Origin of the sequence: Nostoc sp. PCC 7524, from assembly GCF_000316645.1 — a bacterium.
GTDB lineage: Bacteria > Cyanobacteriota > Cyanobacteriia > Cyanobacteriales > Nostocaceae > Trichormus.
The window spans coordinates 6,007,723-6,123,065 of record NC_019684.1; the positions used below are offsets into that span (position 1 = coordinate 6,007,723).

General features: G+C 41.6%; 98 protein-coding genes and 1 pseudogene (2 of these 99 only partly in view). 50 read left to right on the plus strand and 49 right to left on the minus strand.

Annotated elements, in window-relative coordinates; all coding sequences use genetic code 11:
* Positions 1 to 698: the 3' portion of a DNA cytosine methyltransferase gene (locus NOS7524_RS24630; protein ID WP_015141193.1), read on the plus strand. Its footprint begins 496 nt before the window's first position; 698 of the gene's 1,194 nt are visible here — the last part of the coding sequence; its start codon lies off the left edge, out of view; its stop codon occupies positions 696 to 698.
* Here the strand turns inward: NOS7524_RS24630 and NOS7524_RS24635 are convergent.
* Positions 661 to 1,395 carry a hypothetical protein gene (locus NOS7524_RS24635; RefSeq protein ID WP_015141194.1) on the minus strand — a complete coding sequence of 245 codons (735 nt, stop codon included), beginning with the start codon at positions 1,393 to 1,395 and terminating at the stop codon, positions 661 to 663. The genes NOS7524_RS24630 and NOS7524_RS24635 overlap by 38 nt on opposite strands.
* The gene (locus NOS7524_RS24640; protein WP_015141195.1) at positions 1,392 to 1,640 is read right to left on the minus strand and encodes a helix-turn-helix domain-containing protein; all 249 of its coding nucleotides are present in this window, start codon (positions 1,638 to 1,640) and stop codon (positions 1,392 to 1,394) included. Before NOS7524_RS24640 ends, NOS7524_RS24635 begins: the two co-directional genes overlap by 4 nt.
* A gap of 116 nt (positions 1,641 to 1,756) precedes the next feature.
* Between NOS7524_RS24640 and NOS7524_RS24645 the strand changes: the two genes are divergently transcribed.
* Positions 1,757 to 2,494 carry a DUF429 domain-containing protein gene (locus tag NOS7524_RS24645; protein ID WP_015141196.1) on the plus strand — a complete coding sequence of 246 codons (738 nt, stop codon included), beginning with the start codon at positions 1,757 to 1,759 and terminating at the stop codon, positions 2,492 to 2,494.
* A 54-nt stretch (positions 2,495 to 2,548) separates the two neighbouring features.
* Here the strand turns inward: NOS7524_RS24645 and glgP are convergent, their stop codons facing one another.
* Together glgP and NOS7524_RS24655 are read right to left on the minus strand one after the other, a co-directional pair.
* Positions 2,549 to 5,113, minus strand: a complete 2,565-nt coding sequence (gene glgP / locus NOS7524_RS24650) for an alpha-glucan family phosphorylase (RefSeq protein WP_015141197.1) — start codon at positions 5,111 to 5,113, stop codon at positions 2,549 to 2,551.
* Between the two features lie 356 nt (positions 5,114 to 5,469).
* Positions 5,470 to 5,793 (minus strand): hypothetical protein, encoded by a 324-nt coding sequence (locus tag NOS7524_RS24655; RefSeq protein ID WP_015141198.1) that lies wholly within the window; start codon positions 5,791 to 5,793, stop codon positions 5,470 to 5,472.
* Between the two features lie 764 nt (positions 5,794 to 6,557).
* On the opposite strand from NOS7524_RS24655, the gene NOS7524_RS31045 reads away from it, so the two are divergent.
* From NOS7524_RS31045 to NOS7524_RS24680, 6 genes are all read left to right on the plus strand, one after another.
* Positions 6,558 to 6,686, plus strand: a complete 129-nt coding sequence (locus tag NOS7524_RS31045) for a hypothetical protein (protein ID WP_268741970.1) — start codon at positions 6,558 to 6,560, stop codon at positions 6,684 to 6,686.
* Between the two features lie 642 nt (positions 6,687 to 7,328).
* Positions 7,329 to 8,033, plus strand: coding sequence for an acyltransferase (locus NOS7524_RS24660; protein WP_015141199.1), 705 nt, complete (start codon positions 7,329 to 7,331; stop codon positions 8,031 to 8,033).
* Positions 8,034 to 8,743: 710 nt separating this feature from the next.
* The gene (locus NOS7524_RS24665; RefSeq protein WP_015141200.1) at positions 8,744 to 8,860 is read left to right on the plus strand and encodes a photosystem II reaction center protein I; all 117 of its coding nucleotides are present in this window, start codon (positions 8,744 to 8,746) and stop codon (positions 8,858 to 8,860) included.
* 206 nt (positions 8,861 to 9,066) lie between these two features.
* A complete protein-coding gene (locus tag NOS7524_RS24670) occupies positions 9,067 to 11,550 on the plus strand; it encodes a DUF3769 domain-containing protein (RefSeq protein ID WP_015141201.1) in 2,484 nt (827 codons plus the stop codon).
* Positions 11,551 to 11,729: 179 nt separating this feature from the next.
* Positions 11,730 to 13,361: a mucoidy inhibitor MuiA family protein gene (locus tag NOS7524_RS24675; RefSeq protein WP_015141202.1), complete on the plus strand. Its 1,632-nt coding sequence runs from the start codon at positions 11,730 to 11,732 to the stop codon at positions 13,359 to 13,361.
* 163 nt (positions 13,362 to 13,524) lie between these two features.
* The gene (locus NOS7524_RS24680) at positions 13,525 to 14,115 is read left to right on the plus strand and encodes a GIY-YIG nuclease family protein (RefSeq protein WP_015141203.1); all 591 of its coding nucleotides are present in this window, start codon (positions 13,525 to 13,527) and stop codon (positions 14,113 to 14,115) included.
* Between the two features lie 211 nt (positions 14,116 to 14,326).
* On the opposite strand, the gene NOS7524_RS24685 is transcribed toward NOS7524_RS24680, so the two are convergent.
* The 3 genes from NOS7524_RS24685 to recN form a co-directional block, all read right to left on the minus strand.
* Complete coding sequence (locus tag NOS7524_RS24685) at positions 14,327 to 14,707, minus strand: type II toxin-antitoxin system VapC family toxin (protein ID WP_015141204.1); 381 nt, start codon at positions 14,705 to 14,707, stop codon at positions 14,327 to 14,329.
* Complete coding sequence (locus NOS7524_RS24690; protein ID WP_144050905.1) at positions 14,707 to 15,060, minus strand: hypothetical protein; 354 nt, start codon at positions 15,058 to 15,060, stop codon at positions 14,707 to 14,709. The genes NOS7524_RS24685 and NOS7524_RS24690 overlap by 1 nt, the downstream gene beginning before the upstream one ends.
* Before the next feature lie 244 nt (positions 15,061 to 15,304).
* Positions 15,305 to 17,053, minus strand: coding sequence for a DNA repair protein RecN (gene recN / locus NOS7524_RS24695; RefSeq protein ID WP_015141206.1), 1,749 nt, complete (start codon positions 17,051 to 17,053; stop codon positions 15,305 to 15,307).
* 276 nt (positions 17,054 to 17,329) lie between these two features.
* On the opposite strand from recN, the gene NOS7524_RS24700 reads away from it, so the two are divergent.
* Together NOS7524_RS24700 and NOS7524_RS24705 are read left to right on the plus strand one after the other, a co-directional pair.
* Complete coding sequence (locus NOS7524_RS24700) at positions 17,330 to 19,378, plus strand: ABC1 kinase family protein (protein WP_015141207.1); 2,049 nt, start codon at positions 17,330 to 17,332, stop codon at positions 19,376 to 19,378.
* A gap of 508 nt (positions 19,379 to 19,886) precedes the next feature.
* A complete protein-coding gene (locus NOS7524_RS24705) occupies positions 19,887 to 21,524 on the plus strand; it encodes a glycosyltransferase family 39 protein (protein ID WP_235622378.1) in 1,638 nt (545 codons plus the stop codon).
* Positions 21,525 to 21,669: 145 nt separating this feature from the next.
* Here NOS7524_RS24705 and NOS7524_RS24710 read toward each other — a convergent pair whose 3' ends face one another.
* The 3 genes from NOS7524_RS24710 to NOS7524_RS24720 form a co-directional block, all read right to left on the minus strand.
* The gene (locus tag NOS7524_RS24710) at positions 21,670 to 22,113 is read right to left on the minus strand and encodes a hypothetical protein (protein WP_015141209.1); all 444 of its coding nucleotides are present in this window, start codon (positions 22,111 to 22,113) and stop codon (positions 21,670 to 21,672) included.
* A gap of 69 nt (positions 22,114 to 22,182) precedes the next feature.
* Positions 22,183 to 25,227 carry a valine--tRNA ligase gene (locus NOS7524_RS24715; protein WP_015141210.1) on the minus strand — a complete coding sequence of 1,015 codons (3,045 nt, stop codon included), beginning with the start codon at positions 25,225 to 25,227 and terminating at the stop codon, positions 22,183 to 22,185.
* A 169-nt stretch (positions 25,228 to 25,396) separates the two neighbouring features.
* Positions 25,397 to 26,365, minus strand: a complete 969-nt coding sequence (locus tag NOS7524_RS24720; RefSeq protein ID WP_015141211.1) for a putative 2-dehydropantoate 2-reductase — start codon at positions 26,363 to 26,365, stop codon at positions 25,397 to 25,399.
* Positions 26,366 to 26,600: 235 nt separating this feature from the next.
* On the opposite strand from NOS7524_RS24720, the gene NOS7524_RS24725 reads away from it, so the two are divergent.
* Both NOS7524_RS24725 and NOS7524_RS24730 read left to right on the plus strand, forming a co-directional pair.
* Positions 26,601 to 27,002 (plus strand): fasciclin domain-containing protein, encoded by a 402-nt coding sequence (locus tag NOS7524_RS24725; protein WP_015141212.1) that lies wholly within the window; start codon positions 26,601 to 26,603, stop codon positions 27,000 to 27,002.
* A gap of 198 nt (positions 27,003 to 27,200) precedes the next feature.
* Entirely contained in the window at positions 27,201 to 27,533 is a 333-nt protein-coding gene (locus NOS7524_RS24730) for a hypothetical protein (RefSeq protein WP_015141213.1), read from the plus strand.
* 261 nt (positions 27,534 to 27,794) lie between these two features.
* Here NOS7524_RS24730 and NOS7524_RS24735 read toward each other — a convergent pair whose 3' ends face one another.
* Both NOS7524_RS24735 and NOS7524_RS24740 read right to left on the minus strand, forming a co-directional pair.
* Positions 27,795 to 31,616, minus strand: coding sequence for a CHAT domain-containing protein (locus NOS7524_RS24735; protein ID WP_015141214.1), 3,822 nt, complete (start codon positions 31,614 to 31,616; stop codon positions 27,795 to 27,797).
* A gap of 237 nt (positions 31,617 to 31,853) precedes the next feature.
* The gene (locus NOS7524_RS24740; RefSeq protein ID WP_015141216.1) at positions 31,854 to 32,528 is read right to left on the minus strand and encodes a hypothetical protein; all 675 of its coding nucleotides are present in this window, start codon (positions 32,526 to 32,528) and stop codon (positions 31,854 to 31,856) included.
* A 318-nt stretch (positions 32,529 to 32,846) separates the two neighbouring features.
* On the opposite strand from NOS7524_RS24740, the gene NOS7524_RS24745 reads away from it, so the two are divergent.
* Positions 32,847 to 34,790: a DNA polymerase III subunit gamma/tau gene (locus tag NOS7524_RS24745; RefSeq protein WP_015141217.1), complete on the plus strand. Its 1,944-nt coding sequence runs from the start codon at positions 32,847 to 32,849 to the stop codon at positions 34,788 to 34,790.
* Between the two features lie 103 nt (positions 34,791 to 34,893).
* Here the strand turns inward: NOS7524_RS24745 and NOS7524_RS24750 are convergent, their stop codons facing one another.
* Positions 34,894 to 36,300: a glycosyltransferase gene (locus NOS7524_RS24750; protein WP_015141218.1), complete on the minus strand. Its 1,407-nt coding sequence runs from the start codon at positions 36,298 to 36,300 to the stop codon at positions 34,894 to 34,896.
* A gap of 579 nt (positions 36,301 to 36,879) precedes the next feature.
* Here NOS7524_RS24750 and ebsA point away from each other — a divergent pair.
* Both ebsA and NOS7524_RS24760 read left to right on the plus strand, forming a co-directional pair.
* Complete coding sequence (ebsA, locus tag NOS7524_RS24755) at positions 36,880 to 37,254, plus strand: type IV pilus biogenesis protein EbsA (protein WP_015141219.1); 375 nt, start codon at positions 36,880 to 36,882, stop codon at positions 37,252 to 37,254.
* 330 nt (positions 37,255 to 37,584) lie between these two features.
* A complete protein-coding gene (locus NOS7524_RS24760; protein ID WP_015141220.1) occupies positions 37,585 to 38,682 on the plus strand; it encodes a phosphotransacetylase family protein in 1,098 nt (365 codons plus the stop codon).
* A 64-nt stretch (positions 38,683 to 38,746) separates the two neighbouring features.
* Here the strand turns inward: NOS7524_RS24760 and NOS7524_RS30270 are convergent, their stop codons facing one another.
* Complete coding sequence (locus NOS7524_RS30270) at positions 38,747 to 38,887, minus strand: hypothetical protein (protein ID WP_171815393.1); 141 nt, start codon at positions 38,885 to 38,887, stop codon at positions 38,747 to 38,749.
* A gap of 53 nt (positions 38,888 to 38,940) precedes the next feature.
* Here NOS7524_RS30270 and NOS7524_RS24765 point away from each other — a divergent pair, with 53 nt between their 5' ends.
* From NOS7524_RS24765 to NOS7524_RS24775, 3 genes are all read left to right on the plus strand, one after another.
* The gene (locus NOS7524_RS24765; RefSeq protein WP_015141221.1) at positions 38,941 to 39,444 is read left to right on the plus strand and encodes a hypothetical protein; all 504 of its coding nucleotides are present in this window, start codon (positions 38,941 to 38,943) and stop codon (positions 39,442 to 39,444) included.
* Positions 39,445 to 39,514: 70 nt separating this feature from the next.
* Entirely contained in the window at positions 39,515 to 39,910 is a 396-nt protein-coding gene (locus NOS7524_RS24770; RefSeq protein ID WP_051039212.1) for an MAPEG family protein, read from the plus strand.
* 153 nt (positions 39,911 to 40,063) lie between these two features.
* Positions 40,064 to 40,555, plus strand: a complete 492-nt coding sequence (locus NOS7524_RS24775) for a YajQ family cyclic di-GMP-binding protein (RefSeq protein WP_015141223.1) — start codon at positions 40,064 to 40,066, stop codon at positions 40,553 to 40,555.
* A 140-nt stretch (positions 40,556 to 40,695) separates the two neighbouring features.
* Here the strand turns inward: NOS7524_RS24775 and NOS7524_RS24780 are convergent, their stop codons facing one another.
* Together NOS7524_RS24780 and NOS7524_RS24785 are read right to left on the minus strand one after the other, a co-directional pair.
* Entirely contained in the window at positions 40,696 to 41,253 is a 558-nt protein-coding gene (locus NOS7524_RS24780) for a glutathione S-transferase family protein (protein WP_015141224.1), read from the minus strand.
* 12 nt (positions 41,254 to 41,265) lie between these two features.
* Positions 41,266 to 41,730 carry a hypothetical protein gene (locus NOS7524_RS24785; RefSeq protein ID WP_015141225.1) on the minus strand — a complete coding sequence of 155 codons (465 nt, stop codon included), beginning with the start codon at positions 41,728 to 41,730 and terminating at the stop codon, positions 41,266 to 41,268.
* Between the two features lie 398 nt (positions 41,731 to 42,128).
* Between NOS7524_RS24785 and NOS7524_RS24790 the strand changes: the two genes are divergently transcribed.
* Positions 42,129 to 42,830 (plus strand): tetratricopeptide repeat protein, encoded by a 702-nt coding sequence (locus NOS7524_RS24790; protein ID WP_015141226.1) that lies wholly within the window; start codon positions 42,129 to 42,131, stop codon positions 42,828 to 42,830.
* 392 nt (positions 42,831 to 43,222) lie between these two features.
* Here NOS7524_RS24790 and NOS7524_RS24795 read toward each other — a convergent pair whose 3' ends face one another.
* Together NOS7524_RS24795 and psaM are read right to left on the minus strand one after the other, a co-directional pair.
* Complete coding sequence (locus NOS7524_RS24795; protein WP_015141227.1) at positions 43,223 to 43,636, minus strand: hypothetical protein; 414 nt, start codon at positions 43,634 to 43,636, stop codon at positions 43,223 to 43,225.
* A gap of 654 nt (positions 43,637 to 44,290) precedes the next feature.
* Positions 44,291 to 44,386, minus strand: coding sequence for a photosystem I reaction center subunit XII (psaM, locus tag NOS7524_RS24800; protein ID WP_015141228.1), 96 nt, complete (start codon positions 44,384 to 44,386; stop codon positions 44,291 to 44,293).
* Between the two features lie 158 nt (positions 44,387 to 44,544).
* On the opposite strand from psaM, the gene NOS7524_RS24805 reads away from it, so the two are divergent.
* Positions 44,545 to 45,792, plus strand: a complete 1,248-nt coding sequence (locus tag NOS7524_RS24805; RefSeq protein ID WP_015141229.1) for an FGGY-family carbohydrate kinase — start codon at positions 44,545 to 44,547, stop codon at positions 45,790 to 45,792.
* A gap of 261 nt (positions 45,793 to 46,053) precedes the next feature.
* Here the strand turns inward: NOS7524_RS24805 and NOS7524_RS24810 are convergent, their stop codons facing one another.
* Positions 46,054 to 47,013 (minus strand): N-acetylglucosamine kinase, encoded by a 960-nt coding sequence (locus NOS7524_RS24810; protein WP_015141230.1) that lies wholly within the window; start codon positions 47,011 to 47,013, stop codon positions 46,054 to 46,056.
* Positions 47,014 to 47,089: 76 nt separating this feature from the next.
* Entirely contained in the window at positions 47,090 to 48,370 is a 1,281-nt protein-coding gene (locus tag NOS7524_RS24815) for an AmpG family muropeptide MFS transporter (RefSeq protein WP_015141231.1), read from the minus strand.
* Between the two features lie 340 nt (positions 48,371 to 48,710).
* Between NOS7524_RS24815 and NOS7524_RS24820 the strand changes: the two genes are divergently transcribed.
* Entirely contained in the window at positions 48,711 to 48,983 is a 273-nt protein-coding gene (locus tag NOS7524_RS24820; RefSeq protein WP_015141232.1) for a GlsB/YeaQ/YmgE family stress response membrane protein, read from the plus strand.
* A 393-nt stretch (positions 48,984 to 49,376) separates the two neighbouring features.
* Here NOS7524_RS24820 and NOS7524_RS24825 read toward each other — a convergent pair whose 3' ends face one another.
* The 4 genes from NOS7524_RS24825 to NOS7524_RS24840 all read right to left on the minus strand — a co-directional run bounded on the left by NOS7524_RS24825 (position 49,377) and on the right by NOS7524_RS24840 (position 51,802).
* The gene (locus tag NOS7524_RS24825; RefSeq protein WP_015141233.1) at positions 49,377 to 49,559 is read right to left on the minus strand and encodes a CsbD family protein; all 183 of its coding nucleotides are present in this window, start codon (positions 49,557 to 49,559) and stop codon (positions 49,377 to 49,379) included.
* Between the two features lie 215 nt (positions 49,560 to 49,774).
* Complete coding sequence (locus tag NOS7524_RS24830; protein WP_015141234.1) at positions 49,775 to 50,542, minus strand: ChaB family protein; 768 nt, start codon at positions 50,540 to 50,542, stop codon at positions 49,775 to 49,777.
* Positions 50,543 to 50,667: 125 nt separating this feature from the next.
* Positions 50,668 to 51,207 (minus strand): Dps family protein, encoded by a 540-nt coding sequence (locus tag NOS7524_RS24835; RefSeq protein WP_015141235.1) that lies wholly within the window; start codon positions 51,205 to 51,207, stop codon positions 50,668 to 50,670.
* A gap of 235 nt (positions 51,208 to 51,442) precedes the next feature.
* The gene (locus NOS7524_RS24840; protein ID WP_015141236.1) at positions 51,443 to 51,802 is read right to left on the minus strand and encodes a hypothetical protein; all 360 of its coding nucleotides are present in this window, start codon (positions 51,800 to 51,802) and stop codon (positions 51,443 to 51,445) included.
* Between the two features lie 619 nt (positions 51,803 to 52,421).
* Between NOS7524_RS24840 and NOS7524_RS24845 the strand changes: the two genes are divergently transcribed.
* Together NOS7524_RS24845 and NOS7524_RS24850 are read left to right on the plus strand one after the other, a co-directional pair.
* The gene (locus NOS7524_RS24845) at positions 52,422 to 52,667 is read left to right on the plus strand and encodes a hypothetical protein (RefSeq protein ID WP_015141237.1); all 246 of its coding nucleotides are present in this window, start codon (positions 52,422 to 52,424) and stop codon (positions 52,665 to 52,667) included.
* A complete protein-coding gene (locus tag NOS7524_RS24850; RefSeq protein WP_015141238.1) occupies positions 52,648 to 52,926 on the plus strand; it encodes a hypothetical protein in 279 nt (92 codons plus the stop codon). The genes NOS7524_RS24845 and NOS7524_RS24850 overlap by 20 nt, the downstream gene beginning before the upstream one ends.
* Positions 52,927 to 53,031: 105 nt before the next feature.
* Here NOS7524_RS24850 and pdxH read toward each other — a convergent pair whose 3' ends face one another.
* Positions 53,032 to 53,676 (minus strand): pyridoxamine 5'-phosphate oxidase, encoded by a 645-nt coding sequence (gene pdxH / locus NOS7524_RS24855; protein WP_015141239.1) that lies wholly within the window; start codon positions 53,674 to 53,676, stop codon positions 53,032 to 53,034.
* Positions 53,677 to 53,920: 244 nt separating this feature from the next.
* On the opposite strand from pdxH, the gene NOS7524_RS24860 reads away from it, so the two are divergent.
* Complete coding sequence (locus NOS7524_RS24860; RefSeq protein ID WP_015141240.1) at positions 53,921 to 55,006, plus strand: AI-2E family transporter; 1,086 nt, start codon at positions 53,921 to 53,923, stop codon at positions 55,004 to 55,006.
* A gap of 156 nt (positions 55,007 to 55,162) precedes the next feature.
* Here the strand turns inward: NOS7524_RS24860 and NOS7524_RS24865 are convergent, their stop codons facing one another.
* From NOS7524_RS24865 to NOS7524_RS24875, 3 genes are all read right to left on the minus strand, one after another.
* Positions 55,163 to 55,822, minus strand: coding sequence for a DUF1361 domain-containing protein (locus NOS7524_RS24865; RefSeq protein WP_015141241.1), 660 nt, complete (start codon positions 55,820 to 55,822; stop codon positions 55,163 to 55,165).
* Between the two features lie 341 nt (positions 55,823 to 56,163).
* Positions 56,164 to 57,633 (minus strand): hypothetical protein, encoded by a 1,470-nt coding sequence (locus tag NOS7524_RS30835; RefSeq protein ID WP_015141242.1) that lies wholly within the window; start codon positions 57,631 to 57,633, stop codon positions 56,164 to 56,166.
* Positions 57,634 to 57,874: 241 nt separating this feature from the next.
* Positions 57,875 to 59,770 carry an iron uptake porin gene (locus NOS7524_RS24875; protein ID WP_041555444.1) on the minus strand — a complete coding sequence of 632 codons (1,896 nt, stop codon included), beginning with the start codon at positions 59,768 to 59,770 and terminating at the stop codon, positions 57,875 to 57,877.
* An 830-nt stretch (positions 59,771 to 60,600) separates the two neighbouring features.
* Here NOS7524_RS24875 and NOS7524_RS24880 point away from each other — a divergent pair.
* The 3 genes from NOS7524_RS24880 to NOS7524_RS24890 all read left to right on the plus strand — a co-directional run bounded on the left by NOS7524_RS24880 (position 60,601) and on the right by NOS7524_RS24890 (position 63,017).
* Positions 60,601 to 61,263: a phosphoribosyltransferase gene (locus NOS7524_RS24880; RefSeq protein WP_015141244.1), complete on the plus strand. Its 663-nt coding sequence runs from the start codon at positions 60,601 to 60,603 to the stop codon at positions 61,261 to 61,263.
* 182 nt (positions 61,264 to 61,445) lie between these two features.
* Positions 61,446 to 62,300 carry a DUF72 domain-containing protein gene (locus NOS7524_RS24885; protein ID WP_015141245.1) on the plus strand — a complete coding sequence of 285 codons (855 nt, stop codon included), beginning with the start codon at positions 61,446 to 61,448 and terminating at the stop codon, positions 62,298 to 62,300.
* Positions 62,301 to 62,576: 276 nt separating this feature from the next.
* Positions 62,577 to 63,017 (plus strand): hypothetical protein, encoded by a 441-nt coding sequence (locus NOS7524_RS24890; RefSeq protein WP_015141246.1) that lies wholly within the window; start codon positions 62,577 to 62,579, stop codon positions 63,015 to 63,017.
* Positions 63,018 to 63,059: 42 nt separating this feature from the next.
* On the opposite strand, the gene mltA is transcribed toward NOS7524_RS24890, so the two are convergent.
* The gene (mltA, locus tag NOS7524_RS24895) at positions 63,060 to 64,289 is read right to left on the minus strand and encodes a murein transglycosylase A (protein ID WP_015141247.1); all 1,230 of its coding nucleotides are present in this window, start codon (positions 64,287 to 64,289) and stop codon (positions 63,060 to 63,062) included.
* Between the two features lie 315 nt (positions 64,290 to 64,604).
* On the opposite strand from mltA, the gene rsgA reads away from it, so the two are divergent.
* Positions 64,605 to 65,666 carry a ribosome small subunit-dependent GTPase A gene (rsgA, locus tag NOS7524_RS24900; protein ID WP_015141248.1) on the plus strand — a complete coding sequence of 354 codons (1,062 nt, stop codon included), beginning with the start codon at positions 64,605 to 64,607 and terminating at the stop codon, positions 65,664 to 65,666.
* A gap of 114 nt (positions 65,667 to 65,780) precedes the next feature.
* On the opposite strand, the gene NOS7524_RS24905 is transcribed toward rsgA, so the two are convergent.
* Entirely contained in the window at positions 65,781 to 67,292 is a 1,512-nt protein-coding gene (locus NOS7524_RS24905; RefSeq protein ID WP_015141249.1) for a hydroxysqualene dehydroxylase, read from the minus strand.
* Positions 67,293 to 67,639: 347 nt separating this feature from the next.
* Between NOS7524_RS24905 and NOS7524_RS24910 the strand changes: the two genes are divergently transcribed.
* The 5 genes and pseudogenes from NOS7524_RS24910 to NOS7524_RS24930 all read left to right on the plus strand — a co-directional run bounded on the left by NOS7524_RS24910 (position 67,640) and on the right by NOS7524_RS24930 (position 71,279).
* Positions 67,640 to 67,840 carry a hypothetical protein gene (locus tag NOS7524_RS24910; protein WP_015141250.1) on the plus strand — a complete coding sequence of 67 codons (201 nt, stop codon included), beginning with the start codon at positions 67,640 to 67,642 and terminating at the stop codon, positions 67,838 to 67,840.
* Between the two features lie 240 nt (positions 67,841 to 68,080).
* Positions 68,081 to 68,803: a hypothetical protein gene (locus NOS7524_RS24915; RefSeq protein ID WP_015141251.1), complete on the plus strand. Its 723-nt coding sequence runs from the start codon at positions 68,081 to 68,083 to the stop codon at positions 68,801 to 68,803.
* Between the two features lie 175 nt (positions 68,804 to 68,978).
* Positions 68,979 to 69,230 (plus strand): annotated as a pseudogene (locus NOS7524_RS24920) (hypothetical protein); the annotation flags it as partial.
* Positions 69,231 to 69,639: 409 nt separating this feature from the next.
* The gene (gene era, locus NOS7524_RS24925) at positions 69,640 to 70,596 is read left to right on the plus strand and encodes a GTPase Era (RefSeq protein ID WP_015141252.1); all 957 of its coding nucleotides are present in this window, start codon (positions 69,640 to 69,642) and stop codon (positions 70,594 to 70,596) included.
* 5 nt (positions 70,597 to 70,601) lie between these two features.
* Positions 70,602 to 71,279 carry a response regulator gene (locus NOS7524_RS24930; protein WP_015141253.1) on the plus strand — a complete coding sequence of 226 codons (678 nt, stop codon included), beginning with the start codon at positions 70,602 to 70,604 and terminating at the stop codon, positions 71,277 to 71,279.
* Here NOS7524_RS24930 and NOS7524_RS24935 read toward each other — a convergent pair whose 3' ends face one another.
* Together NOS7524_RS24935 and NOS7524_RS24940 are read right to left on the minus strand one after the other, a co-directional pair.
* Complete coding sequence (locus NOS7524_RS24935) at positions 71,280 to 71,492, minus strand: hypothetical protein (RefSeq protein WP_015141254.1); 213 nt, start codon at positions 71,490 to 71,492, stop codon at positions 71,280 to 71,282. It lies immediately after the preceding gene.
* A gap of 102 nt (positions 71,493 to 71,594) precedes the next feature.
* Entirely contained in the window at positions 71,595 to 72,374 is a 780-nt protein-coding gene (locus NOS7524_RS24940) for a class I SAM-dependent methyltransferase (protein WP_015141255.1), read from the minus strand.
* 119 nt (positions 72,375 to 72,493) lie between these two features.
* Here NOS7524_RS24940 and NOS7524_RS30275 point away from each other — a divergent pair, with 119 nt between their 5' ends.
* The 5 genes from NOS7524_RS30275 (at position 72,494) to NOS7524_RS24960 (ending at position 76,361) form a co-directional block, all read left to right on the plus strand.
* Positions 72,494 to 72,640 carry a hypothetical protein gene (locus tag NOS7524_RS30275; protein WP_171815394.1) on the plus strand — a complete coding sequence of 49 codons (147 nt, stop codon included), beginning with the start codon at positions 72,494 to 72,496 and terminating at the stop codon, positions 72,638 to 72,640.
* A gap of 414 nt (positions 72,641 to 73,054) precedes the next feature.
* The gene (locus tag NOS7524_RS24945) at positions 73,055 to 73,339 is read left to right on the plus strand and encodes an HU family DNA-binding protein (protein ID WP_010998076.1); all 285 of its coding nucleotides are present in this window, start codon (positions 73,055 to 73,057) and stop codon (positions 73,337 to 73,339) included.
* A gap of 26 nt (positions 73,340 to 73,365) precedes the next feature.
* Positions 73,366 to 74,493, plus strand: coding sequence for a threonine-phosphate decarboxylase CobD (gene cobD, locus NOS7524_RS24950; protein ID WP_015141256.1), 1,128 nt, complete (start codon positions 73,366 to 73,368; stop codon positions 74,491 to 74,493).
* 83 nt (positions 74,494 to 74,576) lie between these two features.
* On the plus strand, positions 74,577 to 76,031 hold the full coding sequence (locus NOS7524_RS24955) for a dihydrolipoyl dehydrogenase family protein (protein WP_015141257.1): 1,455 nt from the start codon (positions 74,577 to 74,579) through the stop codon (positions 76,029 to 76,031).
* Between the two features lie 105 nt (positions 76,032 to 76,136).
* Positions 76,137 to 76,361 (plus strand): type II toxin-antitoxin system HicB family antitoxin, encoded by a 225-nt coding sequence (locus tag NOS7524_RS24960; protein ID WP_015141258.1) that lies wholly within the window; start codon positions 76,137 to 76,139, stop codon positions 76,359 to 76,361.
* A 150-nt stretch (positions 76,362 to 76,511) separates the two neighbouring features.
* Here the strand turns inward: NOS7524_RS24960 and NOS7524_RS24965 are convergent, their stop codons facing one another.
* The 5 genes from NOS7524_RS24965 to ntcA all read right to left on the minus strand — a co-directional run bounded on the left by NOS7524_RS24965 (position 76,512) and on the right by ntcA (position 81,810).
* A complete protein-coding gene (locus NOS7524_RS24965; RefSeq protein ID WP_015141259.1) occupies positions 76,512 to 76,871 on the minus strand; it encodes a hypothetical protein in 360 nt (119 codons plus the stop codon).
* A gap of 57 nt (positions 76,872 to 76,928) precedes the next feature.
* The gene (locus tag NOS7524_RS24970; RefSeq protein ID WP_015141260.1) at positions 76,929 to 78,707 is read right to left on the minus strand and encodes a DUF3685 domain-containing protein; all 1,779 of its coding nucleotides are present in this window, start codon (positions 78,705 to 78,707) and stop codon (positions 76,929 to 76,931) included.
* A 210-nt stretch (positions 78,708 to 78,917) separates the two neighbouring features.
* Positions 78,918 to 79,364 carry a pre-16S rRNA-processing nuclease YqgF gene (locus tag NOS7524_RS24975; protein ID WP_041555447.1) on the minus strand — a complete coding sequence of 149 codons (447 nt, stop codon included), beginning with the start codon at positions 79,362 to 79,364 and terminating at the stop codon, positions 78,918 to 78,920.
* A gap of 137 nt (positions 79,365 to 79,501) precedes the next feature.
* Positions 79,502 to 80,971, minus strand: a complete 1,470-nt coding sequence (locus NOS7524_RS24980) for a DUF3084 domain-containing protein (RefSeq protein ID WP_015141262.1) — start codon at positions 80,969 to 80,971, stop codon at positions 79,502 to 79,504.
* A 167-nt stretch (positions 80,972 to 81,138) separates the two neighbouring features.
* Complete coding sequence (gene ntcA / locus NOS7524_RS24985; protein ID WP_015141263.1) at positions 81,139 to 81,810, minus strand: global nitrogen regulator NtcA; 672 nt, start codon at positions 81,808 to 81,810, stop codon at positions 81,139 to 81,141.
* A gap of 396 nt (positions 81,811 to 82,206) precedes the next feature.
* On the opposite strand from ntcA, the gene fabI reads away from it, so the two are divergent.
* The 6 genes from fabI to NOS7524_RS25015 all read left to right on the plus strand — a co-directional run bounded on the left by fabI (position 82,207) and on the right by NOS7524_RS25015 (position 93,668).
* On the plus strand, positions 82,207 to 82,983 hold the full coding sequence (gene fabI, locus NOS7524_RS24990; protein WP_015141264.1) for an enoyl-ACP reductase FabI: 777 nt from the start codon (positions 82,207 to 82,209) through the stop codon (positions 82,981 to 82,983).
* 96 nt (positions 82,984 to 83,079) lie between these two features.
* Positions 83,080 to 83,709, plus strand: coding sequence for an imidazoleglycerol-phosphate dehydratase HisB (gene hisB / locus NOS7524_RS24995; RefSeq protein WP_015141265.1), 630 nt, complete (start codon positions 83,080 to 83,082; stop codon positions 83,707 to 83,709).
* A gap of 249 nt (positions 83,710 to 83,958) precedes the next feature.
* Entirely contained in the window at positions 83,959 to 89,409 is a 5,451-nt protein-coding gene (locus NOS7524_RS25000; RefSeq protein WP_015141266.1) for a trifunctional serine/threonine-protein kinase/ATP-binding protein/sensor histidine kinase, read from the plus strand.
* Positions 89,410 to 89,467: 58 nt separating this feature from the next.
* Positions 89,468 to 90,442, plus strand: a complete 975-nt coding sequence (locus NOS7524_RS25005; protein ID WP_015141267.1) for an ABC transporter ATP-binding protein — start codon at positions 89,468 to 89,470, stop codon at positions 90,440 to 90,442.
* Positions 90,443 to 90,909: 467 nt separating this feature from the next.
* On the plus strand, positions 90,910 to 92,430 hold the full coding sequence (locus NOS7524_RS25010; protein WP_015141268.1) for a polysaccharide biosynthesis/export family protein: 1,521 nt from the start codon (positions 90,910 to 90,912) through the stop codon (positions 92,428 to 92,430).
* Between the two features lie 401 nt (positions 92,431 to 92,831).
* Positions 92,832 to 93,668 carry an SPFH domain-containing protein gene (locus NOS7524_RS25015; protein WP_015141269.1) on the plus strand — a complete coding sequence of 279 codons (837 nt, stop codon included), beginning with the start codon at positions 92,832 to 92,834 and terminating at the stop codon, positions 93,666 to 93,668.
* A gap of 134 nt (positions 93,669 to 93,802) precedes the next feature.
* Here the strand turns inward: NOS7524_RS25015 and folP are convergent, their stop codons facing one another.
* Both folP and tpiA read right to left on the minus strand, forming a co-directional pair.
* Positions 93,803 to 94,675, minus strand: coding sequence for a dihydropteroate synthase (gene folP / locus NOS7524_RS25020; RefSeq protein WP_015141270.1), 873 nt, complete (start codon positions 94,673 to 94,675; stop codon positions 93,803 to 93,805).
* Between the two features lie 71 nt (positions 94,676 to 94,746).
* Entirely contained in the window at positions 94,747 to 95,472 is a 726-nt protein-coding gene (tpiA, locus tag NOS7524_RS25025; protein ID WP_041555947.1) for a triose-phosphate isomerase, read from the minus strand.
* Between the two features lie 190 nt (positions 95,473 to 95,662).
* Between tpiA and NOS7524_RS25030 the strand changes: the two genes are divergently transcribed.
* The 5 genes from NOS7524_RS25030 to radC all read left to right on the plus strand — a co-directional run bounded on the left by NOS7524_RS25030 (position 95,663) and on the right by radC (position 100,612).
* A complete protein-coding gene (locus NOS7524_RS25030; RefSeq protein WP_041555948.1) occupies positions 95,663 to 97,117 on the plus strand; it encodes a GTP-binding protein in 1,455 nt (484 codons plus the stop codon).
* Between the two features lie 117 nt (positions 97,118 to 97,234).
* Positions 97,235 to 98,203 carry an N-acetyl-gamma-glutamyl-phosphate reductase gene (argC, locus tag NOS7524_RS25035; protein ID WP_015141273.1) on the plus strand — a complete coding sequence of 323 codons (969 nt, stop codon included), beginning with the start codon at positions 97,235 to 97,237 and terminating at the stop codon, positions 98,201 to 98,203.
* Positions 98,204 to 98,258: 55 nt separating this feature from the next.
* Positions 98,259 to 98,711 carry an SRPBCC family protein gene (locus NOS7524_RS25040; protein ID WP_015141274.1) on the plus strand — a complete coding sequence of 151 codons (453 nt, stop codon included), beginning with the start codon at positions 98,259 to 98,261 and terminating at the stop codon, positions 98,709 to 98,711.
* 194 nt (positions 98,712 to 98,905) lie between these two features.
* The gene (locus NOS7524_RS25045; RefSeq protein ID WP_015141275.1) at positions 98,906 to 99,775 is read left to right on the plus strand and encodes a GNAT family N-acetyltransferase; all 870 of its coding nucleotides are present in this window, start codon (positions 98,906 to 98,908) and stop codon (positions 99,773 to 99,775) included.
* Positions 99,776 to 99,880: 105 nt separating this feature from the next.
* Positions 99,881 to 100,612 carry a RadC family protein gene (radC, locus tag NOS7524_RS25050; RefSeq protein ID WP_015141276.1) on the plus strand — a complete coding sequence of 244 codons (732 nt, stop codon included), beginning with the start codon at positions 99,881 to 99,883 and terminating at the stop codon, positions 100,610 to 100,612.
* 62 nt (positions 100,613 to 100,674) lie between these two features.
* On the opposite strand, the gene NOS7524_RS25055 is transcribed toward radC, so the two are convergent.
* Positions 100,675 to 101,979, minus strand: a complete 1,305-nt coding sequence (locus NOS7524_RS25055; RefSeq protein ID WP_051039244.1) for an RNA-guided endonuclease TnpB family protein — start codon at positions 101,977 to 101,979, stop codon at positions 100,675 to 100,677.
* Between the two features lie 331 nt (positions 101,980 to 102,310).
* Between NOS7524_RS25055 and NOS7524_RS25060 the strand changes: the two genes are divergently transcribed.
* A complete protein-coding gene (locus NOS7524_RS25060) occupies positions 102,311 to 103,564 on the plus strand; it encodes a GTPase family protein (RefSeq protein WP_015141278.1) in 1,254 nt (417 codons plus the stop codon).
* Between the two features lie 5 nt (positions 103,565 to 103,569).
* Here the strand turns inward: NOS7524_RS25060 and NOS7524_RS25065 are convergent, their stop codons facing one another.
* From NOS7524_RS25065 to NOS7524_RS25105, 9 genes are all read right to left on the minus strand, one after another.
* Entirely contained in the window at positions 103,570 to 104,802 is a 1,233-nt protein-coding gene (locus NOS7524_RS25065; protein WP_041555950.1) for a DUF4336 domain-containing protein, read from the minus strand.
* A gap of 288 nt (positions 104,803 to 105,090) precedes the next feature.
* On the minus strand, positions 105,091 to 106,803 hold the full coding sequence (locus NOS7524_RS25070; protein ID WP_015141280.1) for a putative bifunctional diguanylate cyclase/phosphodiesterase: 1,713 nt from the start codon (positions 106,801 to 106,803) through the stop codon (positions 105,091 to 105,093).
* A gap of 570 nt (positions 106,804 to 107,373) precedes the next feature.
* Positions 107,374 to 108,174 carry a TIGR01548 family HAD-type hydrolase gene (locus NOS7524_RS25075; protein WP_015141281.1) on the minus strand — a complete coding sequence of 267 codons (801 nt, stop codon included), beginning with the start codon at positions 108,172 to 108,174 and terminating at the stop codon, positions 107,374 to 107,376.
* 53 nt (positions 108,175 to 108,227) lie between these two features.
* Positions 108,228 to 109,655: an efflux RND transporter periplasmic adaptor subunit gene (locus NOS7524_RS25080; protein WP_015141282.1), complete on the minus strand. Its 1,428-nt coding sequence runs from the start codon at positions 109,653 to 109,655 to the stop codon at positions 108,228 to 108,230.
* Positions 109,656 to 109,837: 182 nt separating this feature from the next.
* On the minus strand, positions 109,838 to 111,055 hold the full coding sequence (locus NOS7524_RS25085; RefSeq protein WP_015141283.1) for an ABC transporter permease: 1,218 nt from the start codon (positions 111,053 to 111,055) through the stop codon (positions 109,838 to 109,840).
* Positions 111,056 to 111,060: 5 nt separating this feature from the next.
* Positions 111,061 to 112,260 carry a M50 family metallopeptidase gene (locus NOS7524_RS25090; protein WP_015141284.1) on the minus strand — a complete coding sequence of 400 codons (1,200 nt, stop codon included), beginning with the start codon at positions 112,258 to 112,260 and terminating at the stop codon, positions 111,061 to 111,063.
* Between the two features lie 53 nt (positions 112,261 to 112,313).
* Entirely contained in the window at positions 112,314 to 113,549 is a 1,236-nt protein-coding gene (locus NOS7524_RS25095; protein WP_015141285.1) for a glycosyltransferase, read from the minus strand.
* Positions 113,546 to 114,304 (minus strand): CPBP family intramembrane glutamic endopeptidase, encoded by a 759-nt coding sequence (locus NOS7524_RS25100; protein ID WP_015141286.1) that lies wholly within the window; start codon positions 114,302 to 114,304, stop codon positions 113,546 to 113,548. Before NOS7524_RS25100 ends, NOS7524_RS25095 begins: the two co-directional genes overlap by 4 nt.
* Before the next feature lie 39 nt (positions 114,305 to 114,343).
* Positions 114,344 to 115,343: the 3' portion of a prenyltransferase/squalene oxidase repeat-containing protein gene (locus NOS7524_RS25105; RefSeq protein WP_015141287.1), read on the minus strand. 1,049 nt of this gene lie beyond the right edge of the window; the window shows 1,000 of its 2,049 coding nt (coding positions 1,050-2,049); its start codon lies off the right edge, out of view; it ends in the stop codon at positions 114,344 to 114,346.

Genomic DNA, 115,343 nt, shown 5'->3' on the forward strand with positions numbered 1-115,343 from the left:
TACGTCCGTGGTATGTAGTTATGGAAAATGTACCAGGAATTCTAACCATTCAAAATGGAAATGTGAAGCAAGCTATTATTGAAGCTTTTGAATCTATTGGTTATCCTCATGTTTCTGTAGCAATTCTAGAATCTGCTGACTATGGAGTACCACAGATTAGACCAAGAGCTATCTTTATTGCTAATAGATTCGGAATGCCAAATCCATATCCTAAAGCTCAGTTATTACCAGAAGAATATAAACCCATCGAATCAGCTATTTCTGATTTACCAGAATATACTCCAATTCCAGAAATTAATCACCAATGGACTAGACATTCACCAGAGTATATGGAGCGTATTGCAAAAGTACCCCCTGGTGGTTCTTTATATCAAAAATATGTTGATGCCTTTAAGCGTCAATATCCAGGTAAACCAAGTATGACTGTTAAAGAAAATCATGGCGGTACTCATATCCACCCATATTTAAATCGGGTAATTTCATCTCGTGAGATGGCAAGATTACAAAGCTTTCCTGATTCATTCATTTTTGAAGGGACTATGAAAAAAGCCATGTGGCAAATTGGGAATGCAGTCCCACCTCGTTTAGCAGAGTGTATTGGTTATGCGCTCATACCTTATTTAAACAAGATTGCACTTAACACTGATCATCAAGTTGATATTACTTATGTTGATCAGACTGAGATAGTTTTTGATTGAGCGCATTACGCCACGCTTCAAAATTATACCAACCACATCCGACACAACCTTCTTCAGCTTCATCACCACGCTGATGTACAGAAGGCCAGTTTTCATCTCCTTGATACCAAAAATGAATCCCGAAAGGCGCACCTCGTTTACCAGTTTTGATACATCGCTCACAGCTTCTTGATTTTAAAAGATTGTGATTGCCAGAGGTATCTTTCTTCAACAATTGAAACTTTCGCTTGATTTCATTATCACTCATAGATGTTAAGTGTGGAGGCTCACTAGCTCCCCATCTTTCCATCGGAAATCTATGATCAATTACTAATTCATGTTTCTCTCTTTGCCTTTGTTCTATTACATCTGTATAAGAATAAACTTGTAAAATTTTTTCGACTAAAGAAGCGGGTATATTTGATGCAGAATTAGCTGATTTTATCTCACCTGTCCACCTATCTCCTAAGCGTGTCTGCTGACAAGTTTGACAGTAGTTTTTGGTTGTTTCAATTACAAGACCAGGACGACTCCTTGTTCCACGTTGTAATCCCTGAATACCTCCACCACCAGCGTACTGATTTGATCCTATTTTCTTTCCTTCACACTCTCTACAGTGCCATTGTTGATCTGACAACAGCTTAAAGACTTGTAGTTGAGTTGAATCTTGTCTGAACTGGCTCTGAATTGTCTGTACTAAATTTTGTTCCTTGCTCACTGTATTCTATTGGCTTCTATTTCCAGATGTTCAAGAAGAACAGAAACACTTATACCTAGGCCATTAGCAAGGCTGACAAGAGCAGTTAGTGATGGATTTCTGACTCCACGTTCTACACCAGATATGTATGTACGGTCTAAATTGGCGCGTAGTCCTAGTTCCTCTTGGGATATTCCCTGCTCTATTCTGCGTTGTCTGACAAGATAGCCTAAAGCACTAAGAATCTTTTGTTTCGGTTCATTCATGTGCCGATTTTCAGCTTCTATGGACTATCAGTCTACGGACGATGTGTCACATTGCAACTTACTACCTAGCAATTTCGAGACAATGTGAGAATGAATAAACTCTTAGATTTAAAACCATGAAATTTATTGGTGTTGATTTGGGTTGGAAATCACAACCTAGTGGGTTATGTTGCTTACAATTGGCAGAAGGAAAATTAAAATTAGTTGATTTAGAACGGCAAGATGCGATCGCACACATCCTAACTTGGATAGATAACTGGGTAAAATCAGCCGAATCAGCAATCATCGCCGTAGATGCGCCTACTCTCATCCCGAACCCTACAGGTAGTCGTCTACCTGATAAGCTGACTCACAAATACTTTGGGAAATATCATGCTGGCTGTTACCCCGCTAACCAAAATCTCCCCTTTGCAGAACGGACGATCAATTTTGGCTTAGAATTAGAATCCCGTGGTTTTGCCCATGCACCAAGTATTGAACCACAAACACCGGGTAGATATCAGATAGAAGTCTTTCCCCACCCCGCCATAGTGCATTTATTTGGCTTAGAACGGATTTTAAAATACAAAAAAGGGCGCATCAGTGAGCGCCGCTTAGAATTAATCAAACTTTATCAATATATTGTGGAGATGTTACCTACCTTGGAACCTGCTTTACATCTGGGTAGTAAGTTCTCTATGGAGATTCCCCATACAGGTGCAGCACTCAAAGCCACGGAAGATAAACTAGATAGTCTTATCTGTGCTTATGTCGCTGCTTACTGGTGGTATTGGGGAGAACAACGGAACTTGGTATTAGGCGATCGCACTACCGGTTACATTGTCATCCCGCAAGCAATGGGGACTGGGGATTAGGGACTGGGGACTGGGTAAAAGTTTTTCTCCCCTGCACCCCGCACCCCTGCACCCTTACTCTGCCCAAGCAATCAATCTTGGTTCATAAAGGCTAGAAAGATATGGGTGTTTGGGCAGTACCCGCAAAGACAAGCCTTGTAAACCAGAATTGGTGTATATGATATCAGCAGTATAAACACTCAACCCTTGTGTATCCTGTCCTTGGTAATCCATAACTACAGGTACAGCGTTAACAATCTCGCCGTTGGCATCAATTGAGCCTTGATATAGTTCTACTTGCACATCTTCATTTGTTAAAGTTGCCAAGTCAACCTTAGCTTTTACGCCCACGGTTTGATTAACTTCTATATCTGCACCTACAGATACGTCAATATCTTTGATTCTGATATTAAACCAGTGAATACTTAGTTTTGCTTTCCAATCTGCTAATTCTTTAGCTGGAGCATAGTTGTCAGAATTTAAGGTATGGTAGCGATCGCTAGCCGGGAAATAAGCTCGTTGAGCATATTCTCTCACCATCCGCGCTGTATTGAAAAAGGGACAATTCAACCGGATAGCGTCTTTCATTTTGGCAACCCAAGGGCGGGGTAAACCATCGACATCACGGTGATCATAAAACAATGGTACGACTTCTTTTTCTAGTAAGTCGTAGAGAGCATTAGCTTCGACTTCATCCTGGTAATTAGGATCATCGTAATTCTCGCCGTGGCCAATTGCCCAACCTGTGCGGACATAATCAGCTTCATCCCACCAACCATCTAAGACGCTCAAATTAGGCAATCCATTCATGGCTGCTTTCATCCCGCTAGTACCAGAGGCTTCACGGGGACGACGGGGTGTATTTAACCAGACATCACAACCAGCTACCATCAACCGGGAAATATGAATGTCGTAATTGGGAACAAACACTATGTGTTTTTCTAAGTGTTGTTCAGTGATAAAGTGGTTGATTTCGCGGATGAGTTCTTTACCGGGAAGATCTTTCGGGTGTGCCTTACCAGCAATTACAAATTGCACCTTGCGGCCTTTGTTACCTAGTAAAATCCGCTTGATGCGTTCAATGTCACGCATCCACAGGGTAGCACGTTTGTAGGTGGCAAAACGACGGGCAAAGCCAATAGTCAAAACATTAGGATCAAGGACTTCCTGGGCTTGAGCAATGTCGGAAGGGGAAGCACCGCGATCGTGTAAATGCTTGACTAGATGTTCGCGCACATACAAAATCATGTCTAAGCGGCAACGTTCATGATTGCGCCACAATTCTTCATCAGGAATGGCTTCCATCCGTTCCCATAATGGGCTATCTGGTGATGCTGATGACCAATTCGGCCCCAAGTAGCGATCGTATAACTCCTGAGTTGATTTAGCTACACAACTTCGGGCATGAACACCGTTGGTAATCGCTGTAATTGGTACTTCCTCTACGGGGACTTTTTTCCACAACCCTTGGAACATTTGGCGGGACACTACACCGTGCAGTTGGGCAACACCATTGGAAGCAGTTGCCATCTTCAAGGCTAGCACTGCCATACTAAAGGGTGCGGACAAATCGCCTGTATTCTCTCTTCCCAGTCCCAAAAATTGCTCTTTGGGTAAGTCAAAAATATCTGCGTAGTAACCCAGGTAGTGAAGAATTTTATCGGGAGGGAACAAGTCAATCCCAGCCGGCACAGGTGTGTGAGTGGTAAAGATATTACTGGACATCACCACCTGTTTCGCTTCCGAGTAGCTTAATCCCTGTTCTTGAATCAAGATGCGGATGCGTTCTAGGGCGGAAAAGGCAGCATGACCTTCATTCATGTGGTAGGCTGTGACTTCATACCCCAAAGCTTTTAATAGTTGTACACCACCGATACCCAGCATAATTTCCTGGTGAATACGCATATCGATATCACCACCATACAACTGATCGGTGATGTCGTGGTCGTAGGGGTTGTTTGGTTCAATGTTAGTGTCCAGCATATACAGGGGTACTGTTCCCACCTGTACCCGCCAAACTCTGGCGTACACCTTACGCCCTGGATAATCTACGGCAATCCGCAGTTCTGAACCGTCAGGATTACGCTCCAGATGCAAGGGCATATTGTAAAAATCATTAATCGGGTAGCGTTCTTGCTGCCAGCCATCCACATTGAGATACTGAGCAAAGTAGCCTTGCTGGTACAACAAACCGATACCGACTAGAGGTAAACCCAAGTCGCTGGCAGATTTGAGGTGATCCCCCGCCAGCACACCCAAGCCACCAGAATAAATAGGCAAACAATCTACCAGTCCAAATTCAGCCGAAAAATAGGCGTAACATTCTTTTGGCTTTTGACTGCGTTGTTTGTGATACCAAGTGCGCTCTTGTAAATAATCTTCTAACTGACGAGCCGCACGATCCATCTGCGCTAGAAAGCCTTCATCTTCGACTACTTCCGAAAGTCGCGCTTGAGAGATCGTACCCAGCATCAATACTGGGTTGTGATGACTAGATTCCCATAAATCTGGGTCTAAGCGCCGAAATAAATCTTTAGTCTCAACATTCCAGTCCCAATGTAAGTTATACGCCAACCGCCGCAATGGTTCTAGTCGTGGCGGCAGGGAAGGAGAAACGTTGAATGTACGAATTGGCTGCATAGGTTAGTAAAGTTCCTAGTTTAGCTAAGGTTATTGTTGACTGTCTTTACCCAATGTTGCCAATTCTTTATACTATGTTTGTAAAATTATCATGACTTTGTTAAGTCTGGAAAAACACAGCTGTTCTGTTGCTAAAGTTTATGCTCAGGGTATTTTTCATTATCTGTTTACCCCTGAAGCTTAAAATTTAATGTATTAAATTTTAATTATTCTCCGAGAATATTCTCGCTTTAATCTTACTTGCTATCTTTTTATATCAGCGATCCCAAAATTATCATGAGATTTCTTTAGATTATTGATGAAATCTGCTAACGGTTATTTTATTTAGCGATCGCTTCCCTAGTAGTTGTTAAATTTCATGTACCCAAAGAGGGCTGATCTTGACTATTCTTGTGCATAGTCAAAGCTACTGCTATGGCAAAAGTCATCTCTGCTGCTACTTGATAAGCCTGTTTAATGTTGTCTTTAGATTCTTTGCTATGAGCAGGGAAGTAAGCTTTGTGACGACGTGACTCTCGTTGTACCTTACCAGAGGCGATCGCTCGTTGCAAAATAATCAAAGCATCCACATCTTCTGAATCATAATTAGTTTGCAGTAACATTTGAATTTGTTTTTGGGTATCAATACTTAAATAACCAATATTTAAAGCTTGTTGAGCAATTTCTTTAATTAAAGCCATAACTTCCGCCAAGGGTGACAGTGAACAGTGATATCTCAAACAACATCTTCCTTGTTGTCCTTGAGAATATCATGGATGCAAGTTATATCTGGATTGTTTTCAAAATTTATAATGTATAGTATCAGGCTCACATCACCCAATTGGATCACCTGATAGGGTGATTTACTAATTGTCTGTTATCAGTAATGATGTTAGTTTTAGCTAATTCTTAAATTAAACTTAATAGTGTAATCACAATATCATTTTGAGTGTAGCGCAATTATTCACCTGATCAATACCTGCTCATACCAAGTTGCTGAGTATCAGGAATTGTCTACTGATGCAGCCAGGTAGTTTCAAAGTTTAGAAATTCATCAGGACTTACGGAGGTGTCACACTCAACCTATCTTGTAGGGTGCGTCAGATGCCAAACATCTGTCGAGAATCACGAAAAACTCAAATCTGACGCACTCTACGAATGTGCCAGTTGCGTAAGTCCTAATTCATATGGTTTTAGTTCTTTAGATTTTAGTCTAGAAAATTTGTATTTTCCAAAATGTAATTTTGTTTACAAATAAAAATCATTATTTGTTGTTTATTTAGCTAGTACAATATTGTCTTGGTGGCAAATTTATCAGATGTCAGAAAAATTAAATTAAACTGATTTATAAGAAAGACTCGACATCAAAAAAAAGTGTGTTATGCTGGTGAGCAATTATTGTCAAAAGCCATTCATGTAAAAATGAAGCGTGATTGGGTTGGTTTGTAAATCATCAATGTGCAACATGATTAGAGCAGCATACTCTAGAAATCCGTTGCAAGAAAGTCGCCATAACAATCGGGGAAGTGCTTACTTGTTTGCACCAATGGTGAATTTTAATGTCATGGCTGACGTAGGAGATACTCCACCATAACTTGCTCGTATAAAGGTAGACACAACAAGCTAAAATCAACACAAATTACATTTTTTTGGGCAGGTAAAACCTTTGATATGATTCATATAACTTGCTCAAAATGTATTATTGTTGACACAAATTTGGACAAATTGAGTTGTGAAAAAATCAACTGGCTGGACAATAAATAGCCATAAGAGCAAAAATTTATGAGCAGTCAGATGAAAAGCCGTTGCAATTAACTCACAACAGCCTATTTAGCCTGTCTACAAAATTCAATTTCACAATTTAATAGTCTGAGGTAGACGTTGTAATTACCTACATATTGGCTTGGGTATTCAGGAGTATTAACAGTAACTGGGTTGGCATTCAACGCGAAACCCTGTCACTAAATCATCGTGTAGTTTTACACAAATTCACAATCTTATATGCAAAAAGCCGTTAATCAATGATGGATTTTTTGACAATTTACTGATGTCTTCCACCTGAAACTTTAAGTTTACCTAGACTAAAAAGCATCACTAAAACTTGTGGGTAGTTTTAGATCACTATCCCATAATTAGTGATTTGGGCAATATCAGAATCAGTGTTACTACCAACACCAAGAATACATCGCTAACACAGATTCAGCATTATTAACACCATTCACCTGATAATTTGGTCATGAATAACCAACGACATAACTCAAAATGGCAGAGATTTCAAGAACTTTTGCTAATCACTCTGCTCGGAGATATGCCCACACTAACACTTGGGCCAAAATTAAGAAATCTGGTATATCGGCAAATTTTTGCTCAGATGGGTAAATCAGTTTATATTCAACATGGAGTGGAATTTCTCAACGCTGCTGGGATAGAACTTGGCAGTGGAGTATACCTGTTTAAAGGTGTGCGTCTAGATGCTAAAGGACATCCTAATAATAGAATTTGCTTAGGCGACGGCGTAGCGATCGAGCGCAATGTTGATATAGGATGCTTGGAAGATTCTTATATACAAATTGATCAGGAAACTTTCATTGGACCTAATGTTGGTATCGCCGGGCCAGGAAATATCAAAATTGGTAAACGCTGCATGATTGCATCCCATTCTGGTATCTATGCCAACCATCACATTTTTACAGACCCCACACTACCCATTAAATACCAAGGTGTTTCTCGTCAAGGCATTGTGATTGAGGACGATTGTTGGCTAGGACATGGAGTAACAGTATTAGATGGTGTCACTATCGGTCAAGGCAGTGTCATTGGTGCAGGAGCAGTCGTCAACAGAGATATTCCGCCGTTTTCTGTGGCTGTGGGTATGCCTGCACGCGTGATTAAGAGCCGAATTGCGAAGGATCTGGTGACATCTAATAAATCTCAGGATTGATACTTAACTAGACAAGACTTACGCAGGTGTCACACTCAACCTATCTTGTAGAGTGCGTCAGATGCCACGAATCTTTTGAGAATAGCGAAAAACTCTAATCTGACGCACCCTAAGAATGTGACGGCGGTGTCTTGATACAGCGAAAAAATTTTTTGTCAGTTTTCGCTGGAATAGGAAACCTCTGGCTTTGGCAAACGTCACAATATCAACCAGTAAATAACTATGACACCAGGGACATTTACCAAATTAGAAAGTCACATATATCAGCCCACACAAAACCTGAAAATCAGATTTTGAGGTGAAGCTAACCGTAGCATCAGATCAAAATCCAACTCAACCTATTAATTGCTGTTAGAGTATATGGTGCTTAACTACCACCGTAGTCTTCTCCAAAAGGAACGAGATGTGGGTAATATAAAGTAGCTATCTTTTCTGCATCGCAGTCCCTGTAACAAAAATTCACCACCATGAATGTAAAGAGGGACTGGGGACTGGGGACTGGGGAGCCAGCCGCGTGGGCGGGTTTACCGCGCCACTTGCTACAACGGAGGAAACCTCCGCAACGCAATGGCTTGACTTGAGCGGACCGGCGTGACTGGGATTTTTACTCAGCACGGGCTAAACGCCCCGCTTCCGCTAACAGCACTCAGCACTTTCAAGTCAGATATGAAGAAAGAGCTTTTTCGTCATACCCTTTGGAGAAATCGCCGATGGTAACTTTAAAAATCGCTGTTTATATTGTGGTTGCTTTCTTTGTGGCTATTTTTGTTTTCGGATTTTTGTCTAACGACCCAGCTCGTAACCCCGGTCGTCGGGATTTAGAGTAGAAACTAGACAAATCATCTGTGAGTGCCGGAAGCTAGAAAACACCAGATGTTACAGACACTAGCTGCTATGGTTTTTCCTTTGCAGTTGGGTGTCTATCTCCGGAAAGCTTGCTGCATACAGGCAGAAAGTAGAAGTCGGAAGGCAAAAGGTGAATTCATCCTTCCGGCTATTAATTGCCTATTTGTTAGGTTGATTGTGTTCCCATATGCTTCATCCAGTTTTGCCACCTGCACCGCCTTCTCTTGTTGAACCCATACAACCAGCAAATTCCAGCTTATCTGCTAGCAATACTCAGTTTCCTAGTGTGGGCGAAATTGACAGCAGTACCCAACTACAACCGGAATCGCCACAAAAATCGATTGTAGAAAAAACGATTGCTGATAGTAACACCCAAAAAGATAAGAGTTTATTAGTTACTAGAACTCCAGCATCATCTGCCAGTACACCAGAAACTTTCACTCCAGAATTTTCTCCCCTCGCAGCTACTAGCAATGCTACTAATTTGGGACAGCCTTTGGAAATTGGCTATCCCATTCAGAAAACTTCAGCTAATATTCAGGAATTATCACCACCCCCACAGCCAGATGTTACCGCCAATCTGACCAAGGAAGAACAAAAAGATCAGATTACAGTAGAAAAGTCTGGGGATAGCATTAATCTCTCAGTATCTAATGCTGATAACGCACCCAGTAACCAAGCAATTCAAAATGTAATTAAATTTAAATCTCGCACAGACAGCCAACAGTCGGTGCCATCAACACTCAAATTCATTCCCAGCAACCCCCAAGCCCAAACTCCACCATCTGGCACACCCGCCACTAACCCTCCACCTGTGAGAGACAGAATTGTGGAGGTGACATCAGATAGGCAAGAATACGACCAACAACGGCGGATAGTTACAGCTGAAGGTAATGTAGTCGTGCGATTTGATGGCGCGGTAGTTGATGCCGATCGCGTGCAAGTGAATTTAGACAATTTAATTGCCGTTGGGGAAGGTGATGTTGCCTTAACACGGGGTGATCAGGTATTACGGGGACAACGCTTTACCTATAATTTTCTCCAAGACAGTGGAGATTTGGAAAATGGCAGTGGGGAAATTTACATACCCTCAACCTCAAGAGATTTTGCCTTCTTACCTACTGATGTAACAGCCGGGGGAGTGCCGCAACAACCACCCAGCGATCGCATCAGACAGAATCAACCAACTACAGGTGTCAGCAGTCCCGGTGGGATTGACTTTACAATTGGTGGTACAGCAGACGCAAGGAATTTACCACCACCAAAGGCTGGGGGTGAAGTCAAACGCCTGAGATTTGAAGCCAGACAAATTGAATTCTATCCCCGTGGTTGGCAAGCTAGAAATGTCCGCATTACCAATGATCCATTTTCTCCCCCAGAATTAGAGTTACGAGCTGATCAAGTCACCTTAACGCGGGAAGCACCCTTAATCGACCGTATTACCACCCAGCGTCAGCGCCTAGTATTAGACCAAAACGTAGTCATACCCATCCCCGTCAATCAGCAGACAATTGACCGTCGAGAACGAGAAACCAGCCCGTTTATCGTCTCCCCTGGCTACGATGGAGATAAGCGGGGGGGTTTATTCGTTGAGCGTGGCTTTACAGTCATTAATACAGAACAGACACGCTTGGGGATTACACCGCAGTTTTTTGTGCAGAGAGCCATCCAAGGCAGTGATAATTTAGCATCACTGTTTGGTGTCAAAGCTAGGTTGAATGCTGTGTTGAGTCCCACAGCTACACTTCAAGGTTCTGGAGAGTTAACTAGCTTTGACTTCGACACCATAGATGAAAATTTAAAAGCCAGTTTGCGGTTACGCCAAACTTTAGGGAATGTTAATCCCCACGTTGTGAATTGGGAATATAGCTACCGCGATCGCCTTTATAACGGTACACTTGGTTTCCAAACCGTTCAAAGTAGTTTGGGTGGTGTGATCACATCGCCAGTGATTGCTTTAGGCCAAAGCGGTGTTAACCTCAGCTATCAAGCAGGCGCACAGTATATTAACGCCAACACCGATCGCCAAGACTTATTAGATGTTAACCGGGATAACGATCGCATCTCCCTAGGTCGTTTACAAGGTAGTGTGGCTCTCAGTAAAGGATTCTTACTGTGGCAAGGAAAACCCCTAGCACCCACCGCCACAGAGGGATTAAGATACACTCCCACACCTGTAGTTCCTTACTTACAGGCGGTTGCTGGTGTGACTGGTACTACTAGCTATTACACAAATGGCGATAATCAAAATACTCTAACTGGCTCAATTGGTTTGTTAGGGCAGTTAGGCAACTTTTCTCGCCCATTTTTAGACTATACCGCTTTTAATGTCACTTATTCCCAAGGCTTAAACAGTGGTCTCTCACCCTTTTTATTTGACCGCTCCGTGGATAATAAAGTCCTCAGTGCGGGAATTTCTCAACAGATTTATGGCCCTTTGCGTTTAGGCTTTCAAACATCAATTAACTTAGATACAGGTCGAGAAAGTAGTACGGACTACATCGTAGAATACAGTCGTCGCACCTACGGCATTACCTTGCGCTACAACCCCGTACTAGAATTGGGTGGGTTAAGTATCCGCATTAGTGACTTTAATTGGACTGGTGGTACAGATCCCTTTTCTGGTGATGACGTGACTCCAGTTGTCAGAGGCGTGCGTCAGGGGAATTGAGGATTGGGGAGCAGGGGAGCAGGGGAGCGGAGGAGAATTACTATTGCCTATTGCCCATTGCCTATTGCCTATTGCCTATTACCTATTACCTAATAACTAACTCCAGTTGCTTGACGGCGTAGACCTTAAACCTATAAAAATTAACCAACAGCGTTATTTAACACAGGAAAAAACTGGCAGTGGTTAACCCGGAAGTACCATCTTGGCGAACAACAGTACAAAGTCAGATTGTATCTGTGACGGTGTATAGCGATAAAGCCCTGGTGACACGACAGGGTAAAGTGTCCCTCACAGGCTCGGAACGGGAATTATTGATTTCTTCATTGCCAGCAACTATAGAGCCTGAGTCTGTCAGGGTAAGTGGTAAAGGTACGGTAGAGGTACATCTGTTGGCAGTGAGTTGCGATCGCATCTACACTACTGAACCTGTAGCCGAACGAGTCGCCCAATTAACTAGACAAATTCAGCAGCTAGAAACAGAAAAACGCCATCTCCAAGCTCAGGTAGATGCTTTAACTTTACAATCTCAGTTTATTGCAGGCTTACGGGAAAAAACAGAAGAACCTTTTGCCCAAAGCTTATCACGGAAAAATCTTAGCCCCAGTGAAACCCTAGATTTTCTCAATTTTTTAGGTAGCCAGTATAGCGAGTATGCGATCGCCTCTGGTGAGTGTAAAAGCCAGCAGCAAGAATTAGATAAGCAAATTCAAGCACTGCGTAACTCATTACAGATGATCCAAGCACCCCATGCCAAAGAAAGTTTTAACTTAGTTGTTGGTGTAGAAGTTGCAGGTGCAGGAGAGTTTGATTTAGAGGTATCATACACGGTAACTCGTGCTAGTTGGACTCCGTTATATGATTTGCGCTTAAATAGTACCAACAAGACAGTCAATTTGAGCTATCTAGCAGCAGTTACCCAAAATACTGGCGAAGATTGGCTAGATGTCAATCTTACTCTTTCTACGGCTAAACCAGGATTAGGCACACTCCCACCTCAATTAAACCCTTGGTATATTGACACCCTCAAGCCCCAAGTAGTGCGATCGGCACGAAGACAAGCTAGTCCATTGTTACCCCCAATCACGGCTATGTCTGCTCCTGCTACGGAAGAAACGCTACCAGAACCAGAAGCAGAAATTATAGAAGATAGTTTTATTCCCGCACAAAACATGGGGGCAGAAGTATCCACAACAGGGAGTATTGTCACCTTTAAACTCAATGGCGGTGGTAATATTCCCAGTGATGGTACACCTCATAAAACCACAATTTTTAATGATGATTACCCCTGTAATTTGCGGTACGTAGCCATACCGCGCCTAGTGAGTTTTGCTTATCTCGAAGCCTATGTCAAAAATAGTTCTGATGGTGCAACTTTATTAGCAGGTACAGCCAATATCTTCCGTGATGATATGTTTGTTGGCACAACTGAATTAGCAAATATTGCCCCAGGACAGGAATTTATACTGAATTTAGGCATTGATGAAGGGTTAAAAATTGAACGTAATTTAGTTGAGCGTCAAGTAGATAAAAAACTTATTGGCAACCAACGCCGAACTACTTACGCTTATCGCTTAATCATTACTAACTTGCTTAATCAAGAAACCTATTTGAAATTAACCGAACAATTGCCAGTTAGCCGTAACGAACAAATCAAAGTTCGCCTCCTGCGTAGCAACCCACAAATACAACTGGGTGAAATGAGCATTCTAGAATGGAATTTAACTATTCCACCCCAAGAGAAGCAAGAAATATACTACCAGTTTACTGTTGAGCATTCCCCAGAGTTAATAATCACAGGGTTAGATATTTAATAACAATTCCGCAAAAGCGATCGCTCGACCATTGTAAATTATGAAGTGCGATCGCATTGTCCAAAAGTGGGATCATCTTCATTGTTTAGAGAAATTGTACATTAAGGTATAAAGCAGACAGAACAAGCATGATATGAATTGTTTAAGATAGATACATACAAAAATGAAACCAGGGTACATTTATTTAATTCATAGCGTAGGCACAAATAGATACAAAATAGGACTAACTGTAGCACCACGAACCCCAGAGAATAGGTTAAAAGAACTGAATAGTCGTCAAAGTCCTTACCCGTTGAAACTTATTCATTATGTATTTGTTACTGACGTTTACAAAGTAGAGAAAGAAATTCATCAAGCTTGTAAGTCATTTAATGTTTATAGGGAGTGGTTTGAATTTTCAAATAAAATATCTTTGCAACAAGTTATTCAGTTGATGGAGCGTAGCAATATAGAGCCAAGACAAAACAATAATTATCAAGTTTACAGTCAACGCCAGAGGCAAATAAATCTTTCTCTGCCTATAATTCCTAGAGATATTAAATGTGCTAGTAAAGAGAGACAGGAAATCCAAAAACATTTAAGAGAGAGACGCTATGAAATCAACAGAGGGGTAAGAAAAGGCATAGGAGGGAAGAAAATCAAGAAGGGTAAAGCTATTGTTGTAGGTAAAAGTTTAAATAATAATTTTCTATTTTTAGTAGTAATAGTCATTTGTATTATTTTATTTTTATTTTTTATGACCATATTAGCTTGAAAACTTTATACATATAATATTTTGATATTTATTTTACTGTATCCTATCCAATAAAGTGCTTAAGTTACAATTAATAGCTAAATCAACATACGCGTCAATGATCGTATGCGATCGCTGAGGATTGGGTAAAAGCGATCATGCTTGATTAATACCAAGTAAAAAAACAGTAGAAAAACAATCTTTATTAATTCTTACGCCAGCTTTTTTATTATTACTTAGCATTTAAAACAGGAACACCATATTGTCCAAATCTACTATCAGAAGTAACAATAACCATCTTTTCTAATATGGCTTGTGCTATTAACAACCTGTCGAAAGGGTCTTTATGATAGTCAGGCAAATTAGCTGCTTTCAAAGCGTGATGTTCTGTTACTGATAAAAACTTAAATTGAGTTAAAGAAATAGCTTCTAATAAATTTTCTGGAACTTTTAACTGCCCTTTTTTTCGTTTTATTTCTATTTCCCAAACACTAATAGCACTAATAAAGACTGAGTTTAATTGATCTGAAATTTGCCGACGGGTTTCAGGTAAAAGACAGGGATTATCCTCAAGTGACCATATTAAAGCACAGGTATCAAGTAACAATTTCATTATTCTTCTATGCCGAATTCTGAAAGAATATCGTTTGTTGTTTCATAGAAGTCTTCCGATATTTCTACTTTTCCTTTCCAAATACCTAATGGCCTAGGAATTTCTTGAATAGCTTCTTTTTTTTCAGCTTTATTATCTGTTGCATCTTTAATTGAAGATAAATTGAGAACACCAGAAGGTTCGCTAATATCCTCATTAATTTGTTGGTATTCTTCTTCTAATTTAACCTCAGAAGTTGATTCTTCTAAGTTGCTATCTTTTAGAACAACCTGTGCAGGAACTATTTTGAATGGATCGGGTATGCGGATTGTTGTCCCTCTTTCTTTAAGAATAGAATCAATTTCTTCTTTCACTGTTCGTAATTCGGTAGAGGGTAAAGAACGCAATAGGTTCAATATTGAAGATATATCGTAGCTAAGAGACATAAGATTTTTAGATATCAAATTAACTACAGTTAATCACTAGGAAACAAAATTTCCATCTCATCAACATTTTAATCTATATCAGTTCACTGATATAAAAAAAATAAAAATACAGTTACGTACTTTTATCACCAAATCTGTCTGTTTACTTAAGGTAATTAGTGACTATATCTGTTCAACTTTGCTGGCTACGACGATGATTAGCAGCTTGCATTAACAACGATTCCGCAAAAGCGATCGCTTCACTCGCAGATTTACCACCAGCTAACTGTGCTAATTCATCCCGACGGGTAGTCAAATCATCTAAGTTTGTCACACGCACAACGGTACGCTGTTCCGCACTACCATTGTTAGCTTTCTTACCCTTTCCTTGGGTAATAATTTGCTTATCCACGCGGAAGTGCCTATCTGCCATCGCTGCGACTAAAGGCTGGTGAGTCACACATAACACTTGATGATATTGACTCAACTGGTGTAATTTTTCCGCGATCGCCTGGGCGACTCTCCCTGAAACCCCTACGTCAATTTCATCAAATACCAGCGTTCCTGCCGCATCAGCTTGGGTAAAACAGGCTTTAAGTGCCAACAAAAACCGACTCATTTCACCACCCGAAGCAATTTCTGTCAATGGTTGCAATGGTTCGCCAGGGTTGGGACTAAACATAAAGGTGATTTTGTCTGCACCCGCAGCCGTCGGCGCAGTCGGGACAATTTCCACTTGAAACTGTACCTTTTCCATTGCTAAAGGCTTAAGTTCAGCGATTAATTTAGATTCTAAAGTGGCGGCGGTTTTTTGACGCAACTGGGTTAACTTCCCACAAGCCTGGGTAAGTTTTGCTAAACAGACTTGCTCTTGCTGTTCTAAACTTTCTATAGTTTGTTCGCTATCATTTAGTTCTGCTAATTCTGCTTGGATGCGTTCGTAGTAGGCGATCGCTTCTGTTAAGGTGGGGCCATACTTACGGACAATTTGTTTTAATTCCCGGATACGTTCTTCTACTTCCTCTAATCTTTGGGGATCAGCTTCTAATCCTTCCCCGTAAGCGTTAATTTGTCGTGCGACTTCTGTTAATGCTGTTTGAGCATCTCTAATTAAATCTAAGAGTGGTTGCAGTTGGACATCATACTCCACCATGTCATTTAATACAGCTTCACTGTCACCCAACAAATCGGCGGCGGCTGGGGTTTCATCGTCGTTTTGATACAAAGCTTGGTAAACTTTGTAACTCATCTGTTGCAAATCAACGACATGATTTAACCGTTCCCGTTCTTGCTGGAGTTGTTCTAATTCCTGGGGATCATTGAGGTTGGCGGTTGATAATTCTTGTACTTGATAGGTGAGTAAATCCAGTTGTTGCAACCGTTCCCGTTCTGATGTGCGCCGCTTTTCTAGGTTGGCGTGGGCTTGTTGGTAAGCACTAAAGACTGTGGTGATGAGTTGACGCTGCTTAATGAGGGAGTCACCACCATACATATCTAACCAATCACGGACTTGGGCAGCTTGTCCTACCTGCACCGTTTGGCCTTGGGCGGTGATTTCCACCAAGCGATCGCGCAATCCTGACATAATCTGCCGATTCACCACCACCCCATTCACCCGTGATCTACTACGGATATTACTGGATGTCGCTGTAATTTCTCGACTTATGACTACGGAACTATCATCGATTAAATCAATTTCCTGTTCAGTTAACCAAGCTGCTAAAGGTGGTGTAGAAGCGAAAGTTCCTTCTACCATAGCCCTACTTGTCCCCGTGCGAATGACGCGACTTGAGACTTTACCACCCAAAACAGCATCAATAGCATCTAAAATAATCGATTTCCCCGCGCCGGTCTCACCTGTCAAAACATTCAGTCCCGCGCCAAAGTCCAGTTCCAGTTGATCAATCAGGGCAAAGTTTTCTATGCGTAGGCAGAGCAACATCAAGCCAAATTCTCCTTGCAGGGCAGATGCGAGGCATTTTTAGGTTACAAGACATTAAGCATCATCTTTCGGCTACTAACAATACCTACTACCATTGAGTTAGCAAACACATTTAAGTGTAGCAAAAAGCAAATGGTCATTAGTTAGTAGGCAATAGGCAATAGTTATTCTCCCCCATCTCCCCCATCTCCCCTATCTTTCCCAGTCCCCAATACCCAATCCCCACTCCTATTGTTACAATACTTAACATATTCAATCCGACCGGTAGCTTTCTCCATGAATGTCAAGACACTTCCCACTCACTCCCGACCGATTGAAGGCGAACTACAAAACGATACAAAAACCTTGATTGTGCGTTCCCCTACGATGGAGCCTAGCCCATCAACCAGTCTAGTCACAACTCATAAACAGCAGGTGTCAATCACACCAGATGTTGAACCTGAAACATTACTGTATGATCCTGGAGAGATAGCAGCCCATTATCAAGCTAGACCTCTGCAAGTTTTCCGCAGGATTTTGGCAGTATTGGGGCCGACTATTTCATTTTGCCTGGGGTTGTGGTGGGACAGTAAACGAGGAAAAGTTGTTAAAAATGACCGCCGTCGAGCTACGCAGTTAAGAGAATTACTAACCCAATTAGGGCCGGCTTATATCAAAATTGGACAAGCTTTATCTACTAGACCAGATTTAGTTCCTCCCATATATTTAGAAGAACTCACAAGATTACAAGACCAGTTACCGCCCTTTCCTAACGAAATTGCTTACCAGTTTATTGAAGAAGAATTAGGACAGCCTCCAGAAGAAGTTTACACAGAACTCTCAGCCCAGCCGATTGCTGCTGCTTCTTTAGGGCAAGTTTACAAAGGCAAGCTGAAAACTGGGGAAGAAGTGGCTGTAAAAGTGCAACGCCCTGACTTAAGGGAACGAATTACTATTGACTTGTATATTTTGCGTCGTCTGGCGGCTTTAGTACAAAGAAAAGTCAAACGGGTACGCAGTGACTTAGTAGGGATTTTAGATGAATTAGGCGATCGCATTTTTGAAGAAATGGATTATATCCACGAAGGCGAAAATGCTGAACGCTTTTTTGAGCTATATGGTCACATAAAAGACATTTATGTACCGAAGATTTACTGGGAATATACCAACCGTCGTGTATTAACGATGGAGTGGATTAACGGCACAAAGTTAACCCAAACAGCAGAAATTAAAGCCCAAGGTATAGATGCGCGTTACTTAATTGAAGTGGGTGTCCAGTGTTCTTTGAGACAACTTTTAGAGCATGGATTTTTCCACGCTGATCCCCATCCAGGTAACTTGTTAGCTACACCCGACGGCCAACTAGCTTATCTTGACTTTGGGATGATGAGCGAGATTAAACCACCCCAACGTTATGGTTTAATTGAGGCGATCGTTCACGTTGTTAACCGTGACTTTGAAGGGTTAGCGCAAGACTACGTTAAGCTAGATTTTCTATCCCCAGAAACAGATTTAACACCGATTATTCCAGCCTTTGGTAAAGTATTTGCGGATGCTCAAGGAGCTAGTGTAGCTGAACTCAACATTAAAAGCATTACAGATGAACTATCAGCTTTGATGTATGAGTATCCTTTCCGCGTACCTCCCTACTACGCTTTAATTATTCGCTCTCTGGTGACACTGGAAGGTATAGCTATATATATAGACCCCAACTTCAAAGTTCTCAGTGAAGCTTACCCTTACGTTGCTAAACGTTTGCTCACCGACCCTGCGCCAGAATTAAGATCATCACTGCGAGACTTGCTGTTTAAAGAGGGTAAATTCCGGTGGAATCGTTTAGAAAACCTGTTACGCAATGCGCGGAAAAATCAAGACTACGACCTCAATTTAGTAGTCAATCAAGGCGTAGACTTTCTGGCTTCTGAACGCGGCGCTTTCATTCGCGACAAGTTGGTAGATGAATTCTTTAACGGCATCAACGCTTTAGGTAAAAACGTTCTGCACAACTTCACCTATCTACTTAGAGAGCGTGTAGGTATTACAGCCATCAACGAAACTCCCGCAGCCACGGTTGAGCAACAACAAACTTTAGAGCATATCAAAAATATCTCTAATATTCTGAGAGAAACCCGTGGTTTTGACCCAGTGCAACTTGCACCGCAAATAGGACAATTGTTGTTCAATCCAGATGTGCAACGTTTAGGTCAACAAGTGACTAATCAATTAGTGCAGAAAGCTATCATTCGGCTGATTCGGGAATTACTCGCAGCAGATGAACTTAATCGCACTGAAAATAGTGATTTAATTCCATCTACAAGATTATCTTTGTCTGCAAAAAGAGTATAACCAGGAAACTCATTCTTTGTTATGGAGCAAGGAATGAGGCTCTGCCGACTTGTAGCAACTGCCGTGGAAATTGAATCAAAGTCCCCCCTTTTTAAGGGGTGTAAGGGGGGATCAATAAGTTTCTAAAATCACAGCCAAACACTTTTAAAACAACCTCTTAATCAGTAATCATTAATAAACAAGCTATGATATAAAGCAAGGTTTATTATTTATGCTAATAGTTTTGCCAGCTATTTCAATCATAATTGGATATTATCTATTTTTTCAAACTAATAAATGTTGGCGTAGTGCAGTATTATCCACATCTGTTGTATGGGGTGTAATCGTTACTGTAATTACAGAATCGCTCAGTTTTTTTCATGTACTGAATTTCAATTTTGTAGTATTTTCGTGGCTGCTAGTTAATATTATATTAGCAAGTATTGGATTTAAATTTTATCGTAAAAATCAAAAATGGACTATAAAAAATCCGATTTTAGAGTTACCTAAATTTTTAAATTTTCTATTGTTGAGTGTAGGATTAATTGTAATTGCGATCGCTCTAATTGCTATAGTAGCACCGCCAAATAACTGGGATTCAATGAATTATCACATGACTCGTGTAGTTCATTGGATACAAAATCAGAGTGTTGCCCATTATCCAACTAGTTATACACCACAGCTATATCAAAATCCTTGGTCAGAATTTGCTATTCTGCATTGGCAAATTTTAAGTGGTGTGGATTACTTTGCCAACTTGGTGCAACTGTTCAGTATGGTTGGTTGTATTGTCGGCAATTCGTTAATTGCTCAACAATTAGGAGCAGATTTGCGAGGCCAAGTTTTTACTGCTGTGGTAAGTGCGACAATTCCAATGGGAATTCTGCAAGCATCCAGCACACAAAATGATTATATACTGGCGTTTTGGGTTGTTTGTCTTGCTTATTATGTAATCAAAACTGTACAGCATGGTAAACAGACTACATGGGACATTTACTTACTATTGGCAGGTAGTTTAGGACTAGCGATTTTGACTAAAGGAACTGCCTATTTTTATATCTTTCCCTTTTTAGTCTGGTTGACTTTATCTCAAATCAGATACTTGCGCTGGCAAGTATGGAAGCCTGCTGTCATAGTAGCCATTATTGCTATATGTATTAATATTAGCCACTGGTTACGCAATTATAATTTGTTTGGCTCACCTCTTGGTGAACCCAATGATTATAAAAATGAAATTCTTGGCATTAATGTATTAATTTCTAACATCCTTAGAAATATAGCATTACACATAGGTACACCGATAGGCATAATTAACGCTATTAATTACAAAATCATTCAAATTATACATACATTTATTGGTATAGCAGACAACGATCCCCGTACAACTTTCCTCACCAAAAACTTTTTTGTACCAGGAACTTGGTCAACATTTGGCTTTACTGGTAATGAAAATAGTGCAGGGAATTTCTTACACATTTTACTAATATTTACTTGTATTATTATTTTTATTTTTAAAAAAGAATTAAGAAGACAATCCCAGGTTACTGTTTATCTAATAACTGTTTTAGGTACATTTGTAGTTTTTTGCTACTTAGTAAAATGGCAACCGTGGCATAGTCGCCTACATCTATCATGGTTTGTATTAACATCTCCTTGTATTGGTTTGCTATTGTCCCAGCTAGACCAAAAAAGATTAATTAACTATTTAGCAGTTTTTTTGATTCTCTCATCATTACCTTGGGTATTTTTAAATAGGTATCGACCTTTGATTGGGAGTAATAATATTTTCCAAACCAGTAGAATCGAGCAATATTTTATGAATAGACCTCATCTACTCCAACCCCACTCACAAGCAGTAGAATTCCTTAAGACTAAACAATGTGACTATATAGGACTGGCATTTGAAAATGATGCTTGGGAATACCCATTTTGGATAATGCTACAAGAAAATCAAGGACGAAAGTTTCAATTGCAACATATTAATGTGGCTAATAAATCGGCTATTAAAGAAAATCTTTACCCCTACATAGACTTTGAGCCTTGCAGTGTTATTTACATAAAACCTAGACAGAATAAGCAAGATAATCGGCAAGAGATTAAGTTTGAAGATCAAACTTTTGTGAAAGAGTGGGATTCTCAATACGTTGCTGTGTTTCTTGAAAAGTAATTCCTTGAAAGTTGTGGGGAAACTCCATCCACTGATGGGTGGAATTCTTCATTATATGAAAGCTGCGATCGCTAAATATATAACTTAAAATTTATCAATATTTATTTAATCCTAAATTTCTCATTTTTATAAAATTGGCCTAATTTTAAGAGCCACTATTAATATCTTTTGGATATCCGTTTCTTTCGCGTTTGAGACTTTCTTCTAAGGCTTGAATTTGCTCACGACGAGCTTCTAATTCTAGGGAACGACGGGCTAAATCTTGATTTTGTAACGTTAGTGATTGTCGCCACTGTTCTGCTCGTTCTATTTCTTGTTGCAAAAATTCTGGTGTAACACCAGTGCTGAGGTAAGTTTGTACTAAATACAACACCCAGTCACAAGCATCCTCCATCCGTTCAATATCACCTGTAGACGAAAGTTCTACTAAAACTAGCAACTTTTCGCTCATGGTGTTGCCTTTACCCAGCAAGATGAAGGCCTCTTCTGGAATAATTGTCCACAGATGATCCTCTTCCTGACGTGCTAATAAACGCAACTGGTACTGGTCTAAGAATTCATTTTTATGTACTTGGGCTAGGTATAGCATGACTGTGGCTTGGTTTCCATTCAAATTTCACAATTAAGGTAATGGGAAGACTCCCATTACCCTTTACAGCTATGCTAAACCACGCAGGCGATCGCGTAAAATCTCTGCTTGTTTTTCAGCTTCGGCTAAAGCGTCTCTCGCTGCTTGCACGACATCGGGTCTAGCTTTATCCACAAAGTTGGTATTGCTTAACCTCCCTTTGAGAGATTGCGCTTCTGCTTCCACTTTACTGAGGCTTTTCTCTAGCTTGGCACGCATGGCTTCTATATCCACTACCCCATCTAGAGGTATGACTACCTGTACTGTACCAATTACACCTGCAATGGCTTTTTCTGGTTCTTTAGCTGGTGGTTTTAGTTCTTGTGGTGCTGGAGTTAGTTCTGTGGTGGGTGGGAAGAACCGCGCCCAGAATTTTTGTCTAGCTTCAGCAATCAATAATGTATTGAGGACAAACCAAGCGGTGTAACCTAAACCCACGATTTCAAAGAACGTACCCAGGGCAGGAATATCATCTAAGGTATCGCCAACTGCTAAGGCGATTCTAAAAAAGATTAAACCGACGATAAGCCAGACAATTGTCCGCCAATTCCGGCGCGGTTTTGGCTGTATGACTGTTTTGGCTTGTGGTTCACCTGCAATAGTCAAATTCTCCACTTTGGCTAAATCTTGAATGTAAGATTGTCCAGCCGTGAGAATTTGCCGTTCTTGGGCATTTTCAGACTGTAAGTTCGCTGTGACTTTTACCCCTGGCTTGACTTCCGCCTCGGCGCGTAAGTTGCGGATAGTGCGGATAGTCCCAATTAGCAGTTCAAACTGTGCTTCTAAGTCTGGGTTAATTAAGTTGGTATTGGCTTTGGGATATGCCTGTAAAGCTAAGGTTTGCTTAGAGTCGGCTGGTTGTTGGGTGAGAGTCTGCCAAATTTCCTCGGTGATATGAGGCATAAAGGGATGGAGTAGCTTTAATATCCCTTCGAGTACATAGGCTAAGGTTTGTTGAGCGACTCGCCGCGATGCTGGATTTGCATCTTTTTGCAGTCTGGATTTAACTAACTCAATATACCAGTCGCAAAAATCACCCCAGATGAATTCATATATACCCTTGGCTGCTTCGCCTAAACCGTAATTGTCAATGGAGTTAGTAGTTTGCTGAATAACTTGATGATAGCGGGAAAGAATCCAGCGATCGCTTAACTCTAGGGATTGGGGATTGGGGATTGGGGATTGGGATTTTCCAGTACCCAGTCCCAAGTCCCCAGTCCCAAGTCCGTCGAGGTTCATCATCACAAAGCGGGCAGCATTCCACAACTTGTTGGCAAAGTTGCGGGAAGCTTCTACTGAGGATGATTCATCTTTTTTGCGGTCATATTCTAGGCGAATATCTTGACCTGCACCGGCTACTTCCTTGACTAAGGTGTAACGTAGGGCATCAGTACCGTATTTATCAATTAGCAACAGTGGGTCAATGCCATTGTTAGCCGTCTTGGACATCTTCTTATTATTCTCATCCCTAACCAAACCGTGAATGTAAACAGTTTGGAAGGGCATTGTGTTAGTAAAATGACCAGCCATCATGGTCATTCTCGCTACCCAGAAAAAGATGATGTCAAAGCCTGTAACTAAGGTAGTGGTGGGGTAGTAGGTGGCTAAATCTTGAGTCTTTTCAGGCCAGCCTAATGTGGAAAACGGCCATAGTCCTGAAGAAAACCAGGTATCTAATACATCTGGGTCTTGTTCTAACTGGACATTTTCGCCAAATTGGGCTTTTGCTTTCTCCCAGGCTTCATCGGTGGATTTGGCGACGATAAACGGGGTGGTATCGGTGATTTGTCCACCTGTTTCACTGACAGCATACCAAGCCGGGATTTGATGACCCCACCACAATTGACGAGAAATACACCAATCTCTCAAACTTACCAACCAATCACGGTAAACCTTTGTCCAACGTTGGGGGACAAATTCGGGGGTATTTTTCTGGTAGAGGAATTCTAAAGCCTTATCCGCCATGGGGCGAATTTTCACAAACCACTGAGTAGATAGTAAAGGTTCAATAGGAACTTTACCGCGATCGCTATAAGGAACGGTATGCTTATAATCTTCTACCTTAACTAAAACACCGTCAGCTTCAAGACGTGCAACTACATTCTTTCTAGCTACAAAGCGGTCTTGTCCTTGAAACTCTCCGCCGTTGGCGTTCAGCGTCCCATCTTTATTGAGGATATTGATAAACGGCAGATTGTGACGCTTACCCATTTCAAAGTCGTTCGGGTCATGGGCGGGAGTCACTTTCACACAACCCGTCCCAAAACTGGGGTCTACTAACTCATCACCAATGATGGGAATTTCCCGTTGCATAATTGGCAGAGTCAAAGTTTTCCCAATCAGATGTCTATATCTCTCATCATTGGGATTGACAGCCACACCCGTATCACCAAGCATGGTTTCTGGGCGAGTCGTCGCTACTTCTACATACCCAGAACCATCACTGAGAGGATAGCGGAAATGCCAAAGATTACCCTCAACCTCTTTAGATTCCACCTCAACATCAGACACAGCTGACTGAGAAGCTGGACACCAGTTAACTAAATATTCACCGCGATAAATTAAGCCCTCATTGTAGAGACTGACAAAGGCTTCTACCACAGCTTTTGATAAACCTTCATCCAGGGTAAATCTCTCCCGTGACCAGTCTACCGACACACCCAAGCGGCGCAGCTGATTAACAATTGTTCCCCCTGATTCCGTCTTCCACTTCCAAGCACGTTCTAGAAATTGGTCGCGTCCCAATTCATAGCGAGTTTTACCTTCAGCTTTGAGTTGTTTTTCGAGAATTGTATGGACAGCAATACTAGCGTGGTCAGTTCCCGGTAGCCACAGAGTATTTCGTCCCTGCATCCGGTGATAACGCACCAACACATCAATCAACGCACTTTCAAAGGCGTGACCCATGTGCAGACTACCGGTGACGTTTGGTGGCGGAATTACAACACAATAAGGTTCACCACCATGATTGGGGTCAGCTTTGTAAATTTGGTTGTCTTCCCAGAATTTTTGCCACTTCGCTTCAGTGGAAAAGGGATCATACAGACTGGGAAGATTCGGTATAGTTGCGGTCATTCTGGGAAATCTACGTTTGGAAGGACTCTAATAAATTTTGCCACAGGGTTGGGGGACTGGGGACTGGGGATTGGGGATTGGGGATTGGGGACTGGGGACTGGGGACTGGGGAGCAGGGGAGCGGAGAATAATAACTATTGCCTATTGCCTATTGCCTATTGCCTACTTCCTACTCCCTTCCAATTTGATTTCTGGCATCTAAGAATTTTAACTGGTGGTAAAGACAGCTAATTTTTGGTAAGTCTACGCCGGCGGCTTGGGTTTTTCTGAAGGGATTCCCTACAATTGCTTCTACTTCTAGGGGACGGCGTTCATCATAGTCGATTTTCATGCTGGTGCGGTAAGGGGTCATCTTGACGGTGTAATCTAGCATGGTTTGAATGAAGCTATCAGGAATTATCCGCCCCATACTGTTCGCCCCGGCTTTCACCTCAGACATGATTTGTTCTACTAAGGTGCGGGTGTGGGTATCTGCCATTAATTCGTCGGTGCTGGCATTGAGAATCACAGACAGCCCATTGTAGGGGATATTCCACACCAATTTTTTCCACCTTGCCAGTAATAAGTCTTCCGCTAATTCAATTCCAATTCCGGCGCGTTGAAAGTCCTCGGCTATTTGCTGCATTCTCTCAGTTATCCCAGCCAGAGAATATTTTGGGAGATATTCCCCTAAAGTGATGTGTCCGTAGTCCAAATGGCGGATATGTCCAAATCCCACTTTATTAGAACAGAGGAAGCACAAACCACCAATTACATGAACTTTGTCCAAAATTTGGGTGACTTCTTCTTCTACACCTAACCCATTTTGTAATACCAACACTACGCCATTATCTTTAACTACAGGTGGTAATAAATGCGGTAGTAAATGGTTTTGTGTGGTTTTCAGTGCTACGACTACCACGTCACATTTTGGCATCTTAGCGACATCGTTGTACGCGTTGACTTGAGGGAGGGTAAAGTCACCGTCTTTAGATTCGACAATTAAACCGTGCTTACTTACGTGTTCATAGTCACTCTTGAGCAAAAAGTGAACATCTAAACCCGCTTTTTGCAATTTAGCACCATAAAACCCACCTAATGCACCAGTCCCTAGGATGGCATACTTGCGATCGCCTAGCGCAGTTTGTTGTTCACTCATACTTTTTTACCCAAGATTTTCTGATGACTATCATAGAGTAGTGTCTAAAAACAAACTGTTGCACTGAGTTTAGCGATCGTCATAGTTCAAAATCATCTTATTCATAAAAATTAAAACTGTTTCACGATACTTTAAAATTTTTGGCAGGAGACACGGTAAACAGAATTCATCACCAAGGATGAACATCTCTTTTCCCACTCCCTACTCCCTATTTCCAAAACGATTAGGTAAAACAATGGCTGATATTGTTGATATTGCAGTTAGTGCCGATTCTTTTAAAACTTTGGTGACAGCTGTACAAGCTGCTGGTTTAGTAGAAACATTAAAAAGTCCAGGGCCATTTACTGTTTTTGCGCCTAATGATGATGCTTTTGCTAAGTTACCACCGGGAACAATTCAAACTTTGGTACAGAATATTCCTCAGTTAACAAGAATCTTAAAGTTTCATGTTGTGCCTGGAAAGTTGAAACAGGCGGACTTAGCAAAACTTGGCACAGTTACATCTGTGGAAGGTTCACCCATCAAAATTGATTGTTCTGATGGTTTTGAAGTCAAAAATGCCACAGTCTTAGCAGCAGATATTGAAGCCGATAACGGTGTGATTCATGTTATCGATACGGTAATTTTGATGGGTTGATTTGATTTCAGGTGGGCATTACCCACCTGACTATTGCTTAATTATTATGATTATTTATTACAAGCATAGTTAAAGACTTATGTATCTTAATTTATGTTAAATATATGCAGAAGTATTTACTTTAGATATATGCTGAGTTAAGTTGATATATCTAAAAATATATTGAGTTTTAGATGCCAACATTATCCCAACAGATGAATGCTTGATTTTCATACTTTAGCTGAGTTCTCTCGTACTAACTGCCTTGGTATTTGTGCATTCCTAGTGCCAGCCAATTTACTAGCTACATTATTAACAATAATTTTGGCTGTAATAGGTCGTCCAACTGTTCAAATTTGGCAAGCTGCTAGTTTTGCAAGTATTTTTGCAGTCTTAATGGTTTTACACGTATACACTTGGTTTATGATTGGTGTGGTAATGCCTCCTACTTATATCTTGTTAGGTTTAGCAATTACTTGTTTAATCGCCAATATTGCAGCTATTATTCTGCACAAGCGTCACCGCATTTTAACTTTTAGATTTAAATTCTAAAATCTTCAGAGGTATCTTCACGCCAACTAATGGACTGACAGGACTAAATTAGTGTAATAGATTCATGTTGGGTTAAACGTAACGCAACCCAACATGAATCTTGAGAAGTCAATATCAATCTCGGTGTTGGGTTTCCTTTGGATACTAAACCTCTCTTGTAGGGCGCGTCAGATGGCAAAAATCTGTTGAGAATTACGAACAACTCCTATCTGACGCACCCTAAGAATGTGCCGGTTGCGTAAGTCCTCAAGCAGTGAGTGATTACCAATGACTTTGACTGGGCTTACCTGCAATTGTAAAAGCAGCCCAATAGTAAGGATGAGAATAAAGCTTTTTATCAGGAGCCATTTTGCTAATTCTATAAAGATGTGTAGCTAAATAAGCTCTCAGTTTTAATTCTTCTGGATTGAGTTGATGAATTAAATCTTCATACCATTGGGTTAATTCTCCGGCGGTTATTTCCCTTAACCATGTTGTAGCGGCTGTTAAAGCTAAGTTAGGCGATCGCACTAACTCTAGTCTGCGGTAAAATTCAATCATGACTAAGGCACTGGCAGATGATTCTACTGTCCACAGGGTACTGACTACGTAGGGTACGTCTTTCGCCAAAAAACCATTGACTAATCCTACATATTCCGTAGTAATAATTTGATGGTTAGTAATAGCAGGTTCACAAGCAGAGAGAGTCACCAAATTATAACTTGCTAAATTGCCTTTACTGATGTCTCCTAAAGTGAGTTTATCTTCACCTGCTAGTGCCAATTCTGAGGTGTGAGGTTCATGCAAATTATTGATGACTTGCCCAGCAAAATGAAAGATATTGTAATTATTAAAGTAATAATCAAATAAGGCAGCTTCTACATGATCTTTTGTAGCTGCTTCTCCCTGGATGCGATGAGGATTAGTAAACAGTTGGTTGACGATTTCTGATTCCAGGTTGGCAAATTTTAAGGTGAAATAATTGATATTTGTAGGATATTCAACACTTAATAAAGGTTGCTCATCCAACTGCCAAATACTCACATTTCGTAGAGATAAACCGGTTTGAATGCTGGGCAGATATGTAATTGTGTATTTAGACTCTATATTTAGTTGTTCTTCCTGAAAAGCAGAGATATGAAAAAGTAGATGGAGGGGTAATCGCTGCAAATCGCGGTGAGGAATTAAAATCAATTGGGTAATATCTTCTAATTCTGGGGTAATTGTGTCAACTTCTAGAATATTTTTTAATTGCCATAGTCGTTGTTCCATTTGCAAACGCCAAGCATGATTACTTTTGCTGGTTTGATCCTGGGCTTGGTGACGATATTCTTGATAATCATGCTGCCAATCTTCTAGCCACTTTTCAAAGGCAATCAGCCGTCTTGTTGCTTCGGGAAGAGGTAAGTCTTGCAGAGGTGTAGGGTTTGTTTCTATTTCTTGAATGGGTGTGAAAACTAGGATGGGTGATGGAGCTTGGTCTTTAATAATAAAGGTATGTAAAGCTACGGGGCTAATATGCCAGTAAATAATTGCTGTGTGGGGATTGAGTAATGGTTGAACTGAACGATAGTTGAGGTGATGAATATCTGCATTCCACTCTGATAATAGCCAGCTTATACAAGAATTTTTCCCATGTTCTGCTATTTCCAAAGCCTCTACTAAATCACCATACTCGACGGCAATATCGGCTGCCATTTGTTCTAACCCAGCAAATTTGAGGGCTAGTTGTTTTTTACTGCCTGCCGAGCGAGTTGGTTCATTTAATAACTGTTGTAATAAAGTTGTGGCACGTTGCTGTAAATCTTGGGCTTGTGCTATTTGTCCTAATCCTAATAATGCTTTGACTAGAGATTGTAAAACCTCTAAATGTAACTGAGAAAAATCGGCGCTGGTTAAAGTTAATAGGGCTTGATTATATTCCGCTACAGCTTTGCGCCAATAGTTACGGGATGTATGATGTTTTTTACCTTGATCGTAGTAACTATTACCAATTGCTAGATGTAATCTGCCCCAACCTTCTGGGTGGGTGTCTGGGCGAATATATTTTAAACCTTCTTCATAACTGGCTATTTTACCTGTATAAGTACCTTGGTTTAAAGCCTGATTATTAATAACTATGGTAGTCAAGAGACTTAAATTATCACTATCAATTTGCCCCGCAGCCGTACCTCTACCAATCCAAGCTTCCCAGTAATCGAGTTTAATTTGTAAGGCGTGGTCGTAAGAAACGATCGCTTCTAAATATCGTTCTAAATAAAATAATGCTACGGCTTGGTTATACCAGGCTAAATGGAAATCTGGCTTAATTTTTATAGCTCGTTGATAGGAGGCGATCGCTTCTTTTCTCCGACCTAAGTTATCTAATGCTACACCCCGGTTATACCAAGCTAAGTAAAAATCCGGTTGACTAGCCAGGGCTTTATCCCAGGAAGCGATCGCCTCTGACCACTGTTTTAAATTAAATAATACTACACCCCGGTCAATCCAAGCTTCATGGAAATCCGGTTGAATTTCTAAAGCTCTATCATAGGAAGCGATCGCTTGTTGATACTGTTCGTTTACGGCTAGGGCTATACCTCGGTAATACCAATTTTCGGGATCTGCGGGTTCTAGGAGTAGGGCTTGATCATAACTAGCTATGGCTTCGGTAATTTGTCCTAACTTTAACTCCGCCCAGCCCTTACTAGACCAAACTTCTGGGTTATCGGCATGGATGGCGATGGCTTGATTAAAGGAAGCGATCGCTTCTTCAAATAGTCCTAATTGTCCGAGAGTTCCCCCTCGGTTATACCAAGCTTTGTAGTAATCGGGTTTGAGGTGTAGGGCTTGGTCATAGGAGGCGATCGCCTCGGTAAAATTTTCTAAATGAAATAGGGTTAAACCGCGATTGAACCAATATTCTGAGGAATTGGGGTTGATTTGGATGGCTTGGTTATAGGAAGCGATCGCCCCTGCTAAATCGCCAGATTTAGCTTGCTGTAGCCCTTGATAAAACCATGCTTGCGCTGTTACTAAAACATTCGATGACTCAGCACTCATGGAGGGGGGCTGATTCATCTGTCCTGACAGATTACTAGCCAACTGCTGCACTAAACTAGCACTCTGATCCAATCTCACCAACAACTCATCTAAAGTGTAAGCTACATCTGAATCTAAATTAGCTAGGGAAAGATCCCAATTACGTTGAGCTGATACGATAGCAGATCCTGGTTTTGGTCTTGTTTCATCAACTACCAGTTCACTCAAATTGCTAATGACATCTTCCCCATCTGGTACCAACAAGTATGCCTCTGTCGTTACGTCTTCTGCCTCCTGATATTCCCAACTTTGTAATTCTGAGGTTTCTATGGTGTTGTCTATAACAGACTCAATTGCTGCTGTAAATTCACCTGGATATTCCCAACTTTGTAATTCTGAGGTTTCTGTAGTGTTGTCTATAACAGACTCAATTGCTGCTGTAAATTCAATTGCCTCACCTGGATATTCCCAACTTTGTAATTCTGAGTTTTCTGTAGTGCTGTCTGCAATATTGCCAGTTGGGGTTTCTGGGGTAAGTACAATTTCTGTTTCTTCAGACTGCCATAATAATTCGCCCAAGTTGCGGAGTAATTCTTGTCCAGGGGAATCTAGTAGGGTATCAGCTGTATCGGTAGTTGTGACATCATACGCTTCTAGTTCTTCATAGACTTCTGGAAATTCATCAGCATCCCGATTCAACAACCGAATACCAATTTCATAGGAAAGTTCACCCACTTTCCCAATATCCAATTCACCTAGCTGCACCATCTGCGTAGCTAACTGATGATTAGGTGCAGGTGACATGAGTAATTTTTCACCAAAAACCAATAGCCAGTCAATCCAACGATCAATACTGATGCGATCTTCCATGCGCTGCAAATACTTAATTGCCCATTGCTGTCCTCGTCCTTGATAGACACCTTCCAACAACTGAGTAAACAACAGTTCTAGATCCGCATTAGTTAGTTCAGGTGGTGATTCTACCCCTTGTTCTCCCCTTGCATCGGGGAAAGAACCAGTTTGGTTACTAGCCACAGGGTGTTTTTCAATTGTTTTAAGCCATTGCAATAGCCGCGTGAGCATCTGCCATACTCTTGGATTTTGTTTACCCTAGATTGTAGCGATCGTTGTGTTAAAAAAAATATGAAAAATCATGATTTACCTGAAATCTACTGAAATTATCAAGGTTTTCCACCGTATAGTGATAAAAATATACAAATCTTTGTTAAAGCTTCAGGACTAGGCATGGGAAGAAGAGGACTTGAGGCAGGGGGCAGAACTTCTCCTTTTCTCCCTGCCTCCCCTGCCCCTCTACCCAATTCAAACTGAATCTGTCGTTGATGGACTAGCAGCATGATATTGATTGATTAGTGTCTGGACAATCAGTTGCGGATCATCTGTCTCAATAGCCAGCTGCTGGGCAATCTGCTGGCGTAAGTTTTCATCTTGCTGCAACATCAAAAACAACTCATCCAGAGTCACTGTTTGATATTCCCCCTCTTGAGGTGCTTCTGGGGGTAAAAAACTCTCTGACTGTGGTATATTTGTACTAACAGCATCAGGCCCGTCATATTCCCAGATGGGTTCGCCTTGATTGCGTGTTAACACTTGCATACCAACATCATAGGCAACGTCTCCTACTTCCCCAATGTTCAACTCACCCAGTTGTACTAATCGAGCCGCTAATTCGTTATTAGGTGAAGGTGATACTACTAATCTTTCACCAAAACGCTTTAACCACTCTACCCAACGTTCTGTGGGGACGCGATGCTCAATTTTTTGCAGCCACTTTATAGCCCAAGTTTGGCCTCGTGCCTGATGGACTCCTTCTAACAGTTCCGTGAACAGAAATTCTAAATCTGTGTCGGTGAGGGGTGGCGCTGATTCTTTCGGCACGTTAGCACCAACTTTGACAGGAGTTGTTTTTCTACCAAACAAGCCTTGAAAAAGACTTTTAAGCCATTGGACTAGCCGCTTGAGCATTTGCTGTACCATTTACTGTTGTTTCCCCTAAAATTGTAACGATCACCTGCGGTGGGTGTTTGCGCCGCCCACTAGATCACCGTTGAACTGCGGTTAATAAAATGTATGTACGCGTGTGTTGTTGTCTCTTCTAGGGTATTCCACAGTTTCCAAGATGGTGGCAAAGTTTAAAATGGTTTAATCCCAATTCAAAATAGCTTACGGCTAGACTTTCGCCTACAAAATTCAAAATGGTAAGACTTATGAATGGCAAAAATTCTCATAATTATTGGTAAGTGAATCAAGCACAACTGATTAATCCATTTTGAAGGGTATTGAAATTTTCTATTCATGTCTTACGAACCCCTGCACCACAAGTATCGCCCAAAGATTTTTGCTGAAGTGGTGGGGCAAGAGGCGATCGCTACCACTCTCACTAATGCTATCCGTACAGCTAAAATTGCACCTGCTTATTTGTTCACTGGTCCTAGAGGTACAGGCAAAACTTCTAGCGCCCGTATTCTCGCTAAGTCTCTCAACTGTCTCAAAACTGACAAACCCACTGCTGAACCCTGCGGGGTTTGTGATGTTTGTCAGGGAATCACCAAGGGTTACTCCTTAGACGTAATTGAAATTGATGCTGCCAGTAACACTGGTGTGGATAATATCCGCGAATTAATTGAAAAAGCCCAATTCGCCCCTGTACAGTGTCGCTATAAGGTGTATGTGATTGATGAATGTCATATGCTCAGTAGTGCGGCATTTAATGCGCTACTAAAGACACTAGAAGAACCACCTAGGCACGTAGTCTTTGTTTTGGCGACTACTGATCCACAACGGGTATTACCAACAATTATTTCTCGCTGTCAAAGGTTCGATTTTAGACGCATTGAATTAGAGGCGATGGCTAGGCACTTAAGTGCGATCGCCTCCAATGAAAATATTCACATTTCACCAGCAGCCATCACCTTAGTAGCCCAGTTATCTCAGGGAGGATTGCGAGATGCAGAAAGCCTCCTCGACCAATTAGCATTGTTATCTGGGGAAGTTAGCCCGGATCGAGTTTGGGATTTAGTCGGCTCTGTGAGTGAACGGGACTTGCTGGCGCTGTTAGGTGCGATCGCACAAGATCACCCAGAAGCAGTTTTAGATGCCACCCGCCAAATCTTAGATCGTGGTAGAGAACCTCTAACCATCCTGCAAAACTTAGCCGCCTTCTACCGCGATTTACTCATTGCCAAAACCGCACCTAATCGCCACAATTTAGTAGCTTGTACCCAGCAAACCTGGACAGCACTGGTTGAGTGCGCCCAGTCATTGTCCATGAGTACCATTTTGTTAGGGCAGAAACACTTACAACAAGCAGAACTACAAATTAAAAACACCACCCAGCCCCGCTTATGGTTGGAAGTGACATTACTAGGACTATTACCCAGCGCCAACATTCCCTCCATCGCCACAGGTGTCTTACCTGTAGCATCACCCACCGATCATCGCCCATCCACACCCCCACAATTCCCATCACCCAAAACACCCCCACCCACACCATCACCCGTTTCCGCAACACCCCCACCCTCCACCCTGCGGGAAACTGACGCTACATCTCCCACTCTGCGGGAAGCTGACGCTACACCCTCCTCATCCCCCCCATCCCCCCCACCCCCACAAGAACCTGAGACAGCCATTGACGCAGCACAAGGTGATGTTGCTCAAATTTGGCAGCAGGTATTGAGTAATATTCAGCAAATCCCCAGACGCGCCTTACTAGGTCAAATGTGCCATCTCATTGAGTTTGACGGCGCTACAGCTCGTGTTGGTGTCAAACCCGCGTGGTATGACAAAGTAAAATCCGATTTACCGATGATTACGGCGGCTTTTGGGCAGACTTTCAATCGAGAAATTCAGGTAAGTCTAGAAAAGGGTAATCCCTCAAATTCTCCTGCCACCAGAAAAGAAACAACAGCCAACGGTAACGGTACGCCAACCGTCAAGCAGTCACCGCCACCCACTTACAACAACAACCACAAACCACCAACACCCACACCACAGCCACCAGCACCAACCCCACCACCAAAAACAGAAGCAGTAGCTAAAAGTACCGGAGGAGCGAAAACCCCATCACCATCACCCCAACCAGCACCTTTAGCTAATTGGGAAACCGATGAAGTAGCGATCGCAGCCCAACGTTTAGCACAATTCTTTGATGGACAAATGATCAGATTTAGCGATGATGGCGAAGAATTGAGCGAAGTCATTACAACGGAATGGGTAGATGAATTGGTGGAAGATGAATGAAATAGCCAATGGGCATCGGGCATAGGGATAAGAGGAATTAGGGCAGGGGGCAAGGAGAAGGACTTTACCCTTTTCTCCCTGCTCCCTGCTCCTTCCTACCTCCTTAATGTCCACTACCTGTATGCACGGTTTTCACCCACTTGAGGCGTTTTGGCCTCACTGACATCCGTGCTGTGGTACTGCTCATTACTACTAACCAGTGCAACATATACAAAGTACCGCGCACTGTCTGAAGTAGTAATACAAAAGGTGTCGAGACATTAAATTTTTGTTCTTGGCGTATCCGCTTCAAACCGGCGTACATACCTACAACAGACATAGTTACCGACAAGCTAGTCACCGGTCCCAAAATTGGTAGGCGATGGCGAGCCACAGACATTAATAAATCTGGGATTGCGGCTGTGGGCAGAATATACATAGTCAACAAGAACATCAGCAAGTCCCAGGTTTTCCGCGTACCCATGCGATTTTTGAGAATGAGATCCCAATAATCGAGATAGCGTTGATAGCCGCCCTCTGCCCAACGGTTACGCTGATGCCAGAGTGCGATCGCATTGGTTACACCTTCTTCCTGCACGGCTGGGTAGAACACACACTCAATATCCCAGTTATCTAAATGCAGACGGAAAGTCATATCTAAGTCATCGGTGATGGTTTCCTCATTCCATCCCCCAAAACTTTCTAAAGCTGCACGGCGCACAAATTGGCCATTACCACGCAGTTCACCAATTCCGCCCAAGGCAGCACGCTGTTGCTGAAACCAAGTGTCCAGTGCCATTTCAGCCATTTGACCCTTTGTCCAAAAGTTTTCTTTGGCGTTGGCAATCGCTTTTCGCACCTGCACCGCCCCCACCTTTTCCCGTTGAAACAAAGGTACTACTTGGAGTAACAAGTCTGATGCTACTTGAGCATCTGCATCAAACACTGCAACAATGTCGCCTTTTGTCAAGGGCAGAACTTGATTTAATGCCCCAGATTTACCGCCACTAGCTTGGGCAGAGCGCCTGAGTACCTTCAGATTGTCGTACTCCTTGGCTAGTTCTGCTAAGACATGGGGCGTTTTATCGCTACTGTGATCGTCAATAATCCAAACTTCGTATTGCCCGTTAGGATATTCCAGATTACAAAGATTTTTGACTAATTTACCAATTACAGCCTCCTCATTTTTCGCTGCCACCAGTACAGAGATAAAAGGCAATTCACCCTGTATTTCTTTTTGGTAGCGGCGGGGTTTAGCAAACACTATCACCAAAGCATGAATCCCCAGAAGGGTAGTCAGTCCGAGGATAAAGATAGAACCCCAGGAAGCTAAATGTAAGGCGATCGTACTACTCCAGACTATGGTTAAAACTAGAGCAGCTTTACCTCTACGCCCTTGAAACCGGGATGGTAAAGACAAATCCCGCGTTTCTACCACTGACTCCTCAGTTACTGATAGGTCAGACAACAAGGAGTTGAGTGGATCAAGTTCTTTGTAGGAATCGTTGTCGGGCCAGGAATTCGCTGGCATAAGTTACTTGATTCAAAAACCAGTATTTGTCTACACCTCATAAGAAGCTGGGAATCAGGTAACACTAAACTGTGGGAACAAACTTTATCCCTAATCTTGCTAGAGAGTAATCGGTAGCAACTACTACTGATAACTGACTATACAACTAGATTTGTTCCTGAATAGGGAACTTGATTGTGGACAAAGCAGCAACAGTTTATTGTTGGCAGAAAGTGCAAAAACAGCATTTACTCACCTAACGGCAGGTATTTGCAGTATTATTGCGCCCAGCTTCAAAAAAAGCTAATGCAGCCCTATTGTAACTGAGATTTTAATATTTCTTAGCAGTAACTTTTGTTGCTGCTCTCGTTCTTGGGAAATGAGGGTATAGAAGTATCAAGATTTGGAACACCTAAAAGTGCTGTATTCCACTTCTATTCCCTGTCACCTGTAACCTGTAACCTGTCACCTGTAACCTGTAACCTGTAACCTGTAACCTGTCACCTGTCACCTGTCACCTGTCACCTCTCCTAACTGTGTACAACACAACTTTTTTGGGAATACTGCATGGAGACACACTAATATCCCCTGTTGTCAACTATGTCTTTTGAAAATCTCCAGCCGGTTAACCAACAACAAGCCAGCGTTTATATGCCTTACATTCAGGGTACAAAGCGCAATTTCTTGCCCTATGCTATTAGTCTCTATCAAAAAGGCGTTTTGGAAGGACATCGCAAAATAGAAGCTGGTGAAAATGTTCCCTTTGTCATTTCTTGGAATGTTGCTACCCTACCCTCTGATTTAACGCGTTGCCGGGTGCAGTTTGATGGCAATGCTGATTTAAGTTATGAGATGATGATGGCCAGTTTTGAATTTATTAGTTTTTTAATTGAATTAATGGAAAATTATAAACGTTACAAAATTACTGATTTTTCCCAATCTTTTTACCGTAAGCTCCTCCGTATAGACGAATAATTCAGTTAATTTGATTTTCATGGGCGTAAGGGAAAGTTCTGATTAATTAACCTTGCACCCTTATTTATGACATTAGAGTGTAGTCTTGAGGTGATAGAAGAGCCAACTGGCCATCACTTCTGTGTGAAATTAATATTTATATCCTCAGCTACTTAAAACTTATAGGTTATTAGTAGAAATATATAAAAATACAAGCAATAAAATTTACATTCAATAAAGTATTTCTAGGGAAAATTGATTTAGCGATCGCATCAAGTCTCTGCCAGAAACAACTAAAATTAATAAACACCTGGCTGGGTTTTACTTCCTTTTGCAATTAGGAGTGCATGTGTGCCAAAATCTGCTAAATATTTGCTGATTGGCTCAACTGAGACTTACAGTGGTAAGTCGGCAACAGTTCTGGGTTTGTCTCATCAGCTACAGCAAAAAGGATTAGATATTGCTTACGGTAAACCCCTAGGCAATTGTCTGAGTACATCTGATGGCTGTGTAGTTGACGAAGATGTCCAGTTTATTACTCATAGTCTCAACCTATCGGCAAACCGGATTGTACCTACAATGCTGGCTTTGAATGAAGCCAGTGTGCAGAGACGCTTACGGGGTGAAGACAAAACTGATTATCGCCAGTCTTTAATCAAGGAATATTTGCAAATTCCGAGAGGGGATTTAGTGCTGTTAGAAGGCCCTGGCGATATGGCGGAAGGTCATTTGTTTGATTTGTCTTTGCTACAGGTGGCGCAAGTGCTAGATGCTGGCGTACTGCTAGTAACCCGCTACCAATCGCTAAGTTCTGTGGAGTCGATATTATCTGCCAAGCAGCGTGTAGGCGATCGCCTGCTGGGGGTTGTCATTAACGACATTCCCACAACACAGTTAGAAACTGTGGAGAATTTCATGCGTCCCTACTTAGAAAACCAGGGAATTGCTGTCCTAGGAATGCTGCCCAAAAATGATTTACTCCGTAGTGTCAGCGTGGGCGAATTAGTCAAACAGCTCAAAGCCGAAGTTCTCTGTCGTAGCGATCGCTTAGATTTAATGGTAGAGAGCCTAGCAATTGGGGCAATGAACGTGAATGCGGCTGTCAAATATTTCCGTAAACGGCGCAATATGGCAGTAGTCACAGGGGGCGATCGTGTAGAAATTCAGCAAGCAGCTTTGGAAACGTCCACCCAATGTCTCATCCTCACCGGACAATTGCCCCCACCACAGTTTATTCTCAGTCGTGCTGAAGAATTAGAAATTCCTATTTTGTCAGTAGACTTAGATACTCTCACCACCGTCGAAATCGTTGATCGCACTTTTGGACAAGTCCGTGTTCACGAGCCAATTAAAGTAGAGTGTATTCGTCAGTTAATGGCTGAGAATTTCGATATTGCTCGCCTGTTATCTAAGCTAGGTTTAACACCAGCAACACTAGAGTGCTGTTAGCAGTAGCGCGGCGTTTAGCCAGTGCTGAGTAGTGAGTGCTGAGTAGTGATTTCTAAGTTACAAGCTAAGTATCCTCCCCATCTTCCCCATCTTCCCCATCACCCCCATCTTCCCCCACTCTCCACTCCCCACTCCCTACTCCCCAACATCCCAACAATCCTAATTCAAAAAACTTAGTAGTATGTAACTCAAGTTCGCTTCGCATTTACACGCTCTTTGGTAAAATAGCTTGGTTGTTTAATCTGATCATCTCCGTCTTTGAGTCAGTCAATAGACCTTATTAACCTCGATACGTTAGCGCAAGAACTGGCGACAATCCAGCAAACAGGTTCTAAAAGAATTGCCTTGCTGGGTTCTCGTCATGTGCCGATTACGCATCAAAATCTCATTGAAATGATGACTTATGCCCTAGTTTTATCGGGTAATCGAGTCATCACATCCGGTGCTACGGGTACTAACTCGGCTGCTATTAAAGGAGCCATGCGGGCTGATCCCAATTTGTTGACGGTAATTCTACCCCAAAGCTTGGAACGCCAGCCCCTGGAATCACGCCAGCAGCTAGAACAGGTTATGCACTTGGTAGAAAATCCTAGTAATGATAACTTGTCTCTGGCTGAAGCTAGTTACTTGTGCAACAAGGAAATTGTCTCTCGTTGCCAGCAGCTGATTTGCTTCGCATTTCATGACAGTCGCACTCTGCTACAAACTTGTAGCGATGCTGAAGAACAAAGAAAGGTGGTGACACTTTTCTACTTTGATTAGTCAACAGTCAATGGTCAATAGTCCAAAATAAATGACAGACTATAGACTAATGGCTATAGATTATAGATTCATGATTATTTTTTTGTATGCGATCGCCGCAGCTGCGGTGCTAATTTACTTGCCATTTTTAGTTGTGGGCTATGCCCGTGCGCGAGTTGGGTATGATGTTTCTGCCCCTCGCGCCATGTTTGATAAATTGCCGCCCTACGCCCAACGAGCTGCCTGGGCGCATCAAAACTCCTTTGAAACCTTTATGGTGTTTGCGGCAGCTGCACTAATGGCTTATGTCACTGGAGTGAATTCTCCTACAGCGTTTTGGGCTGCGATCGCCTTTGTTGTAGCTCGTTTGCTATACTCAGTCTTCTATATTTTGAATATACCGTTATTGCGATCGCTCATGTTTGGCATTGGCTCTCTTAGCTGTGCTACTCTCATTTTCCTGAGTATCATTCAAGCTAGGGGTTAATTGGTGGGTATTGGGCATCGGGCATCGGGCATTGCTTAGGAGATAACACAGAGCAAGAGAGAAAAACTTTTACCAAATCCCCAATCCCTAGTCCCCAGTCCCCAGTCCCCAATCCCCAGTTCCTAATCCAACATTTCAAGTCCAAAATTGTTTATGGCTGCTACTTATTCCTTTGACATTGTGAGTGATTTTGATCAGCAAGAATTGGTGAATGCTGTTGATCAAGTCGTCCGAGAACTCAGAAGTCGTTACGACCTCAAGGATACCCAAACTACTGTTGAGTTGGGTGAACAAACCATTACTATCGGGACTGATAGCGAATTTACTCTAGAGTCTGTACACAACATTCTGCGGGAAAAGGCCGCCAAGCGGAATCTTTCCCAGAAAATCTTTGATTTTGGCAAAGTAGAATCTGCTAGTGGTAATCGCGTCCGTCAAGAAATCACACTCAAAAAAGGCATTAGTCAAGATATCGCCAAGCAGATTTCCAAACTTATCCGTGATGAATTTAAAAAGGTTCAAGCCTCAATTCAAGGCGATGCGGTGCGAGTATCTGCCAAAGCTAAAGACGATTTGCAAACTGTTATCCAACGTTTAAAGCAAGAAGACTATCCTGTAGCTTTGCAATTTACTAACTATCGATAACAGTTCAGGGACTTCCAAATAAAAAAGTATCCAAGATGTAGGGTGCGTCAGTGCGAGAAAGCCTAGCTGACTCAAGAAGTTATTCATGCTGACGCACCCTACTATCCTGTAGCTTTGCAATTCACAAATTACTGAGTTGGCTACGACCTTGCGCCGATGCTCTTTTGAAATGCGGGACGCTCAGTTATTTGCTTGATATAGTTTACTACAGCTGGATAATCACTGAGGTCTAGCTTCAACATCATGGGAATGTAAGCCAAAATCGACCCAACAGCAACATCCGCAACACTGAATTCTTGTCCTAATACAAAAGGTTGCTTCTCAAAAATTTCATTTAGGGGAGTGAGCAATCGAGACATTTCTCGCTCACGATTTGCTTCTACAAAAATACCAGGACCAAGGGTAGCATTGGCAAATAACACCCATTGAGAAAGTATTGCCCGTTCCTCTGGTGATAGGGAGACGTTACCATACTTGTCGCTCAAATACAGCAAAATTGCGCCTGATTCCCAAAGTTGGAAATCCCCATCTACAATTGCTGGGACTTTACCGATGGGGTTAATTTTTAAGTATTCAGGTTGGCGGTGTTCCCCTGCTTGCATATCTAGCATGACAAACTCGTAAGGAACACCCAGTTCTTCTAAATACCACTTCACGATTGAAGCACGACTGAACGCGCCACCATAGAGTTTCAGCATAAATACCTGAGATTAAAGAACTTTGTGAGTGTGAGAATGCTGTTTCACATTATCGTCTTTTGTTACCAGTCTAGTGGCGTTGAGTACCCGCTTACGCTCCAGGGAATATTGAAAATCAGTGTAGGTTGTACCTAAAGGAATTAGGGCTTGTGCGCTTTCACGACGCTTGTAGGTGCGAGCTGCTGCAAACACCCGTTGTACAAATTCATCGGCAAATTGAGCCGATTCTGGAAACCCGACTGGTAAACTTGGTTGCTCACCGTTCACTACTGCGCTGACGTTGGTGGCAACGGCTAACTTGTAGGAGGTAGAAATACCTTTTAACAGAGCTTCTAAAGCAGCCGAGGGAATTGGTTCAATGATTTCAACTTGATGAACTTCTCCAGCGTCTTTGATGAAGCAGGTTGCTAGACCGATCACAACATAATCATCTGCTGCTAAATCGGGGGCGTTTTGGTAAGCGATTGTGGTTGTCATAGGAAATATTGGGGGTTGGGGACTGGGGATTGGGGACTGGGGACTGGGGACTGGGAATTGGTGAATTAGGAAGAAATTCTCCCTTGTCCTCCCCTGCTCCCCTGCTCTCTTCTCTTTGGCATTTTACCAATTGGTTACTCTGACTACTGGAATCTTCTTAGAGATTAATATTTGATGTTTCAGGAATTTAACCTGAGAATGACGTATCTATTACTAGATTGGAGCATTAATTGTCTGTATTAGGGTAAGTTTTGCGCTTGTTGTAGTTACTCAAAGGCAGCTGGATGCTGGTTTGGCAGTAATTATCAATACCTGTACAGGTGCTACAAAAGCAAAACTACCATAACAGCAAAAACTCTGATTCTCTGTACAAGAGCAAGCAGCTCAGGTAAAAACACATGAATAGGCACTCATTTTTAGCTTCTGGCGACCAGCAAAATAACTGCTATCAATTTGTTGCAAATACTACCTTCTCTGAACAAGGACAGGGATATCACGGTGATAGCTATTTACGCTCTTGTGCTTTGCAGTTGGCTCAACAAGGAAATTACACAGACGCGATCGCTCTTTTGTCTGAGTTGATTAACCGTCATCCACACAATGCAGTGGATTACAATAACCGGGGGTTAATTTATTTCCAAAGTGGTGAAATGCAAAAAGCACTGCGTGACTACAACGCAGCACTCAAGTTCAATCCTCATTTAGCTAGTGCTTACAATAACCGCGCCAACTACTACGCGGCTTGTGGTGAATTATCAGCAGCATTGGCTGACTATGATCGCGCTATTGATTTTAATCCGCGCCATGTCCGCGCCTGGATTAATCGAGGGATTACTCTCCGCGACTTGGGACAATACGAACAGGCAATTGAGAATTTTGATATTGTCCTGCTTTTCGGTCAGCTAGAAGGGCATATTTGGGCTGAACGGGGTAGAACTTATCATCTTTGGGGTGATTGGAATTGTGCGATCGCTGATTATCGTCGCGCTTTGACTCAACTTCCTTCCCTGGATAGTAAAAGAGATGTTCTTGGCGATCGTTTGCGTTTACAAATAGAAAATTGGTTAGATGAATTATTGCCCTCACATCTTAACTGGTAGATTGTGGCATGAGTTTTACTAGCACGTCACGGCGAAAATCAAACTACCATTGTTATTTGGTTTTGGCTTTTGACTTTCGCGTAGCGTTACTAGCTGCTTGGGACTATGCAAAATTAAAAATCAACAATTAAATATAATTTTTAATTCGAGTTTGGTGAGTGTATTATCTCTAACGGCTAATAGATGAGAACTAAAATAATTATTGCGAAATTAGTTGTTAACTATTAGCTGTTAGCGACTGACACCAAAGTCCATTTTTTATACGCAACTATACTGGTCAGCAATTTCTATAATTCTTATCCCCAATTTAATGTTTCCCTTATACAGATGGAAAGATAAAAACCAGATACAAAAAGTGGTTTCCCATCTAACATCTAAAATCCAAAATTGTATTAGTTTAATGGTTCTGAGAGTTCAATTTCCTTTCCGTATTGATCTGTTAACACCACTGGACGCTGACCAGGTTCAAATTTATATACTTGTTGTTGCATTACACTTTTAGTTTGACGTGGATCAAAATTACGGCTAAATTTTGTCTGCAAACTACTGACGATTTTTTCCATTTTCTTAACTTCTGTACTCACTTCTTTCAACTTTGCTTGTTGTGACAAATGATTAGGCAAAAGTTGCAATAGGGCAGATATTGCGGCGGCTGAGATAGCACAATTAACAGCTATCTTGGCTGTCACTTCTACAGCCATGACTTTGTATGATCGTTGGCGGAGATGACGTTTTGGCCGGGGAACAGCCTGTTTTTTCTGTATAGATGGTTGTTGCGGGAGTCCGGAAGGTTGAAAAGCGTTCATGATGCTCAAAAAAGAGAAATTTCCTGATTGAATTACTAAGCCATCAAGAACCTGCTAGTCATGATTACGGCTTAGATTAGCTGACATATTACTTCATTTTTTCCAAATTGCTACACGTATGTTGTTTGTCAAAAAAACACAAAACACACGTAGGTAACTGGTTGGCACAGCATTATTTATGCTCTTTAGCCAGCAGTTGATGCGAACTGCACCTTGTCTGCCAGGATTATTATTGTTTTAGGTGTTAGTGTCAACTCCAAGTTGTAGTCTCACTGGTAAACCACAACTTAATGTAAGATGTTCATTTTGGTGTTTTTTGGTATCTGCCCGGTTTTGGCAGTTACTTATGCTTTCCAAGGTATCAAATTAATTTTGCTATTGTCAATTTTAATCTACTATTACTTGCTAATGCGTTCTGATTTTTCTTTATAAAGAGTCTCTCTTAAATCTATAGAGCCTTGCAAGCTCACCTTGATTAACTTGAAAATTACTTAAGCAATTTATATTAATCATGATAAAAAATATACTTTTGCTTAAAAATAACTGTTTTTATATCTAGGAACGAATAAAAAACAATCAGGATGAGCCTGATTGTTCTTGTAGGGTGGGGCGGAGCCTTTAATCAAGGCTCCATCGCCAGATCTTGAATTGGCGTTATTTATAAAGTTCTGTTGCCAAACGCCAAGCCAGAATTCCTGGAATGAGCGCCACAGCTAGAGCAATATAAACTTGGGTATCAGAGATAGACATAGTTATGACCTCCTGATCTGTAAATGGATTTTGAACACTTCGATTACTACTTTTCCTTGTTTTGCCAAAAATGTGGAATATCTTGTTACAAGATGCAACAAAAGCAGTGATCAATTCGGTAGTACGAGTTATTTTTTATTAAAAAAAGTTAAAAAACTATGACTTGTTATCTGGGAATCGACTTTGGTACATCTGGCGCACGGGCAATAGTGATTGATGCACAAGGGCAGATCCAGACACAAGTACGATATCCTTGGGAGGCTAGGGCGGTTTCTGACTCCGCATCTTGGCAAAGGGCTTTGTGGACTTTGTTGGTACAAATCCCTGAAGATGTGCGGCGAGAAATCAAAGCGATCGCTATCAATGGTACTTCCTCTACAGTCTTAATCTGCGATGCTGTTGGCAACCCTGTATATGAGCCTTTACTCTACAACGATGGGCGGGGATCAGTGGTGCTGGAGGAGTTGAGGAAGATAGCACCACCAAATCATACAGTCTTAAGTGCAACCTCCAGCTTGGCTAAACTTTTGTGGATGATGCAATTACCTGCTTTTAGTGAGGCGAGATATTTCTTGCATCAAGCCGATTGGTTGGCGTTTCTGCTGCATGGCAAGTTGGGGATCACTGATTATCACAATGCTTTAAAACTGGGTTATGACGTAGAACAGTTGAAATATCCAGAATGGTTAGAAAATCTGCAACTACCAATTCAGCTACCCCAAGTATTAGCACCAGGGACTGCCATTGGGGAATTACGTCCTGAAATTGCTCACCAGTTCTTATTACCTCCAGATTGCTTAGTCTGTGCTGGTACCACTGATAGTATTGCGGCTTTTCTTGCCAGTGGTGCAGCATCACCAGGAGAAGCTGTCACTTCCCTTGGTTCAACATTGGTACTAAAACTGTTGAGTCGCATCCGTGTAGAAGATGCGCGATATGGCATTTATAGTCATCGCTTGGGTGATTTGTGGTTGACTGGTGGTGCGTCTAATACTGGGGGTGCGGTGCTACGGGAATTTTTTACTGATGCAGAGTTAGAAAACTTCAGTCGTGAAATTGATAGTTCTCAAGTTAGTGCATTAGATTATTATCCCTTGTTGAAAGCAGGCGATCGCTTCCCCATTAACGATCCCAATCTACTGCCACGACTGACACCACGCCCAGATAATCCCGTCGAATTTCTACATGGTTTGTTAGAAAGTATCACCCGTATAGAAGCACAGGGATATGAATTATTGCAAAAATTAGGCGCAGATAGTCTCAACCGAGTTTACACAGCCGGTGGTGGGGCAAAAAATCCTACTTGGACTGCTATTCGTCAACGATATTTAAAAGTACCTGTGGTTTCTTCTATGAATACTGAAGCAGCTTATGGAACAGCACTTTTAGCGAAGTCACAATTTTGATATAAACCTTTTTGAGTAGGAGCGGGTTGAAAAATATCATCAACGATTAATCATAATCTCAGTGAACCCGCCCCTACTGAATTTTTGAAAAAATTAAAGTTCACCAATATTTTCTAATTCCGTATCTCTCCCAGTGACAATCGATATATCACAGCTGATACTAGGTTGATTAGATACCAGGTTATAGGGTTCCAGGTTCGTCATCTGGGCAGCAAATTGGGGGTAGATGCGTCGCTAGCGATCGTCATCTATCCCCTTAATTCATAATAAACTCTGCAAAGCCAACAAACCAGCACCATAAGCAGGTTCATGCTGGGGAAATGTCACCTTTACCTGGGGAAAAATTTTCATCATAGATGCGGTAAATCTTTCATGTACTTTGCATCTAGCCCGCCACACACTTCCAGTTGTTACTATTTCAACAGATGAATCTGGAGTGAAAATTTCCTGCACTACTGTAGATGTAGCTTTGACTAATTCTCTCACAGCATCATTAATTATATTATTAGCTACTCCATCACCCGATGCAGCTGCTAAATCTACAATTGGTGCTAAAGCAGCTATCTGTTTAACTCCCCAACTTCGCCGATAGATAACTTCTATTAAATCTTCTATACTGGCCAAACCAAGATGCTGTTTGAAATCTTCTATCAGGTTGGTGTTTTTTTCCCGTCCATCATAGGCTTTTAATGCTGCTTGCATTCCCCTCACAGCAATTTGATAGGCGCTACCTTCATCACCTAAAATATATCCCCAGCCACCGACTCGCTTGGTTTCTCCTTGCCAGTTGCGACCGAAAACTATGGAACCAGTACCTACTGCTACCACAATTCCCACAGAATGACCAACTCCGCCAACTAAGGCAATCAAAGCATCATTACAAATGACAATATTTGATGGGTGTAAATCCCATTTAAGGGGAAGATATTTGCTGTTTTGTAGATTTTTTAATAAGCTTTCAACAATTTCAATATCTTTAGCACGGCCTACACCAGCTAATCCTAAACATACTGCTGCAATCTTAATATTGTTAGTTAACTTCAGTGCTTCATTACTTGCTGCATAAATTGCTGATTCTAGAGATTTTAATGCTGCTTCTTGTCCGATACTTTGATAATTAGATGCACCTGCTTGACCACGACCTAATACTTGATGTGTATCATCCATCAAGATACACACGGTTTTACTCCCGCCGCCGTCTATTCCTAAAACGTAACTCATGCTTTTTAGTAGTATAGAAGATTGTGTTTTTATTCAGCACTTTATGTGGAATTAATTAGGATTAAAGTCCTTACAACTAACTAAATTTACTCATAGTTTGATGACGATTATCTGCTTTTAAAGGAATGAAAAGTAGAGAAATCATGCCAGGAATGGTGAGTAGACAAACTAAGATAAAAAATAAAGGGTATCCTAGTAAATTTTGCAGATAACCGCTAACTATTCCGGGTAGCATCATCCCTAAAGCCATGATGCCTGTCGAGATAGCAAAATGAGATGTCTTATATTCTCCTTGGGAAATATACATTAAATACACACTAAAACTTGTAAAACCAAAACCATATCCAAATTGTTCTAAAGAAACTAGGGGATACACCAATGTTAATGAAGGTTGAGTGTAAGCCATGTAAACATAAAATATATTGGGTAGGTTCATGGCTAAAGCCATTGGCAATAGACATTTTTTTAACCCATATTTAGCTATAACCACTCCGCCAAGTATGCCACCACAAATCAGAGATATTACGCCAAATGTTCCATACACTAAGCCTACATCTGAGGTAGATAGCCCTAGTCCCCCTAATTCTGGTTTATCTAATAAGAATAATGAGGCGATTTTTACCAACATTGCCTCACCTAATCTGTAGAGGAAGATAAAGGCCAAGATATTTAAAATTTTTTCTTGCTGAAAATATGAACTAATAATTTGAAAAAATGGTATTTTCTTGGCTTTAGCTTGTCGTGGTTGATCAGATGTAGGTAAGGGTAAGGCTAGGCGATGAAAGATAAATAGGATTCCTAAGATAACAGCAGAAAAACCCAGTGCTAAAGTCCAACTTAGGGGAATATTTTTGAGGTGTCCTTCCAGTAAACCAGCGATAATTACTAAAAATCCTGAACCAAAGATAACAGCCATTCTATAAAATAGCGAGCGAATACCAGAAAAGAATGCTTGTTGTTCTGGTGTTAAGGCTAAAAGATAAAAACCATCTGTAGCTATATCATAAGTTGCAGAAATAAATGCTCCTACTGTTAAGGCGGCAAGGGAGATAAAAAAGAAATTTGGTAGTTGTAAGCAAAAGGCTACTATACCCAAACAACAGCACATAGCTAACTGGGTAGATAGTAGCCATTTTCTTTTTGTTGAGTAAGTATCTACAACTGGCCCCCAAAACATTTTGATTACCCAAGGTAGATAGAGAAAGCTAGTCCATAGGGCAATTTGTGTATTACTGATGCCTAGTTTTTTGTAAAAAATGACAGAAACTGTATTGATAATGATGTAAGGTACACCAGAAGCAAAATATAAGGTAGGGATAAAAATCCAGGGGGAGATAGATTTAGGATGATTTTGCATGAATTTTAATTAAAAAGCCCTATTATTGTTTCTAGTTTGCTTGGCATTACTTTCTTTGATAGAAAGACTTCTGAAGATTATAAACGCCAAGGTAACTGAGCAACCATGCAAAAGTAAATTTTAAGTAGTTATGTGGCGGTGCGTTAGGCGCTCATATCATGTTTTTAGTGACAAATTATCTCAAAATATGCACCTAACATACCCTACGGTAATTTTATTATTTCTACCGAAAATTATGGCGCGATAGGAGTTCTAGATGATTAATACTTATCTCTTCTGGTAGAAGGAAAACCAGATAGTAATGAATAAATTACTGGTAAGTGTTTGGCTCAATTAAATCATGAACATTATTGCTTGGATTATTCTTGGTATTATTGCTGGAGCGATCGCCAAAGCTATTTACCCTGGTCGTCAGGGTGGTGGTATCGTATCAGCCATGATTTTAGGTGTCATCGGTGCTTTGATTGGTGGTACGTTAGTAGCTCTTTTACAGACAGGAAGGTTACAGCTAACAGCCGCTACTTTGAGTATTCCTGGTCTAATTGTGGCTATTATTGGTGCAATAATTGCTATTTTCATCTGGGGCTTAGTGACTGGGCGTACCAGTCATTAATTTATACTGAGTTGTAGTCAATGATATAGGAATCCGGTTTAATTAGTGTTCGTGTAACGTGGCGTAGCCAAATGATTTGCGTGGTGCGCTTCGCGCAGCGCAAGCGCGATAGGTAGGCACTCTTGCAATAGGAAAGAGGAAAGAAGGGGGGTAGGGGTGTACTGAGTTTTTATGAGCCAGCGCAGGCTACGCCAACAAAAATTCAATAGGAGTCCTATAGTAACTAGGGCTGGAAGTAGGGAGGAAGAATATTCTGTTTGAATGCAACTTAGTATTAGAGTCAATTTATTCAAATATTACTAGAAAGTATAAAAACTCCACTTTTGAATGAAAAGTGGAGTTTTTAATTTTTGCTGTTAGGTTGGATTAGCTGATGGAAATCACAGAGAATACTTATTCAACTGCTTTTTTGATTTCATCTTTGATATTTTCTGTAGTATGTATCACTTGAGCTTCGGCTTGTTTGGCTTTGCCTTCTGCTTTATCTGAGGGATTACCAGTGATTTCTCCAACTGCTTCTTGTAGTTTGCCTTCAATATTTTTAGCTGTGGCTTCAACTCTTTTGTCGCTACTCATATTGTTATCTATTTCTTGTAAGTATCAATATCAAGTAGATTATCCAAAAATATGATTTTTTCTGCCTATCGATGGATAGATTAAGTTAGACATTTACCATAACCATAGATAGATTTAATAGGGGCGCAAAGCCTTGCACCCCTGAAGATAATCGGTCTATTGCAAAGATGAGATAAATTGAGCAAATATGATTGCTGCTAAAGCCAAACAAATATTTAAACGCCTACTTTAGCTCTTGACCAAACACCTTTTTCGTCTTCATCAAATTTTTGATGCACAGCATCCCAAGCTGCTTGTTCAGATGTGAATTCATCACTGGTTTCATTCAAGACGGCATTATAACGTTCAATGAATGTGTTTTGTGCCTCTGGTGAAAGATGAGAACGAACTTCTGGAGATAAATCTTCTGGACTGTTGCAAGGGCCTGGACAGGGATGTTCCAAGGTTTTCTCGATGGTGCTAATTTCTTCACCACCAGCACTTTCAAGTAATAATTGGAATTCGCCAGCGTGATCGCTCGGTACTTCTACCATCAGTAAAAATTCGCCTGCTTCTAAGCGGGTTTGGTAGACTGCGGCTTTATCTTCTGGCATTCCCAAGGTGGTAAGAACGGATACTAAACCCGCACCTGCACTACCTGCGATCGCACCACTAGCGGCACCTAGTAAGAGGGCGCTAATGGGACCGGCAGCCACAATCGGGCCGACAAAGGGAATAAACAGCACACCTACACCCGTCAGCAAGCTGAGAAAGGAACCAAACAAGGAACCAAAAATTGCCCCTGTTCTCAAACCTCCCAGAATGACATCTCTTTTGGTGATGAAGCCGGCAATTCGAGTTTCTGACTGGAAGTTTCTACCCAGAACTGAAATATGATCTCTGGGTACACCTCTGTCTAATAAGCGTCGAATTACATCATCAACTTGCTTCTGTTCTTTAAAGACGGTAGATATAGTACGTTCTGCCTGATAAACTTCTGGCACTTGCATACTCCTTAGTTTGGGTTTTTGATCAAAGTTTCATCATGTCCACAGAGATACGGAGAATCATTCACCGTATCCCCCATCTCTGTTTCTCAGCTTCCTGTCAAACTCAAATCTGCTTTTGACTACACGCCTACGGGAGTTCTAGTTTCTGTTCCTGGTTGTACGCCATCCGGCCGTAATGCTTCTCCTTCGATGAAGGAACGTAGCATCCAAGCCATATCTTCATGTTCTTCCATGAGTTCGGTGAGAAAGTCCGCAGTTCCTTGATCATGAAACTCTTCGCCACTTTGGTCTACGTGTTGTCTCAAGTTGCGAATAATCTGCTCATGATCTTCCACCAGTCGGGCTACCATCTCTGTGGCGTAGGGAATATCACCGGAATGTTCTTGGAGGGTAGCAATCTCCAGAAATCCTGCCATTGTTCCTACAGGATAACCACCCAAAGCCCGAATTCTTTCAGCTAACTCATCAATATTTTCTGTCAGTTCTTCGTAGTGTTCTTCCCAAAGTTCATGCAAACTACGGAACTGAGGCCCCACAACATCCCAATGGTACTTTTTGGTTTTCACTAACAGTAGATAAGAATCTGCTAAATCTTGATTCAACAGATTAATTACACCTTGACGTTGTTCTTCTGTTAAACCGATGTTCATTGGACGCATTGCTTTTCATTCCTAGTCAAACTTCTTTACTAAGGTTCACAAACAATAGGCTTTATCATCATCAACCAGAGGAAAGATTATCAAAGGAAATGAGGAGTAGAAAATGGGAAATAGGGAATAGGGAATAGGGAATAGAGAACACACTAACCGCCCACAATTCCATTAACTGAGTTTTGAATGAAAATATATTGGCAGTCACCAATATATTATGGTGACTGCTCAATGGTATCTTGACTTATTTATTACCTGTTACTTTTTCTAGAAAATTCTTCACTTCTTCTTCTACGCTAGTTGAACTTTGAGAATTTTCAGGACGCTTCATTTTTTCAATGTCAGCAGCACCTTGAACTTCATTAAGTCCTTCGTTGGACTTTTTCTGAACCTCTCTCAGTGAAGGGGGTGCAGACCTAGCAACTTCGTCAGTTTTACGTTGTGTCTCTAGCAGTTGTGTAGTAGCTTCTGTAGGTTCACTTTGGTAACTCTCGATGGCAAAAGCTGGAACTGTACTAGATAAGAATAGTAGCGCACAAGTAAAAGCTGCAATGAGAAACTTGACTGGACGCAGGATAGATAAAACAATGTTAAAAATCTTCATTTGTAATCCTCAATAACATTTTCAAAAACTCATAACTCAATTTTTAGGTTGATCATGTCTTGATCAAGTTATGAATTACCAGACCAAATAAAGAAAACATTTTGCTATTATCCTATATAATAATGATAGGTAAATAGTTCATTATTAGTGTGTTCAAAGTCTTCTTTATTCAAGTCTGAGACATGGACTATTTTAACCATGAAACTTTAGGAACCTAAATCGACCTGTGGAGTGAATTTATAGATGTTAGCTTGTAAATAAAATCACTCTCTCGATAGAGCAATAAACTGTATTTTAGTCTGATTAATTATTTGATAAATTAAGCTAATTGAAAATAATTTTTCTGGAAAATAAGGCAGGTTTTGTTATTTTCAGTAAAAATACGTCAGAATTTAAACTGATTAAAACGACTAGATAGTCACCATCAGACATTAAAAAAATATAAAATTTTGCTTTTAGTTGTGATATATTTAGGGGAAATCCGCGATCGCTTCAAATACTGTTCCGCAAATGCGCTGATCATTTCATTATCTATCTTCATAAATTCCGCAGAATCACGGTTACGTTAGTTTGTGCTTTTGATCAAAACTGCGACTATCCAGTTCATGAGGGTGCATTGATGAATAACCCTGTAACTAACGTGATCCGAATCAATCTGGAAAAGGCTAAAGAAGTAGCTCTTAAGTGGGAACAGGCTTCCGGTAGTGAACTCAGTGCTTACTGTTTAGAAATATTAAAGGAAATCGGATGTACTGATACCGAACTCCCAGATAATCTACAAACCCGTGAGCAGCAATTGAATTTCATTACAGGCTTTGCATCTTTTGCTTTTGGGGAGGTACAAAATGTCCAAAGCTTTAATTGAAGATATCTTTTATGATCCCGAATGGTCAGAAGATGCTACTTTCCCTGCAACAGATAATGATTTGTTGATTTTGACACAACAACTTTCTAATCAAGAAGTTCCGCCCAAGGTTTTCTTTCAAGCTATAGCTATTGCTGCTTACGATTGTGCATCTGCTTTTCGCTACGCTAATAATTATTTAGATAGCGTGAAGCGTAAGCATAAGCGTAAAAATATACTGATGTTAAGAAAATGTTGGGATAAATTTGACCAAAATTAATTATTTGATGTTTTGTCAGAACATTAATATTTGCAGGTGTAGGTTTTACTAATCGTCAATTTGGAATAATTTATTTTTTTGTTTTCCCTCACAACTCAACACTCCTCAAGGTGATAAACGCTGAATTTTCCAGCTACCATCATCTAAGTGAGTATAAAGCAGGCGATCGTGCAAACGACTAGAGCGCCCTTGCCAAAACTCAATTTCTCTGGGGATCACCCGTAAACCTCCCCAATGGGGGGGACGAGGAACCTCTTGATTTTCGTATTTATTCTGAAAATCCTGCATCCTTTGTTCTAAAACTTCTCGTTTGGGGATAACTTCACTTTGATTAGAAGCCCATGCACCCAGACGGCTGTTAGCAGGACGACTGTCAAAATACTGATCTGATTCGGTATCAGAAGTTTTCTCTACGCGCCCCACAATTCTGACTTGGCGTTCTAGTTCTGCCCACCAAAACACCAAAGCTGCTTGGGGATTTTCCGCTAGTTCTTGTCCCTTGCGGCTGTTATAGTTGGTGAAAAAAACAAAACCCCTATCATCAAAATCTTTCAATAGTACCATTCTTGCCGAAGGACAACCATCTGGCGTAGTTGTGGCGAGAGTCATCGCATTAGGTTCGGGAAGTTGAGCTGCTAATGCCTGCTCAAACCACTTTTTAAATTGTATAAAAGGATTGGGGTTAACCTCAGTTTCGCTCAAACCCTCCAAGGTATAGTCTTTACGAAGGTCAGCTATGGTTCTATCCATGATAATTTGTGTCCTCAGTATCCGATATATTATTTAGAAAAGTAGAAGGAAAGTGATAAGGGAAGATGTAGCTTTAGCTTCTCTGACGATGGCGTAAGCCTACCCGTAAGGTGGGAGATGGAGACAACAAAAAAGATGATAACTCATGACTAATGACTAATGCCTAATCTCCATTACCTATTGCCCATTGCAAGAGTGCCTATTGCCTATCCAATAAAGGAGTAACAAAAAGCGATTGCGTCAGATGCGCCGTTCGGCATCCCTTCAACGTTTATTATTCTATGGTCTGAGTGGCCCTATCGTCGCTCTGAATGTTTGGCTATTATCTGTACTTTTTCGCTACTTTCAAAGTCCTCTTACCATTTTGAGCTTTGCGGCAATTGTCGCTTTTTTGCTGAATTATCCAGTTAAATTATTTGAACGGGCTAGAATTAGTCGTACCCAAGCTGTAATAATTGTTTTACTCGTTACCTTGACTCTTTTCGGTTTTTTGGGTATCACTCTAGTACCAATGGTCATTGACCAAACTATCCAACTGTTAAATAAAATTCCTGATTGGTTAAGTAGTAGTCAAGATAACCTAGTGCAATTGGAGGCATTTGCAAAACAACGACGGTTGCCTATTGATTTGAGGGTATTGGCTAATCAAATTAATGCCAGCATTCAGAATGTAGTACAACAGTTGGCTTCGGGTGCAGTGGGGTTAGCTGGAACGTTGCTTTCAGGATTGCTGAATTTTGTCTTAGTGATTGTGCTGGCATTTTATATGCTGTTGTATGGCGATCGCGTCTGGTATGGTTTAATCAATCTCCTACCAGCTAATATCGGTATACCCCTCACTAAATCTTTGCAGCTAAACTTTCAAAACTTTTTTCTCAGCCAAATATTATTAGGACTATTCATGGTGGTAGTCCTCACACCTATTTTTTTAATTCTCAGAGTACCCTTTGCCTTATTGTTTGCCATACTCATTGGCATCTCGGAACTCATACCCTTTATTGGTGCAACACTGGGTATTGGGACAGTCACTCTTTTGGTACTACTACAAAATTGGTGGTTAGCGGTGCAAGTTGCCATAGCAGCAATTCTCATGCAGCAAATCAAAGATAACTTGCTTGCTCCCAAGTTATTCGGCAACTTTATTGGACTAAATCCCATCTGGATTTTCGTGGCTATCTTGATGGGGTATGAAATCGCAGGTTTACTAGGAACACTGGTTGCTGTTCCCATCGCTGGCACCATCAAAGGTACATTTGATGCGATCAAAAGTGGCAAGTCAGGTGATTTTATGTCAACAGTTACAATTCCCCATGATTCCGATCATAATTAAGACTGGTACTGTTGATTTTTCTGTTTATCCTACAGAAATATTATTTGAATTTTAAAATACAAATAGGGTAGGAGAAGCCCACCCTAAAATATTACTTCCCTACTCCCCATTCCCTACTCCCTACCTAAGCAAGTAAATTCCAAAATCAAAGCGTTACTATATATGATGTGTGTGACTTTCCGTTCCACCTGAATTTATTCCTATCCTTGTATTTTGTGGCATCACAAAACCTAGGGTGACTCGTTTCATAATCCAGTACAAAACCAGAAGGATAACAAAGGTAACAGCAATAATTATTAAAGGCTGCTTTCCTAAAAGTTCCTCTACCCCTCTGGTTAGTAAAGCATCAGGTTGAGTAATAAAATCCCAACTATTAAAACGTAAGAAACGACCCCAATAAATACCAATGGCACAAAGAGCATGAGTAATCAACTCAACCCATAAAATCCATTGTGTTTTACCAATACGGTGTAAGTAGTAACCTAAATTAATTAAAGATATTACATAAGCTTCAAATCCAGCCCAAATCACCAGTAAATAAACAGGAAGTAACACTAATGTAATCATCCATACAGATTGAATTGTGCGGATGTCATGGATTAAGTGAATAACATCAGTTAATAAATAAGGGGCGTTTGGTAAGAAGGCATAAAAAACTAGAAATCCTAACCACCATACCCAAGAGCGTCCGCGTCTAGTACGAAACAGCCACATACTTAATGCTAAGGGTATAAAAGCTAGGAATAAATTCCAAGTCATCCACCTCATGTTGATACTTAAAACCTGCACAACTCTGGCTATCAATTCTTCTGTCATAGCTGTTGACTCGCAAGATATGTAATTGATATGGATTTACTTTGTTAATGTATACAGGTTGTTAAATGCTTTAATTTGGGCTATCAAGATGATTAATTTTTAAATTCTTAGTATAAGCTAAAAACTTATTGAGATACATCTATCACAAAAAGGAGTTCTTAGTAGTAGTGAATCCTCCTACTAAGAACTTCAGATAGATATTTGTCTCAATCTTGCTCTGTTCCTAGCTATGAGATTGATTACAATCTGCCTAAGTCGGATTCCAGAATTGGAGTATCCCAAATATGGGATTTTTTTAACGCAGAGAGTTAATGAGAGCTAGTTTGCTTGGTATCCGTTAATTAGCGCATGATTACTCGACTGCGAGGGCCAATTGTTTGTTGAGACTTAACACTAGATGTTTCTAAAACACTGGGATTCGATACAGAGGTATTACCGCTACTGAATTCTATATTAGGTTCAGCAGAAGGTGTGACCGCAACAAATGCCTGTGACACAGTTTCTTTGAATGTAGTATTGCCAGTGCTGGGAGTTGATGTATTGGTGCTAGTGCTGGGTTTAGGTGTGGTAACGCTAGTAATCGGAGTGGGGTTGCTGACGTTGGTGTTGGGTGTGGGTGTGGGAGTTGATGTATTGGTGCTAGGGCTGGGTTTAGGTGTGGTAACGCTAGTAATCGGAGTGGGGTTGCTGACGTTGGTGTTGGGTGTGGGTGTGGGAGTTGATGTATTGGTGCTAGGGCTGGGTTTAGGTGTGGTAACGCTAGTAACCGGAGTGGGGTTGCTGACGTTGGTGTTGGGTGTGGGTGTGGAAGTTGATGTATTGGTGCTAGTGCTGGGTTTAGGTGTGGTAACGCTAGTAATTGGAGTGGGGTTGCTGACGTTGGTGTTGGGTGTGGGTGTGGGAGTTGATGTATTGGTGCTAGGGCTGGGTTTAGGTGTGGTAACGCTAGTAACCGGAGTGGGGTTGCTGACGTTGGTATTGGGTGTTGGTGTATTAGTGCTAGGGCTGGGTTTAGGTGTGGTAACGCTAGTAACCGGAGTGGGGTTGCTGACGTTGGTATTGGGTGTAGGAGTTGGTTTACTGGTGTTGGAGGTAGGGGTGGGGGTTGATGTATTGGTGCTAGTGCTAGGTGTAACTAGAGTTGCATCAGCAGGTACTTGGATTGTCAATTTCACCAAAGGAGAATTTTTCATTTGCAGAGATCGGACAGTGGGCGTACCTGGGATATCAGACTTGAAATCAAATACTGTGGGACTTTCGCCACCGTTGCGATCGCTATATCTTGGCCCTTGTCCATTGATCTGAAAAGTACCTTGGTACTGCTGTCCAGTTTTAGGATCAGTAACAATACCCGTATAAAAAGCTCTAGTTAATCCAAATTCATCCTGCACTACACCTTGAAATTTGGTTCCTGGAATTTTCCCTTGGTAGCTGTAATCAGTTAACTCGCCATTAGAAAGCGCAGGTGAAGTAAGAACACCATCTAAAGAGACAACCGGAATACCCTTAAAGTCAACAAAATAGCGTAAACTACCATCAGCGCGTGTTTCCATCTTGACGTAGTTTGACTGGTAGACAGAATTACCATGTCGCAAGTAAGTCCCGTTAGAGTCGGTATCAATCCGAGTCACTCTATTGTTGAAGTTGGGATTAAAGTAAGGAAGTTGAATCGTTCCTGATAAGGTTCCAGTGCTTTGAATTGTCAATTGGGCTGAAGCACTTGTTCCCCCAATCCCAATTAAAGCTGCTGCTAGACTGCTGCTGGTTAAAACTGCATAACCCAATTTAGCGGTTGATGAACGTAGTTGCATAAAAATTGACTCCTGGTTAATTTTTCAATGAAAAAACACGCATAGGTGAGATTGATCAAAATCTCTCCTCTTACGTGATTAGGTGTGGAAAATGTAACTACCATGAGGTTAAATTTTGTTTTCCAAACTTGATTTATGCCTGCGATAGTAGATTACACGCTGGTTGTTTGACAAATTTAAACAGAATCACCATCTAAGTGGTTTAACAACACTTAGTAATTACATTTACAGGAAATTTAAATTAAAACCGGAAGGTTGCCCGCAATGTGCCAACAAATAAAGAATCATTAGCAGCATTATGATCAGGATTCAAAACAACCAAGAAACCTGGTGTTAAAGCTAGATGCTCGGTGAGTTGGGCGCGATAAAACATTTCTATATGGAGTGATGTATCTCGCCTTCCCCCTGGTGTACCACCTTCGGAGAAGTTAGGGAAATTAAAGCCATCGGGTAAGGTACTAGAGGTAATTTTTGGTGGTTGTCCTACTAAAATTCCCCCCAAATTACCAGAACGCAACAGATTAGGAAAAGCCGCAAACAGCATCCAGTTGGTGATGTCTACGCTTCCAGATAGGTTTTCTGGGTGAGAAACAGAATAACCACCCCAAGCACCTAATTGGAAATTTGGGTTAACGCGCCAAGCTACAGTTGCACCCACAGCATGGGTATTAAAAGCTGTGCTATCGGCAAAGGGTGAAATTAATTGAGCATCACCAATACCTGTTCCCAGTAAGTCATCAGGAGAATGGGAGTAGAGATAATGTATGCCGATATCAAGGTTGTTAGTTGGTGCTAGCGTCAGTTGTGTGCCTACAGTAAATCTACCGCCAAATAATCCTCCTAAGCGGTTGTTACCCGGAAAGCTTGGAATTTCACTACTGTAAATGCCTTGGAGACTGATGCGATCGCTAATTTGCCAATCGAAACCTATACCACCAGTACCATTTCCAATAGCCAAAATTGGGTTACGCTGACCGAATAAAGAAATCGCACCGTCACCAGAACCTTCTAAGGGATTGATTCCACGAAAGGTATTAACTGGGTTTACACCTGCTGTTCCTACAACCACCCCTAAGTTATCCGAGAGTGCAAATCGATAAGATAAGTCATTAATTACCAGATTGTTGTCTGTATTGGATTCAAAACCCAAACGCCCCATGTTAGTGAATACAGACGACGCATTAGAACCCAAATTACCCGCAGACAACCCTGTTAGTAATAAATCTCGTCCTGTAAACGAAGTTGCTAACGTTAGTTGTACGCTATTGTTAAAAGTCAAGTTAGTTCTGCCTTGACGCTCAGGTACTCCATCTCTGGGAAATAAATCGACATCGTTACTATTCGTTCCCTGGATGCTGAAAATGGCTTGCCCAAATAGCCTAGTAGTTGTCGAAAATTGATTTGCTGCTATTTCGTTAGTTTTACCCTGGATTCCTGTGACTTTCTGCTGTAATTGTGCTAGTTCTTCCTTAACCTCAGCTTGTAAGCGTTGTAAGAGAATTAAATCCTCTGGTTCTATCGTGTTATCTCTATTGCTAGTAATTAATTCATCAATTTGCTGAAGACAAGCTTCTAAACCTGCGGCAAATTCATAACGACTGATGGCACGGTTTCCGGAATAAGTCTTACCAGCATAATTAACGCAGCCATAGCGTTCCCCTATAGATTGCAAAGCACCAAAAGCCCAATCAGAAGGTTGTACATCATCCAACTGCGACACAGGTATGACTTGAGTCATGGGATCGTCTGACTCTAAAGCATCGGGGCTAGAAATATCATCCACAGATGGAGAAAACTCTGCCCTCATATCCGGCTCATCTGGAACTGCTGCTACAATTCGCAAATCAGTAGATTCTGGCAGTGTATGAGTATTTTTAGACTGAAGTTTTTCTTTAACTTTATATAGTGTAGATTGATACTTTTTATTGATATATGAGCGTGCGGTGTCAATACTGTGATCCACCTGTAGAAATTCCGGTGGTGTGAGATCAGCATCTGGGAATGTTGAAGATGATTCCTGTGTTGACTTTTGTCCTACTCTCTCTGACTGAATAGGAGACTGCACAGATAATTTTTTAGGCACAGATGCTGGCCCGGCAGTCAATACACCAGCCATCAGTAGACTTATGTCACTCATTGTATATCATTTGACTAATATCAATACTACTCTTGACAACAAGTGCTAGTGTTTTTCAGGAAGATTTTAAAGAAATGGTGATAAAAGTTACTGATATATTGAAAATTTTGTAAAGATTGCAACTCAATCCTCAATTACCACAGGATTTATGCAACGAGACTCTTCGCTGGGGGAGGTACTCACAAGTTCCTCACATTTTTTGCCTAACATCAGAATAGATCACTATAATCTAGTGGGATATTTCCTAGACTTTTTGATACCGTTTCACATAATACTTACTCCACTGGCCATATATAGCAGGTGACAGGTGACAGGTGACAGGTGACAGACTGCAAAGCTTCTTCGTGTAACGGTTTTATGTCCTAATCTATATCGCGACTGCTATACAAGCAACTTTGCAGATGAAAGGGTATCAGCCTTGGCAGGAAAAATAGGCTGTAAGCAAATAACCCTAACCTGTTTACGGGGCTGCGGTGTACACACAAGTCTTGGCGCAGTGTATCTACCCCACCTCGGAATCAATTCCGAGTCTCATAGCGCAAGTCCTCTCAAGAGGACTCAACGAAAAATTCCATCCAGTCCACTTGAGTGGACTTTCGCTATTAGCCTAGAACTTTAGTTCTAGGTGGGATATAGGGGAACACCAAAAAATAAATTATTCCAAATTGACGGTCTACTACTTCTTTTAATATACAAGGGTGCGTCAGTGTGAATAATTTCTGGGTACAGCTAGGTTTTCTCCCACTGACGCACCCTACATTTTGGATATTTTTTTATTGCTCGGTTTCTATTCTCTTTTAACAACTTTTTAATTAATCAAGGATAACAATATGCGTCAAAAATTTCAGAATCGGACTGAAGCAGGCAAACTACTAGCTGCTCAGTTAACAGAATATGCTCATCGTCACGATGTTCTGGTTTTGGGGCTTCCCCGTGGCGGTGTACCTGTAGCTTATGAAATAGCTCAAGCACTTGATGCCCCTTTAGATGTCTGCTTGGTGCGTAAACTCGGCGTACCAGGACATCAAGAACTAGCAATGGGTGCAATTTCTACAGGGGGAGTACGTGTAATTAATGAGAATGTAGTCGATTGGTTAGGGATTAACCAACAAACTATAGATGCTGTAGCAACTATAGAAACGCGTGAATTAGAACGTCGTAATCGGATTTATCGAGGCGATCGCCCACTACCGAAAATCACCGATCGCACGATCATTTTAGTTGATGATGGCATTGCTACAGGTGCCACTATCCGAGCTGCGATCGCTACCATCAAAGAGCAACAACCCCGTGAGCTAGTTTTAGCAGTTCCCGTTGCAGGGGTATCCACCTGTGAGGAACTAGCCACAGCAGTAGACAAGGTTGTCTGTGTATTGATGCCAGAAAATTTATATGCCATTGGTATCTGGTACGAAAATTTTGCCCAAACAAGTGATGCAGAAGTTTGCGAACTTCTCACCCAGCAAACACAGCTGATTACTAACCACTCATAAATTGAGGTTGAGTTGAACTGGCGAGTGAGTGGTTCACACGTTATCTGAAGACAGACAGTTTTTAAGTGTAAATCCGCTTCCAGATTCCCGATATTTCTGGAAGCTACCTTTACAATTAAGTAAGAACACTCAGAGATTTCTATCACTGTGAGTTGTCCTAAAAGTTATTTGTGTCAAAGCTTGTGAACTTCTTGATTGGTTGTGCTGTTTGGGCTTATAAAGGCTGGGTGGGGGAACTTTATCCTCCAGATACTCGTGCTACAGAATTTCTTCATCTCTATAGTCGTCGCTTTACTACTGTAGAAGGTAACACCACCTTTTATGCAGTTCCTAACCAAGAGACTGTCAGCCGATGGGCAGCTGAAACGCCTCCAGGTTTTGAATTTTGTCTAAAATTACCAAGGGAAATTACCCATAAAGGCTTATTAGCACCCTACATCCCTGCTGCTTTAGAATTTTTGGAGAGAATGCAGCCTCTGGGTAAGCATCTTGGCCCCATCTTTGCCCAGTTACCGCCAAGTTATGCTCCGACATTAATTGATGATTTAGCTAAGTTTCTTGTAGCTTGGCCACATCAAGTATCACCACTAGCACTAGAAGTCAGACATCCCGATTGGTTTAGAGAACCCCACACCAGTAATCTGACACAGCTTTTAGAAAATTTAGGTGTGGGTCGAGTGCTACTTGATTCGCGTCCGATCTACACTGGAGAAGATGACCCCCAACTGCAATCTGAACGACGTAAACCCAAAGTTCCTTTACAATTTAGCGTCACAGCACCCTTTAGTTTGATTCGATTTATCTCCCATCCTCATTTGTCAGTAAATCAGCCGTTTATGGAAGAGTGGGTAAAGCAGATTCAGCAATGGTTGCATTCCGGAGTGAAAATTTATTTCTTTGTCCATTGTCCCCTAGAAGAGCGATCGCCTGGTACAGCCCGTTATTTCCAACAGCTATTAGAACAGCATGGCGTTGAAGTTCCGCCCCTGCCCTGGAATCAACTTGACGCTCCACCTCATCAACTTAGTCTTTGGTAATTCCTATAATAGCTAAATATAATTCATGGTTTTTTGACTTTTGCAATATATCTCATCAAGACTCTTTTCCAAAAGAGAGATAATAGTTTTTGCAATCATTTTTTGATCAGACTTATTTACTAACATTTTCTAAAAAAAGGGGGTCATACCCCTCTTGTCAAAAGCAATCTCATAGTATTCAGAAAAGCCGAAAATCTATTAGCAGAAATGTGTTTAATGCTGATGGGGATTGTTGAGGCGATAATTGTTTAGGATGTTATATCCAAGGAGGTTCAGATGAGTCGTCTTCTCTATGAAAGCTCAGTTTCATACAAAGGATATCTCATCATTCCATTTATTTTCGGCAAAGCAGATCAATACGAAATTTATTCGTATAAACTCTTGTCAGAAATTGGTCGAAAAAGTCAATTCCATAAAGCTGATAATCCGGCCAAAATGTATGGTAATAGTATCAGCAATATTGTTGATATTGCCAAAGAACATATAGACCAAAATGCAGATTTTGTGAGTCACAGCGATAGCTTTCAATCTCGCTATGTTTACCGCAAAAATTTAATTATTCTCTTTCATAGTAGTGGTAAATATTTCTACGACCATTACCCCCCAGAGTTATTGAATAATATTGCTGCACCAAAATTATTCAAATCTGAATATGAGTGCCTCAAATGGATCAAGCAAGGACTTGATGGGCAATATATGCGGCAGAGGGCGATGTAGGAGGCAGGGGACAAGGGAGACAAATCCCCAGTCCCCAGTTCCTCATTTCTTCAGCAACAGGTAGTATATGGAACCACTACTGACTGTGATCCCGGCGCGATCGCCTGCTAAATCTCCATAGCCTAAGAAATAATCAACTCTGCCGGGGCCTTTGATGGCGCTACCTGTATCTTGATCAAGGACAAAGCGGCTAACTTTCCGGTTAACTAATTTGCCATGACGATCAGGGTAAGGGAATGTGCCATTAATTACAGCTAATGCGCCAGGAGGCATTAAGGATTTATCTGTAGCAATAGAACGTTCTGGAACTAGGGGGACACTAATACTACCTGTAGCGGGTGCGCCATGAGTTTCTTTGAAGAAAATGAAGCGTTCCCAGCGTGGCAGATAATTATCCATTGATTTAGGGTTTTTTTGGAAATAACGTATGATTCCCGGCATATTCAACTCTTCTTTGGAGAGTTTGCCATCTTGAAACAGCAATCTGCCGATACTTGTCCAAGGGTAATCTGTGCCTCGCACAAAACCGACACTGGTTTGAGTCCCATCAGTCAAGTTAAGTTTGGCTGAACCTTGGATATGGATCATGTATGCTTGAAAGCGATCGCGTAACCAAAACATCTCTAAACCCTGCAATCGGCTTTTATTCCCCAGCAAACCGTCTACCCCTTCTAGTTCCACTCGTTTGGGGTGAGGTTTAGGCCATTGCTCAAAGTCTGCGGGTAGGCGATAAATGGGATATTTGTATTGTGCGGTGCGGGTGCGACTGGCTTGATAAATCGGTGCGTAGTAGGCAGTAAACTTGACTGTACCCTGACCATCATCACCCACTGATTTATAAAAAGCAAACTCTCGCTTGACAGATGCTTGCAGTTGTGCAGGTGATTTAGCTGTAGCTACCAATTGGCGAAACCGCCTTAAACTGCGGCTTACTCTGTCGAGGGTAATTTCCTTGATGGGGTAATTATTATAAGCGGCGATCGCTCTTGGTGTTTGTAAATAACTCAAACTATTATCAATAGATTTTAAAAGAGATTGGCGATCTCTTTTTAACCTGCCATGACCTAAAAAAAGCTGCTCATCCCAACCTAAGCAAGCACGCGCAGGTTTACAATTTGTACCAATATCAATCAGCTTTAACGGAGGCGATACCTGAGATGGTGGCGCGGATGGTAAAGGTGTTTTGGAAGATACCTGACTCACAGCTATTGGTAACGGGTTGAAAAGCGTTATTCCCAAACCCAAAGAAAACAAAGCCAACGTTTTATTCATGTTTTACCTCATCTCAGGATCGCGTTATTGAGTTGTTCTCAATCAAACATTAGGACATCAGATCAAAGCTTTAGTTTCCGCACACTATACTAAAAACTCTGAATTAGTAAAAGTTTTTCTGAAATGAGCTAATGTAGTAATGTAGATTATTTCTTGTAGTACATCAAGGGTAAGAAATATGACTGAGTTTGTTGCTGTCCGGGTTACTTTTACCATCTCTACCCAAACTACACAAAGCACAGTCTGACAGGAATAAACCGCAATTCCTCTGTGTAGTTTTGTGTAGCACAAGTAATACACATTGAGGAAATATCAATGAATTTGACAGATTTAGGCTGGAGTGACTTTTTTGCTCACAGCTTTCTACCCTATGGCAAACAAGGATTGAGTATTGCTAGGGTGGCGATCGCCTACAAAAACACCTACATTTTATATAGTGAACAAGGCGAACTCACAGCAGAAGTTACAGGTAAATTCAGACATCGCACCAATAAACCTGAAGATTTTCCCGCCGTTGGGGATTGGGTTGTCATCCAAACGCGAGAATCAACAGCGCAAGCCACCATCCATGAGATTTTACCCAGAAAAAGCAAGTTTTCCCGTAAAACAGCTGGTAATAAAACCGCAGAACAAATTGTTGCTACTAATGTAGATACAGTATTTCTAGTCTCAGGGTTAGATGGAGACTTTAACCCCAGACGCATAGAACGTTATCTGATTCTGGCTTGGGAAAGTGGCGCAAATCCAGTTATTGTGTTGAACAAAGTAGATCTATGTAACTGTTTAGATGATTGGCTAGCAGAAGTAGAAACTGTTGCCCTTGGTGTACCAATCATTGTGTTAAGTGCCACCAACGGGCAAGGGTTAAAAGCTTTACAGCCTTATCTGCAACCAGGACAAACCGTGGCTTTGTTGGGTTCTTCTGGTGTAGGGAAATCTACTATAACTAACCAACTCAAGGGAGAAACAGTACAAGCTGTGCAACCAGTCAGGCGGAGTGATGACCGAGGTAAACACACAACTACCCATCGGGAATTAATTTTACTACCGAATGGGGGCTTAATTATTGATACCCCTGGTATGCGGGAAATTCAGATGTGGGGGAGTGAGGAAAGTTTGCAAGGAACTTTTGCAGACATTGAGGCTTTAGCTGAACAATGTCGCTTTCGGGATTGTCAGCATCAGCATGAGCCGGGTTGTGCTGTGCAGCAAGCGTTGTTAGATGGGAGGCTAAATGAATCTAGACTGCTGAGTTATCAGAAGTTGCAAAAGGAATTCAGTTACCTGGTTCGCAAACAAGACAAACAAGCTCAATTAGTTGAGAAGGAACGTTGGAAAAAGATTCATAAAGCGATGCGACATCATCACAAGGGATGATTAATAATGAGTAATGAGTAATGAGTAAAAAATTTACTTATTACTCATTACTTTTCAATTATTTGCTGTACTTCATAAAAATCGAATCTGCTGTAGTTATTCGCCTCTAGCCTCCTACGGCAACCAAAAATTAGGCAATATAGATTTACCTAAATTACGCACTGTTTGATTAATCGTTCTGGCTACTTGTATATGTGGTTCATCTTCCTCAATCGGTAAAATATTAGCATTTGCACCATTTCCCAAATGAGAAATTACTAAATTCGCTGCTTCCAAACCTGTAACATAGGCTTTTTCCTGTGACCAAGAACCGTGACGGTTAACAATCCAATCACCACTCATAAATACATTGCTAAAACTGGTCTTAGCTGGCAACATATGACGATAGCTACCAGGGGCAAAGTGAGTTACTGCTTGGGGTAAGCGAATCACACTACTATCTATTACTTTCGCTTCCCGAAATCCTGACACGCAAGTAGTTAAATATCCTTGCACTTTAGCCACAATTTCCTCATCACTCCAATTTAAAAACTGATTAGCGTGATAAAAATCAGCTTCAATAACTGTGCCTTCTTCGTGTTGATATTCATCATGTAAAGCATTTAGATCAAAGAATGTCCACCCTGTGGTGTCATCAAAACCAAAACAAGCATTAGAAGGACGGGGGATATCAATTTTACGGTCAAACCACAGCCGTGTTGCTAATACATCAATTGCCCCTAAATTATGCAAATTACGAAATTCTGCATGGCTTTGTAAGCTAGGGCTACTGGAGACAATTTTCTTCATGCCAGTGACACCAACCGCAAAAATTACAGCATCAGCATCAAACACTTCATCACCACAAACTACGCCAGTAGCTTGATTATTACTATCAATTATTAAGTCAGTAACGCGGTGTTTTGGTAACACCTTTGCACCTGCTTTTTCTATGCGTTCCACCCACGGACGGAATATTTTTTCACCAACAGTTCCCCGACACCAAACAACATCAAAATCGGCTTGGTGAGCCAAAATAAAAAAGTACAGCATTCCCAATGTTGCGGCGGCTGAACATTGTTCACCGGGGGCAAATAAACCCACCAATAACATTGGTTCAAATGCTTCTTTATACAGTCGGGCTGACACGCCAAAATCTTTGAATAGTTCCCGCGCTGTTACAAAGTCATACCGCCGCCAAGCTGCATCAGAATTATCAAAGTCAACAACGGCGTAAAGTAAAGGTAAGGCACTGAGACGGTCAATTAATGGTAGACGTTGAAATTGAGTATAAACAAAAGTGCCAAGAGGCGTAGGTAGTCTGGGTAAATCTTGAAAAATTGGTGATTCTACTTCCAAACCAGCCGGAGAATATTGAGCGGAACGAGTCCAGGTAGTGAAGGGATTGATTTCTAGTTCGTTGATGAGGGAGAAAATATTTCTGTAGGGATACCAAAAGCCGTGAATTCCTGCTTCTACAGATTTACCTGCGGTTGTTTGCCAACCTGCTACCAATCCACCAGGATAGGGGCCTGCTTCCAGAAGCGTCACATCATAACCTTGTTTTGCTAAATGGTAGGTTGCGCCTAAACCAGCCCAACCAGCACCCACAACTACTACTCGTTTTGATTGTGCTTCTTCTGTCATGTTGCTCTCCAATGATTGCAGCCCATCAACTAATGTATCTGAAGTTGCGATTTACCGCAGGAAGTTTATAGTGCCGTTTTTCAGAATTTAGTTTTGAGCCTCTTGACATTATGTAGAATACATACTACAAATGTAGTATAGCAAAACCGCCTACTCAACAGGCAAAAATAAATCCTCTTAGAAGCTTGGAAACTGTATAAACCAAACTTTTTGGGGTTGCGATTGGTGTTCGACTGCTCCGAAACCAACAAACGGACGGTTGCAGGATTCGGGTTCGATCCCCGACAACTCCATTGATGACTAATTCAAAATTCAAAAACAGTATTGATCAGAAAGAGGTGATTGTCATGGTTCATATTCGGTTTGAAGGGCGTTCTATTGATGTTACAGAAACACAACTAGGAATTTCCGCAGCTATGAATGATGTGGCTGTCAAAGAACACATTGCTCGACATTTAGATGTGAATAGCGATCGCCTCTCTACTTATATAATTGATCGCCGTCCTAGCGGTGATTTGATTATTCGTCCTGAAGCTGTTTACGGTTAACCTCATGGGAGGCGTAGCCAATTTACTTGCGTAGGTAGGTTACAGGTTACAGGTTACAGGGAAGAAAGATTATCAGTTGTCATTAATTTTTATGCGCTAGCGCAGGCTACGCCAACAAAAATCAAATACGAGTCCTATATCAGTTTTAAATCAATCAATTGGAGGTGAGTTCAATGATGTCCACTAACGCATTTTTAATGACAACTCAATCAATGACAATATATTTAAATAACGTGAGGTATGAGCGAACATCGTTTGAGCGAAATTGTGATTGAGCGTCCTCGAAATGGGATGAGAATTAACAGCAAAAAGCTGACAGGTTTTAAAAAAGCATTACAGAAAATTACCGATGAAGCAAGTCAGGATGGATTGTTTAATTCCTACCTGATTAAACCTAGAAAAAAATCCAAATATCTTTCAGATCATCTTGGACCTCTGCGGCGATTTTTGCGTTCTAAAGTTGGACAGCCTTGGAATGATGTTTACAGCGAACTGTGTCAAAGATTAGATCACAACACAATGGCAGGACAGCACGTTCTTGATCATGTGTGGGACTATGTTGAAAGGTATGTAGAAATTATTGATGGTGTGGTTTACAGGAAGGCTTACCAAAAGTATCAACTTCCGTTAGATAAAAGTTACCGCGATCGCTTCTACATTCATCCTGAAAATGGCATTCTTTGTGCAGCCGAAAAAGTACCTCGCAAGCCAAAGCGCCAGGAGCAAGAAAAAAATATAGTCATCATTGATAATTATCATCAATACCGCAAAATCAACGATATTTGGTATTTAATTACTTTTGCTGATTTTCCTCCATTCACTGATCATGTACAGGATGTTTTGAAGGGTTTAATTCATCGTTCTGCTTTAGCATATGGCAACCGCAAAATTTATGCCGCTAGTAAACAGCAGTGTAGCAAAAAAGAAATTCGATTTATTTTAAATCAAATTTCTCAAAACTAAAATTTTCACTTCGTACCCTAACCGAAAAAGCTTACGAGTCGTGATGCTTGACACTCCCCCGTTTATAAAACGGGGGAGTGTCAATGGTGGATAAATCTGGATCAATGGATAATGCGATCGCTTTTCCCTCTCTCTGCATCTCTGCGTGAGCTGTTCATCATATTTTTCCACTGCACAAAGGCGACTGCAAAAAGCATTACAGATGGGCGGCGGAGAATTACAGCAATTCCATGATCGCGGTGATTATTGGACAGTAGATTGGACAACGACTGATGGTGTGCGCCACAGTAGCGCGATCGCTAAATCTGAATTGACTGTAATTAGTTCTGGTATTTGCTTGAGTGGGCGCGATCGCGATTTTGATCTAACAATTCGCAATTCGCTGCTTGTCGCAATTGAAAATGCGAATTGTGAATTAATTGATTAATTGCCTAACCTTGGAGTCAAAGCCCCCACCATACCGTAGGTTGGTGGTCTTCCCTACGGGACGCTACGCGAACAATTAGTGGTGGGTGCAAGCCCCCATAACCAGTCTTAATTGCGAATTGCGATCTTCGGAGCGGGACGTTAGTCCATTGGTAATTGCGAATTGGAAATGACGCGCTTACATCCCCACCCACAAGGGGATGGGGTTTTACGCGCGATCAATAAAGATGCTGCTTCGTCGCCGTCCGACTTATATCCCCACCTCACATTCGTATAGGTGGGGACTTACACCGATTCTGTTAAACTGAAACAAAGACAGTTCCCCGCACATCTCAGGGTGAATTTATGTTTTATTGCGTGTCTTAGTAAAAAACTTATCTCATCTATAAATTATAACGGTGGAACTAACAGTGACTAGCATTGATCATGACATTTTCTCTTTGGCAGGAGATGTAGCGATTCCCCAGGCTCCTCCTGAGTTTAAATCTGGTTTTATTGGGATTATCGGCCGTCCCAATGTCGGTAAATCTACGTTGATGAATCAATTAGTAGGTCAAAAGATTGCTATCACATCACCAGTAGCACAAACTACACGCAATCGTTTAAGAGGAATTGTCACGACTCCAGAGGCTCAATTCATCTTTGTGGATACACCAGGAATACACAAACCCCATCATCAATTAGGTGAGATCCTGGTGCAAAATGCCAAAATAGCAATTGATTCAGTGGATGTAGTGCTGTTTGTCGTGGATGGAACAGTAGCTTGTGGAGCAGGCGATCGCTTCATTGCCGACTTACTCACTGATAGCCACACACCAGTAATTTTAGGTGTGAATAAAGTTGACCAACAACCCACAGATTACCAAAGCATTGATGATAGTTATCAACAGTTAGCAGAGACTTATCAATGGCCGATAGTCAAATTCTCCGCCAAGACTGGTACAGGATTGCCCCAACTCCAAGCATTATTGGTTGAACATCTAGATCATGGTCCTTTCTACTATCCGCCCGACTTGATCACAGACCAGCCCGAACGGTTTATTATGGGTGAATTGATTCGGGAGCAAATTTTATTGCTCACCCGTGAAGAAGTTCCCCATTCTGTGGCGATCGCTATTGATAAAGTGGAAGAAACACCCAGTATTACCCGTGTACTAGCAACTATCCATGTTGAGCGCGATTCCCAAAAAGGAATTCTCATCGGTAAAGGTGGTTCAATGCTCAAAGCCGTTGGGAGCGCCGCACGGGAGCAAATTCAAAAGTTGATTTCTGGCAAAGTCTATCTAGAATTATTCGTCAAAGTGCAACCCAAATGGCGACACTCTCGCCTCAGATTAGCAGAGTTGGGCTATCGGGTGGAGGAATAAATAAAATGTCTTTGAATGCTGGCTATCCCTTAAATCTGCCAAATGGTGTTTCCCGGTTGCGGGTGTTGATTGTAGAAGACGATCCTATGATGCAATTAGGGTTGGAACAATCATTAATGGCTCACCCGCAGTTAGAAATTGTGGGACAAGCAGAAGATGGTTATTTGGGTGTGCAAGCAGCACTGAAACTGAAACCGGATTTGGTTGTCATGGATATTGGCTTACCAAGGCTAGATGGGATTGCAGCGACACAGCAAATCAAAACTGCATTACCAGAAACTCATGTGGTGATGCTGACATCGCATCAAACGGAAACAGAAATTATTGCGGCACTGTCTAGCGGTGCAGACGCATATTGTATCAAAGGCGCGAGTGTAGAGCGATTATTAAGTGCGATCGCCGCCGCAGTTGATGGCGCAACCTATCTTGATCCTCAAATTGCCCGGCGAGTTGTTGATCATCTTAAACCCCCCATGCCTACGGGAAATACTGCTAACCTGTCAGGACGTGAATTAGAAGTATTGAAACTTATGGTTGAAGGTTTAAGCAACCCAGAGATAGCAGAAAAACTCTATCTCAGTCCCAACACTGTCAAAACTCACGTCCGGGGGATTATGAATAAGTTAGCAGTTGACGATCGCGTACAAGCCGCAGTTGTAGCCCTGCGTTCCGGCTTAGTTTGATTAGAATACATTGGGACGAATTAGATAAATTCTTTCTCTAATGCGTCGCAATTCTTCTTCTACTTGCAAAGCCGTTTTACGTCTTTCCACCAGATTGGTTTCTAGCTCAACTTCAGATGATTTATGGTTAACTTCTACAGACGATCTTTTGTGAGATTCTGCCTGAATTGCAACCCTGTTTAGAGGTTTACTCAAGAGTTTCAAATTCAACATAGCTAATTCTTCCTGGAATTTAGCAACCTCAATTAGAATACGAGATACTTCAGGAAGTAAGCTTCACCCAACGGTTTCACCCAATCGGGTGAATGTTAATCTTTAAACTTTATTCGCAACTATACGAATTCGTCGGTAATCTGCCGTCCAAGTTCCCTGGTGATAAAGTTGCGGTTGTAGGCAAATTTCCACTTCACGAATTACTTTCAATCTTTGTTCAGAAGATAGCTCTACAAAGAAATTACTAGCAAACATTTGTATCCAGTTTGCTAAACCTGCTTCTTGTTCTCCTAAAGGAGTAGGACGATTAAATAAGCTGGCATAAATCACATCAAAGCCTTGTGCCTCCAAGATAGTAACGTATTCACCAATACTGGGAAAATACCAAGGATTCAGTTTTTCTGGCTGAGAAATACCATTAGTTACTAAAGCACTATACAAAGCGGTAATAATTGCTTTGAGATTACCCTTACCACCAAATTCCGCCACAAATCGCCCCCCTGCTTTGAGTGCTTGATATATGCAGCTTACTGCTGTTTCTGGTTGCTGAATCCAATGTAGAGTTGCATTAGAAAATACTGCATCTACAGGCTTTTCTACTAAAAAATTGCGGGCATCAGCCACATCAAAACGCAAATATGGATAGTTTTTTTTGGCTTTTTCAATCATCGTCACAGCACTATCAATTCCTATCACTTGCGCCCCAGTCTGGGCAATTTTTTCTGTTAGCTGTCCAGTTCCACAACCTAAATCTAAAATTATTTCTCCAGATTTGGGATTGAGTAATTGCAATAAGTCTTCGCCATATTGCCACACAAAATTATGTTGATTTTCATACAAGGCTGTATCCCAAAAATTTTTGGTCGTTACAAGATTATTCATAGTTCATTACATTTTTGATGATTGCTTAATCATTAGAGTAAAAAAGATTTTTGATCATGTCCAATATATTTTTCTGAGAAACAGCGACGCAGTTGCGTATTTCGTGCTTTAGACAGGGGATGAAAACCACGATACAGGGTTTACCCTGCCGTGATCAGCATATTCATGAGCCTACCCCAAAAGTTGCGATCGCCATGATTTGGCGCAAACACGAGACATCCCAGACTATACATAAGTTTTTAGAGATAGTTCGAGAGGTGAAATAGGGGCTGGGGATTGGGGACTGGCGATTAGGAAAGAAAATCTCTCACCTATCACCTGTCACCTATCACCTGTCACCTGTCACCTGTCACCTGCTCCCCTGCTTTCTTCTGAATTCTTAACAACCAGGGTTTTTACTAAGTATTTATTCCTACTTTTGGGGTGGTTTTGAGTGCAACAATGACCCAAAAAATAAAAAAAATGCTGAAATCCATATAAATTAACGGTTTCATCTATCCACTTCTGGCTGGAACACCTTAGAATGATTCATTGAAAAGTCGAGTAGATGGGATTTACAGGGATTTTGAGTAGAAATACTCCCCAAAGACGACTTTTGTATTGTTCAAAACAGAGGTTTCGGTAAAGATGCGACATGGTGCATCTAAAAGAAATCTCAAGTAAACCTTAAGGAGTTCCAAATGAACAAGGGTGAATTGGTTGATGCCGTAGCTGAAAAGGCTAGCGTGACTAAAAAACAAGCAGATGCGGTTTTAACTGCTGCTTTGGAAACGATCATTGAAGCAGTTTCTTCTGGCGATAAAGTAACGCTGGTAGGATTTGGCTCATTTGAATCACGGGAACGCAAAGCTCGTGAAGGTCGTAACCCCAAAACTAACGAAAAGATGGAAATTCCTGCTACAAGGGTTCCTGCTTTCTCTGCTGGTAAGCTCTTTAGAGAAAAAGTTGCGCCCCCAAAAGCATAGACTCTGTTGTTAGGAAACTTGATTTGATGCGGCAACCGGCTCATGGGGGAAATTTAGCTTGGGCAGCAGCATTAGCTGGCTGCCTTCCTGATGCTATTGTGGATTTTTCTGCTAGCATCAGCCCGTTGGGCCCACCTAAAAGTGCGATCGCTGCCATTCAATCGCAAATTGGTAATCTCAGGCACTATCCAGACCCAGATTACAGTGACCTGAGATTTGCTCTGGGAAACTTCCATCAACTGCCGCCTGAGTGGATTCTGCCGGGCAATGGTTCAGCAGAATTACTAACTTTGGCAGGCAGAGAATTAGCAGAATTAGCCGCAACTGTGTTAATCACTCCAGCTTTTGGCGACTACTACCGCACCCTGGCGGCGTATAACGCTAAAGTTCTGGAGTGTAAGCTTCTTAGTGCTGAGAACCGAGTTCCGTTAGCGGTAGCGGAGCTTGAGCAGCGTGCTGAGTTACAGTCCTTACTCAGCATTCAGGATTCAGCACTCCTGACTAACTCCGCCCTCTTACTCAACAATCCCCACAACCCAACAGGGCAACTATTCACACGAGAGGCAATTTTGCCTTATTTGCAGCAGTTTGCTTTGGTAGTGGTGGATGAAGCATTTATGGATTTTGTCCCTCCCGATGAGGAACAAAGCCTAATTGACTTGGTGCAGGAGTATGAAAATCTGGTGGTGTTGCGATCGCTCACAAAATTTTACAGTCTTCCTGGACTGAGACTGGGATATGCGATCGCGCATCCCGACCGCCTGCGGAAATGGCAGTTATGGCGTGATCCGTGGCCTGTCAATACCCTGGCAGCTGCTGCGGCTGTAGCTGCCCTCCAGGATATAGAGTTTCAACAGCAAACTTGGCACTGGCTACCCCCTGCACGCCAACAACTGTTTCAAGCTTTAGCCTCCATTCCCGGATTACAACCCCAACTGAGTGCAGCTAACTTTTTACTTGTGGAAACACAACAATCGAGTTTGCAGTTACAACAACAACTACTCCAAAATCACCAGATTTTAATTCGTGATTGTCTCAGTTTTAAAGAACTAGGCGATCGCTTTTTCCGATTAGCTGTACGCTCTGACTCTGATAATCAACGTTTAGTAACAGCGTTAAACTTAGTGCTGGGGAGTAGGGACAATGACTTGTAGAGACGTTGCTTGCAACGTCTCTACAGACTGTTTACTAATGACTAATGCCCAATACCCGATGCCGACTATTGCCTACTAAACTCATGACCATTGACTACGACATAGTAATCATCGGCGGTAGTACAGCTGGACGTTATGCCGCCTTAGCTGCCACCCAATTCAGAGCCAAAGTAGCTTTAGTTGAATCTAGAGTCGATTATGGGCTAATTTATCAACAAGCTATGGGCAAAATTGCCAACCTTGCCCAGAGTTGGGATGATTTACCTGGTTTTGGTATTAACCTCACACACCCTAATACTGCTGAAAAATGCCAAATCTCCGTGGACTGGCAAGAGGCAATGCTATATGCTAAAGGCGTTGTTTCCAACATCCACGAACAGAATTCTGCCGCCGTATTAGCTGCCCAAGGTGTTGATGTCATTTTTGGTAGTGGTCAATTTCAAGCTTCGCCCCATTTGGCATTTGCTGTTAATCAACGCTTACTGCGAGGACGCACTTATTTATTAGCTAGTGGTTCTCGTCCAGCAATTCCAGAAATTGAGGGATTGTCAGAAACTGGCTACTTGACTTTATCCAATATTTGGCAATCTTTTTCAGCATCAACACTGCTTCAAGATTGGGTGATTATTGGTGTTGTTCCCCAAAGTATTGAAGTTGCACAAACTCTGGTGAGACTAGGTTGCAAAGTCACTTTAATTATTCAATATCCTTATCTTCTACCCCATATTGACCCGGAAATTTCCCAGTTACTACAAGCACAGTTAGAAGCTGATGGTGTGCGTATCCTTACAGAAACAGTAGTAACTCAAGTGAGGCGAATTGATGATAAAAAATGGATTCAGGCAGGAGATAAAGCCATTGAAGTTGATGAAATTTTAGTGGCTACTGGACAACAACCAAATCTGGAATCTCTAAATTTAGCCGCAGCCAGAGTGAAATGGTATCCAAATCGTTTGCTAGTCAATGAAAAGCTGCAAACTACTAACTCGCGTATCTATGCTTGCGGTGATGTCATAGGCGGTTATGACTTCCCTAATCTTGCTCATTATGAAGCGAGAATTGCGATTAAAAATGCTCTGTTTCTGCCTAGATTAAAAGTTGATTATCAATACATACCTTGGGGAATATTTTCTTATCCAAATCTGGCACAAGTCGGTTTAACTCAAGTGCAAGCACAAAGAAAATTTGGCAGAAAAGATATTTTAGTGCTACGACATTATTACAAATCAGTAGCAGCAGCACAAATAGATAATCAAACTACAGGTATTTGTAAATTAATTGTGCGACGCAATGGTGAAATTTTAGGAGCGACTATTTTAGGTGCAACAGCCGGAGAATTAATTAATATTATTGCTTTAGCAATGTCGCAAAGAATTAATATTAAACATTTAGGAAATTTATCTGTTATTTATCCTAGTTTTTCCGATATTATCGAACAAACAGCACAGTTATGGAATCAGCAGAAATTAAATAGCAATTTAGCTTTACAAGATTGGCTAGAAGGTTTCTTTTACCTCCGCCGCAATTGGAATTTGTGAACAAGCACCAACCTATGACGTTGCATGGCAACGTCATCTGGAAAAGCAAGTTAATGAAGCACTGGCAGAATTAAAGAAAATAGAAGCAGGGGAGGAGACAGAAGAATGAAATACACAATAATTATTCAATGGTCGGAGCAAGATCAATGTTATGTGGTTTTATTACCTGAGTTTACCAATATAATGCAACCTTGCACTCACGGCGATAGTTATGAAGAAGCATTGAAAAATGCTCAGGAAGTTTTAGAAATGCTGATTGAAACAGCTTTAGAAAATGGTGAATCTCTGCCAGAACCAAAAACGCTAGGACATTCGTTTCAAGTGGCATAAATTAACACAGCGATAAAGGAATTAATATCTTGAATCTACCAGTTTGCCTCGGAATAAATTCCTAGCCTCATAGCGTAAGTCAGTTTTAACTGACTCAATTTTCGCCGCAATTGTAATTTTTAGGTTATCCGTAATCAATTTATTTTTTTATCAAAATGTCTTGAGAAAGGAAGGTAGTTCTAGCACATGATAGTAAACTAAAGCTCCAACTACTAAAGTATAGATTGTTGAACTACCTAGCCCAATTAACACATCTCGTTTGAGGTTACGTTTCTCCGTGTTGAGAAACATATCCATTGCTCCAAACTGCATCATTAAAATACCTAATACATTAGAAAGCCAATAACCAATTAACGTACCAGGCAAAAACCAATTTTGATTGATCAAACTGACTAGATAACCTAACAGCAAAGCAATTGGTAGATTAAAAAATAGATCATTCCACCAAGAAAGGGGAGAGAGCATATAGCCAATACCCATTAAGAATCCACCCCGCAGTTTTTTCCACATGGTCATTATCCTCTTGATTTTGGATGTTTTTTCAAAGTAGTTTGAAAAGTATTAAATTCACTTCGGTCGCTCACTTTTACGCTTAAAGTTTTTTTCCGAAAAAGATACACTGCCAATACCTTGGATAATACCACGACCAATTAAACCTAGTCCTCGACCAACTATTTGTGTCAACACGAAGACAATACCACTACCGAAAAAGGCTAATAGTGATTGTAATCTCGGAGCGATCGCATCTCTAAATTCTAGTAGCAATGTCACTATTAAAGGAATACCAGAAAGCTGTGCTAACTCCTCTCTCCGAGGAGCATAAATCGAAATTGTGGCAATCCCACGAGGTGCAAATACAAATAACTCATAACGGCTTTCAAAAATTTCTTTGGCTTCATTGACATATTTATCTAAACGGTATTTCCAAGATAAATCATTTCTAAATCTCTCAATTTCTCTAGTGGAAATCAATTTACGATCATAAAAATTTTGCTTAATTTGTTCTACATCTGCTAAATAATTAAGTAAGGGTTGTATCACTCCATTAGCTACTTGAATCAATAAATTCTCTAAAATTACCTCTGCTTGTGAATTAGCTTCCGAACTACCTGCTGGATAATAATTATTATCAACTTGCAAGTCTGTTTGGAACAAAAAATAAGCAAATAATTCCGTAATTACAGGAATTTTGTTGAGAATTGCTGTTTGGATAATTACTGGATTTTGTAATAACACATTCACAATTTCTATATGGCGATCGCCTAGGTGAATTTGTGAGAATTTACCAAAAAAATCGATGACTGTAGTTTGCCATAAATCTTTTAAAATCACATTCTTCAAATCTACTAATTGATTATTTGTGATTTGCGCCTCACGCAGTTCATCTAATTGTTGAGCTAATCTTTGTAAAATCAAGTAAAGTAATTCTCGTTTTCTATCTTCGCGCAAGATATCAATTTCTAAAGGAACATTTGACACATTCTTTAATGAAAATTGCAGTTTATTAATACAAGCCGCGAATAAAGTAGATTGCAGTGATCTGGGACTTAGTAGAGGGGGCGAAGTAAATATTGGTTGTGCATCTGAGGGGATAATACTACTACTAGGTGGGGATATAACAGGTAATGGCTGTTGAGATGTTGATGTTAATTCCTGTAGCTGCTCTTGTTGTCTTTCTTGGGGTGCAACCAATAACTGATTAAGTAACCAACGAGCCGCCAAAAGTTCTCGCCGATGTCCTGCTAAAACTGCCCGTTCTAATATTGGTAAACCTGGAATTTGTAATTGTGCTGTAACTTCTTTGAGAGCAGAATCAATGTAACTAATTCCTGATAGATGTAAATTTTGCCGCAACTTTGCCAAAGGCAGACGTGGTAAGACAGGGGGAGGGGGAGGAGTTAATTCTGTGCTAACTTTTTCTTCTAACCAATAGGAATTGCCATTAGCTACTTCTGCCATTACGGTAACTAATTCGGAAACGGGAGTACCTTTAGGACAGTAACCATTGACACCAAAAGCCCTAGCAGCCATTAATATTCCTGGTTCTTGTACAGAACTGAGTAACAAAATGGGCAGGGTAGGATATGAAGCTTTGAGTTGTTGACAAAGTTGCAAACCTTTGCGCTGACTATCTTGGGAGCGACTGTCACCTAATTCCAAAACTACCAAATTCACTTGATTTGGGTCTTGTTGAGCAAGTTCTGCTAGTATCAGCAAAGTTTCCGTATCTGTTGCAGCTTCTGATACCACTTGCAAGTAAGGAATTGCTTCTAAAGCTACCCGTAGCCCTAGCCGAAAAATGGAGTCTGGATCAACTAATAATAATTTTAAAGGGCGATCGCTCATAGTCCACTCAGATATGTCAGCACTAACTTTTCCCCATCTGGTCAAAAGTTAAATTCTTACTCATTGTCTCCTGTTTTCAGGAAAAGTTATGCGTTCTAAGTGGGGCAGGGGGGCAGAGGCGCAGGGGAGCAGGGGAGGCAGGAGAGCAGGGGAAGAAAAATCCTACGCCCAGTCCCCAATCCCCAATCCCCAATCCCCAGTCCCCAATCCCTAACTATTAACTGGCTCAGTCAGGCGATTTAAGTATCTTTCAATGAGTAAAATGGCCACAATGTCATCTATGGGGCGTGGAGGCTGGCGCATCCCTTGGGGAAGTAGTTTGGTTAGCCCTTTGGGGGGGTACATCTGCCAATAGCGATCGCGTGCTTCTAGGGTACTATAACGCTCATCTACTAACACAATATTTAATGGTTCGACCAATTCTTGATGTAATTGCTGTTTCCAGCGTTTGGCTGTTGTTTGGTTCCCCATCACCATCAAGGAAACGGGAAATTGTTGACGTAGAAAGTCAATAGTGGTGATAGCCTCTAGAGAAGGAACAACTTGGTGATAATACAATTGCCGATCTAATCCCATTACCGCTAACCCGCACTTATCTTTCCCAGGATCAAACCCTAAAATAACTGGTTGTGTTGGGGAAAAATTACTAAAAGTCATAATAAATTCAAAATTAAAAGTTAATAGTAGAGACGGGATTAATCGCGTCTGTACAAGAGTCATTAGTCATTTGTTTTGAAAATAATCAGCAATATTTTTTAGTAAACCTATCACCTATCACCTGTCACCTGCCATATTTATGTACTTAAAACAACTTTGCCGTTTTGAATTACTAACAGTTTTACTCTTAAAGGCCCGACTGTATAAGTATCTTCTGCTGCTACTGCTTTAATTTCTAATGGTTGCTCAAACTGACGTAAAACAGAAAGAAAGCGAATAAAAGTACCATCTATTTGTACACCTTCCACAATGCCTGCATTTCGAGCGCGGAATTGGGAAGCAGAAATTAATAAATCTAATCTTTGTCTTAACTGATATGATGTCATGCTTTTCGGATCGGCATTAGTTGTTGCTAAAACTTCACCTGCGGAGAATACTAAGACATTTCTGGCTGCATCCGCAAAAAATTCTATTTGCTTTTCTCCCCTCACATAGTTTCCAGCCGAGAAAATTCTGACTACATATTCTCTACCATCATTTATTTGCTGAACTAGCTGCTCAATCCTATCGGGAGTTAAGCGCAGCAATTCGGTATTGGCTGAATTGGTTCCAGGTTCAGCTAATTCGATGCTAGCATTGCGGTTGGCTTCTTGCAGCAGTTGTACGATCGCCTGACGCGCAGCAGTAGTTTGGTTGACTCGTACTAAAGCAGAAGCTATAACTTGACCACGTACTAAAGCCAGTTTACCTAAACGTAGGTCACGGTATGATTGGTAATATTTTTCTAGTCTGGCGACTTCTTGCTCTAAATAATCCTGTTGTTTTTCTAATTCTTTAAGACGTACTTCCCGCTTGGCAATTACCTGTTCTCGCGCCCTAATTTCCAAGTTGCGATTTTGAATGAGTTTGTCTAGTTCAGAAATTTTACGATCGCGCTGTTCGATGGCGGCTTGGCGGTTAGATAGTTCCCGATCGCGTTGTTCGATGGCGGCTTGACGGTTAGCTAATTCGCGATCGCGCTGTTCGATGGCTTTTTTGGCTTCAGCATACAGCCTTTCACGTTCTGCTCGCAATTGGGCAATGGCTGTCTGTAGCGATTTTATTTGATTGTAAACTTTGCCAAGTTCAGTGATGGCTTGTTGATATTGGTTTTGAGTACGCTGAAGTTTAGCTTGAGTTTGAGCTAAATCTTGCTGCACTTTGATTTTTTCTTTTTTAGCTTCTTCTCGCTGAGTTTCTACTTGTCTTTTCTCAGTGATGGTGGTTTGTAGCTGTTGGTTAGCTTTCTTTAGCTCACTTTCTACCTGGCTTTTTTGTTCTTCAGCCACTTTGAGCTGTTCTCGTTTTTGTCTGAGGTCTTTTTGAATATCCTCTAATTCAAAAACTCCCTTCCGGAGTCCTTCGTCTGCCAGAAACAGGATTGCCAGAGTTGTAGCCGCAGTTAACACCCCAGTGAGGATGGTTATGACTACAGCCGTATTTTTGGGGCGAAGCTTAAAGAGGGAGAGGCGGGCTTTGCCAACTTTTGTGCCGATGCGATCGCCGGCAGTCGCAATTACGCCTCCCAAAATTAAGATTGCTGCTATGAGGATGTACCCGGTGGTCATCTTCAGCTACCGAAATGTTTCCAGATACAGCCTACTACTTTCAGTCGTGGTGTGTGGAGGATGGGAGGTGGGCAATAGCTGAAATTACTCAAGATTTTAGATTAACTTCCAACTTTGGGTGTTATTTGCAATATAACACGCCCCACCTCTTCTGACTCCACTTAATTTTATGTGAACTGTCTGCTGAGAGTCACAGGTTTATGCACAGTAATCTTCTTTTTGTGGATCGAAATCATCTTTTTCTCACGCAGATCCCCTAGTAATCTAGTTACAGTTACACGAGTCGAACCAATTGCTTCTGCGATCGCTTGATGAGATAATTTCAAATCAATTGTGATCCCATCTGCACAAGGAATACCAAAATCACGACAGAGAATTAATAGAAAACTCACCAATCTGGAACCCATATCTCGGTGAGCTAAAGTTTCAATCATCATCTCTGTTTGCAAAATCCGCGAAGATAGACCCCGCAGCATCAACATTGATAATTCTGGATTTTCCTTGAGTGCTTGCTCAACTTGCTCAATTGGTGCCGACAGCAATTCTACAGGGGTAAATGCCACCGCATGGTAAAACCGATCAGACTTGTTTCCTGTCAACAGTGACAGCACTCCAAACACACTATTTTCACGCAGTAGTGCTACTGTAATTTCTTCTCCTGCCTCGTACACCCTGGAAAGCTTGACAGCGCCTTTCAAAAGAAAATAAACTCGCTCGGCAGGATCGCCAGGAAAAAAGATCGTTTTATTGCGTTCAAACGTTTCGACAACTGGCGGAAAAGCTCCAGTTGCCATCTGGCGAAAAACATTTGCTAGGGCCTTATCTTGTGTCACGATCATCTCCCTTCCCCTACCCAATGCCGGAAAAACAAAAAAGTAAAAACTAATTACCTAAGAATACACCTGAAAAATCAATAAAGCACCGTTAACCAGGCTGTACTTTCCTATACTCAAACCTATAACTTCAGAGTTATTTGTTCATAATGATACCTAATTTTTGCTATTTTTAGCTAGCAGTTCTTGATAGATACTTCTGCTTGCTGTAACCATCAGGTTTTTTAGAGAAAAAATTAAGTAATCTTGAAAAAATCTTAAGGAATAATATGTATTTTAAATCGAAAAAACATCATTCCTAATACTATTTTTTGGTAATCATGTATAAAACAAAGTCAAAGGTACCTCAGATTCTAGTATGCTCCTAATGAATCATCACATAAAATCACATCAAAAATTTCTATGCTGAATCTGAATGGAAAAAACGCTCTGGTGACAGGGATTGCCAATAATCGCTCCATCGCTTGGGGGATTGCCCAACAACTGCACGCAGCCGGAGCGAATCTTGGCATTACTTACCTACCAGATGAACGGGGCAGAATGGAGAAGAAAGTGGCCGAACTGGTAGAACCTCTCAACCCCAGCTTATTCGTACCCTGTAATGTCCAAAACGACGAACAGATTCAATCAACATTTGAGACAATCCGCGATAAGTGGGGCAGACTAGATATTCTGATTCACTGTCTTGCTTTTGCTAACAAAGATGATTTAAGCGGAGATTTTAGCCAAACATCTCGTTCTGGTTTCGCTACAGCTTTAGATGTCAGCGCCTATTCACTGGTGCAGTTAAGCGGCGCGGCTAAACCTTTAATGACAGAGGGCGGAAGTATCATTACCCTGTCATATTTGGGTGCTGTGAGGGCAATTCCTAATTACAACGTCATGGGAGTTGCGAAGGCAGGATTAGAAGCTAGTGTGCGTTATTTAGCAGCTGAACTCGGTTCCCAAAATATTCGCGTCAATGCCATTTCTGCTGGCCCTATCCGCACCTTGGCATCTAGTGCCGTTGGCGGCATTTTAGATATGATTCATCACGTCGAACAAGTTGCGCCCTTGCGTCGTACCGTCACCCAAATTGAAGTAGGCAACACTGCGGCTTTCTTGGCTAGTGATTTAGCTAGTGGCATCACTGGACAAGTCCTGTACGTGGATGCAGGATATGAAATCACGGGAATGTAATAAGATTTGGGGAGTAGGGAGTGGGGAGTAGGGAGTGGTGATTTTCTGATCTCTTCCCCCTACTCCCTATTCCCAATTCCCTACTCCCAGTTTGTTATGCAAATCAGCGATTATCCCCAAATTAATTTGTCCTCAGCTCCTCGTGTTGCCTCAGTGCATCGCACTACTGGTGAAACTGATGTGCAAGTTACCGTCAATTTAGATGGCAGTGGCATTTGTCAAGCAGCCACAGGAATTCCGTTTTTGGATCATATGTTGCATCAAATTGCTTCTCACGGGTTAATTGATTTAGATGTCAAAGCCACAGGAGACTGGGAGATTGATGATCACCACACAAATGAAGATGTGGGTATTACTCTAGGACAAGCTTTGCACAAAGCATTAGGTGATAGAAAAGGCATTGTCCGCTTTGGCAATTTTTTAGCACCTTTAGATGAAGCTTTGGTACAGGTGGCTTTAGACTTTTCTGGCCGTCCTCACCTCAGCTATGGTTTGGAAATTCCTACTCAGCGTGTAGGAACCTATGACACACAATTGGTGCGGGAATTTTTCGTGGCATTGGTAAACCATAGCCAAATGACACTACACATTCGTCAACTAGACGGTATTAATTCCCATCACATTATTGAGGCGACGTTTAAAGCATTTGCTAGGGCAGTACGCATGGCGGTAGAAGTAGATCCCCGTCGTGCTGGTACTATTCCCAGTTCTAAAGGAGTGCTTTAAGGGAACACCAAAAAATAAATTATCTATAATTGACAGTTTAGTAGGGTGCGTCAGTGTCAGAGAACCTAACTACACCAAGAAATTATTCATGCTGACGCACCCTACAAATTTTTTGCATCATTTTATTCTAGACAGTCCATTACCGTAAACTTTGCGGCGGATTATGGAGACGTTACATTTCTTTAGCTTATGGGCATACTAACTCTTAAATATCCCATATAAATAATCTGTAAAATGAGGTCGGTTCCCATGAATGCAATCGTAGATACCACCGTTTTGCTACCTGGATATCACCTGATTGAACAGCTGTACGAAGGTTCTAAAACGCTTGTCTATCGTGGGATACGGCTGACAGGGAGTATGGACAACACGCTCGTTGAAAATCAGTCTGTAGTGATTAAGCTACTCCGGCGGGATTATCCCACTTTCAGTGAACTGTTACAATTTCGCAATCAATATACAATCACCAAAAATTTGCATATTCCGGGTATCGTCCGTTCCTATGCTTTAGAGGCTTACGGCAATAGCTACGCTTTGGTGATGGAAGATTTTGGTGGATTATCACTGCGAGCATATTGTCAAGCCCATGCTTTGTCTTTATCTGAGATACTGGCGATCGCCCTACAACTAACGAACATTCTACACAATCTATATCAACACCGCGTCATCCACAAAGACATCAAACCAGCTAACCTGCTGATCCATCCTGAGTCAAAAGAAATTAAGCTGATTGACTTTAGCATCGCCTCATTGCTACCCAAGGAAACCGAAGCAGTCAAACACCCAAATGTCTTAGAAGGGACACTTGCCTATCTCGCACCGGAACAAACCGGACGGATGAACAGAGGAATAGACTACCGTACCGATTTTTATGCTTTAGGCGTGACGTTGTTTGAACTGTTGACAGGACAGTTACCATTCTCCTCAGATGATCCCTTAGAACTGGTACATTGTCACATTGCCCAGCCTGCGCCCTCGGTTTGTGGATTAAAACCAGAACTTCCCTTGGTAATTGGGCAGATTGTGGCCAAATTGATGGCGAAGAACGCCGAAGATCGTTACCAAAGTGCCTTGGGTTTGCAGCATGATTTGGCAACTTGCTGGCAGCAACTCCAGACAACGGGGAGAATTGAGGCATTTGCGATTGGCACAAAGGATGTGTGCGATCGCTTCATCATTCCTGAAAAACTCTACGGTAGGGAACAGGAAGTTTCTACCCTATTGAAAGCATTTGATCGCGTCAGCAAAGGGACATCGGAACTGATTCTGGTGGCGGGTTTCTCTGGTATTGGCAAAACGGCTGTAGTTAACGAAGTCCACAAGCCCATTGTGCAGCAACGGGGCTACTTTATCAAAGGTAAGTTTGACCAATTTAATCGCAGTAGTCCCTTATCTGCCTTTGTACAGGCTTTTCGGGATTTGATGCGGCAATTACTCAGTGAGAGCGATACTCAGTTACAGACTTGGAAAACCAAGCTACTACAGGCTGTAGGTGAGAACGGGCAAGTGATCATTGAAGTGATTCCCGAATTAGAACGCATGATTGGGCAACAACCACCAGCCTTAGAATTATCTGGAAATGCAGTACAAAATCGATTTAACTTGTTGTTCCAGAAGTTTATTCAAGTCTTCACACAACCAGAGCATCCTTTAGTCATGTTCTTGGATGATTTACAGTGGGCGGATTCAGCGTCGCTCAACTTGATGCAAAGATTAATCACAGAATTAAATTCAGGCTACCTGTTGCTGATTGGGGCGTATCGTGACAATGAAGTATCTGCTACTCATCCTTTAATGTTGACGCTAGATGCAGTCATCAAAAAGGAAGCAATGGTAAATACAATTACCTTGCAACCATTGAGCCAAAACAGTCTGAATCAACTTATTGCCGATACCCTCAATTGTCATGCTGTATTGGCGCAACCGTTAACTAAATTGGTGTATCAAAAAACCCAGGGTAATCCCTTTTTTGCTACACAATTTCTCAAGACACTACATCAAGATGGACTAATTATTTTTGACTGGGAAGCCGGAAATTGGCAGTGCGATATTGTGCAGGTACAAGAAGCAGCTCTGACAGATGATGTAGTAGAATTGATGGCGTTGCAGTTGCAAAAATTGCCACCAATTACCCAAGAAATTTTGAAGTTAGCAGCTTGTATTGGCAATCAATTTGATTTAAACACGTTAGTCATCGTGTCTGAACAATCTCATGCTGAAACGGCTGCTGCTTTATGGAAGGCATTACAAGAAGAGTTAATTCTGCCCATTGGTGAAAAATATAAGTTTTATCTGGGACAGGCAGCTCACGATATGGGGCAAGATGTACAGATCGTTAGTTATAAGTTTCTGCACGATCGCGTCCAACAAGCCGCCTATTCTTTGATTCCCGATCGCCAAAAACAGGCTACCCACTACCAAATCGGACAACTGCTTTTCAAACATATTACTCCTGAATCCAGAGAAGACTGGATTTTTGCCATAGTCAATCAGTTAAATTGTGGTGTTTCATTAATCACCAACCAAAGTGGACGGGATGAACTAGCACAACTCAATCTCACGGCTGGATGGAAAGCTAGAGCCGCTACAGCTTATCCAGCAGCTAGTGAATATGCAAAGATGGGACTAACTTTATTAGGCAATGCAGCTTGGCAGCGAAAGTATGAAATCACCTTGATGTTGCACAACCTAGCAGCAGAAGCAACTGCACTGTGTGGTGATTTTGAGCGTATGAATCAGTGGATTGATGCTGTGATTGCTCATGCTAATACGCCCCTAGAGCAATTGAGCGTTTATCTCGTCAAAATCCAGGCATTAGCATCTCAAAATCAACTTTTAGCATCGATATCTACTGGTCAATCAATTCTGCAACAATTAGGAGTTGAACTACTTTATCCCCCCAATCCTCAGAAGATTCAGCAAGCAATACAGGAAATTAATGATTTAATAGGCGATCGCGCCATTGAGGAATTATTTCACTTGCCAGCAATGGTAGATCCAGAAAAACTGGCCATTATGCAGATAGCTGTCAATATCATGCCAGTCTGTTATATGGCAAATTCTCCTCTGTTTCCTCTGTTGATTCTCCTATCAGTCAATTTATCGCTGCAATATGGAAACAGTCCTACCTCAGCCGTTAGTTATGCGGCTTATGGCATTCTCCTGATCAAAATTTTACAGGATGTGACGGCGGCTGATCAATTTGGTCGATTAGCTTATCGGCTGGCTTGGGAGCCACAAGCTAAAGACATTCGCTCGGCAACTTTCTCGCCAATTGGGCTATTTTTATACCATCGCAAGTCCCATCTACGGGAGAGCCTACCCATTTTTCAGGCAGGTTATGAAGTCGGGTTGGAAACAGGAAAATTAGATCGAGCCGGAAATAATGCCCATCAATTTTGTTTATATTCTTATTTATCTGGTCAATGTTTAACGGAACTCGAACCCCAAATTAGAGCTTATCGACAGCAACTACTCGACCTAAATCAAATAGTAGCAGCCAACTATTGTTCTATTTATTGGCACATCACACAATCTCTCATTGGGGATCTACACCAGCAGCAGCAATTTTGGGAAAAGGACGAGGATGGAGAACAGCTAGTAACTCAGGCACTTGCCTCTAAGGATTTAGTGAGAGTATTCTTTTTCTACCTGCTGCGAATGCAATTAAGATTCCTGTTTGGGCAGATCACCTTAGCGGGTGAAGATGCTGTGCAAGCAAGACAGTACATAGCAGCAGGTGCAGGTACAATCTGTGAAGCAAATTTATATTTTTATGATTCTTTGATTGTTCTTGCCAATGGTTTTGAGTCGAATGTGGTAGAGACACAATGGCAACGCATCGCAGAGAATCAATTAAAGTTGCAACATTGGGCAGAATATGCGCCCATGAACCATTTACATAAATGGCAGTTAGTAGAAGCTGAAAAATATCGCGTTTTGGGACAAAAAGCGGCAGCGATTGAGCTATATGAGGCAGCTATTGCTGGTGCTAAGGAAAATGAATACATCCCAGAAGAAGCCCTGGCTAATGAACTAGCTGCCAAATTTTACCTGCACTGGGGCAAAGAAAAAGTCGCCGCAGGCTATATGCAGGAAGCTTATTATTGCTATGCCCATTGGGGTAGCCAAGCTAAAACGGATGATTTGGAAATTCATTATCCAGCACTGTTGTCTCCTATCCTCCAACAAACTACTCAGCCCCTCAGCATTTTAGAAACCTTCGCCAACATCTCTGCACCTGCTAATCTGCACTCTACCTTTAGCCAAAGTTCTTCTAGCCACAGCATCAACAACAGTCTTGATTTTGTGTCATTGCTGCAAGTATCTCAAGCACTCTCCAGCACCATTCAATTGGATGAGTTACTGCAAACCCTAACTCAGACGATGTTGGGAAATTCTGGTGCAGATCACTGCGCTTTGATGCTGTGTCATGAGGATCAATGGCAAGTGCGGGTGATAGCCGACTTAAAGCAAACCAACTTACAATCAGCTCTACTAGACAATCATCCTCATGTTCCCGTAAAACTGATTCAGTACGTGAAAAACACCTTAGAAACGGTAATTATCCATGACTTGAAAACCCAGCTACCGGGTGTGATTGATCATTATTTTGAGCAGTATCAACCCAAAAGTGTCCTATGTTTGCCATTACTCAATCAGGGTACTTTAGTCGGGATTTTATACTTGGAAAATCGAGCTACAAGTGGGGTGTTCACTAGCGATCGCTTCTTCGTTCTCAATTTTCTCTCTAGCCAAGCTGCGATCGCTCTAGAAAATGCTCGTCTCTATCGCCAAGTCCAGACAATCCTAGAGGATCTTCAGCAAGCCCAGGTGCAAATCGTCCAAAGTGAAAAAATGTCTGCTTTAGGCAACCTCGTGGCGGGGGTGGCTCACGAAATCAATAATCCCGTCGGCTGCATTGTGGGTAATGTTAATGCTGTCCGAGATTATATTAACGACCTGTTGGGATTGATTGACCTCTATCGTCAGGAATACCCACAACCCAGTATGAGAATTGAAGAGCAATTAGAAGCCATTGACTTGGAGTATGTACGCGAAGATTTGCCCAAACTGATCAAGGCGATGAAAGACGGGGGCGATCGCATCATATCCATTAGTAAGAGTTTGCGGACTTTTTCCCGTGCCGACAGTGATCAAAAACAACCATTCAACCTACACGATGGCCTTGATAGTACGTTGCTGATCCTGCGTCATCGTCTAAAAGCTAACGAACATCGCCCTGCAATTAAAGTTACCACTAACTATGGTAATCTTCCTGGTGTAAATTGCTTTCCTGGTCAATTAAATCAGGTTTTTATGAATATTCTGGCAAATGCGATTGATGCCCTAGATGAATCAAATCAGGGGCGTAGTTTTGCTGAGATTGAAGCTAACCCCAATCGGATTACAATTAGCACCAAAGTTGTAGGGGAACAGGTACAAGTTGCCATCAGTGATAACGGTACGGGAATGTCAGAAGCAGTGAAGGCACATATCTTTGATCACTTGTTTACAACCAAAGAAGTAGGTAAAGGCACAGGCATAGGTTTAGCCATCGCTAAACAAATTGTCGTAGAGAAACATGGCGGAGCGATCGCTGTCAATTCTTCACCGGGATGGGGAACTGAGTTTTTCATCACATTACCGTTGCTTTCACGCCCCATTCCCCAAAATTTGCAACAATTAACACATTTATAGATGATCGCAGTTATCCTATTGGGTAACTTATCACCAATGCTGTGTTCATTGAACTGAGATGAAGTCTGTAACAGACACCCCTGATGCTCAATTGGCTACTATAGATACCCCACCAGTAGTCATTACTTCTGAGTTAAGAAAAGTCTACCGCACTGGCTTTTGGATGAATCAAAAAGTTGTTTCTCTGAAGGGCTGTTCTTTAACGGTTTATCAGGGGGAAACTTTTGGGTTACTGGGGCCTAATGGTGCCGGGAAAACCACTCTGTTAAAATTGTTGCTGGGTATTATCCGGCCTACGGCTGGTAGAGGTTTGTTGTTAGGTCAACCTTTAGGCGATCGCAGCGTTAAGCAGCGCCTGGGTTATCTCAGTGAAAACCCTTACTTGTATGAGTATCTCACTGGCTGGGAATTTTTACAGTTAGCAGCTGGGTTATTCCAAATTCCTCCGAGTGTGCAACGTCAACGTATTCCTCACCTATTAGATTTGGTGGGTTTATCCCTAGCTGATGCCCAAAAAAAACAAATGCGTCGCTACTCCAAAGGGATGCTACAGCGTGTGGGGATGGCACAGGCATTAATTAATGATCCAGAATTGATATTTTTAGATGAGCCGATGTCTGGATTAGATCCCATCGGACGCTACCGGATGCGAGAAATTATCTTATCTTTAAAAGCGGCGGGGAAAACAATTTTTTTCAATAGTCACATACTAAGTGAAGTAGAACAGATTTGCGATCGCATTGCCATTCTTGCCCAAGGCGAATTAATTTGTACTGGTTCTCTGGGTGAACTATTGGGTAGGGATGAAACATATCACGTTAAAGGTAAAGGCGGTGATGGAGCGATTCTCCAGAAATGGCTACCTAATTTAGTATTTGAACCTGATGGTTCTTGGCACGGCACATTACAAGAAGATTACTACGATTTTCTGTCTAGCCTCCGTTTGATGGGCGGACAAGTTCTTTCCATGCAGTTATCTCGCCAATCCTTAGAAGAGTTTTTTCTGCAACAGCTACAAAAACCACATAATTAGGGTGCAGTTAATAGGCAATACCCAATACTTAACAGCAATAATAATTAACCGCTTGTACTCTTTTTTGAGTGTGCCATTTGCGTCAAAATTATTAATACTCTTGATATTTAGCCTGGAAAAAAATCAGTACAAGCTAAAAATATTTCTTCCCTATTCCTGATTATTCCCTACTCCCTGTCAAGGAGAGTAATTTCAAACACAGAGGGAATAATTATTTTTACAGCCATACAACACATCTAGTAAAATATCTAATTCTAGAGTAAGATTGGCTGTTGTTTTTAAAGTCAGCCTGTGCAACTTTAAGCTAAATTTACTAAAAATTCAAAAACCACAAAAAATATTATTCCGGAAAAGATTACTTTTCGAGGAAAATGAGATTGTCGGGAAACTTAAATACTTAAGTATAGTCAAAAATAAAATGTTTAGACAATACTTTACCAATCGTAGTCTCAGAGTTTAAGGTAAATATGCTTAACACAGGTTCGCTGAAATTTCTAACCCAGCCAGCTGTGGGTGCGGCTTTGTTAACGGCTGTTCATCTCATTGTGCCGTCTGCCAGCATAGCTCAGGGACAACCAACCTCGTCAACTCAACTAACAGTATTTCCTAATTTACAAACTGTACCTGCTAGTAGAGCGCAAGTATTCCCAAATACACAAACTGTACCTCCGGCGAGCCAACCAGTATCTCCACAAATACAACAACCAGATACTAATTACTTATTGGGCGGCGGCGATCTTATCCGTGTAAATGTATTTGAAGTACCAGAATATACGGGTGAATACCAAATTCCCCCAGGTGGAGCGATTAATTTACCTTTAATTGGCAGTGTGACTGTTCAGGGTTTAACAACTGAACAGGCAGCTGACATTATTACTGAAAGATACCGCAGGTTTCTCAAACGTCCCCAAATTTCTATCAATCTTTTATCCCCACGTCCTATCAATATTTTGGTCGCTGGAGAAGTAACACGTCCAGGATCTTATACTTTAAGCTTGCAAGGAGGTGCAGGTAATAATCCAGGGGTACAATACCCAACTGTCTTAGCTGCACTGACTACAGCTCAAGGTGTTACCTTGGCAGCAGATGTCACCAAAGTTCAGCTCAGGCGCAAAACAGCCCGTTCTGGTGAGCAACTTGTGACCCTCAATCTCAAGGATATAATTCAAACAGGTAATACAGCCCAAGACATTACCTTACGGGATGGAGACGTGATAGTTGTACCAACTGCAACTACCTTTAACGTCGCAGAAGCACGTAATTTATTTGCGGCTAACTTTGCAGCTAGCCCAACCGCACCGCGCACAGTAGCAGTAATTGGTGAAGTATATCGCCCTGGCTCCTATATTGTCACCGCAGGTGGTACAGAAGGTGGAGGTGGTTTGCCCAATGTGTCACGAGCCATTCAATTAGCAGGTGGGATCACATCACAAGCGGATATTCGTAATATTAAGCTCCGCCGACCTACCAGAGCAGGTACAGAACAAACTGTAGACATCAATCTTTGGCAATTGTTGCAAAGTGGCGATGTTAATCAAGATGTGATTGTGCAAGATGGTGATACTATTGTTATCCCCACAGCTACGGAGATTTCCCCAGCAGAAGCTACTCAATTAGCTACGACTACTCTATCACCTGCCAGAATTCAAGTTGGTGTAGTGGGTGAAGTAAAACGACCAGGTCCTGTGGACTTACAACCCAATAGCTCTTTAAACCAAGCACTACTGGCAGCTGGTGGATTTAATGATGCTAGAGCGCGTAAGGGTGTTGTAGAATTGGTTCGTTTGAATCCTAATGGTTCAGTTACTAAGCGAGAAGTCAAAGTTGACTTGAGCCAAGGAATTAATGAGCAAACTAATCCTATTCTCCGCAATAATGATGTTGTGCTAGTCAACCGTTCTACTCTTGCCAGAACCGGTGATGGTCTCAATATCATCGCAGGGCCTTTAGGTATTGTCGTTAACCTTTTGAGATTGTTCGGATTTTAAGTTTACATATACTGAGCAATTGGGGACACAAGTTAAATCTTGGAGTCCCCATTTTTTATGGATATAGTTTTTTGTAGATTCATGGAAGAGATAGAGCGATCGCCACATCTTTCTTCAGATTTTTCCCTAAGTAATATCTTTGATCCATTGCTTTCGCTACATGAAAACTGGCAATGCCCTTTATAATTATTGACTACTCAGTGTATAAAGTTACCAGTTATAGCTGTAGACAAGGCGATTAAGACATTATTAGCTCAAACTCATTCATGGCATACTATTGCCTATTGCAAGAGTGCCTATTGCCTTCTGCTATACAACTCAAAACATGAGATTTAAATGTAAAACATGGTACTACCATGTCCTATAAACTAAAATCTCCTTAAAAGCGAACAGGAGCATATATGGAGCCAATTATTGCTATAGTCTTAGCACTTACAGGTTATGCCTTGGCATCTACAAAAATTATCAACGAAGGAAATGCAGCCCTAGTTGAACGCTTGGGCAGAAAACATCGCACATTGAAGCCTGGATTAAACTTTATCGTGCCTTTAGTGGATCAGGTGGTGATGGAAGACACCACACGAGAACAGTTCATAGACATCAAGCCGCAGAATGTGATCACCAAAGATAATATTTACCTAGAGGTTGATGCTGTACTGTTCTGGCGGATTAAAGATGTTGAGAAAAGTTTCTATGCCATTGAAGACTTGCAAGGTTCGTTATCACAGCTAGCTACAACTACTCTCCGAGAAATTATTGCCCAAAACACTGTAGAAGAAACCAACGTCTCTAGAGCCGAGATGGACAAAGCTATCTTAGATCAGTTGAATCACATAACGGCAGATTGGGGAGTTGAGATTACTCGGTTAGATATCCAAAGAATTACACCACCAGAAAGTGTACGCAAATCAATGGAGGAGGAGCGAGCTGCTGAAATCAAAAAACGAGCATTGATTACTGAAGCTGAAGCAGAAAGACAAGCTGCCATCAAGAAAGCAGAAGGAACTATGACCTCAATGCAGATAATTGCTGAAGGATTGCGAGGTAATCCTGAGAATAGAGAAATTTTGCGTTATTTGGTAGCTCAAGATTATATTAATGCTAGCTATAGACTAGGAGAAAGCCCAAATGCCAAAGTTGTCTTTGTCGATCCAGGCAAAACAGGTGAATTAGTAAAGGAAGTAATTGCTGATACTGCAACTACTGAAGTGAATGGTAGCAATGGTGAACATGGGTGAACAAGGGAGTAGGGAGTAGAGAGTGGGGAGTGGGGAGTAGGGAGTAGGGGAAGTCAAAAGTATTAAACCTCCTAACTAAGAATTAAAGAAACACTCTCTTTCCCTCTTTGCTGTCACCTGTCACCTGTCACCTGTCACCTGTCACCTGTCACCTGTATTGCTTCAGATTCTCGAAACAGTGCGTCAGTCACCAGCGATACATCATGTATTTCCCGAACATCGTGAACTCGCAAGATATCAGCACCATTGAAAATGGCAGCACAACACGCCGCCGCCGTTCCCCAAACTCTTGCTTTTGGATCTGGTTGGTTTAAAATCCGACCGATAAAACTTTTGCGGGATACTCCCACTAAAATAGGACAATTAAGCGATCGCAAGGTACGTAAGCGGCGCAGAATTTCTAAATTTTGCTCATAGTTTTTAGCAAAACCAATACCAGGGTCAATCATGATTTTCTCAGGATCAATACCCAAATCCGTAGCTATCGATATCTGTTGAGCTAAAAAACTAGAAATTTCTGCGATGACATCTTGATAATCAGTCATTTGTTGCATCGTTTGGGGTGTCCCTCGGATGTGCATCAACACAATCGGCACACCTAAACTAGCCACCGTAGGCAACATTTGGGAGTCAAATGTGCCGCCGGAAATATCATTAATTATATCTGCACCAACTTCTACAGAGGCTTTAGCGACAGTAGCCCTAGTCGTATCTACTGAGATGGGTACGGAAATTTCTGATCGTAATACCTGAACAACAGGCAGTACCCGCTCTAATTCTGCTTCCAGGCTGATTTGTTCGGCTCCTGGTCGAGTTGACTGACCACCGACATCAATGATATCAGCACCAGCAGCTACCAAAGCTTGCGCCTGGGAGAGAGCCGCAGCTGTAGTATTAAATTCACCACCATCACTAAAACTATCAGGTGTGACATTTAAAACACCCATTAAATAAGTACGCTGTCCCCAATCGAAACAGCGATCGCGTATGATTAGCTTGCTACACATAGGGAATTAGTCAATAGTCAATAGTCAATAGTGATTTAAACACAGACTATGGACTATGGACTATTGACTCTTTACTGATAGTTGACAATGCGGGCAAAACTTGCAGGTTCTAGACTTGCTCCGCCTACAAGCACACCATCAATTTCTGGTTGAGCCATAATTTCATCAATGTTATTGGGCTTCACCGAACCACCGTATTGAATGGGGACATCAGGATTTTTTAGCTGGCTGCGAATCAATTCAATGACTCGATTTGCTTCTGTGGCTTCACAAGTGTCACCAGTACCAATCGCCCAAATTGGTTCGTAGGCAATCACCAAATTTGTCTGATCAACATCTACTAAGTCTTTATCTAGTTGGCTAGTAATTAGTGATTCAGTTTCCCCAGCATCTCGCTGTTGCTTAGTTTCGCCTACACACAGAATCGGGGTTAAACCATACTTTTGGGCAGCCTTGAGGCGCAGATTCACAGTTTCGTCTGTTTCCCCAAAGTATTGCCGTCGTTCGCTATGACCGACAATCACATAACGTACACCAAGTTCTACCAACATGGGGCCAGAAATTTCACCAGTGTACGCCCCACTTTCCTCCCAATGGACATTCTGCGCTCCTAGTTGTACTAGGCTACCATGTAAACTCTTGGACAAAACGCTCAAGTCAGTGAAAGGAGGACATAGTACCACTTCCCGTTCTGGAAGCGTTTCTTGTAAGGACGGCAGAAACCCTGTTAAAAACTCTTGTGATTCTGCCTGGGTTTTAAACATTTTCCAGTTACCGGCAATAACGATTTTCCGCACAGGTGATTTAATCAAGTTCTTAACGCTACTAGATGCACTTTTCACTCTACTACTTTTTCGGACACTCCTTGCCCATCCAGAGTTGAAACTGTTGATTTGTAGCTCATTATTCCTAATTCACCCTTTCCTTGTCTCCAAACCCCTGCTAAAAATGACTAGGATCGGAATCAGAGGTAAATCTAAAATTGACATGACTTCGATACTGCCCGAACCACATCACAGTGACTCACCCAACTGGGAGGAAGAACTAGATAGTGCCATTTTTAGTTTTGAAGATATTCAGGCGGAACTGAACTATAAACAAGCACAAACGGCATTACGTAACTTAGTCGCTAGTCTTGACCTTAGCCCCCAAGAAAAAGCGGGTTTAGAGTCAGAAATCGCTGATTTGGAAACTATGCTGACCAAATTAGACAGTATGGTAGTCCAAATTGCAGCTTTTGGCATGGTAGGGAGGGGCAAGTCTTCCCTCTTAAATGCTTTGGTGGGACAATCAGTGTTTGAAACTGGGCCTTTGCATGGTGTTACCCGTACGGCTCAAAGTGTGAATTGGACGATTAGTGAAGAGGCTATTGGCGAAACAGAACGGGCTTTCAGGGTGACTTTACCTAGTGTTGGTAAATCACAGGTAGAATTGATTGACACCCCAGGCTTAGACGAAATTGATGGGGAAACTCGCACCGCATTAGCAGAACAAATAGCAAAACAGGCGGATTTGATTCTGTTTGTGATTGCGGGTGATATGACGAAGGTTGAGCATGAAGCTTTATCTCAATTACGGGAAGCAGGTAAACCGATCATCCTGGTATTTAATAAAGTAGACCAATATCCAGAAACCGATCGCTTGGCAATTTATGAGAAAATCCGAGACGAACGGGTACGGGAATTACTCACACCTCTGGAAATCGTCATGTCAGCCGCATCACCTCTGGTAAAGACGGCTGTATATCGTGCTGATGGTAGTAGGGGCGTACAGTTACGTCCGGGTGCGGCCCAAGTGGAAGAATTGAAACTGAAAATTTTAGAGATTTTGCAGCGTGAGGGCAAAGCTTTAGTGGCGCTGAACACGATGCTGTACGCTGATAATGTCAATGAGCAACTGGTGCAGCGCAAGTTGAGCATTCGGGAACAGAACGCCAATCAGTTGATTTGGAAAGCAGTCATGACGAAAGCGGTGGCGATCGCACTCAATCCAGTCACGGTTGTAGATATACTGAGTAGTATAGTGATTGATATTACTTTAATCTTGGGCTTATCTAAACTCTATGGCATCCCCATGACCGAAGCTGGTGCTGTACAACTACTCCAAAAAATCGCCATTAGCATGGGTGGGATCGGTGTGAGTGAATTACTGGCTAACTTGGGTTTAAGTGGGCTAAAAACTTTACTGGGAATCTCTGCATCAGCCACAGCTGGCGTTGCCCTTGGCCCCTATATCTCAGTCGCACTCACCCAAGCCGGGGTAGCTGGTGTATCTTCTTATGGGATTGGACAAGTTACTAAAATTTATTTAGCCAATGGTGCAACTTGGGGGCCAGATGGGCCAAAAGCCGTAATTAATCGGATTTTGGCAACTCTGGATGAAACTTCAATTATCAATCGCATCAAAGATGAACTACGTCACAAGGTAAAATTTAAGAAGTAACTAAGACTTACGTGATTTTAATAAATTTTTTGTTGGGGCGGTTAATAGTCAATAGTCCAGAAAAACTTGATTTTTGAGTATAGCCTCAAAATTTGAATACGAATTACAGATTACTTTATGAATAAATCTAAGATTTTCATTGACGGGGAATCGGGAACTACAGGTTTACAGATTTACTCGCGCCTCAATCAACGGAATGACATCGAGTTAGTTAGTATTGAGCCATCTAAACGTAAGGATACGACTGAGCGAGCCAAATTACTGAATGCTGTTGATGTCGTTATTCTCTGCTTACCTGATGATGCAGCTCGCGAAGCTGTCAGCTTAGTGATTAGTAATCAAGTAAAAATTCTGGATGCCAGTACAGCCCACCGCACGGCGGCAGATTGGGTTTATGGCTTTCCAGAATTAAATCCAGAACAACGAGAAAAAATTGCTAATGCCCAGTTTGTAAGTAATCCCGGCTGTTATCCTACAGGATTTTTGGCCTGTATCCGTCCTTTGATAGCTAAGGGAGTTATTCCTGAAAATTTTCCCATCACAATTAATGCTGTGTCTGGTTACTCCGGTGGTGGTAAGAATTTAATTCAAAAATACGATCGCTTTCATGAGCAGCAAACAGGAGCAAATTCACTGTATCCTTACGGTATCTATGGTTTGCAATTTGGGCATAAGCACGTCAAAGAAATGCACCAGCATTCTGGATTAGCATCACCACCATTGTTTATTCCCGCAGTCGGAGATTTTGAGCAGGGAATGTTAGTCCAAATTCCTTTACCCCTATGGACACTAGAAAATCCCCCATCGGGTGAAGCGATTCATCAGGCGATCGCCCAATACTATGCAGGTGAAAAATTTGTCCAGGTAGCTCCATTCCAAGATGCTACCTTACTGCGAGATGGTACATTTTTAGATGTCATGGCAATGAACAACACCAACATTGTGCAGGTGTTTGTGTTCGCCAACGACGCAACCCAAGAAGCCTTGCTAGTAGCACGTCTCGACAACCTAGGCAAAGGCGCATCAGGAGCCGCAGTCCAGAATCTCAACATTATGTTGGGTGTTTCAGAAGACTTAGGTTTGTAATGGGGGACTGGGAAAAAACTATTGCCTATTGCCTATTGCCTATTAACTAATAACTATGCCCCAAATATTGGAACAATCAATTCAAATTAATGCCACAGCCACAACAGTAGAACGGTGTTTTACGGATTTAACACTGATGCACCGTTGGCTGAACCCTGTCTTGAGCTGCGAACCATTAGGCGAAACTTGGAGTACAGATATAGGCAGTAAAAGCCGCTTTTTGATTCAAATTCCTCTAGTGCAACCTACCTTGAACAGCGTAGTCGTAGAACGCCAACCAGGCTTAGTGGTGTGGGAATTTCAGGGATTTTTCCAAGGACGCGATCGCTGGGAATGTCAACCTACCCAAAAAGGCACATTGCTAGTCAATCGCTTTGAGTTTGACATTCCCAACCCCATAGTTAGTTGGGGTTTTAACACCTTTGCCGCCAAGTGGACACAAGAGGATATGCAAGCCCAGCTACGTCGCCTGAAACGAGTCGCTGAAGAAGTACAGATTGGTCTTTAGAGGGAACAGGTTAAAGGTTACAGGGGATAGGAAAAAAAGAAGTCAAGGAAACTGGGTGATAACTATGGACTAAGTAAGTCGGTGCAATAAAACCAAACTATGTGAAGAAAAGTAAATAAGACTCAAACTCTTTCTCCCCCTGCTCCCTGCCTTATTCCAACAATAATTGTTTACGCCGACCTACTTAATGACTAATGACTAATTTGAGAATATTACAAGCTGGGGATGAAATGTTGCTAGAAGACTTCCTCTTGCAACATACTGACACTTCCATGTTTTTGCGCTCAAATTGGCGAACAGCCGGGCTAGTTGATCAAGGTGAAATGTTCCAAGGCATTTATGTAGCCGCAATTGAGGATAACAAGATAGTTGCAGTTGCAGCCCATTATTGGAACGGCATGGTAGTTGTGCAAGCACCTGTTCATCTAGAGGAAGTGGTGCAAGCAGTGGTAACAAAATCTGGTAAAGCCATCTCTGGGATTGCTGGGCCAGCCTTACAAGTTGCGGCTACAAAACAAGCATTAGGACTGGCTAATCGATTAATTCAAAAAGATGAGCGGGAAATTTTATTTTCACTAGCACTACAAGATTTACACATACCCCCAGCTTTAGCATCGGGAAAGGTGCAATGTCGTTTACCCTATCCAGAAGAGTTAGATTTACTCACCGATTGGCGAGTTGCCTATAGTGTGGAAACCTTGGGACAATTAGAAACTGCGGATTTACGAACAACTTCCCGTCAAAGCTTGGAAGCACATCAAGCCATAGCTAGCCATTGGGTATTAGTAGCAGAGGATACCCCAGTTGCATATTCTGCCTTCAATGGGCGTTTACCTGACATGGTACAAATCGGTGGAGTTTGGACACCTCCAGAATTGCGGGGTAGGGGTTACGCTAAATGTGTAGTAGCTGGTTCACTGCTAGAGGCGCAATCGCAAGGTGTTCAACGCGCTATCTTATTCACCAGTCCAGACAATCTAGCAGCACAAGCAGCATACCGAGGCATTGGCTTTAGTCCTACGGGTGAGGAGTTTGGTTTAGCATTGTTTCAGGAAACTACATGAGAATCTCTGAAAATTAAAGATTTGCTCAAGTCAGGATAATTGCGATCGCAAACAGGGCATAAATAAAAATAGTTGCTTCTATCGTGGCTATTTTTTAGTTATTTTATGACCTATTGCCTGAGAATTGCTGATATTCCTGAAAATGAGCGTCCCCGTGAACGGTTAATGACCTATGGCCCCAAAATTCTCGCCACAGCAGAGTTGATAGCAATTCTTTTAGGCACTGGACAGGGGCCAGGCAAACTTTCAGCCGTTGGTTTAGGGCAATATATTCTACAAGAATTGAGTAAACATCAACGTGACCCCTTGGCGGTATTGCGAGAAGTCACACCTGCTGAGTTAATGCAGATCCCTGGAATTGGCCCCGCTAAAGCCACAACTATTTTAGCCGCCATTGAATTAGGTAAACGTGCTTTTCAATCCCGCCCCTTAGACCGTACACCCATTGATAGCCCCAATGCAGCGGCCGCAGCGTTGAGTCAAGACTTAATGTGGCAAGCACAAGAACGTTTTGCTGTGCTGTTATTGGATGTAAAAAATCGCTTACTGGGTACACAAGTCATTAGCATTGGGACAGCCACCGAAACCTTAGCCTCTCCCCGTGAAATTTTTCGGGAAGTCATCCGCCAAGGTGCAACGCAGGCAATAGTAGCCCATAATCACCCTTCAGGAAACTTAGAACCCAGCCCAGAAGATATAGAGTTAACACGTCAACTTTTAGCAGGGGCGCAATTATTAGGCATACCGTTGCTAGACCATTTAATTTTGGGCAATGGCAATCATCAAAGTTTGCGAGAAATTACCACCTTATGGAATGAATACTCCCAAGGGGATTAATTCAAAGGGTATTTGGAACAAAAACTTCCTTGACTACTCCCCGAGCTGAAGCAACGGGGAATCTAAACTGTTACAAAAAGCGAGGTTAAAACCGTCGCTTTTTGCGTTTTACAGTTTTTTTCCCAAAGAAAGATCCTTGGCGGGACGGTCAAAAGCCCCCTAACAACCTTGGCTAAATCTAAAATTATATTTAGCTGTGTTGATACTTTAATGAGCATATTGGCACTGGCGTTTAAATCAGCAGAGATTTGTTTACCAGTTGCAGTGACAAACAAACCACGTTTTACTCGTTTTCCTGAAGATACCCACCCTTCCGGTTTTTCGCAGAACTTAGGTATTGTATCGCCATCTAAAAACGAAGATTGGCTTGTATAGCTCTCCTCAACTTCATGAAATTTGATGCTGTAGAGTTCACATAGTTGTTTAATCCTCGCTTTTAGCCTTGCAGTTGGTATCTGTACAATAGTTTGATTATTTCTTCTACCTAATTCAATACTGTCTTTATGGCGTTGATTCCAGCCAAACACTACATTTCCAATCTTGTTTTCTAAACAGTGATTGATGACTATTCTGGCGGTTTTATTTACTGCATCCCTTACCTGCCGATTACGTTTTTCTGTGATGTATGCCAGCTTTTTACTCCAAAAACCTTGAGGTTGATTGGTTTTAAGTCTGGCTACTTCTTTGTTGTACCACTGGTTTAAGCTTTTAACTTTGCGACCATCTACAATTAAGCTAGTTCCCGCATTAGAAATACAAGTTAGCCAATTGTCGATACCATGATCTATCCCCAATGCTAACGTGTAGTCTAAATCGGGTTTTGATGCTTCTAGCTTGTAGATAAATTCAGCGTAGAAACAACCGTTACGGGGCAATATTCGTAATTCTTTGATTTTTAGATAATCTAAATTACTAGGCATTGGTATGGTGAATGAATCAATACCAAACCAAGTTTTTATTAGACTACCCAAGGGTATGCGAATTTGCCCGTTAATCAGTTTTAAATGTTGTTTGGGGTAAGCGAGTAGAGTTAAGCCACCTTTCTTTCTGTAGTTAGGTAATCTAGGTTTTTGTTTTATCTTTCCCTCAAAGTGAGCTTTTCTGAGTTGTTTGAATGATTGAAATGATTCCCCTACTGTGGTTAATACTTGCTGTGCTGCTTGTGAATACAACGCCTGAAAGTGTTTATTTTGCTTGTATTCTTTATGCAAGTCAAATTTACTGATGATTTTACCAGTTTTTAGAAATACTTGTCTTGCTAAATATATGCCGCAATTAGTGAGTTTATTTGCTTCACTACAAATAAACTCAAGGGTTGCAGCAAGTTCATTACTTGACTTAATTAAAACTTGCTGGCAACCGTACATTACACCACCACCACAATAGCTGAAATGATTTTTGATTCGCTGATGTAATCGTAATCTCAAATTATTTTTTTGTATATAGATTGTACAGTAAGTTTGTACCAAACTCAAGACTATGCCACTGGCGGGATAAATCCCGCTCTTTCGCTTATATCCCCCACTTAAAAGACATATGAGGCACAAAACCAATAAGTTTTGTGCCTCATACTTGGGGGCTTTACGCATCACGACTCGTAACTCGATTAGCATTTCTACTGAGTTAGGGGCAAAATTATAGTGGAAGGACTGGTAATCATCAAGTTCTCGAAAGTGCAGCGAACCGAACAATGGTGCAATGATTAGACCAAACTCTTGGAAAAATCGCCTGAGTGATGTCTGGAACAAGACAGCAGGAGATTTAATGCAACGCTTACCTGTAGACAAAGTTGCACAGACAGTAGTGCAATGGTTTAGCGTTAGCGAAACTGAAATTACCGAAATTTTAGATAAAGTCCGTAAAGAACTACCAACTACAGAAGCTTTATTGATTGGTAAGCCGCAAGCTGGTAAAAGTTCTATTATTCGGGGATTAACAGGAGTTTCGGCGGAAATTGTCGGTCAAGGATATCGTCCCCACACACAACACACTGAACGTTATGCTTATCCTTCCAATGAGCTACCCTTACTGATTTTTACAGATACAGTCGGATTGGGAGATATCAATCAAGAAACCCAGGCAATTATTCAAGAGTTGGTAGGAGACTTACAACAGGAAACTAAACGCGCCAGAGTCTTAATTTTGACAGTCAAAATTAACGACTTCGCCACAGATACACTGCGCCAGATTGCTCAACAGTTGCGTCAGCAATATCCAGAAGTTCCCTGTTTACTAGCAGTTACCTGCTTACATGAAATTTATCCTGCCAGTGTCTCTGATCATCCAGCTTATCCCCCAGACTATGAGGAGTTGAATCGGGCTTATACTGGGATTCAAGAAGCTTTTGCCGGACTGTACGATCGCTCACTCTTGATTGACTTTACTTTAGAAGAAGACGGTTATAATCCGGTATTTTATGGTTTAGAAGCACTCAGAGATAATCTAGCAGAATTACTTCCCGAAGCCGAAGCCCAGGCAATTTATCAGCTATTAGATAAGCAAGCATCTGAAAAACTCGGCAATATCTACCGGGATGTGGGTAGACGTTACACCTTATCATTTGCGCTGATGGCAGCTACCCTGGCGGCTGTACCCTTACCTTTCGCTACCATGCCCGTATTGACTGCTTTGCAAGTGTCGATGGTGACTCTACTGGGTAAACTCTACGGACAGAACTTGTCCCCATCCCAAGCTGGTGGGATCGTGAGTGCGATCGCAGGTGGTTTTTTTGCCCAAGCCATTGGACGGGAGTTAGTGAAATTTATACCAGGTTTTGGCAGTGCGATCGCGGCTTCTTGGGCGGCTGCGTATACTTGGTCTTTAGGGGAAACAGCCTGTGTTTACTTTGGTGATTTAATGGGTGGTAATAAACCCAATCCCCAAGAAATTCAGTCTGTGATGCAAGAGGCATTTGAGAAAGCAAAAGAACGGTTTAAGGGCATCAAGGGTTAATCTGACTAAACTTTTTCTTTTGGTGGCGGTACAATTCCACGCTGATTTAAACCTTGATCAATCTCTCTGAGAAGTTGAAAATCTTTCTCCGGTAAGGGATAACTATCACTATTAAATAAACCAGCACTGACAGCAGGTTGTTTTTCTAAAAAAGAGAAAGCTTGGCGAAACTGGCGCGGTTCGGCTTTGATGGGTGCATCAAAATGACAAGGAATAATCCATTGAAAATCCCAACTTGCTACTTGATTAGCCCAGTTAATAGTTTCTCTAGGTGCGCGGTTAAGAATCAATGTCTGTAATATAGGTGCGACGAATAAACGCCCATCCCCCCGTACAGCCTCAAAAGATCGCAGCCAATCTTGCTGCCATTTGAAGGGAAATAACCCAAAATAAGCTTTATATGACCGTTCTGGGGCTTTGAGAGCCTCACGGAATACCTCACCCCATCTGGGGACTTCTAACACGCTGGGACGGAAATACAAAGCAAATAAGGTGATACGTTGCCATCCTTTACGGCGATTGGCTTGGTTATCTGCAACGACATCCGAGGCTTTGTCTTTGGCATGAAATAGTAAGGCGTAGGGATCTAATTGGACGATCGCCGGCGGATTTTCTGGTACTGAAATCACAGAATCTGTAACTAATAACGTGTGCGATCGCTTGTGGAAAAATGCCACTTCTGCAAACTTACCAGAGCCAAGATCAATAGTATCTAATATGGCATAGTCAAATTCGTCGGCGAAGGGTGCTTGACTGCTATCTGCTGGTAGTACGTAAGTGCGTCGAGGAGGTAAACCCAGCCAACTTAATGGTAAATTTAGCGGAAAACTCCATTGATTAGGAGCTACAAATACCTGTGCTTGGGGAAAACATCTGGCAAAGGGGCCAACAAAGACTTTATGTTCTAAACCGGAAATCGTAGGCAGAATGATATATTTCACATCTCCATGTTCCGCCACTAATTCATTCATCAACCTAATACATTCGGGAGTCGGCGCAACGGGAGCATATACCAACAGTCCCCCCGCTTCTAACTTCACAACAGTCATGCGAATGGGAACAATAACGTAGAAAATCCCCTGCATCTGGTCAAAAGTCCAGATTGTGTCTTTAATTATTTCTTGACGCAGTGTTCGCCGCTTACCGTAGGGGTAAAGTGGCAAAGTAAACCAAAAAGGCCAGGTAAAGTCTCTCTGACTCAGATTTTCTAAATTTTCTGTCCGCTCGTCATGCACCACTCCGCGACTGCCTCCCACTTCCCAAGACACAAACTATTTTTATTTGAACTCCAAACCCTGGAGTTTAGCAAATATTTTGGTATCTTTGGTGATGAAACATCTCCTAAAAAATGTAGAGACGTAGTAGTGTTACGTCTCTACTATCGTTTTCTTGGGGAATAGCGATCGCAATTAATGGTATGAGATATGCCAGTCACCAAATAGATTAGGACATCGAGTAATCATAAAACCGTTAAACGAACACGCTGTCACCTGTCACCTGTCACCTGTCACCTGTCCCCAGCCATATCACGCTGCGACTGGCTGCATTTTCTGACAACTTTGTTGTAACAACTCCGTGATTTGCTCAACAGGAATAGGACGACTAAAGTAAAATCCCTGTCCTTCTTGGCATCCACGCTGTTGTAGATACTCAAGTTGTTCGGGAGTTTCCACTCCCTCGGCTGTGATTTTCAACTGGAGACTCTTGGCTAAAGCAATGATGGCATCAGTCACAGCAGCACTATCAATATTAGATACCACATTCTGCACAAAGGAACGATCAATTTTCAGCATATTCACAGGAAAGCGTTGCAGATAGTTGAGCGAAGAATAACCAGTACCAAAATCATCTAAGGCAAGCCATACGCCTAATTTTCGCAACTGGTTTAAGGTTTCTACAGAACGATGAATGTCTGTCATCAAGAAACTTTCTGTTACTTCCAGTTCTAAGTATGATGGCTGTAAACCAGTCTCTTGAAGAATTTGACTGACAAGTTCTACTAAATCTGCTTGCTCAAATTGTCGAGCTGACAGATTTACCGACATCCGCATGGGTGGAAGTCCAGCCAGTTGCCAAGCACGATTTTGAGCGCAAGCAGTTCGCAACACCCATTCCCCAATCTGTACAATTAAGCCATTAGCTTCTGCAATAGGAATAAATTCGGCTGGAGACACTAAACCGCGTGTGGGATGTTGCCAACGCACCAACGCCTCAACTGCTTTGATGTTGCCACTATCTAAATCAATCAGAGGTTGGTAATAAACCAGCATTTCGTTGCGTTCTAATGCCCCATATAATTCATTTTCTAGTACCAATCGCTCTTGCAGTTGGGCATTAATTTCTGGGGAATAAAATAGGGATTGGCTACGTCCTTGCTGCTTGGCTTGATACAAAGCTATGTGAGCCTGTTGTAAGAGTTGCTCGGCGTTATTGCCATGATCGAGTTGATTGAGTGTAATGCCGATGCTAGCTGTGATATGAATTTGGCTGCCTTGGATAGAGAAGGGTTTAGCTAGTGTACTTAGTATGAGTTGGGAGAGTTTGATGATGCTTTCCAAGGAATGTATCTCTGTACGAGCGATCGCAAATTCATCTCCATGCAAATGCGCCAGGATATCTGTTGGTGCTATGCAACTATGCAAACGCTTGGCTACTGCTCTTAACAGTAAGCTAGATTGCTCAGGATTGAGAGCATGACTCACATCTGTGAAATCATCAATACCCAAAACGATGACAGCTATGAGCTTTTGACTATTTTGCGATGAGTATAGACTTTGTTTGAGGCGATCGCTCAATAGCTCTCGATTGGGTAATCCTGTGAGTTTGTCGTAATTGCTGATTTGGTCAATTAACTCATCTAATTGCTGTAGAGTTTGTGCGGTATCAGCCATTAGCGTACCCGCTTCATCAATAAATTCTGTTGGCAGATTGGGTACAGTTTTCGTGTCGAGATAATCTTGTAGAGCTTTTGATGTCAAATTGACTGGCGCAAGGAGGTGATGCAGTGCATAGAGTGTAGCAGCCGTACCTATTAACGTAGCTATCAAAGCAATGACTAAAACTCGAATCGCTATTTCCCAAGAATAGGAGTTAGAAATGACAAAACTGAACAGTAAAGTTAACAGTGGGATGTGAGTACCTAGAAAAGCTACCGACATAATTTTGGCGGTATAACTTTTCTGTAGCCAGCGAAAATTAGCCAAAGATGAGTATAGGTAAAGTGTTTGATTCATCTGCATAGATTTTTGACAGTGCTTGATATTTAGCTGGCTATCCCTTGCAACGATTATTCAGGGAATAGGAAACGCACTACCATCAATAGGGAGTAACCCTTTTTTGTCACTCTAGGAAGAGGTTTAATAGAATTTAGGGTTAAGAGTTCCCTACTTCGATGAGCAGGTTTCTGTTCCACCAGCCAGTAGACGCAAATCAATATCAGGTCATATATTATCTTGCCCAATATGACCGTCTACATTATAAGTAGCTCAGTGTTAAAAATTATCGCTATGGCAAGGCAGGAGGCAGGAGGCAGGAGGCAGGAGGGAAGAGGGTTTGAGCCTAGTTTATTTTTCTTAACATAGTTGTGTTTTTTCCCACCGACTTACTTAGATATTGAGTTATAGTTTCTATAAAGCCTGGCTTATAGCCAGTTATTATCTTAAAATTTATCTGTGTATAAATGCCGAAAAAATTATGAAATTTTTGTAAATTAAATAACTATATTTTGTTTGTTGCTAAGTGCAAGGATAAATTTGTCTCACGCACAGACGCTTCAGACTCAGAGAGTCAGAGTTTGAGAGATGTCTAATTCATGATTGCTGCAACAGTTCCTGAATTTGATTTGGATTTAATTGCTCGACATTACTTAAAACTACTGCTGCACCTGCTGTTAGCAATGTCTGGGCATAAGCTTCACTACGGGCTGGGGTTTCCTGCACATGAGGCGGTAAGATACCAACACCAATCCAATGACGATGAGGTTTTAGTTCTCTAGCCTTGCTGACGGTGTACATATCTGCCACAGTATCACCTACGTAGACTATGACTGATGTTGCCTCTAATTGATTCTCTAGTTTGTTAATTGTGGCAAACAGTCCTGTGGGATCTGGTTTACCCGGTGCATCTTCCATTGCAATCAATACCGGAGACTGTAAACCCAAACGTTTCTCTAAAACATAGGTAGCAGAAGCACGGGTTGCACCACTGAAAAATCCCCAGGCTATCTCAGCTTGTGTTAATTGCTCTAAGTAGCTGGGTTGTAATAATAAGGGTTCATCACAAATATATCCCGTCCAATTATGGGGATCTGGGCCGCGGTAACGGGATTGAAAAAAGGCAACTATAGTTTCGTAGTTCAGTTGTAGTTGTTCGCGAGGCTGGTCTTGGTTGGCAAAGTAGCGATAAATTAATTCCTGGGATGCTTCCCAATCGTTATTCCAAATCCCTTCTGATTTGAGTTGGTCAATTTCTAGGGATGTGGGACGATAGGCATTGTTAGTAAAATACTCTACCGTGTCTGCCAACGCCCGACGATAAGAACTGCCAACATCGCGGATAACTCCATCGATATCAAATACAACGATCGCTTTTGTTGATAATTTTGTAGTCATAGAGTTATTGGCAGCTATAGATTGAGCTAGTATCAGCGTAAGGCATCTTCCAGCTAATTACTTTTTTCTGGGTAATCAATAAATACTTTATCGCCTATTTTTACCCCTTGAATGATTTGAGTTTGGTTGCCCACAATCACGCCAACTGTAACAGGTTTAAATTTGGGTTTATGATTTTGATCTGGTACGAGAACACCAACCCGTCCATTTTGGGTTAAAACTGCCACACTGGGGACTACTGTTGCATTGGGAATCTGGTTGCCCAAAAAAGTTAATTCTACATTCATTCCAGATCGGAGTTTATCTTTACCAGTATCAATTTGAACTTGTACTTGAAACAAAGTCACATTTTGATTACGTACAGCTTCAGGGGCGATTAATCGTACAGAACCCATAAATACTTGTTTGGGATAAGCATCACTGGTGATTTCTACTTTCTGCCCCAGTTGAATTTGATTAATATCTGCCTCTGGGACTTCAGCGAGAATTTCTAAGCCTGCGGCTAAAGCTACTATGGAGGTGGAAGTGGCAGAGGCACTACTAGAAGCCGAGGTAGTAGGCGTTACAAAAGCTCCAGGATCAGCATAACGCTGCGTAATTAAACCAGCAAAAGGCGATCGCACCACAGTATCTCTAGCTCGTGCTTTTACAGTCTGTAATTGGGCATAAGCTTCATCAACCGCAGCCTGTGCCTGTGCAATCATTTCCGGTCTAGTGCCATTCTGTAGCTGCTGTAGTGCATATCTAGCTTCTGTGACTGCGGCGGTAGCTTTGATAATTTCTTGATGGCGCGGACCATTAATTAATTGCGTCAAATGGTATTGTAACTGTTTGACGTTGGCTTCCAAATGATGTTCTTCCGATAAAGCTTCATCCAGTTTATCCTGAGCAATTGCTCCTTGAGCTACTAAGTATTCATATCGTTTGACTCTTTTTTGTGCCAACTCTTTTTTTACTTGCACTGCTTCCAATTGGGCTTGTGCTTGGCCGATTTCTTCAATACGGCTACCAGTTTGAAGTTGAGTTAAAGAACTTTCAGCTTGAGTTAAACGAGAACGGGCTTGAGCGATTTCTTCAGGCAGATTGCCAGCTTTTAGTTCTGCAAGGCGGGCTTGTAAACGATTCAGGTTAGCTTGAGCTTGCATAACCTGACTTTGGATCTCCTCATCTTCCATGCGAGCAATGATGTCACCTTGCTTGAGGTAGTCTCCTTGTTTGACATATATTTTAGCTAAACGACCAGCAGTTTTAGGGCTGATATTAACTGTTTGATTTGGTCTAACCCTGCCGTTGACTTGCACCTGCACTGTTAAGGTTTGAGAAGTTACTGCTGTTACTAAATTACTAATATCTACTACTTGGCTAGTAGTATAGCGAGAAACTAAATAAGTTGTCGCACCCATGCCTAATATAGCCGCAGCGACTACGCTAACAATTTTAGGAACAGGTAACTTAACTTGATTAATTAGGGGAATTTGCATTCTTTTTTTGATAAAAAAATTTATATAGGACTCGTATTTGATTTCTGTTGGCGTAGCCTGCGCTAGCGCATAAAAAACTCAGTACACCCCTACTCTCTCCTTTCCTATTGCCTATTGCCTATTGCCTATTGCCTGGCTACGCAGATAATTTTAGAAATCAAAGCGGATTCCTATATAATCGTCTAACTGTTGCGTAGAGCCACAATTGAGTCGAGTTTGGCAGCTTGCCGAGCCGGAAACACGCCAAAAAATAGCCCAATACCACCGGATACACAAGTAGCTAGAGTAATAGCGATCGCTGAATTTCTCACTTGTAAGGGAGTAAAGGCTGCTATGAGCAAATTTCCGCTAATTCCTGTCAATATACCTACTATTCCTCCAGTCACAGAGAGAATTACAGATTCAATTAAAAATTGCATTAAAATATCTTGAGAAGTTGCGCCAATTGCCTTACGTAAGCCAATTTCTGGGGTACGTTCACTGACAGAAATCAGCATAATATTCATGATGCCTATCCCTCCTACCAGTAGGGAGATACTAGCGATCGCTGCCAACATTAAAGTTATAGCCCCTGTGACTTGATTGGCAGTTTTCAGTAAATCTTTTTGACTCTGCACCATAAAACCATTTGTACGAGTCGAATTTCGGCGATTCCGTAATAAGTTTTCTACTTGAAATTGAGCTGCTTTTACCCTAGTTTCATCTTGAGCCGAGAGAGAAATAAAAGATAATTGTATTCCATAGGGAGATGTTCGCCCAATAATTTGATGAGCAAGAGTAGTGATAGGTATCATAGCTACATCATCTAAGTTAGTGCCTAAAACCGAGCCTTTGGGTTGCATAACTCCAATGACTAAAAAACTCAGGTTTTTAATTCTTACCCTTTCACCAATAGGGTTTTGATGTTTAAATAACTTCGCTGCTAAATCGGGACCTAAAACCACAACTCGGCCATTTCTTTTTAAATCTAAGTCTCTAAAAAACTGTCCTTGGGCAACATCAAAACTACGTACTGATATATATTCTGGCGTGGTTCCAATCACACGAGTTTGCACATTTCTATTTCCATAACTTGCTAGTTCTAGCGATTGGATTTCTGGTGCAACGGCTTTCACCGCAGGGACTTGGTTAGCGATCGCCAAAGCATCTGCTAGCACTAAAGTTCTCGGTCTTTGATTGGTGACTCCCCAAGCATCGCTGGTTTCAGGTACTACAAATAAAACGTTTGTTCCTAAAGATGCAAATTGTTCAGTAGCTAAATTTTGGGTTCCTTCTCCCACACCTACTAAAGCAATAACTGAAGCATTACCAATAACTATGCCTAGCATGGTCAGACTACTACGGAGTTTATTACTTAAGAGTGTTTGCACTGACATTTTGAAGTAATCGAAGGTTCTCATGGCGATTATTTAGGCTTTTTTTTAGTAAATAAAGTGATTCGTAAAAGTTTAGTTAAATAAGATAGCATCAAGATGCTAATAACAATTACGACGGTAGAACTCATAAAAGACTGTAAAATTTTGATATCGATTACAGGAGGCCAACGCCAAAAATGAGATACTAAATCATTAACTAATGATGGATATTTCCATAATTCCTGCCAGAATATGGGAATTACTACCCATAAAAAATAGCCCCAAATAATAAAACTCAAAATTGTGTAAATCATTAAAATCCCCATTACCCAAATCGGCCAGGGAAATGATTTCACTTTGCGACGATGGCATCGATCAAGATAATGACGAAAAATACGTAATGGTTGTTGACTGAGATTAGTTACACCCAAAGTATCAGCCATTACCCAGTAACCATCAAATTTAAAAATTGGGTTGAGAGTAAACAAACAACTACCAGCAATCATAATGAGTGCTAGTTTTAGGGGTACCCAACCAGTTAAGCTGTAGGCAACAACATATATAGCTGCAAAGATTAATTGGAAAAATACTCCTGCTACATCAACAATTACTCTTTGCCAACGTTTTAACCTCCAAGCATCGCTAACATCGCTGTAGAACGCAGGCCAAATTAAGTAAAGAGTAAAACCGATGTCACTAGGTTCTGCTCCATAACGCGCACAAGCACTAGCATGACCTAGTTCGTGCATCATTAATGAAGCAAAGAATAATAAGTAACTCCATAAAAAACCCGTGACAGAGGTATCAATGTGGAAGTCATGTTGTGGAGCGATCGCTGCACTTACAGCCATAGCTAATAATAGACAACAGGCTACAGGCCAATAAAATGCGATAGAAAGATAAGCCGCAATAGAATTAACTATCGCCTTGGGTAATATAGTGAAGCGGAAAAAATAAGGCGACGCTTTGCGATGGGAATTTTGTTCAATCTTAGTAATTCGCTCAATGACATCGTTGTAAGCCGTCTCTACTTGATCTGAGGATATATACTTGCCTGATTGACTGAGTATTTCCGCTAAAGACTCAAAGGAGATGCCTAAACTACGCTGCTGTAATAAATAATATGAGGTAGGCGAAAGTCTAATATAAGTCAGATTGTGACCTACTGCTAGCAAATACACTGGTTGCCCTTCAGAGGTATCAACAACTAGACGTTCCTGGAGTCCTTGTAGTGTCTGTAGTTCTTTCATAGATTCACTCTGAAGCAACAGGGGTTTAGAGAAGAAAAACTAATAATTAATAACTAATAATTATTCATTACCAATTTCAGACTTGGTACTTGAGATTGAAGATGATTTTTTCCTTTTGGACTGGTAATGGCGAGTTTAATTAATAAGTCGGCAGCTTGTTCACAACCATTTACTTTGCTAAATGCCTGTTGTAATACTTGAGAATTTTGTTGGATTTGTCGGCAGTTTAAGAGTTGGTGAACAGCTTGTTCTATGGTTTGATTTGTAATATGATTAGGCGATAAACAAATAGCAATTCCGGCGGTTTGGCAACGTTCAGCAATTTCTTCAGTACCACTACCATTAGGTATTAACAAACTAGGCACACCATGTTTAATTGCTCCCAAAACAGTAGTTGTATGCCCACTAGAAATCACTGCTTTGGCATAGGGTAGTATAAGTCCTTGGGGAATATGGTCACGCACCAAGAAGTTTTGTGGTATTTCACCTAGTTCGCTATCCATACGGCTAACTACAGCAACTACTCGCACTGGTAAGTTAGCTAATACCTCAACTAAGTTTGGCCAAAATCCAGGTTTGCCAAAAGATCTGCCTGGTTGGACATAAATTATCTGTTCACCAGAAGCGATCGCATCATTAAGCCAATTCATCAAATCTGGATCAAACACAGGCGGTTCCCACAGACAATCCCCAATTAAATGTACTTTTTCTGGTAGTTGATCTACATCTGGTTCTAATTCAGGAAGACTTTGTAACAAGAAAAGATCACCCAATAAGGGTGTATCTCTATAGTTGCAATGGATCGACGGTAAACTCCAGAGTTGACGATTGAGATTATAGAGTTTCATCATCTCTTCATACCGCCACAGCAGCCGCGCTTCTGTTTCTGAAATAGGGGGACGTTCTAGAACAGATGTAGAAGTAGGTAACAGATAAGCCGCACCACCTAAAATACAGATTGGTAGATTATATAGTTCACCAACAATGAGTACACCCAGAGTTAATTGATGTGTTACCAATACGTCAGGTGCAAATTGATCCAGAGCATACTGGATATGTTTAATTTGCATCGATACACCTATCGGTTTAGCCCATACTCCTACCTGGAAACTAGCACCATCCTGATTAGTTCGGGGAATCCGCTCTAATCCTGCTTGTTGTAAAATCCCACTAAAAGCAATATCTGTAACAAAAGCTACTTGGTGTTTTCTGCGTTTGAGTATTTGAGCAATGCCTATGGACGGATAAACAAAACCATGACTGGCTAATGGGCAGAACAAAAATTTCATAGCTCATATCTCCTGGTCCCATACTTGCCAAAATTTTTATTCAAAGCGATGGTAAAAAACAAAACATCCACAACAATAGCTGTGATAGTGTAAACCAGCTCTGTCTTAGCACTGAGGTCTTGGGGAACAACCAAAAATCTAGTAAACAGCAGATTTTGTAAGCCGTGGCTGAGAATGGCAGGATATACACTACCAGTACGGATACGAATCCCACACCAGGCTAAACCATCAGCAATGAACAAAGGAATCCATAGCGGTTCACCTAAAGATAAATGCAGCAAACCAAATAATAGGGAACTAATTACGGCAGCTACTATCGGGCGTGAAATCTGAGCTTGTATTCCAGTGTAGAGTAAGCCTCGAAAGTGAATTTCCTCCGCAGCTGCATTTACCAATACAAAGAATAGTAAATCTGAGATAACTACTGGCAATGGAAAATAGCTGATATTGACAGGCAAAAATGCTATCCAAATAATTGACCGCAGCACCAAAAATAACAATGCCCAAGTAAAATCTGATAATTTGGGGATACCTTTAAGGCCACAACTGGTCAAGCCGTAAAAACGATGAATGAGATACAGACTGACTAACAACTCTCCTGCATATATGCTTAGTGGCAAAGATAAACCGCTTTGATGCAGTAAATAAGGTGGGAGAGCTAAAATAGCACTTCCCAATAAGGGCAGTAAGAAAAGTATGCTGATATGCCCAATTTTCTGTAAACCATGATGTTTTTCTGACTGAGTTACTGACATAGGATAGCTATTTGATTTTGAGTAATTGGCCAGCTTCACTTATGCACAGTCATTGCTGATTAGTTGATGCCACAATAAGGCCGCTTTCAATACAAAGGCGGTAGTAACGGTACTGCTGCCATAAGAAAGGACTTGAAGCACTTTACCAGTAGCGCGACCGAGTTCCATCCGAATCAACTGACAATTTGGCCAAGCTTGGTCACTATTCTGGCTACTCTGGAGATATGTGAGTGCTTTTTGTGCTATTGTGCGATCGCTAGCAACGCTACCAGATTTTTGCACCACTGCTAAACCCAACAAAGATAATGCAGTATTGAGGGCATCACTCTCATCATTCAAACCCCAACCACCATCAGCCAATTGACTGTGGTGTAAAAAGTTTAAGGCACGGGCAATAGCAGGTGATTTGGGTTTAGCAATAGCCAATAGCCTTAAACAGACATAGGTGCCATAATACGGGCCGTGATACCAAGTACTCAGCCAACTACCATCGGGTTGCTGTTGAGATTCTATGTAATTCACCCCTTGAGTAATGTTTTCAGCAAAACGCCCGTGATCAAATAGAGTCAGTGCATAAAATAAATTGGCAATCACATCGGTGTCTGAACCAGTTCCCCAAGCGCATTTGATAAACTCAGCTTGGCGTTCCTGTTCTGGTGTTAAGTTGGTAGTAGGTACTAACCAAGTCTCAAATGAACCATCATCGTGGCTACAATCTTTGAGAAGTACATCTAGGGGAGCTTCACAATATTTTTCTACTGCTGTCTGATGACCAGCACGTAAAAAAACTTGCATTACCTGTGCTAAATCATCAGCATCTGGTGGTAATTCTGGCAAATCTGGGAAGTAACTCCAACCACCTACTCCTGTAGTGCATTGGCGACTAAGTAAGTAGTTGACCTCTTTATCTAAGATTGGTTGCAATAATTGGCCCGGGCTGATATTCGCATCGCATAAAGCATCAGCAATTAATGCCCGTTGAAAAACATCACCATACTGATACTCTTTTTCTGCACTGAAACCTTGATCATGAGCAAAT

Bases quoted from the DNA above. Each gene is read 5' to 3' on its own strand.
- NOS7524_RS24815 (WP_015141231.1), bottom strand. From the start codon at position 48,370: ATGCAAAATCATCCTAAATCTATCTCCCCCTGGATTTTTATCCCTACC.
- NOS7524_RS24715 (WP_015141210.1), bottom strand. From the start codon at position 25,227: ATGACCGCAACTATACCGAATCTTCCCAGTCTGTATGATCCCTTTTCC.
- NOS7524_RS24780 (WP_015141224.1), bottom strand. From the start codon at position 41,253: ATGCTGAAACTCTATGGTGGCGCGTTCAGTCGTGCTTCAATCGTGAAG.
- NOS7524_RS24845 (WP_015141237.1), top strand. From the start codon at position 52,422: ATGAATAACCCTGTAACTAACGTGATCCGAATCAATCTGGAAAAGGCT.
- NOS7524_RS30270 (WP_171815393.1), bottom strand. From the start codon at position 38,887: ATGCGAAGCGAACTTGAGTTACATACTACTAAGTTTTTTGAATTAGGA.
- NOS7524_RS24770 (WP_051039212.1), top strand. From the start codon at position 39,515: ATGATTATTTTTTTGTATGCGATCGCCGCAGCTGCGGTGCTAATTTAC.
- NOS7524_RS24840 (WP_015141236.1), bottom strand. From the start codon at position 51,802: ATGAAGATTTTTAACATTGTTTTATCTATCCTGCGTCCAGTCAAGTTT.
- NOS7524_RS24645 (WP_015141196.1), top strand. From the start codon at position 1,757: ATGAAATTTATTGGTGTTGATTTGGGTTGGAAATCACAACCTAGTGGG.
- NOS7524_RS24750 (WP_015141218.1), bottom strand. From the start codon at position 36,300: ATGCCAGCGAATTCCTGGCCCGACAACGATTCCTACAAAGAACTTGAT.
- NOS7524_RS24835 (WP_015141235.1), bottom strand. From the start codon at position 51,207: ATGCGTCCAATGAACATCGGTTTAACAGAAGAACAACGTCAAGGTGTA.
- hisB (WP_015141265.1), top strand. From the start codon at position 83,080: ATGCAAATCAGCGATTATCCCCAAATTAATTTGTCCTCAGCTCCTCGT.
- NOS7524_RS25060 (WP_015141278.1), top strand. From the start codon at position 102,311: ATGATTAGACCAAACTCTTGGAAAAATCGCCTGAGTGATGTCTGGAAC.
- NOS7524_RS24880 (WP_015141244.1), top strand. From the start codon at position 60,601: ATGCGTCAAAAATTTCAGAATCGGACTGAAGCAGGCAAACTACTAGCT.
- rsgA (WP_015141248.1), top strand. From the start codon at position 64,605: ATGAATTTGACAGATTTAGGCTGGAGTGACTTTTTTGCTCACAGCTTT.
- NOS7524_RS24905 (WP_015141249.1), bottom strand. From the start codon at position 67,292: ATGACAGAAGAAGCACAATCAAAACGAGTAGTAGTTGTGGGTGCTGGT.
- NOS7524_RS25085 (WP_015141283.1), bottom strand. From the start codon at position 111,055: ATGAGAACCTTCGATTACTTCAAAATGTCAGTGCAAACACTCTTAAGT.
- NOS7524_RS24685 (WP_015141204.1), bottom strand. From the start codon at position 14,707: ATGAAATTGTTACTTGATACCTGTGCTTTAATATGGTCACTTGAGGAT.
- NOS7524_RS24720 (WP_015141211.1), bottom strand. From the start codon at position 26,365: ATGAGTGAACAACAAACTGCGCTAGGCGATCGCAAGTATGCCATCCTA.
- NOS7524_RS25040 (WP_015141274.1), top strand. From the start codon at position 98,259: ATGCCCCAAATATTGGAACAATCAATTCAAATTAATGCCACAGCCACA.
- NOS7524_RS25070 (WP_015141280.1), bottom strand. From the start codon at position 106,803: ATGCAGATGAATCAAACACTTTACCTATACTCATCTTTGGCTAATTTT.
- NOS7524_RS24850 (WP_015141238.1), top strand. From the start codon at position 52,648: ATGTCCAAAGCTTTAATTGAAGATATCTTTTATGATCCCGAATGGTCA.
- NOS7524_RS24935 (WP_015141254.1), bottom strand. From the start codon at position 71,492: ATGTTGAATTTGAAACTCTTGAGTAAACCTCTAAACAGGGTTGCAATT.
- NOS7524_RS24805 (WP_015141229.1), top strand. From the start codon at position 44,545: ATGACTTGTTATCTGGGAATCGACTTTGGTACATCTGGCGCACGGGCA.
- NOS7524_RS24975 (WP_041555447.1), bottom strand. From the start codon at position 79,364: ATGACTTTTAGTAATTTTTCCCCAACACAACCAGTTATTTTAGGGTTT.
- NOS7524_RS25100 (WP_015141286.1), bottom strand. From the start codon at position 114,304: ATGTCAGTAACTCAGTCAGAAAAACATCATGGTTTACAGAAAATTGGG.
- NOS7524_RS24810 (WP_015141230.1), bottom strand. From the start codon at position 47,013: ATGAGTTACGTTTTAGGAATAGACGGCGGCGGGAGTAAAACCGTGTGT.
- NOS7524_RS25090 (WP_015141284.1), bottom strand. From the start codon at position 112,260: ATGAAAGAACTACAGACACTACAAGGACTCCAGGAACGTCTAGTTGTT.
- NOS7524_RS24960 (WP_015141258.1), top strand. From the start codon at position 76,137: ATGAAATACACAATAATTATTCAATGGTCGGAGCAAGATCAATGTTAT.
- NOS7524_RS25045 (WP_015141275.1), top strand. From the start codon at position 98,906: ATGACTAATTTGAGAATATTACAAGCTGGGGATGAAATGTTGCTAGAA.
- NOS7524_RS24795 (WP_015141227.1), bottom strand. From the start codon at position 43,636: ATGAACGCTTTTCAACCTTCCGGACTCCCGCAACAACCATCTATACAG.
- radC (WP_015141276.1), top strand. From the start codon at position 99,881: ATGACCTATTGCCTGAGAATTGCTGATATTCCTGAAAATGAGCGTCCC.
- NOS7524_RS25030 (WP_041555948.1), top strand. From the start codon at position 95,663: ATGACTTCGATACTGCCCGAACCACATCACAGTGACTCACCCAACTGG.
- NOS7524_RS24915 (WP_015141251.1), top strand. From the start codon at position 68,081: ATGAGCGAACATCGTTTGAGCGAAATTGTGATTGAGCGTCCTCGAAAT.
- NOS7524_RS24745 (WP_015141217.1), top strand. From the start codon at position 32,847: ATGTCTTACGAACCCCTGCACCACAAGTATCGCCCAAAGATTTTTGCT.
- cobD (WP_015141256.1), top strand. From the start codon at position 73,366: ATGCGGCAACCGGCTCATGGGGGAAATTTAGCTTGGGCAGCAGCATTA.
- NOS7524_RS24860 (WP_015141240.1), top strand. From the start codon at position 53,921: ATGCGCCGTTCGGCATCCCTTCAACGTTTATTATTCTATGGTCTGAGT.
- NOS7524_RS25075 (WP_015141281.1), bottom strand. From the start codon at position 108,174: ATGACTACAAAATTATCAACAAAAGCGATCGTTGTATTTGATATCGAT.
- NOS7524_RS24890 (WP_015141246.1), top strand. From the start codon at position 62,577: ATGAGTCGTCTTCTCTATGAAAGCTCAGTTTCATACAAAGGATATCTC.
- NOS7524_RS31045 (WP_268741970.1), top strand. From the start codon at position 6,558: ATGATTAGAGCAGCATACTCTAGAAATCCGTTGCAAGAAAGTCGCCAT.
- mltA (WP_015141247.1), bottom strand. From the start codon at position 64,289: ATGAATAAAACGTTGGCTTTGTTTTCTTTGGGTTTGGGAATAACGCTT.
- NOS7524_RS24790 (WP_015141226.1), top strand. From the start codon at position 42,129: ATGAATAGGCACTCATTTTTAGCTTCTGGCGACCAGCAAAATAACTGC.
- NOS7524_RS24670 (WP_015141201.1), top strand. From the start codon at position 9,067: ATGCTTCATCCAGTTTTGCCACCTGCACCGCCTTCTCTTGTTGAACCC.
- NOS7524_RS24640 (WP_015141195.1), bottom strand. From the start codon at position 1,640: ATGAATGAACCGAAACAAAAGATTCTTAGTGCTTTAGGCTATCTTGTC.
- NOS7524_RS24980 (WP_015141262.1), bottom strand. From the start codon at position 80,971: ATGACCACCGGGTACATCCTCATAGCAGCAATCTTAATTTTGGGAGGC.
- NOS7524_RS24710 (WP_015141209.1), bottom strand. From the start codon at position 22,113: ATGCTATACCTAGCCCAAGTACATAAAAATGAATTCTTAGACCAGTAC.
- NOS7524_RS24665 (WP_015141200.1), top strand. From the start codon at position 8,744: ATGGTAACTTTAAAAATCGCTGTTTATATTGTGGTTGCTTTCTTTGTG.
- NOS7524_RS25095 (WP_015141285.1), bottom strand. From the start codon at position 113,549: ATGAAATTTTTGTTCTGCCCATTAGCCAGTCATGGTTTTGTTTATCCG.
- NOS7524_RS25005 (WP_015141267.1), top strand. From the start codon at position 89,468: ATGAAGTCTGTAACAGACACCCCTGATGCTCAATTGGCTACTATAGAT.
- fabI (WP_015141264.1), top strand. From the start codon at position 82,207: ATGCTGAATCTGAATGGAAAAAACGCTCTGGTGACAGGGATTGCCAAT.
- NOS7524_RS24660 (WP_015141199.1), top strand. From the start codon at position 7,329: ATGAATAACCAACGACATAACTCAAAATGGCAGAGATTTCAAGAACTT.
- argC (WP_015141273.1), top strand. From the start codon at position 97,235: ATGAATAAATCTAAGATTTTCATTGACGGGGAATCGGGAACTACAGGT.
- NOS7524_RS24940 (WP_015141255.1), bottom strand. From the start codon at position 72,374: ATGAATAATCTTGTAACGACCAAAAATTTTTGGGATACAGCCTTGTAT.
- NOS7524_RS24785 (WP_015141225.1), bottom strand. From the start codon at position 41,730: ATGACAACCACAATCGCTTACCAAAACGCCCCCGATTTAGCAGCAGAT.
- NOS7524_RS24955 (WP_015141257.1), top strand. From the start codon at position 74,577: ATGACCATTGACTACGACATAGTAATCATCGGCGGTAGTACAGCTGGA.
- NOS7524_RS24930 (WP_015141253.1), top strand. From the start codon at position 70,602: ATGTCTTTGAATGCTGGCTATCCCTTAAATCTGCCAAATGGTGTTTCC.
- NOS7524_RS30835 (WP_015141242.1), bottom strand. From the start codon at position 57,633: ATGCAACTACGTTCATCAACCGCTAAATTGGGTTATGCAGTTTTAACC.
- NOS7524_RS24945 (WP_010998076.1), top strand. From the start codon at position 73,055: ATGAACAAGGGTGAATTGGTTGATGCCGTAGCTGAAAAGGCTAGCGTG.
- glgP (WP_015141197.1), bottom strand. From the start codon at position 5,113: ATGCAGCCAATTCGTACATTCAACGTTTCTCCTTCCCTGCCGCCACGA.
- NOS7524_RS24825 (WP_015141233.1), bottom strand. From the start codon at position 49,559: ATGAGTAGCGACAAAAGAGTTGAAGCCACAGCTAAAAATATTGAAGGC.
- NOS7524_RS24910 (WP_015141250.1), top strand. From the start codon at position 67,640: ATGGTTCATATTCGGTTTGAAGGGCGTTCTATTGATGTTACAGAAACA.
- pdxH (WP_015141239.1), bottom strand. From the start codon at position 53,676: ATGGATAGAACCATAGCTGACCTTCGTAAAGACTATACCTTGGAGGGT.
- psaM (WP_015141228.1), bottom strand. From the start codon at position 44,386: ATGTCTATCTCTGATACCCAAGTTTATATTGCTCTAGCTGTGGCGCTC.
- NOS7524_RS24970 (WP_015141260.1), bottom strand. From the start codon at position 78,707: ATGAGCGATCGCCCTTTAAAATTATTATTAGTTGATCCAGACTCCATT.
- NOS7524_RS24655 (WP_015141198.1), bottom strand. From the start codon at position 5,793: ATGGCTTTAATTAAAGAAATTGCTCAACAAGCTTTAAATATTGGTTAT.
- NOS7524_RS24865 (WP_015141241.1), bottom strand. From the start codon at position 55,822: ATGACAGAAGAATTGATAGCCAGAGTTGTGCAGGTTTTAAGTATCAAC.
- recN (WP_015141206.1), bottom strand. From the start codon at position 17,053: ATGTTGCTCTGCCTACGCATAGAAAACTTTGCCCTGATTGATCAACTG.
- NOS7524_RS24775 (WP_015141223.1), top strand. From the start codon at position 40,064: ATGGCTGCTACTTATTCCTTTGACATTGTGAGTGATTTTGATCAGCAA.
- NOS7524_RS25010 (WP_015141268.1), top strand. From the start codon at position 90,910: ATGCTTAACACAGGTTCGCTGAAATTTCTAACCCAGCCAGCTGTGGGT.
- ntcA (WP_015141263.1), bottom strand. From the start codon at position 81,810: ATGATCGTGACACAAGATAAGGCCCTAGCAAATGTTTTTCGCCAGATG.
- NOS7524_RS24965 (WP_015141259.1), bottom strand. From the start codon at position 76,871: ATGTGGAAAAAACTGCGGGGTGGATTCTTAATGGGTATTGGCTATATG.
- NOS7524_RS25015 (WP_015141269.1), top strand. From the start codon at position 92,832: ATGGAGCCAATTATTGCTATAGTCTTAGCACTTACAGGTTATGCCTTG.
- NOS7524_RS25080 (WP_015141282.1), bottom strand. From the start codon at position 109,655: ATGCAAATTCCCCTAATTAATCAAGTTAAGTTACCTGTTCCTAAAATT.
- NOS7524_RS24730 (WP_015141213.1), top strand. From the start codon at position 27,201: ATGCTTGATTTTCATACTTTAGCTGAGTTCTCTCGTACTAACTGCCTT.
- NOS7524_RS24735 (WP_015141214.1), bottom strand. From the start codon at position 31,616: ATGCTCACGCGGCTATTGCAATGGCTTAAAACAATTGAAAAACACCCT.
- NOS7524_RS24875 (WP_041555444.1), bottom strand. From the start codon at position 59,770: ATGAGTGACATAAGTCTACTGATGGCTGGTGTATTGACTGCCGGGCCA.
- NOS7524_RS24680 (WP_015141203.1), top strand. From the start codon at position 13,525: ATGAAACCAGGGTACATTTATTTAATTCATAGCGTAGGCACAAATAGA.
- NOS7524_RS24725 (WP_015141212.1), top strand. From the start codon at position 26,601: ATGGCTGATATTGTTGATATTGCAGTTAGTGCCGATTCTTTTAAAACT.
- NOS7524_RS30275 (WP_171815394.1), top strand. From the start codon at position 72,494: ATGAAAACCACGATACAGGGTTTACCCTGCCGTGATCAGCATATTCAT.
- NOS7524_RS25000 (WP_015141266.1), top strand. From the start codon at position 83,959: ATGAATGCAATCGTAGATACCACCGTTTTGCTACCTGGATATCACCTG.
- NOS7524_RS24740 (WP_015141216.1), bottom strand. From the start codon at position 32,528: ATGGTACAGCAAATGCTCAAGCGGCTAGTCCAATGGCTTAAAAGTCTT.
- ebsA (WP_015141219.1), top strand. From the start codon at position 36,880: ATGTCTTTTGAAAATCTCCAGCCGGTTAACCAACAACAAGCCAGCGTT.
- folP (WP_015141270.1), bottom strand. From the start codon at position 94,675: ATGTGTAGCAAGCTAATCATACGCGATCGCTGTTTCGATTGGGGACAG.
- NOS7524_RS24820 (WP_015141232.1), top strand. From the start codon at position 48,711: ATGAACATTATTGCTTGGATTATTCTTGGTATTATTGCTGGAGCGATC.
- NOS7524_RS24700 (WP_015141207.1), top strand. From the start codon at position 17,330: ATGAATGTCAAGACACTTCCCACTCACTCCCGACCGATTGAAGGCGAA.
- NOS7524_RS25055 (WP_051039244.1), bottom strand. From the start codon at position 101,979: ATGTACGGTTGCCAGCAAGTTTTAATTAAGTCAAGTAATGAACTTGCT.